A 115,343-nucleotide genomic window follows, 5' to 3' on the forward strand; every position below is an offset into this window, starting at 1 on the left:
ACGGGAGCGCCGCCCTCGGCCTGCTTGAGAATGGCAATGATCTGGCTGTCGGAAAAGCGTGAGCGCTTCATGCAAAACTTCCTCGATGGTTCAGGGAGAAAATTCTACTTCTGGCGACGATTAATTTCCGGGGGGATTACCCCAGGACCTGCCGTCAGGCGGGTATGAAGCAGTGTCCCAACGACTATTGGATGCCGCACGGTTTCCTAGCAAGTACCGGCGACGGTTGGACGCTAGCATCAGTACAAACCGACATTTTGAATTAAATGCCAACTAGTTATTAGGCCGCAGATGCTCTCTACTTATTCTTTCGCCCTGAACGATTCATCCAATGAAAAAGAGTCCTTGATGCTGAACAAGCATAAGTGGCTGATTTGGGACTCTCTTACTGTGACGCAGCTTGCGGCGGTAATCCAATCCACCGCTGTTTCCGATGAAGACAATCCATTAACCAGCAACGACGAGCGTGATTTACTGCGTGATGAGCTATGCGACATTTCGGACACGCTGTCATCGTTTGGGTTGCAGATACCCCTGATTCTGGTCGTTCAGTGCGACAGCGCTCGCTATGCTGCATGGCATAAAATTGCTGGGGACCAGGATTGGATTCGAGGCGCCTTCTGCATCCAGCCCTTTGATAAATCTCGCCTCGCGGGTACGGGAATCAGGGACATTGATAACTGGGTACGTATGCTAACGGACTCGGACGGCACACATGCAAGTAGCTATAGCCTGAAGAGCATCACTGATGCCGAATATGCTGAACACCTGCGTACACAGGTCGCCCGCGAAAAAAATCTCCTTGCCAAGTCCCTCGCTGAAGCAATAATCGGCGCCATTGTTGAACCAGAACCGCTAACTGTCAGCTCGCCTATTGGCGAAGGGCCTATCCAGTCGGTGGTCATGCGCTGGGTTCAAAACAACGTGCTTGCAACGAGTCAGGACCACACATCTGCCAGCGCCAATGGCAATACGCACGGAGAAAAAGAATGAGAGCAATTACCTCTTTAGATTTCGAGAATTTCCGTGGATTTGTGGGCACCCACTCCTTAGACCTTAATGCTGATATGGTGGTCATATCAGGGAAAAATGGAGTCGGAAAAACCAGCATCCTTCTCGCTATCGACCTTCTATTAAACGGCCACACTTCGCTTGTGGAGAGACTTGGCCCGCTCATCTCGAATGGGCATAGCAGTGGAAACATCCGTTCCAGTGGGTCCCTCACGGGAGAGATATCTTTGCAATCTCCCCCGACAAAAATCATATATGCCGATTTATTGGAGCGGGCGCATTTCTTTTTCGCTGATGGTCTGGATTCACCCGAATCTGCAGCGGACGTAACCGCTATTCTTGAGCCTAGCTCAGGCGCATGGGATACCGTTAAAGATGCACTGGAAGGTGCGCAGGCATGGCTTGCACATGAAAGAAACAGCATTATTCCTGCGAAATTTGATATTCAGTCATCAAGGGTGCAAGCAATACAGCATTTCGTACAGCCGGTTTCGCGGCTGGCTGAAATGAAGCCAGAATGGTTTGGTTCCGATTTTGAACTGCAGTATTATTCTTCACCAGAAAGAATAGCTTCCACCGGCTGGATGCAATCCATATCACACTTGAACCATCAACTTTCATCGATAATTCCGCGAAAAAATAAATCATATATAAACCCCGCAGACGTTCTGGATGACATCGCGGATATTACCAATTACTTGAAAGAAATAACCCCTGTTGATTTCCCGGAAGAACATTCAATACAAATAAGAAAGCTAACGGCTCTAGAGCGGAAGTTGGCAGAACTGCCACCGGATAGCGAGATTATTTGGGCAAGAGCCCCAAATCGATTGGGTAGGCGTGAGGACGGTGTGATAAATATTCCTATGCAGGAAGAAGATGATTCCAAATGGGTTGTCATGCTATCAACGCTTGCGGACAGCCTAAATAGTCTCGGTAAAGAGAGGGCTGGGCTTGAAAGCCAAAGTGAATTTATCGAACGTCGTTCTGAGTCTTTACTCGAAACTCTGGAGGTGGTTCATGAGCATGGAGAAAATTGGGCCTCAATTCTCAACGAATCTTTTGGAGAAAATGCTGACTGCCGAGCTTTGCGGGATTGGCTGACATACGGCGTTAGAAATGCAGAGCAGTTCATAAATGTTGCACAGCAAGCCATACGGAATTTAAACGACAAAATCATAAAAAATGCCGACAAGGTCGGTGCTCTTGCAGTAAAAGAAGCAGCCCTTCAAAGTGAACTCGCATGCGGCAAGCTGATGAGAGAGCTCCGGGGTAATTCGCTCATCTCCTGTGAGGGGCGGGTGGCTGATATCCGCAATGACGTACGGAGAGCTAAAGAGCAATTGGGAAGTTACTTTTCGCGTTCCGACGAAATATTGAAAGAACTGGATTCTCTTGCTGGCGCTTCAAAAAACTGGGCAAGCGTCGAAAGGCAAATAGATAGAGAAGAGCTTCGACGCAAGCAACAGCTCAATACCGCAGCGAAGGAGAAAGCCATTTCTGACGGGGAGAGGGTGCTAAAACAAGCATTGTCGTCAGAAGGTATTTTCAGCGTCTCAAATATGATAGATAGGTCCCAGTTTGGAAAATTACTGGAAACATTGAATCAATTGCTCGCGCGATTCCATTTTCCTTCAGAGTTTTTGCCCATTCGTTTGTCCCACGCAGGAAGAAGAGGCAAAACCAAGAGGACATATAAATTCCAGTCCCGCAACGGTTTGGAGTACAGCGGGCTGTCCACCGGCCAAAAGACGCAACTGAGCATTTGTTGGTCAGTTTGTCTCAGTTACGCATTACGCAATAATCTGAAAGCCCGAGTTATTGGTTTTGATGACTTTACTACCGCACTCGATATGGGGCAGCTGATTCCTGCCGCTGGCATTCTGAGGCAACTGGCCTACAGCAACTCGCTAGAGCATCAACGTCAGGTCATTGTGACTAGCCACCATGAAGACATGACAAACAAGCTCATTGATTACCTGTTACCTCCGCCAGGAAAATCGATGAAAGTCATCAATATCGATGAGTGGACTGTCGCCAATGGGCCGACGTTCAAAACGTATAACTCGCGGATGGCCCTCGATAACCGTGAAATTGGCGAGGCGGAGCTTGGGAACTGGCTTAAGGCCCAACTTCACGGGCGGTTGTCATAAAGCCGAACCCAAAAAAAACATCGATATGCAACTCTCCGCAGCCTTTGCCCAAGTCAAAGTTGCTTCAATTTGAAGCCGCTCCCGCACTTTCTTTTGAAGACGCTGGGGTTTTCCGTTAGCCTATAGGGAAACAGAATGGCCCGTTTTGTTCCCTTGTAAGCGAACGTTAAACAAGCCGCTGGGCAAACTAAGTCTCGACCTAGACTTGCCGCCTTGGGGCACAAGTTACACGCAGGGCCTGAAGCTAGTTGCAGAAAGGCTCGGGCAGTCTTGGGCATTTAAATAGATTTTAGCGAGGAACCCTATCTCGTTAATATCTATTTGTACGATAACTGATGGAGTTTTTGCTTCAAATCCGCGACGGCGTCCGGCAGACCGAGGCCTTTCATCCTGTCGCACAGGACAAGATGCTTCATCTGGTCGTCCGGCCAACAATCATTGTCGTCATCAATCGCCAGCCAGTGGCAGATGCCATGGCGTTGCGTGTGCCGCGCGATTTGCTCATAACGCGGCAGGCGTCGCCAGGTGATGGCGTCATATTCTTCAAGTCCGGGTTCCCAGGTGGCGCCGGCCACCCGCTGCTGTAGTGATGTCGGTAATCGTGCTCTGGCTTCATCGAACCCCAGAAGCACTACCCAGTTTGTCGCCAGAATGATATGGACCGACTGTTGGAAGGCATTCAGTGTCTGCTCAAGTACATGGGCATGCATGAACAGTTGGCCATCAGCCCGCAACTCTGGCCCGGTCGAGGTCTGGTAGACCGAATACGGATGCAGCGGGCCATCATAATCAAGATAGAGGATGCTGGGCGCCTGTGTCTCTACCGTGGTACTGGCACTCACATCGTAGCCTCCAGATGGGGGGCAACAACTTCGGCTCCGACCTCTTCCCATGACGTCACGTCATTCCGATTGGCCCAGATGTTCCAGACATACTCGGCATCATCGTTGGCCCTGGGAGGTCCGCTCAGTTCGTAAACCCGGCCGGAATGCGTTACCCCTCGCAGCGACGTGGGGTCGAACTCCTCAATCATCGAAGACACGCTCCCACAGCGTTCAACGAGGCAGTACCCGACAAAATGCAGCGAGCCGCTGTCTGTGCGGCGGATGGACCAGCCAGTCAGCAACGTCTGAGGGCTGGCATCAACAGGGTCAAGTTTCCAATATGGCATGGCAATTTCCGTAGTGTTAATGGCCGATTTTACAAAGCGATTTGGGCGCCATGTAATGGGGTTCGGCTTATATGACGATGCATGTATCCCGGAGCACTGCCCTTGCACCGCCTATGCGTTGCGCCAGGACGGCAAGCAAAGTATGCGTATCCGGGCCAGAGAGCCAGGCTGTCGCCGCTCGCGTACGACTATTTCGTTTAGGGTCGCCCCAGAACCAGGGACTTACCGCGTCGATGGCGCGAAAGCAAAGTTCGGAAATCTGCTCCTGGCTGGCGATATTCCGCTTGATGAATACACACGCCAGCCCATTCATGCTGTTTTTGTGCATCCTGACCATGTATCCGGGGAATTGGGCATCATTCACCGGTGCCACTTCCAGTCTGGAATACCCACTGTCGTCCCCCGTATTGGAGAACAGTTCAATGTTGAGCACATTGTTCTCCGGGAAGCTCCAGAGAGTGACCGGATATTCCAGCCTCCTGCGCTCCGCCGCGTATTCGCTTCCCAAGTAGTCCGGCACTCGTGGCCATACAAAATCGGTAACTGCGTGCGGCAACTCTTGACCATGCGTATGCGTCACGGCTTTCCTAATCGTTTGAAAAAACAGGGAAAGTTTAAGAAATTTTCTTGTCTAATTCCCAGAGTTACTTATCAATTGCCTAGCTCGCGCCTATGCGCTTGCTGGAGAAATCGGCCTGTACATCGGATGTTGCATTATTATTCGATGTTCTTTATTTGGCGTATCTTTTTTTAGCGTTACTATTTCACATAGTAGATTGAGTGCAGCGGTGTGCGCCAAGCTTTGCCTTATGGCGAAGCAAATACCAGACATTAAAAAGACCTTGGCACTTAACCTGGCAAAGGCGCGCGCCCGTTATGGGTTATCGCAGGATGCGCTGGCTAAGAGCAGTGGCATTCGCAGAACCTACATTGCACTTATTGAGCATCCCGATGGACACAACGCGAGATTTGGGACTGTTGAAAAATTGGCTCGTGGGCTCGGGTGTGATGCGCGAATACTACTTGGCGTGAGGGTCACTTCCACGCTGGATTCTACGGGACCAAGTCTTTTCAAGTGTTTTGTAATGCGCTCCCGGGAAGCAAGGATTGCTGCGGGACTAAGCCAAGAAGGGTTGTCTGAGACTGCAGGATTCTTTCGTACTTACGTGGGAAGAATGGAGACGACAGCAACCGACATCAGTATTAAGGATGCTGCGAGCATTGCAGATACGCTCGGAATGTCTTTGGGCAGGCTACTAAAGTAAGGGCTGTCCGATTTGATGCCTTCCGGATGCCGAAAGCTTCAGAAAAGCGGCAGCAACATCGAACATTCAGTCCATTGATTCTTTGGCACTTACAGGCTAATCCAAAAAATTCACGGTGGGGTTTTGTGGCGTGTGGGTTCAATAAGCGTATTTTTGACAACCTTGCGATAACAAACAGCTAAATCTTGAAGTAGTAATGGACCATGGCCGATGTCACACCCGCTTCCCGTGCAACCTGGGCTAGCGTGCTGGCGGCGATGCCTTGCCGGGCAAATAGCAGCGTCGCCGCATCGAGCAAGGCTGCGCGGGCGTTCTGGTCGGGGAGGGTGGCGGGGCGGCCACGCTGGCGAGGCGAGCTGGTCATGTAATCAATCTAATTAACTAATTAGTTAATTACAAGAAATTTGCTCGCAAAAACTGGCGGCCATGCGAAGAGAAGTGGATTGATTGCGCTGACACAAAAAAGCCACGAAATATCGTGGCTTTGAAGTCATGCGATTGCCGGGCTGTTGGGGAGTTAGTCGTGCATCTTGCCGGCGCGCTGGCCGCGCTTGAAACGCAAGGTCAGCAACAGCATGACCACTGACACAAATAGTCCGAAGCCAATGATGATCAGGTGCATGGGTGGAATACCGCTGGCAGAAAACTGATCTTGCACCAGTTCGCTGGCATTGGCTGGTAACGCAGTGCTCAGATAGCGGACCATCAATGCGTGGATGCCCACCATGACCAGAATGCCGATGTTTTCATTGAAGTTTTGCACAGCAATTGAATGCCCTGCGCCCATCAACATATGCCCGCGATGTTGCAGCATGGCGTTGAGCGGCACCACAAACCAGCCAGACAAAGCGCCGACGATAAACATCAAAACAGCTGAAACCAGTGGGCTGTGCACCACCAGCATGCTCATTACCGACACACCCATGAATATCCCGGCCGGCAACACAGAAAACGCACGTTTGAGCGGCACAAAACGTCCAGCCAGGATCGCGCCAAAGGCTGTGCCGAAGGCCACGACAGCGACCAGGCGCGTGGCTTGTTCCATGCTGTAATTGAGCCAGATGACCGCCCAGTTCAGCACTACCAGCCGCATCGTCGCCCCGGCGCCCCAGAACAGGGTGGTGACCGCCAGCGACAACTGGCCTTGCGGGTCTTTCCACAGACGGCGCACGCACCACCAGAACTCACGCACCAGGAATAATGGGTCCAGGTGCAGTGGTTTGAGGTGAACCTTCAGTTTGGGGATATACAGATTGAGCCAGCCTGCGGCCAGGTACATAAACATGATCGCGCACATGGCAAATTGCGACGGCGACAGATACTGGCCCAGCGTCAGTGTGTCGTACCAGTCACTGGCGCGGCTGCCGACCAGCACGCCGCCCAATACCGTGCCAAAGATGATGGCGCCAACGGTAGCGCCTTCGAGCCAGCCATTGGCTTCAACCAGTTTTTCATGCGGCAGGTATTCAGTGATCAGGCCATATTTGGCGGGGGAGTACGCTGCAGCGCCGAAGCCGACTATGGCATAAGCCACGATGGGCGGCGCGCCAATCAGCATGCACACGCAACCGAGGAGCTTGATGCCGTTGCAAATCATCATCGCGCGACCCTTGTGCATGGAGTCGGCGAACGAACCGGCGAACGGTGCCAGTACTACATATGAAACCGTGAAACTCCAGAGCAACATGGACAGATGCCACTCTGGCGCGCTGTTCTCGCGTAGCAGCGCCAGGGCCGCAATAAACAGGGCGTTGTCAGCTAGCGCAGAAAGGAATTGTGCGCCGAGGATGATGAAAAAACCGCGATTCATACCCGCTACGGAGCCTGTTTTGATGATCGGATTTATGGGTCTGGTAGCGCAAGCCCAGCGCCAGTGCGGGCTGCCGGGGCGGTCGTCACCATGTAACGACGGTCGGTTTTATATCATGTTTGACACAAAGGTGCCGACTTATTGCCAATGCCGTTGAGCCTGAAAAGCGAAACCTTTGCCTGTAGTGGGAATCTGATCCTGACAAACGTAGCGGCATCAGGCGTTGTTCTGGAATATCACGTGATATAGTGTGGACCATTACGACAAGGGGTAAACCCCTGAACGAGCCACAGGTCCTGATACACAAGATACATAAGCGACACAGCCTGGTCTGTATTTTAGTCGCTTCAAGTCCGCCGCCAGTGGCCCGATTGGAGTCATTGGCAAGGTCCAAGGTTCGGTCAATACGCATGGATATTCTGCAATATCTTCTTCCTGTTTTCACTGACTACGGCTACTTCGCCGTTTTTGGTGTTCTGCTGGTCTGCGGTTTCGGTGTTCCCATTCCCGAAGACATCACTCTGGTAGCGGGCGGGATCATTTCCGGTCTGGGCTATGCAGACGTGCACACCATGTTCTGCGTGGGCATGGCGGGCGTACTGGTGGGTGATTCGATCATGTTTTTTATCGGTCGCCACTTTGGTACTCGCGCCCTCAAATGGCGCTGGGTTGCGCATGTCCTGACCCCCGAGCGTTACGCCGCCGTCCAGGATAAATTTCGTCGTTATGGCAATCGCGTGTTGTTTGTAGCGCGTTTTCTGCCAGGTTTGCGCACCCCGATCTATCTTTCTGCCGGCATGTCCCAGTGTGTGCCGTTCTGGCGTTTTTTGCTGGCCGATGGTTTGGCGGCGCTGATCAGCGTGCCGGTATGGGTCTATCTCGGTTATTACGGGGCCTTCCAGCGCGACTGGCTGCACCACGCCATCAAGCAAGGGCAAACCGGCATGTGGTTGCTGTTAGCCGCACTGGCCACGCTGACTCTGATCTGGTACATCAGACACAAGCGCCATCAGCACCATTGCAAGGCACTGCCGAGCAAGATGCTGCGCGAGAAATAATCAGATCCGAACACGCCCAGACCAACAACGCGGTTTCCAAAATGACTCGCCCCATCCAGGCTCTCGTCCATACCCAGGCAATTTCCCACAATTATCAGGTCGTTAAACGCAATGCCCCGCACAGCCGGGCATTTGCAGTGGTCAAAGCCAATGCCTATGGGCATGGCTTGCAGCGCGCCGCTACTGCGCTGCAAGCGGCTGACGGATTTGGCATTCTGGAGTTCGATAACGCGCTGGCGTTGCGCCAATGGGGACTGCAACAGCCCATCTTGCTGCTGGAAGGGGTGTTCAGCCAGTCCGAGCTGATTGAAGCCGCTCGCCAGGACTTGCGTATCGCCATTCACGAGCCGGGTCATCTGGTCTGGCTGGAGCAAACCACGCTGTCCCGGCCTGTGCATGTCTTTCTCAAACTCAATACCGGAATGAATCGGCTCGGTTTTCCGGCGGAACAAGCGCACGACCTTGTTGCCCGCCTGCAAAAACTGCCTAATGTGGCCAGCATCACACTGATGGCCCACTTTGCGACCGCAGATGAGCCAGCCAAAGGCATAGAAAAACAACTGACTCGTTTTGCCAGCGCCACGTCCGGGCTTGATCTGCCGATCTCACTGGCTAATTCCGCCGCTACCCTCGCGTATCCGCAAGCGCAACACAATTGGGTGCGTCCGGGCATTGTGCTGTACGGTTCGACCCCGTTTGAGGATCGAACTGCCGAACAATTGGGTTTGCAAGCGGCAATGACACTGCAAGCGCAAATCATTGCTGAACAACATCTGCAAGCGGGCGATGCCGTCGGTTATGGGGCAACGTTTGTTGCTGATAAACCAATGCGGATTGGCGTTGTGGCCTGTGGTTATGCCGATGGTTATCCGCGTCATGCACCTACTGGAACGCCGGTGCTGGTCGATGGGCAGCGCACCCGCCTGGTTGGGCGTGTTTCCATGGATATGCTTACCGTCGATATCACCGACCTGCCGCGGGCCCGCATTGGCAGCCCGGTTGAATTGTGGGGTAAGGGTTTGCCGATTGATGATGTCGCACGCGCTGCGGGCACCATTGGTTATGAGTTGATGTGTGCAGTTGCTCCTCGCGTGCGGGTGGTTGAGGGTTAAGCGCGCAGGCAACGCGCGAATAAATAGTGCTTACAAGGTGGGCCTGTCATGAAACAGGCTCGAAAAGCGCGGCTTTCTTGATATAGAATGCTTCGCTTAGTCAAATAAACCGGATTTTTCCGTTTCCCAACCAGCAGGTTGCATATGGCATTAATTGTCCAGAAATACGGCGGCACTTCAGTTGGCACGCCGGAGCGTATCAAAAACGTGGCCAAACGCGTCGCCAGGTTCAAGGCACAAGGTCACGATCTGGTCGTGGTTTTGTCCGCAATGAGCGGCGAAACCAACCGCCTGATTGGGCTCGCCAAAGAAATGCAGGCTAATCCTGATCCGCGCGAACTGGATGTGATTGTATCGACCGGTGAGCAGGTCACCATTGGCCTTCTGGCCATGGCGCTCAAAGAAATGGGTATTGATGCCCGTTCCTACACCGGCGCCCAGGTCAAGATTCTGACCGACAGTGCGTTCACCAAAGCCCGCATCCAGTCGATTGACGACGAAAACATGCGTGCTGATCTGAACGCCGGTCGTGTAGTGATTGTCGCTGGCTTCCAGGGTGTAGATACCGAAGGCAATATCACCACGTTGGGTCGTGGCGGTTCGGATACCACCGGCGTGGCACTGGCCGCTGCGTTGCGCGCGGACGAATGCCAGATCTATACCGATGTCGATGGCGTTTACACCACTGACCCGCGTGTTGTGCCTGAAGCGCGCAAGCTCAAGACAATTACCTTTGAAGAAATGCTGGAAATGGCCAGCCTGGGTTCAAAGGTGCTGCAAATCCGCTCGGTCGAATTTGCTGGCAAGTACAACGTGAAACTGCGCGTGCTTTCCTCGTTCCAGGACGAAGGCGAGGGCACGCTGATTACTTTCGAGGATGACTCCAACATGGAAAAACCCGTCGTTTCCGGCATCGCGTTCAATCGTGACGAAGCGCGTATCAACGTGACCGGCGTGCCTGACAAACCAGGCATTGCATACCAGATTCTGGGTCCGGTGGCTGACGCCAATATCGACGTGGATATGATCATCCAGAACGTGGGTCAGGAAGGCACGACCGACTTCAGCTTCACCGTTCCCAAGAACGACCTGCCACGTACCATCAAGGTGCTGGAAAGCGTGCAAGACCACATCGCCGCACGTAGCGTTTCTGGCGACGACAAGATCTGCAAGATCTCCATCGTTGGCGTGGGCATGCGCAGCCATGTGGGCGTGGCTTCCACCATGTTCCGCACGCTGGCCGAAGAAGGTATCAATATCCAGATGATCTCCACCTCTGAAATCAAGATTTCGGTCATCGTGGACGAAAAATATCTGGAACTGGCCGTGCGCGTGCTGCACAAGGCATTCGGGCTGGATCAACCGGTCTGAATCTAGGTCACTTCAAGTGATTGCAGGTAAAAACGGCAGCGCTGGCTGCCGTTTTTTATTGCCGGATGATTTTGCGAGCCTGCGCCAATCTGCCTGTGCAAGGCGATTACGGTTGAGTGATACTTGAGTGATGCCGAAACGTTGGGCATCCCGGCCCAGCCCGCAAAAAAGTGCGTTTTGCAGCGGTGCTTTCCTTGACGCCCCCAAGGCCACAAGGTATTATCCCGCTTCCCTTGACGGAGATGTGGATGAGTGGCTGAAATCACTTCCCTGCTAAGGAAGCATACGGGCTTAAACCTGTATCGAGGGTTCGAATCCCTCCGTCTCCGCCAACGGTCCTTGCAGTAATCCGTTGCGGCAAGTGGCAGTAAGTTGTTAGTAGTAAAGTGTTGTGACAGTGCGCCCGTAGCTCAGTTGGATAGAGTATCTGGCTACGAACCAGAGGGTCGGGCGTTCGAATCGCTCCGGGCGCACCATTCACACACAGTCCATTGCGCAAGCAAGCCTCGTCCCCATCGTCTAGAGGCCTAGGACACCGCCCTTTCACGGCGATAACCGGGGTTCGAATCCCCGTGGGGACGCCATCAAACCTGATGGCTTTCATTTCTCTGCCGCCCGGCAATCTAGTAATTCCTAAATATCCCTGTTTTTCCTGTTGTTTACCCTGTAGTTACTCATAAAGTACCGGCTCGCACCTACTCGTCTGCAATTGTCCGTGCCCAAGCTTTCTCAATGCTGCTTGGTGGTAATGGAGAGCCAAAGTACACTGAGTCGTATTCCTTATTAGAAAAACATGCCCATGCCTGGTTTGTCTCAAGCCATTGTCTTGCTTGCCGCCGCTGTGTTGGTGGTGCCCATACTCAAACGGCTGGGGCTGGCGTCGGTGCTGGGTTATCTGGCCGCTGGCATCCTGATCGGGCCGTGGGGCTTGCAGCTCGTCCATCAGCCAGAAGAAATCCTGCATACCACTGAATTTGGCGTGGTCCTGCTGATGTTTGTGATCGGTCTGGAACTGCAACCGTCACGCTTGTGGGTGTTGCGTCGTTCGGTCTTTGGTCTGGGTGGAGCGCAGATGCTGGTGTGCAGCGTGGCCATCGGCGCCATCGCATTTGCTTTTGGCTTGCCACCGGCTTCAGCACTGGTGGTGGGAATGGCGCTTTCTCTTTCCTCCACCGCATTTGTTTTGCAAATGCTGGCCGAAAAGAACCAGCTCACTACGCGATACGGCCGCGATGGTTTTGCGGTGCTGCTGTTTCAGGATCTGGCGACGATTCCTTTGCTGGCATTGATTCCGTGGCTAGCCCCGGTGAAAAGCGGCGTGGCTGGCGTGCCTGTGTGGATATCGCTGGCGGTGTTGATTGGTGTCGTGGTGCTCGGGCGTTTGCTGCTGCGGCCGGCGTTTGCCTTGGTGGCCCGTGCAAAAAGCACCGACCTTTTCACCATGGCGACCTTGCTGGTAGTTACCGGCACCGCCTGGTTGATGGAACGCGCCGGTTTGAGCATGAGTCTGGGGGCGTTCGTCGCTGGCGTGCTGCTGGCCGATTCAGAATTCCGTCACGAGGTTGAAGCCAATATCGAGCCATTCAAAGGCGTGCTGTTGGGCTTGTTCTTTGTTGCGGTCGGCATGGCGGCCAACCTGGGCTTGCTGATGGCTAATCCGCTGGGTGTGGTCGCGCTGGCCAGCGGTTTGATGCTGGTAAAAGGCATTTTGCTCTTTGGTATTGGCCGGGTTAGCGGCCTGCAAAACCACGTAGCACGACGCTTTGCCATCTATCTGTGCCAGGGCGGTGAATTTGCCTTTGTGCTGCTGGCACTGGCCGAAGGCAACCGCGTTTTGCCGGGCGATGTCGCCGACGTACTCAGTCTGAGTGTCACTTTATCCATGGCATTGACGCCTTTTGTGGTGATGGCTTACGAGCGCTTTGTGGTGCCGCGGCTGGAAGCACGGCAAGTGCGAGAGTTTGATGCGGTACCCGACGAAGGTCATCCGGTTATCGTCGCTGGGTTCGGGCGGTTTGGCCAAGTGGTGACGCGGATATTGCGGCTGCGCAAAATTCCGGTCACGGTGCTCGAGGCCAATGCTGATCAAGTCGATTTCGTGCGGCGCTACGGCAACAAAGTGTATTACGGCGATGCTTCCCGGCCTGATTTGCTACGCGCAGCAGGTGCTGACAAAGCGCGGCTGGTGGTATTGGCGATTGACGACATCGAAGCATCGGTCAAAACCGCCGAAACGCTCCGCCGTGAGTTTCCGCATCTCAAAGTCTATGCCCGCGCCCGCAATCGTTTTCATTACTACCGCTTGATGGAAGCCGGGGTAGTGGTGGCCACGCGGGAAACCTTTGCATCCAGCGTGGGCTTGGGTGTAGACGTGCTGGAAGGGCTGGGCGTGACGCGAACCGAGGCTGAGCGTACCGGCGCATTGTTTGTCGAGCACGATGAGCGACTGTTGCAGCGGCAACTGGCGATTCATCAGGATGAAGCGCAATTGATCCAGGCCAGCCGTGACGCCATGAAGGAACTGGAAGGGCTGTTTGAAGCGGATCAGCTGACAGAAGCGGCGATTGAGGCCAAGCAACCAGCTACTTGATAGGCGGGAAATATCGGGTTCGGCGGGTGTGGGTGCCCATCATGGTCCGGGCATGTATGATGTAACTCAAACATTTGTTTGCGGTCCGGCAGCGCACTCAAGCTTGCGCAGCCCACTGTCGACATTCATTTCAAGACCTCAGGGACTCCGGTTACAGCGTGACCAACGACAAACCGAACGGGCGCAAGCCGACTATTTCTGATGTAGCCAGGCTGGCCGGCGTTTCCCGCGCGGTGGCCTCACGAGCGCTATCCAGCGAGCCGCGCCCGGTGGCCGACGAAAAGCGCAGCCGGGTAGTGCAGGCCGCACAAAAACTCGGCTTTAAACCGAATCTGCTGGCGCGCAGCCTGACCACCAAAACGGTCAACCTGGTAGCCATTGTGGTTAACCATATTCATGATCTGAGCGATCTGGATTTGTTTGATCATTTGCTGAGCGAAATCCAGGCGATCGGTAAACAAGTCATTCTGATCCGGGTTGGCTCGGTTGATCGTATCGAAGAGTTTTTACGCAATGGCATCGCTTATCACGTCGATGCAGCCCTGGTATTTTCGGATTTCGCCGACGCGCCAACAGTGCGACGCATGTTCAATACCGATCTGGTCTTGATGCTCAATGGTCGGCACGACGCGCTATCTCCAGCCGTGCTGGCCGATGAAGCGACCGGCATTCGTGGTGCCGTGGTTGATGCTGCCGCCAAAGGCGTGCGTACGGCCGCCTTGGTGACCGGCCGCGCCACCTCCACAGTCGAAGAAACGCGCATTGCCAGTTATCGCAAGCAATTCGCGCTGCATGGCATTACGCTGTTGCAGGTCGCGCAGGGTGATTACTCCTATCAAAGTGGCCATGCCGTGGCCGCAAGTGTGACTTCTGGCCAATGTCCCGATGCGGTGTTCTGCACTTCGGATGCCATGGCAATGGGTATTCTGGATGTATGTCGGGCGGATTTTCCGCAGAGCAAACCGACGCGCTTTCGCTTGTATGGGTTTGATGATTTATCGCTGACCGTGTTTGATGCCTACCCGATTTCATCGATTGGTTTCGACAAGACACAGTACGTGAAAGAAGTGCTGCGTTTCCTGATGGTGCCGGACGCATTTGCACCGGGCATGCCCCCCGTACTCGTTCCCACGCGCTTTGTGCCACGCCAGACTGCCTGACCGCACTCCAATGCATGAAAAAGCCCGGCCACCTTTTGGGTGCCGGGCTTTTTTGTCCTCTTACCCGCTATGGGTAAGAGGTTATTTCTCAGTCAAGGATGGAGGATTTGCGGTCTTGCCCTTTATGGGCAAGATGTACCGCATTCTCTTTTCCGTTAACGATGGTGGGTTTGCGGTCTTGCCCTTTATGGGGAAGATCTACCGCATTCACTTTTCAGTTAATGAAGGTGGGTTTGCGGTCTTGCCCTTTATGGACAAGATCTATCACATTCACTTTTCGGTTAACGAAGGGGATTTGCGGTCTTGCCCTTTATGGGCAAGACCTATCGCATTCACTTTTCAGTTAACGAAGGGGATTTGCGGTCGTGCCCTTTATGGGCAAGATCTACCGCATTCACTTTTCAGTTAATGAAGGTGGGTTTGCGGTCTTGCCCTTTATGGGCAAGATCTATCGCACTTACTTCCGTTAACGATGGTGGGTTTGCGGTCTTGCCCTTTATGGGCAAGACCTATCGCATTCACTTTTCGGTTAACGAGGGTGGGTTTGCGGTCTTGCCCCACCATTTCTTGTAGTTGGCTTCATACGCGCCAGATTTGGCATAGTCCGCTACAAAGCTGTTGATCCATGCCAGAAATTTCGGGTCGCCCTTGGCAATGCCGATACCAATCGGGTCGTTGGAATACAAGCCCGGTAGCGTGATCAAAGCATCGTTTTTGGTGGCCAGGTAATCCACCAGCGACGAATCCTCGATCCCCGCGTCTACGCGTTTTTGTTGCAGCAGCAACACGCCTTCAGGGGCGAAGTTGTCGGTGTAGACCAGCTTGGCGGCTGGGACTTCACGGCGGATAAAGGTCTCGCCGGTACTGCCGCGACCCACCACAATCTGCTTGCCCGCCAGACCTTTCAGGTCCTTGATTCCCGAGCTTTTCTGCACGATAACGCGCAATCCGGCGCGGTTATACGGGCTGGAAAAATCGATGGTCTTGGCGCGCTCTGGTGTGATCGACACATTGGCCACTACCAGATCAAGCTGACCAGATACCAGCATGGAGATCCGGGCATCGCCCGAGACATCCGTGTATTCAACCTTCACGCCCAGCTTGTCGGCAATACGCTTGGCCACGTCCACGTCATAACCCACCGGGTCGTTATGGGCGTCACGAAACCCCACTGGCTCGCCGCCCAGCGAAACGCCGATGCGCACTACGCCGCGCGCTTTGATGTCTTCCAGCTTGCCCGCAGAAGCGGTGGTGGCGGTGAACGCCATGCCAGCAACGAGTGCGAAGGCAGTGATTTTTGTCAGAATGCGTCTCACAGAAGTACTCCTTGTCAGTTTTACGGCGATGAGTGGGGTGTTCAGATACGTACCGATGTCCGTAGTTCCGGTTCGGACATCGAGGGTTCCCAGAACCAGTATTTGATTTCTTCCTGGCACTTGAAATTGACGACCAGATGGTTGCCTTTGGCGTCCAGCGCGTGAATCACCACACCGGCCAGAAAACCTTCTGACAACTCGGATAACTCTTCCACGGCAAGGCTCACAGCGTCCTTGAGCGAATAGCCCAGGCGCAAGGCCAGCACAATGCTGCGTGAAGTGCCACAGCGCACGGTCATTTCGCCGGTGTGAGTACACGCCGCCGCGCCATAACGGCTATCGGCATAAAATCCGGCCCCCGCGATGGGTGAATCCCCCAGGCGGCCCGGATATTTCCAGGCCCAGCCGGATGTAGACGTTACGCTGTGAATGCCTTTGCTGGCGTCTTGCGCCAGAAACACCGTGGTATCGCGCACGCGTTCTGGGTCGGTAATGGTGCGGCTGAGCGGAATCAGTGGCACATCGGGAAACTTTGCCAGTTCGGCAGGAGAGAGTTCTTTTTCCAGCCGCTCCCACCACACGCGCTTGCTGTCATCAAACAAGGTGGGTTCTGGCGTGAAGCCGGTTTCCAGGGCAAAGCGGCGGGCACCGTCGCCAGTCAGCATCACGTGTGGCAGGCGCTTCATTACTTCATGCGCCACTGCGGCGGCGCTGAGGATATCGGGCAAGGCACCTACCGAACCAACCTGGCGAGTGGTGCCATCCATCACGCCGGCATCGAATTCCATCTTGCCCAGCATATTGGGCCAGCCGCCGTAGCCGACGCTGCGCACTTTCACTTCACGTTCAACCTTGCTGATGCCCGCCACCATGGCATCGATACCCGGTGCGCCGTCTTTAAGCATTGCTACTGTGGTCGGAAAACCCGGCCACGCCTCTGAGTTAGCCAGCAGAATCATCGGGACTAGTCCTTGCGCATATTGGATAGAAATTGAGCGACCCGCGGGTTTGCCAGCCCGCCATCGGCGGCAAAGAACTGGGCGGTGGGCAGATTCACCACCAGCTTGCCTTTGTCCAGAAACACAATGCGCGACGAGATGGTCCGCGCGAACTCGACCTCGTGGGTGACGAACACCATGGTGGTGCCTTCCATTGCCAACTTGGCCAGAATACGCAGCACTTCGGAGGTCATTTCCGGATCAAGCGCGCTGGTGACTTCGTCCAGCAGCAAATAGCTCGGGTTGACCGCCAACGCACGGCAAATGCCTACACGCTGGCGCTGCCCGCCGGACAACTGCGCCGGATAAGCATCGGCCCGATCACCCAAGCCAACCGATGTCAGCAGGGCGCGGGCGTGTTCTTCTGCCTGTGCTTTGGGTGTCTTGAGTACTTCAATCGGTGCCAGAGTCAGGTTCTGCAGCGCTGTCATGTGCGGGTACAGATTGAACAACTGGAACACCGTGCCGGAGCGTTTACGTGCTTCGGCCAGTTCTTTGGGTTTGGAAACATCAAACCCATCGACAGTGATCTTGCCGCCATCCAGTTTTTCCAGGCCGTTGATACAGCGCACCAGCGTGGATTTGCCGGAACCGCTGGATCCCAGAATCGACACCACTTCGCCCGGCTCGACCGTAAAGTCGATGTCGTCCAGCACGGTGACGTTGCCAAACTTCTTTTTGGCGCTTTCTACTTTTATCATTTCAAAGCCCTTTCCAGGCGCTGTGAGCACGCAGCCGCACTTCAAGGCGACCACCAAAATATGCAATTGCCTTGGAGCACAGCCAATACAGCACGCCGATCAAGGTCCACACAATGAATGGCTTGAGCGTGCGCAAATTGAGAATGTTGCCGATCTTGGTCAGGTCCACGACGCCAATGGCCGACACCAGCGATGTCACCTGCAACTGGTTTACCGCCAGGCCAATCAGCGGGCCGATGGCAAAGGCGCTGGCTTGGGGCGAGATCACTTTGCGCAGAATCTGCCAGCGGCTCAGCCCAAATACCCGTGCGGCTTCCACTTGATCGCGTCCTACTGATTCAATGGCAGACACCGCAATCACATAGATAAATGCGGCGGTATTGCCCGAAAGCGTAATCACCGCCGCTTCAACTGGTGTGACATTGATTTTGGCAAATACCGGCAGGCCAAAAAACACGAGGAACAGCTGCACCAGCACCGGTGAGTTTTTGAGGATTTCGGTTAGCGTGGTGACTAGCGGCACCGCTACCGGAATGCGATAAAAGCGGATGGTGGCCCAGCTCAAGGCCAGCACCAGGCCAATGGCGAAGGTCACCACAAACAGCAGTACGGAAACGCCCAGCCCCTGTGCCAGCAGCACCAGGTCGTACGAGGTAAACGCGGAGTAATCCATCAGGAAACACCTTCCAGATTGCCGTGATTCAGCCGGCGATGCAGCATGCCAATGGCAATCGAAACGGAATAAGTCAGCACGGCATAAACCACGAGCAGCACGAAATACACTTCAAACGGGCGGAAGGTATCTGACGCCACAATCTTGGCCGAACCGGTCAGTTCGTTGAGCGTGATGGTGGAAAGAATCGAAGAGGTAAGGATCAGATTGATCAGCACCGAACCCAGCGGGCGGATCGACGTACGCAGGGCAATTGGCATCACAATCTTGCTGAAAATGGTGTGCTTGGCCAACCCGCTGACCTGGGCTGCTTCGATAATCCCCGGGTCGATAGCCAGGATGCCGGAACGGATCACGTTGGAGGTATATGCGCCACCGGCAATCGACAGTGCAATTACCCCGGTGGTGAAGGCATCAATGTACAGCCCCAGCACCGGCAGGCCGTAATAGAAGAAAAACATCTGCACAATGAAGGGCACATTGCGAAAGATATCCACGTAGATATTGGCCAGAATTTGCCATGGCCGCGACGATGAAGTCGACGCAATGGCAACCAGCGCCCCGGTGATAAAGCTGCCAGCCAGCGCCAGGGCACAGGCCTCTACGGTGAGGATGGCGCCGTCGCGCAGCATGTCCAGATGCGGTAGTAGAACGGCAAGATCAAACTGCATGGTTTTTGCCCCAAGTGAAACCGGTTTCAGTTTATGGCGTAGCCATGACGAGCGTCAAGCCGAAGGCCAAAGAAGACTGTTACAGCGCGAGGGTAAGACTGGGTGGAGCAGGTAGAACAAGAGAAGGGCGCAAGACAAAAACGAGACAGGGCGCGCTTTTCACTGGGAGATGGGGCGATGCCGCAGACGTTGCGGTCATACAACGCGGCAGATTCATAGCGGTCGAAAGAGGGCGCAGACATACCGCTTTATAGCCGCCGATCACTCGTTGCGACACAGGGTATGGGTGATCAGCCAAATGCGAAAATCGGCAGGGATTTGCCATGGCCACACCGTGCACTGCCAGGTCGCGGATGTGCGTTCATAAAAACAAACACGGCCTGGAACGGCCGTGGTGCAGAACAAGGCAGAATGAACATCGCGCAAACCCCAGAGCTGATGCAGAACCAGCCCTGGGGTCTGCGCGAAGTGAATCAACGCTTCTTCAGGTATTTGCGGATGTCGATGGCCACTGCGGTCACGATGATCAGACCTTTGAAAATTTGCTGCCAGTAGACCGACACACCAAGAATAACCAGGGCGTTGTTGAGGAAGGTCAGGATCAGCACGCCCGTTACGATCCCCCCGACTGTCCCTATCCCCCCGGAAGTGGAGACCCCGCCGATCACGCAGGCGGCAATCGCATCCAGTTCCCATGTAAACCCGAGGTTATTGGTCGCGCTACCCTGGCGAGCGGCCTGGAGCGAACCGGCCAGACCATACAGGGCGCCAGCGATCACATAGACCGTGATCAGCGTGCGGTTAACGTTCACCCCGGAAACGGTAGCCGCATCCGGGTTCGCGCCGATCGCATAAATATTTTTGCCGGTGGTGGTCAGGTTCAAAAGCACCCACATCAACACAATGACCACTGCGGCAATGATCACGATATACGGCAATCGGAAATCGCCGTAGATGTTGATGGCCCCGTTGGAGATCATGGTGAAATCGTCACGCAGCCCACCAATTGGTGTGGCACCGTGGGGAGGGCGGTCAACGTACAGCGAAGTCGCGCCGTACACGATCACCATTGTTCCCAGCGTGGTGATAAAGGGGACCACCTTCAGATAGGCCACGATCGCGCCATTCATGAGGCCGACGATCACGCCCGCCAGAACGGCCAGCAGAATCGGCAGCCACAACGGCGAGACGGGCAGATCTGGAAAGACTTTGCTGGCGTAGTCGGCACGTTGCAGCATGGATGCAGCGATACACGCGGTCAGCCCGACGACCCGGCCTGCGGAAAGATCCACACCCTTGGTCAAGAGGATCGGCCCTTCACCGAGCGCCAGAATCACGTAGACGGACGAGATCATCAAAACGTTGATCAAGTTCGTCACATCCAGAAACGAGGGCTGGATAAAGCCAGTAACCAGAATCAGCGCCAGGAGCACGAAAATCATGGCGCGCTTTACCGCCATCTCCTTGAACTGGGTCAGCCTGGAGCGGCCTGGTGCTTTTATTTCAAACTTTGTCATTCGAATCTCCTTGTGTCATGAATTGGGTCGAGAGATGCATGATCTTTTCCTGTGTCGCTTCAGCTCCCGGCACGATGCCGGTCACTCGACCTTCGCACATGACCATGATTCGGTCGGACATGCCCAGAATTTCGGGTAGTTCGGACGAAATCATGATGATGGCCTTGCCGCGCTGTGCCAATTCAGTGATCAACGTGTAAATCTCGTATTTGGCGCCGACGTCGATACCGCGGGTCGGTTCGTCAAGAATCAGTATTTCCGGATCAGTCAGAAGCCAGCGCGAGAAAACGACTTTCTGCTGGTTGCCGCCTGAGAGGTTCTGAATGAGTGTGCTGCTTGAAGGCGTCTTCACGCGCAGCGTGCGGATACGCTCCTGAACGTCGGCCTCGCCGGACTTCAGATCCAGCAGCCCGAAACGCCTGACGTAATGACGCCAGTGCGCCATCAGGGTGTTATCGAAGACCGGAAGGATAGAGAAAATGCCGGTGGTGCGACGTTCCTCGGTAAGCAGGGCCATTTTGTTTTTTTGCGCGTCAGCTGGGGTCCGGATGGTCTTGGGTACGCCGTTCAGCAATATCTGGCCAGAAGCGACGGGGCGCATGCCAAAAATCGCCTCCATCAACTCGGTTCTTTGCGCGCCCACCAAACCGCTGACCCCAAGAATTTCGCCGCGTTTCAACTCAAAAGAGGCATCTTTGAACGACTTCGGGTTGGGTGACGTGAAATTCTTGACCTCCATCAGCACTTCGCCCGGGATATTGGCCCGCGGAGGAAAGCGGTGGGTCAAGTCGCGCCCGACCATGCGGCTGATGATCAGGTCGGTGGTCAACTCACTGGATGGATATGTGCCCACTTGACGACCGTCGCGCATGATCGTGACCTCGTCGGCAATCTGGAGGATTTCTTCCATTTTGTGCGAGATGTAAATGATCGAGACGCCATCGGCCTTTAGCTTGCGGATGATCTGAAACAGGTGCCCGACTTCTTTCTCCGACAGGCTGGAGGTGGGCTCGTCCATGATGATGATGCGCGAATGGTAAGACACCGCCTTGGCAATTTCGAGCGACTGAATCTTGGATACCGACAGATTGGTGACCCAGAGTCTGGGGTCCAGATCCATTTGCAGGTCAGCGAAAAGTTTGACGGTATCGTCAAACATTTTTTTATGGTCAACAAACTTGAAAGGGCCGATTCCATGCGTGGGGTAGCGCCCAAGCCACAGGTTTTCCATCACACTCCGATGCGGGATCGGGTGCAATTCCTGGTGGATCATCGAAATGCCCGCATCAAGCGCCTGTTTGGAATTGGCGAATACTTTGGCTTCGCCATTCAGGACAATGGTTCCCGCATCGACCTGGTACATGCCGAAGAGGCATTTCATCAGCGTTGATTTGCCAGCCCCGTTTTCACCCATCAGCGCATGGACGGTGCCCGGGCGAATGTTCAGGCTGACTTCGTTCAAGGCCTGAACACCAGGGAAGCTTTTGGATATCCCGCGCATTTCCAGGATATTGGTTACTTCGGGCATGAGACAGAACTCCCGTTCTTCAAAATAACGGGGCCCGATGTCGCGGATGCCCCGTGTAGCTCAACTTGGCTGAAACCTTATTTCACGAATTTCGCGTAGTTATCCTTGGTGACCTTGGTATAAGGAACCCATACATAGTGGCCTTGCGGGTTAGGCGTACCGTCAGCATTGGCCAGAGGCGCAACAGTCTTGAGGGTCTTGGCACCAGCGCCCAATTGGGCGGCCAGATCGAAGGTCGCTTTACCCTGATTCGCAGCATCGTTCAGCACTGTACCCAGCAAGGTGCCTTGCTTGAGCGCATCAAGTGCAGGTGGTGTTGCATCTACACCAACGACCGGGATGTACTTTTTGCCCGGGCCGAAATAACCGGCGGCCTTCAGTGCCTCGATAGCACCCAGAGCCATATCGTCGTTGTTGGCGAACACGACTTCGATCTTGTCGCCGAACTTGGTCAACCAGGCCTGCATTTTGTTCTGTGCATCACCACGGTTCCACATGGCGGTATCTTCAGCCAGGCTTTGAACCTTGATGCCCGCTGCCGTGAGTGCCTTCACCGAGTACTCGGTGCGGTACTTGGCGTCGGTGTTGGCCGGGTCACCAATCAACATGACGTACTGCAGAACACCATCTTTGTTCTTGTCGGCTTCTGGATGCTTTTTCCAGTAGTCAGCAACAATTTCACCTTCCATGGTGCCGGATGCCTGGGCCTTGGCGCCTACGTAGTAAGCCAACGGATATTTGGCCAGATCGGCCGCGTCGGGCTCACGGTTGAAGAAGACGATTGGCACCTTCTTGACCGCAGCTTTCTGGATGACAACGTTGGCAGCCGTAGGCTCGACCATGTTCAGCGCCAGTGCGTTGTAGCCTTGGGACAAGAACAAGTCTTGAATATCGTTGACTTTGGATTGGTCGCCCTGACCGTCCTGGACGGAAATGGGTACGCCAGCCGATTTGGCTTCCGATTCAATCTTGCCTCGAACATAAGACATGAACGTGTCGTCGAACTTGTAGATGGTGACACCAACCTTGGGGGTCGGTGCGGCAAGCGCGCCCGTGCTGGCAACCGCAAGGGTGAGCAATAACGTGGTGGCCTTATTCATAAAAACTCCTGACGATGAACAAAAATGTAGTGAATCGGAGGGTTACTACGAAAACTTTGGAGCGAGGCAAAAACTACCCCCCGGTTTTATCAATGTCAATAATGCGTATAACCTAATTCGCATAAAAAAATACGCGGATATTCCTCATAAAAAAGACGGAATGTCCATGAAAACACTCATCTTTTATGCCTTGTTTCACATGTTGTACCTAAAAAATAAGTAATAAAAAAACTTTATAACTGATATAACCTATGCTTTTCTGTGTTGCGCGGGGCGCGACAAACCCAGCGCCGTGGCCCGGATAATTGCGGGCGAGTGCAAACGCAACTGTGCAAAGAGATGGGCTGATGACGATGAAAGCGCCGAACAAACGGGTAACCATGTCAGATATTGGCAGGCAGGCTGGCGTCTCCCAGGCCAGTGTGTCGCTGGTGTTGAACGATGCACCGGGGACGCGGATCTCGGCCGCTACCCGTGAAAAAGTGCTGAAAGTAGCGCGTGAGCTGGGTTATTCGGCACCGCCGCGCGCAGAGTCAGCGCCCGCGATCATCGGTTTGCTGATCAATCATCTGGCCATGACGCCACATGTCGCTGCACTGCTGGAGGGCGCCCGGGATGAGGCGGCCTCCAGCAATTGCATGCTGGCCACCATCGCCACCCACGGTGATGAACAGATCGAAAACGAGGCACTCAACTATCTCTTGAGCCGCCCCTTGAAGGGCATCATTTACGCCACGCTGCTCACCCAGGAGGCCAACCCGCCGGATCGCCTGAGAGACGTGCCGACAGTCATGCTCAACTGTCACTATTCAAAGCAGCACTACCCGAGCGTTGTGCCCGCCGATATCGCCGGTGGCGTTGCAGCCACGACCGCCTTGCTGGATGCAGGTCATCGCCGAATCGCATTTATCAGTAGCGGTGAAGACTGGATTGAAGGATCGCGTGATCGCTTGCTTGGCTACCGGCAAGCGCTGGCAACCTACGACATCCCCGTCGATCCCGCGTTGATCGTTTCGCCCGAGCAGACCCATACGGAAGGGTGGACCCAACGCGGCGGGCGCGAGCAGACGCACGCGCTGCTGGATCTGCCCTTGCCGCCCACGGCGATCTTCTGCTTTTGCGACCGGATGGCGCTGGGCGCGTACGAAGCGATCAAATCGCGCGGTCTGCGGATACCCGAAGACATTTCGGTCATTGGTTTTGACGATGAAGTATTCGCCAGCAGCATGGAGCCGCCCCTTTCTACACTGGTATTGCCCCACGAAGAGATGGGGCGCTGGGCTGTGGCGCGTCTGCTGGATTTCGACCCCGTGGCAGACCGGCAACGCAAACATCGAACAGTAAAGATTGAATGCCCGCTCGTGCTCAGGGGGTCGATTGCGAACCCGAACACATCAGCCAGCCAGCCGATAGCGCCAGCGCGCAACTGACTGGCCAAAGCTGGATTGTGGGACCGAACAATTTTCAAGGTTGATCAACAGGAGAAATTCAGATGGCACCTTACCTGGCTAACCCCTCGCGCTACGACGAGATGCCTTATCGCCGCAGTGGCAACAGCGGTCTCAAAATCTCTGCGGTTTCGCTGGGTTTGTGGCACAACTTTGGCGGAGTGGACCGATTTGAAAACGGCCGCGACATTGTTCGCACCGCGTTCGACAACGGCATTACCCACTTTGATCTGGCCAACAACTACGGACCGCCCCCGGGCTCTGCTGAAGAGGCTTTCGGCCAGCTACTGCGTGCCGATCTGGCACCCTATCGCGATGAACTGATTATCTCTACCAAAGCAGGCTACACCATGTGGCCCGGCCCTTATGGCGACTATGGCTCCCGCAAGTATCTGGTGGCCAGCCTGGACCAAAGCCTGAAGCGTCTGGGTTTGGACTATGTCGATATTTTCTACCACCATCGGCCAGACCCTGATACGCCGCTGGAAGAAACCATGGCCGCTCTGGCCCACATTGTTGCCAGCGGGCGCGCACTGTATGTGGGATTGTCCAATTATCCTGCCCCGTTGTTACGCCGGGCCGCGCCCATACTGCGTGAACTGGGCACGCCATGTGTGCTCCATCAGCCTCGTTACAGCATGCTGGATCGCTGGATTGAACCTGCCCTTTTGCCCGCACTAGCCGACGAGGGTATTGGCTGCATTGCCTTCTCGCCGTTGGCGCAGGGCGTTCTCACCGATCGTTATCTGAAGGGCGATATTCCGGATGATTCGCGTGCGGCGCGCCATGGTTTTTTGAAGCCCGAACAAATCACCGCAGAGCGTCTGGACGTTGTACGTGCGCTCAACGCTATGGCTCTGGAACGCGGACAGACCTTGGCACAAATGGCGTTGGCCTGGGTGTTGCGCCATTCGGGCATGACTTCGGTATTGATCGGCGCCAGCAGGCCGTCCCAGGTACATGACGCAGTGGCAGCGACGAAGGCAGCACCCTTTGAGCCGGCATTGCTGGAGAAGATCGACCAGTTGCTGGCCCCGCTTGCGTGAATCGGCGTGCAATGGTTTGAATCGGCCCGGTTGGCAAACAACCGGGCCGAGGGGACTCAGATTTGCAAAGGTGTCCAGAGACAGTTCAGCGGTGGGACATTGCCGGAAGAGGGCGGGCGAAGCGTGAAGTCCACCCCTTGTCGCAAAGGGTTACCTCCCATATATCCCCAATTCCCGCTGAAACCGCGCCTCATCCAGCGCGCTCACCGCCGCCAGCAACTGCTCCCGCCAAACCGCCGCGCCCTCATCCTGGGGGGTAAGCGCACTGATCTGAAGCAGCGCTGGCGAAAGCCCCAGCGCTTGAATTGACTCTTCCACCTCCGTCTCACCGCGTGCCAACACCCGGCTGGCAATCAGCAGGTCAATGCGCGCCATTGTGGTCAACGCATGCTGGTCTTGCGCCTGGTCCAGGCGGGTAGCCACAGCTGTGGAGCCGGTGTGTTGTGAGACCAGATTGAGGGTTCCCAGCACCTTTGCCGCGCTATGTCCCGCGCCAATCAAAGGGGTAGCGGCACTCAGCCGCGTAAAGCGACGGGCGCGTTGGCGTAATTGGGCGGGCAACTGTTCAGGGGTCGCGTCGTCCGCCCGCGTGAATTCGCCCAGTTCGGTGTGAAACACCTCCCAACTGCTTGCCGACAAAGCGCCCGGGCTGGACAGCAAAGCGGTCACGCTGTCGGCCAGGCTATGTTCCAGCGCTTCGTCGATGGCATGGCGGGTGGCTGCAGGCAGGGCAGTGATCAACGCATCGTGCTGTTGCAGCCAGCTATCCAGATCCAGCGCGGCATAGGCAAAAGCAAAGGCTTCGATGACTTGGGCCAAGGGCCATTGCCGCTGACGGGCCAGGTCATGCGCAAAGCTGATCCCGGCGCGGTCGACTATTTCGTTGGCCAGGCGCGTGCCGATAATCTCGCGCGCCAATGCATGCTGGCAGAGGTTCAGCCCACGCACTTGCTGCGGAAAATAGCGCGTCAAATAGTACTGATGCCACGGTTGCATCGAGATTTCCTGATTGATGAAGGCACCTTTTACCGCCATCTTGGCGTAGGCCAGTACCACCGCCAACTCGGGTTCAACCAGCCGTTGTTGCTCCCGCGCAGCCAAGGTGCTGTTGCCGGGCAGCTGTTCCAATGCCCGATCCAGATTGACGCTGTTTTCCAGTTGCTTGAGCAAGGCGGCAGGGTCTGCAATCAAGCCTGGCACGTGGCGATGACGCATGATACGGCGGGCCTGGGCGCGGTTGGTCGCCAGCACGGCTTGCTCGACGGCAGGTGCCATTGATGCCAGTAACGATGAGACCGCGGGCGCCGCCAATGCTGCTTGTTGCAGCAAAATTTTCAGATTCACTTCATGGTCAGAGCAATCCACGCCTGCGGAGTTATCCACGGCGTCGGTCAGCACGCGCACGCCTTGCTCGGCCAGTGCAATACGCGCGGCCTGGGTCAGGCCAAGGTTGCCTCCTTCTACCACCATGCGGGCGCGGATTTCCGGGGCGTCCAGGCGAATGCGGTCATTGGCGCGGTCGCGTACTTGTTCGTGGGTTTCGCTGGCCGCCTTGATATAAGTGCCGATACCACCGTTGTACAGCACGGTGACGGGCGCGGCCAGAATGGCGCGGATTAACGCTTCCGGGCTTAATTTGCTGTCGCTGATGCCCAGCGCTTGCTGAATTTCTGGCGAGATCGGGATGCTGCGCTCAGTGCGTGCCCAGATACCGCCGCCTTGCGACAAGAGCGTTTGGTCATAATCGGCCCACGATGAGCGTGGCAGCGCAAACAACCGCTCGCGCTCAGCGTAGGCGCGGCTGGTTTCGGGGTTCGGGTCGATAAAAATATGACGATGATCGAACGCGGCAATCAGCCGCAGATGCGGCATCAGCAGCATGCCGTTGCCGAAAACGTCGCCGCTCATATCGCCAATGCCCACCGCGGTGAACGCATCGCGGGTCCAGTCGATGCCGATTTCGGTGAAGCGGATTTTTGCGGTTTCCCACGCGCCCTTGGCGGTGATGCCCAGCTTTTTGTGGTCGTAACCATTGGAGCCGCCCGAGGCAAACGCGTCGCCCAACCAGAAGCCGCGCTCAATCGAGATGGCGTTGGCGGTATCGGAGAAACTGGCGGTGCCTTTATCGGCTGCGACCACCAGATACGGGTCGGCGGCATCGTGGCGTACCACGTGCGCTGGATGGCTGATCTGGCCACCGATGTTGTTATCGGTCAGGTCCAGCAGGGCGTTAATGAATGATCTGTAGCAAGTAATGCCTTCTTCAGCGACGGTTTCTCGACTGGCATCAAATGGCAGTAATTTGCAGACAAAACCGCCCTTGGCGCCAGTGGGTACAATCACCGCGTTTTTGACCAATTGGGCTTTAACCAGCCCAAGTACCTCTGTACGGTAATCTTCGCGCCGATCCGACCAGCGCAAGCCGCCGCGCGACACCGGGCCGCCGCGCAAATGCACGCCTTCAAAGCGCTCGGAAAACACAAAAATCTCGCGGAACGGGCGCGGTTTGGGCAGGAAATCCAGCGATTGCGCATCGAGCTTGAATGCCAGATACGACGGCAGTGGATCGTGTGTGCTGTGCTGAAAGTAGTTGCTGCGCAGCGTGGCAGCGACCAATTGGCGCAGCTTTTCCAGCAGGTCTGCAGCATCGGCATCCTGCAGGGCGGTAATCACGCGCTCCAGTTGCTTGCCGGTGGTTTCTTGCAGTTCGTCACGTGCCAGCAACGGGTCGAGCCGAGCATGGTGATACGCCAACCATGCGCGCACCGCAAAGGGTTGCCGGCGCAGACAATCGGCCATATAGCGCAAGCTCATGTGCCAGCCAGCCTGGCGCAGATAACTGGCATAAGCGCGGATCAGCATGATCTCGTGCGCGTTCAGCCCGGCCACCACGGCCAACCCGTTCAAACGGCCATCTTCAGCTTCTGCAGTAAACAGGCGGCGCAGGAAATCGGCCAGCTTTTCGGATTGGTTGAGCGCGCCCAGCTGGGCGGAGGAGGCTTCATCCAGCCACAGCATTGAGCGATGCGTGAACTTGCCGGCGCGCTCTTGTTGTTCTTCGCGCTCCACGCTCAGACCCATGTTGTGCAGGGCTGGCAGCAGAGCGGATAAAGCGGGGATAGAGGGATGTTGTTCTATCGCAATGCCTTGTTCGGCATCACGTTGCACCAGAGTGACTTTGAGCGAGTGGGTAGACTGCAAGACGCTGGAATTCATGGTTTGTGACCAGTGACAGAGGTGAAGACATTGTCATGGACGCAATGGGGGTGTGCTTGCTGGAAAGCGACAGGTTGTTTGTGTCAAAACGTCATTTTTGAGCGGAAATGAGAGGGTGTAGGGGATAGTCGCAAGGGGATGTTGCGTTTTTGGGGAGGGGCGGTGATGGGGCGGTAGGGCGGGTGAAACCCGTTCGGTCGTAGGCCGGATGGAACGAAGTGGGAATCCGGGGCGCGATATCGGCAAATACAAATCCCGGGGCTTGTTGATGCATTGCCACCCCGGATTCTCGCTTCGCTTCATCCGGGCTACGAAACTACAAACAGAGGCGCCCCGCCAACAGACGACTCGCTTTTCCTCCCCTGTCAGGCGCCAAGCGAAGCAAGATTGCCCCGGGGTTTCGGGTGACGCCTGTCCGACGCCCGCTTGCGGGCTAGTTCGTCGACCCGCCGGGGCAATTGGGCGGGAGAGCGGGTATCCAGCCGCAGGCTGGGCGCCGGTTCGGGGCCGCCTTCTTTTTGGTTATTTATCCCGGTTTACCGGGACACTTTCTTGGCGAAGCAAGAAAAAGTAACGTGCCCCCGGTCACCACCGGGTATCAACACATCCCGTGCCGTAGGCACTCAAGCTTTTGTAGGTGAAGCAACAGTCCAGTAGCCCGGATGAAGCATTAGCGAGAATCGGGGGTGGCGATGTATCAACGACTCAACTGCTCCGAAGATTGCTTGCGCGAATCCGGGGGACGATCTCAATCAACCGCCTTCCTCCTTCAATCGCTTCACATGCTTGTAAACCGTCGCCCGCCCCATCCCCAGTACATTTGCCACATAATCCGCCGCGCTTTTGCGCTGAAACGCCCCTTCGGCATACAGCGCTTCCACCAGTTGCTGTTTGTGATCGCGGCTCAATGTATTCAGCGCCAATTGCCGCTCCGCCAGCCAGCGGTGCAGAAAACTGTTGATCCGCTCTTGCCAGTCGTCTTTGAACAGTTCCGCAGGTTGCGCGATGATCCCTGCGCCTTTGATGAACAAATCCAGCGCGCCGCGCATGTCGTCAAAAACCGCGATATTGAAATTGATGCACATCATGCCGATAGCGACGTGCTGGTCGTCGAAAAGAACTGTGCTGACCGAGCGCATGCGTCGACCGTCCCAGTTCAGCTTTTCATATGGGCCAACCACCTGTTGCTGGCTGGCGTGTTCGATTTCTTCCAGTGCCGAATCGTCGCCGATGACGCGTTTGGATAAATTGTTCGCCAGGTGAACAATACGTTGTTCTTGCAGGTCGTGAATGACCACCTCGGCATAGGGGAAAAACAGCGTGGCGATGCTGTCAGCGACGTGCCGATAGCGGGTGAGCAAAAGCGCTTTGCCAGGTGCTGGAGTTTTGCTGGGCATGGTTGGGCCTGTGGAAGCACAAGAGGGCGGGGGGCGGTTGTTAGCTGAATGAGGGCGACCAGCGTGGCGCTGCGGGCGAACCTGCAACACCAGCCTGAGCATAGTCAAACCGGTGTTCCAGATTTACTCCCCGCGATTTACGCGCTCAACACCTGATGCAGCGCGTAGGCGATGGCCACGTCTTCCAGTCCCAAGCCAATCGAACGAAAGAACACATGCTTCTGGTAATCCGGCTTGTTACAACGCTGGTTAACCAGATCAGCCAGATCGCCAACCACGCTGGCGCTCGACCAGCCGTGCTCAGCAGCGGCGATAACCATTTCACCGGCGCTGCCTGGCGTGGTGAGTTTGTAATCGCAGTAGACATCCATGCCCGGCAGTGCGGAGGGTGGGATTTCATGGGCGCGGACCACGTTGGTGCTGATCGAGGTAATCAGCGCCGGTTTGGTCAGATGCGCCATATCCAGCACCGGCGTACCGGATGACGTACACAGCATGACTACATCGGCATCGTTTACGCACGCTGCTGCGGAGGTGGCAATCTGCACGCGGCTATCGAGCGCCTGCAAAGTCGCTTGCCGTTCGGTGTCGGCATGCAGGTCGGGCGAAAACACGCTGATATCTGACCATTCACGCAGGCTGGCTACATGGCGTAAGTGCGCCTGACCGACTGCGCCGGAACCAATCAACGCCAGTTTGCCCGCGTGTGTCGGAGCCAGATAGTCGATGGCGAGCGCGGTGGCGCCAGCGGTGCGTTCGGTGGTCAGTTGGCCGGAGTCACACAGCAACAGGGGCTGGCCGGTTTGCATGGATATCAAGGTGGTCCAGGCGGTGATGACCGGGCGCCCGGGTGTGACGATATAAGGCGAGAGTTTGGCGCCGAACACACCGGCATGCGACAGCACACCCAGATAAGTAATGAAGTCCCCCGCATCTTGCGGAAACAACGTCAGCGATTGTGGTGGTTGCACGGCCATGTTCTGGCCCAGTGCCCGAAAGGTGTCTTCCAGTACCTGACGAACATTGAGCCGCGGCAGCAGGGCACGCACGGTAGCGGCGTCGGCGATGCGCGGGGCGCAGAGTGCTGCTGTATTCATACTTCATTACCTTTTCTGGGTGATGCAAAAACTGTGTTCGGGGTCAGGGTTAACGGGTTGATCGGCCAGTGAGGCCCGGCGTTGTTGCCTAGAAATCCAGCAGCAGTTTGCCCGGTCGACGCTCTGCTGGCGGTGTATGGCCCGCCACAAACGCGGCGCGCTGACCTGGCCTTACCAACCGGTGCAATTGACGCACCACCAGCACGCCGTCCACTTCGCTGTGGACCGGAACCCGCTCGTTGAATAACTCGCCATCAATGGTGACGATCTCGGCAATCACTTCGCCCTTTTCCACCTGCTGGCCGGGGTCTTTCAGATAAACGATTACGCCGGAACAAGGGCAGGGGATATGCACTGCCGCTTCCAGCGGATAGACCTGTGCTGCGCCGTGGGGCCGTGGACGGCCACTGCCACCTTCATGATTGAGCACGCTTTCCTGGGTGAGGAAATCAAGAATAGCCTCGGCGTCGCTTTGTGCCAGCTCATCGCTGATATCAATCTGGCCGCGCAATTCGACGGTGGCCGCAAAACCGGCGTTTTCAGCGCTGAACAATCCGGCTGCTTGCAATACGCCCCAGGCATTGGCATGCATCTGGTCAAACGAGCCACCACCGGCATCCAGTTCTTCGACCAGCACCACGGGCGAGCCCAACTGGTTGGCCAGGTTGCAGGCGCGGGTGGATTGCAGGCGCGAGGAATACAAATGGGCGATGGCGTCGGTGTCGCAATGCAGATCAAGCATGATGTCATGCGCCATAGCCAGCCGGGATAGTTCGAGCTTCATCGCCCCGGTAACGTGCCGTGGTGGCAGTTGCTGATCCAGTTGCTGCTGGAAAAACGCCTTCCAGTCACGCGTGGTCATGCCTTCGCCTTTACCTGCGTTGAGATGCTCACGTACGGCATCGGATAGCTGCGGGAAGTTGCGGTTGAAGTTCTCGCCGTTTTCCAGATCAAAGCGTCCAACCACCGGGCCAAACACCCGCTGTGCCATGCCGATCGGGTTGGCGTACGGCACCAGCGTAATGGAACCGGCGATGGCGCCTTGCTGGTCCAGTTGTTTCAACAGCAATAACAGATGCTGGATCACCAACAGGCCGGGGTGTTCGTCACCGTGTAGACCAGCCTGGATGTATGCACTCTTGCCCGAGTGCGGATTGCCAAAAGTATGGGTAATCAAGCGGGGAGCAATGCCAGGCCCCATGCCTGGCAGCGCAATTTCTTGTTTAAGGTAGCTCATAGGGTTTCCTCGATACCGTAAGAATTGACACTTCTGCATCGTCCTGGCGCTTGGGTGATCTTGGGCGCCCCGGGTGTTTTGCTTTGCCTCGCACCAGCACGTTCGGTATCGTGATTTGGAATTTATATCCATTGTGGACAAAAATTATCAATTTCACAATGCCGCTACCGGGCAAATTCATGCTGCAAGAAAGCGCTGGCTACGCTTTCAGCATATGTGAAATTTTCTGGCTTACCGGTTTAGTTTTTTGTTGAAAAAAACCAGGAAAATCAATGGTTCATTGTGGTCTGCATGCCATGGAGTTTTCTTGCGGTGCAACAAAAATGGCCGTTGCATTGCTGCAGAAAGTTTCCGGCGCCACCGGTCATGAATGGTTCAGTTGCGATAGTTTTCGTCGTGAACGCGCAAGATCGCGGTCGGCGGCTACTGGCAGTATTCCTGGAATCGAATCAACCCTGTTTGCGCATGGTTTCGTCAGGCTTGCCCGGCGGTGTTCATCTGCTTGTATGCGTAGCAAGTGGCACGGCGAATTTGTGTGAATACAAGAAAGCAGTCAAAACGCAGTTAACAAAATCCAATAAAAATAGTCTGCGGTGACGCGGCGTAAATCGGAAACGATAAAAGCCGCTTAATCAGCGACAGGTATGGTCTTGCAAAGAACCGGGGGTGGCTTACTGCTGGCAAGGGTAATTTTCCCGCACCTTGAGCGCGATAAACGGCGCCAGAGGTAGTGGAAGTCCGAATTGTCAGAATCGCCCTGTCCCGGCATCGTGTGCGGGTTATACAGTGCAAGCTGGCTCATGCAGAGTCAGTCGCGTTGTGTGCCGTATGCTTCTATTTGTGGTCTGGAGGAAAACATGAACTGGAAAATGGCTTTTTGCGTTGGCGCGACTGCGCTTGTGGGTTTGACGGGCATCGCCCACGCCCAGGATACCTTGCGTATCGGTCTGGAAGCGTCGTATCCCCCGTTTGAAAGCAAGTCCCCTGAGGGCAAGCTGGAAGGCTTTGATATCGACGTCAGCAACATGATTTGCGAACGCATGAAGGTCAAGTGTGTGTTCGTCGAGAACGCATTTGACGGTTTGATTCCGGCGCTCAACGCCCGCAAGTTCGATGTGATCAATTCAGCCATGAACATCACCGCCAAGCGCAAGCAAGCGATTGATTTCACCGCACCGGTTTACGTTGTGCCTATCCAGATGGTTGCCAAGAACGGCTCCGGCCTGCAACCCACCGTGGCCAGCCTGAAGGGCAAGACCATTGGCGTGGCGCAAGGCACTTCGCAAGAAGATTTCGTCAAGGCGCATTGGGCGACCGCAGGCGTGAAGGTCCAGTCTTACCAGGCTCAGGATCAAATCTGGAGCGACTTGCTGTCTGGCCGCGTTGACGCTGCCGTGCAAGAATCGCAAACCGCGCAGGACAGCTTCCTGAGCAAGCCAGCTGGCAAGGATTACGCCTTTGCTGGTGCACCGCTGACCGATCCGGTCACGCTGGGTGAAGGCACTGGCCTGGCCGTGCGTAAAGGCGACAAGGCTACGCACGACAAAGTGCAAGCCGCCATTGATTCGCTCAAGAAAGACGGTAGCTTGAGCAAGTTGTCGCTGAAATATTTCAAGCGCGACATCATCGCCAAGTAATCGGGACCGGGGCTGATGGCGCGTGTCGTCACCCCGATCTACCGCCCTGATTGGCTACCATCACGATCAAGCGCAAGCCTGCGCGGTGGGCCGATCAAACCTGCAGTTGCCATTTCTGACGCAACTGCCTTTCGGGTTCAGCCATGAAAGTAGATGTCATCGTCCTTGGCGCCGGCATTGTGGGCGTCTGTACGGCGATTCACCTGCAAGATCGCGGCCGCTCGGTAGCACTGGTAGACCGGCGCGGGCCGGGTGAAGAAACCAGTCATGGCAACGCCGGGCTGATCGAACGCTCTGCCGTCGTGCCTTATGGTTTTCCGCAAGATATGGCGACGGTGCTGCGCTATGCTCGCAATACCTCGACTGAATTACGCTATCACCTGAAAGCATTGCCAGCGATGCTGCCCTGGCTGGCGCGTTACCGGGCTGAATCTACGCCCAAACGCCTGGCGCAAGCCGCTGCTGACATGCTGCCGTTGATTAACGCCAGTGTGGCCGAACACCAAGCGCTGATCGCTCGCGCCGGTGTGCAACATCTGGTGCGTGAACAAGGCTGGCTCGAGGCGTATCGCTCGGCCAATCTGTTTGCACGCGAAACGGCCAACGCTCAGCGTCTGGCCACAGAACATGGTTTAAAAATGGCGGTGCTGGATGCCTCGCAATTGCAGGCGCTGGAACCAGCCATTGGTGAAGGCTTTGTCGGTGCGTTTCACTGGCAAGACCCGAAAAGCGTGAGCGATCCGGGCGCGTTAACGCAAGGTTATGCCGCGCTGTTTGCCCGCGAAGGCGGCCAGGTGTTACGCGGCGACGCTCAAAGCCTGCAGCAAACGGCAGATGGCTGGATCGTGCAGACTGACAATGGCCCGGTCGCCGCCAAAGAAGTAGTGCTGGCGCTGGGGCCGTGGTCTGACCAGGTTTTCAAACCGCTGGGTTACCGCATTCCCTTGCTGGCCAAGCGTGGTTATCACATGCATTACGCCGCCACCGGGCCGGTCACTTTGACGATTCCGGTAGTGGATCTGGAAGAAGGTTACGTGCTGACACCCATGCGTGGCGGCTTGCGTATTACCACCGGAGTGGAACTGGCTGCGCGTGAAGCGCCACCGAGCCCGGCGCAACTGGATCAATCCGAGCGCAAAGCGCGTGAGGTGTTTGAGTTTGGCGGGCGCACTGATACACAACCGTGGCTGGGTTTTCGGCCGTGTACGCCGGATATGCGGCCAGTACTGGGCGCGGCCAGCCAGCATGCCGGATTGTGGTTTGCCTTTGGTCACAACCATCATGGTTTGACACTGGGACCGGTGACCGGGCACTTGCTGGCGCAAATGATGACGGGCGAAACGCCGCTGACCGATCCTCGGCCATATAGTCCGCAGCGGTTTGAGCGGTAACGAACACGCGTTGAACATCGTGGTCACACTCGCAAAGCAAATCGACGAGTGTGGCGAACGGATGCTGCAAAAACGGTCACTGGCCAGGCCAGCGGCTGATTCGACTCCCTCAGGGAGCGTATTTTCCACCCATGGAGACGTTTGATGTTTTACGGATATGGTGGGGTATTGGCGATTGGCGTATGGCAAACCATACAGCTGGCGCTGCTGTCGTTGCTGGTCTCGGTCGTCATTGGCCTGGCTGGCGCGTCGGCCAAATTATCGAGCGCAACCGGCTTGCGGGCCATTGCGACCGCATACACCACGTTGATTCGTGGCGTACCGGATCTGGTGCTGATGCTGCTGATTTTCTACAGCATCCAGATTGGCTTGAACCACGTCACTGATGCGCTGCACTGGGATCAAATCGATATTGATCCATTTGTTGCCGGGGTGCTGACGATTGGCTTTATCTACGGCGCGTATTTCACTGAGACCTTTCGCGGTGCGTTTATCTCGGTGCCGCGCGGCCAGCTCGAAGCGGGTGCGGCGTTTGGCATGACTGGTGGGCAAGTGTTTCGGCGGGTGTTGTTTCCGCAGATGATGCGGTTTGCGCTGCCAGGCCTGGCCAACAACTGGCAGGTTATTTTGAAAGCCACCGCGCTGGTGTCGATCATCGGTTTGTCCGATATCGTCAAAGCGGCCACGGATGCCGGTAAAGGCACTTTCAACATGTTCTATTTCATGATCTGGCTGGCGGTGATCTATCTGGTGCTGACTTCGCTCTCCAATCTGGTCCTGAACAAACTGAACAAACGCTATGCCGTTGGCGTGCGGGGAGCGCAATTGTGATCGATATCCTGCAAACCTACTGGCAAGCTTATCTGTATACCGATGGCGGGCATTTGTCTGGTCTGGCGATGACGTTGTGGCTGCTGGTGCTGTCGCTGGCGATCGGCTTTGTCATGGCGATTTTCCTCGCCATCGCGCGAGTGTCGTCTAACCCGTGGCTGTCGATTCCGGTGCGCGTTTACAGCTATGTGTTTCGCGGCACGCCGCTGTACGTGCAGTTGTTGCTGATCTATTCCGGCATTTACGGTTTGTCTTTTGTGCAGCAAACCGAAGTGCTGAACATGTTTTTCCGCAACGGGTTCAACTGTGCGGTGCTGGCGTTTGCGCTGAACACCTGTGCGTACACCACCGAGATTTTTGTCGGGGCGATTCGCAATACGCCATACGGCGAGGTTGAGGCGGCGCGGGCCTACGGGATGTCCTGGTTCACGCTGTATCGCCGCATCATCATTCCATCGGCTTTGCGCCGGGCGCTGCCGATGTACTGCAACGAAGTGATTCTGATGCTGCACGCCACCAGCGTCGCCTTTGCCGCCACCGTGCCAGATCTGCTCAAGGTGGCGCGCGATGCCAATGCGGCCACCTATCGCTCGTTTGAAGCGTTTGGCCTGGCCGCGGTGCTTTATCTGATTGTGTCTTTTGCGCTGGTTTACGCCTTCCGCCTCGCTGAGCGACGCTGGCTGGCATTCCAGGCACCAGCGGGGCGATAACCATGAATACATCTATCCTGACTAAACCCGACCTTAACCAGACTGTCGCCACCGTTGGCGGCCAGACCCTATCTGCTGGAGCATCAGGCATGAGTACCTTGAGTGTTCAGGACATCCATAAAAGCTACGGCGATCACGAAGTACTGAAGGGTGTTTCGCTGGAAGCCAACGCGGGCGATGTGATCAGCATTATCGGTTCCAGCGGCTCGGGCAAAAGCACCTTTCTGCGCTGCATTAACTTCCTGGAACAGCCTAACGCGGGCAAGATTTTTGTCGGCGGTAACGAGGTCTGTACCGTGGCGGACAAAAACGGCGCGCTCAGAGTGGCCGATCCCAAGCAATTGCAAAAGGTACGCACCAAGCTGGCCATGGTGTTCCAGAACTTCAACCTGTGGTCGCATCTGACGGTGATGGAAAACATCATTGAAGCGCCGATGCATGTGCTCAAGCTCACGCGAGCCGAGGCGGAAGAACGCGCAAAGCATTATCTGGAAAAAGTCGGCCTGGCCCCGCAAGTGGAAGGCAAATATCCGGCGCATATGTCGGGTGGTCAGCAACAACGTGTGGCTATTGCCCGCGCGCTGGCGATGAAGCCAGACGTCTTATTGTTTGATGAGCCGACCTCCGCGCTTGATCCGGAACTGGTTGGCGAAGTGCTCAAGGTGATGCAAAAGCTGGCCGAAGAAGGCCGCACCATGATCGTGGTCACGCACGAGATGGGCTTTGCCCGCAATATCTCCAACCATGTCATGTTCTTGCATCAAGGCCGCACTGAAGAAGCCGGTTCGCCCGATCAGGTGTTTGGCGCACCCAAGAGCGAGCGTTTGCGCCAGTTTTTGTCTGGCAGCCTGAAATAAACCGCAATCCAACTCAACTGGCTGCCTGATGCCGCAATCCACCGCGCCCGCTACCATCGCAACCCATCTTGCCACGATTCGGGTCGCGCTGGTGGTGCTGGCACCGTGCTCCATGCTGGCACTGGGCGGCATTATTGATTGCCTGCGCCTGGCCAACGAGCAAGAAGGGCGTTTGTTATACCAGTGGCAAATCTTCGGCGCCGATGATCGCCCGCTGCGCACCAGTAGCGGTATTGATCTGCCGGTCGATGGCGCGCTTGCCACCGCCGTGCAATGCGACACGGTGCTGGTATTGAGTGATGAGTTCCGCGCTTTTGGTGGCCACCCTTTGTTTGTCAGCACGCTGGCGTGCGTGGCGCGCAATGCGCGGCGGGTGATAGGCGTGCAGCAAGGCGTGTGGTGGCTGGCGTTGAGCGGTTTGCTGGATGGCTACCGCACCAGTATCAATTGGGAAGTCTTTACCGCGTTTGCTGAACAGTTTGAGCGCGTTATTCCTACACAGAACGTCTTCGAAATCGACCGTAACCGCGTCACCTGCGCCGGTGGTCTGGCCGTGGTGGATGCCATGCTGGCGCTGATTGGCCAGGATTACGGTGCTGATCTGGCCGAGCGCATTTCCGAGCATCTCATCGGCGGCCCGCCGCGCACTACGGTTGACCGGCAGCGCATTCCCTACGTCACCGGCCCGGGCGAGCGCCACCCGAAGCTGAACGATGCACTGCATCTGATGGAATCCAACATCGAAGAACCGCTCACCACTGACGATATCGCGCAGCTGGTCGGCGTATCGCGGCGGCAGCTGGAGCGGATTTTTCGCCTGCATCTGGATGCCATGCCATCCAAATATTATCTGGGTTTGCGGCTGACCAAAGCGCGCACGCAATTGCAGCGTTCCAGCAAATCCGTACTGCAGATTGGCTTGGCCTGCGGCTTTACCTCCGCCGCGCATTTTTCCAACGTTTACCGCGACTTCTTTGGCGTTACGCCACGAGAGGATCGCCGCAATTATCTGAACCGTGATGCCATGCCTGAAGGTGGGCAGAGCACCGCGTAAAGCACTACTGCAACCGTAACCCGGATGAAGCGTGCCCCTCGGGGGTACCCCCGCAAAGACCCTGGATGCCACATATGACAGTTGTAGGAGGGAGGGAATCCGGGGCCGCGATGTCCGGAAGCATGCGTTGCGAACTGGGGCGCATGGCAACACCGGATTCCCGACTTCGTCTTCATCCGGGCTACGTGGCTGGATTCCCGCCTGCGCGGGAATGACGAAGCAGGGGTACGTAGGGTGGATTTGGGGCAAAGCGACAATCCACCGTGAATGCCCGATTCCATAACCACAAAGGTGGATTGCTGTGCGAATCCACCCTACGGCGGGGGTGGTGTGTGAGGTGCGCGGGCGAATCAATTGCAGCCGGAAATTTGCGAAAGTTTGCGTCGTGAACAGGCAAGATCACTCAGCGCCTGCGTCCTAAAATGGGTCCTGTCGCATGGATCGTATCGTCAGGCGAGCGGCGACAGGCCAGATCAAAGAACAACCAGGTTGGTGCCGGGTGCGGCGCTGGCCGATCACTGAACGGATGGCATCATGCTTCTGGTAAGACCTGGCAGGCTTTCTGATCTCGACCAGATCGAGGCTATGGCACGCGCGGCAAGACCGCTGCTGCATTCGCTGCCGCCTGATCGCGCAGCACTGGAAGCGCGCATTGCGCTGTCGCAGGATTCGTTTCGTGCAGACGTAGAAACCCCAGGCGAAGAGTTTTATCTGTTCGTGCTGGAAGACTCTGCCACGGGCGAGCTGCATGGCACTGCCAGTATCGTGGCCTCCGCCGGTTACAGCGAGCCGTTCTACGCCTTTCGCAACGATGCGCTGATTCACGCCTCGCGTGAGTTGAAGGTCAACCGCAAAGTGCATGCGCTGACCATCTCGCACCAGCTCACTGGCAAGAGCCGTCTTACCGGTTATTACATTGATCCACCGCTCACCACCAATCTGGCCGCGCGTTTATTGTCGCGGGCGCGCTTGCTGTTTATTGCCCAGCACCGCGAACGCTTTGCGCCAGAAATCTTTACCGTTTTGCTGGGGGTGAGCGATGAAAACGGCGATTCGCCGTTCTGGGAGGCGGTAGGCCGCAAGTTCTTCCAGCGTGATTTTGCCGAGGTAGAACTGGCCTCCGGAGGCCGCAGCCGCACTTTTATCGCCGAGATCATGCCCAACTATCCGCTCTATGTACCGCTGCTGCCGCCTGCCGCGCAACGGGCGCTGGGCGAGCCGCATCCCAATGCCGTGCTGCCGTATTCCATCCACGTTGAAGAAGGCTTCGAGCCCGATGGCTTTGTCGATATTTTCGACGCTGGCCCGGTGCTGACCGCCAACGTGGATATGTGTGAATCCGTGCGCCAGAGCCAGCGCCACATCGTCAAACGCAGTGCCGAGCCGGTCGCCACCGGCGAGCATTGGCTGGTGGCCAACACGCTGGGCGACGAGTTCCGCTGCGCCGTGGTGTCGCTGCCGTCTGATCTGGCCGAACAAGTTGAACTGACCGATGAAATTGCCGACCGGCTGGAGCTGGCCAATGGCGACGAGTTTTGCTGTGTGCCGCTGGAACTGGAAGGAGGTCGTCGATGATCGTCGTGCGTAGCGTACAACCAGGCGATCTGGACGCATTGTTTACCCTGGCCAGCCAGACCGGCGAGGGCATGACCAGTTTCAAGCCTGATATCCCGGCTTTGACCGCGCGCATCGAGCGTACCCGCCGCACGGTGGACGGCACAGCGCCGCTGGCCGAGCAGGGTTATCTGTTTGTGATGCAAGACACCGAAACCCAGCGCGTGGTGGGCGTTTGCGGACTGGAAGTCGCGGTCGGGCTGACCCAGCCGTTCTACAACTACCGCGTCGGCACGGTGGTACACGCCAGCCGCGAGCTGGATGTGTGGACCAAAATGAGTCTGCTGTATATGGCGCATGACCTGACCGGCTACGCCGAGTTGTGCTCGCTGTTCCTGGAACCGGCATCGCGTGTGAATGGCAACGGCGCGCTGTTGTCCAAATCCCGCTTCATGTTTCTGGCGCAGTTTCCGGAGCGTTTTCCGGAACGCATTTGCGCCGAAATGCGCGGCCATTTTAACGAAGCGGGTGAGTCGCCATTCTGGCGCGACGTCGGCTCGCACTTTTATCAGATCGGCTTTGACGATGCGGATTATCTGAGCTCGCACGGCAAGAAATCCTTCCTGGCCGAGCTGATGCCACGCTCGCCGGTTTACGTGGATTTGCTGCCGCCAGACGTGCAGGAATCCATCGGTAAAACCCACAAAGACACGCTGCCAGCGCGCGCCTTGCTGGAAGCCGAAGGCATGCGCTTTGAAAATCACGTCGATATTTTTGACGCGGGTCCGGTACTGGAAGCGCATATCGACACTCTGCGCGCCGTGCGCGAACGCACTCTCGTGACCGCGCTGATCGATGACGCAGCGAGCAGCGAAGGCGCCAAGTTGCTGGTCTCCAACACGGCAATCAACGATTTTCGCGTGGTGTTGCTGCCGCGTTTGCCGCAAGGCGACACGCTGCGCCTCACTGCGCAAGAAGCTCAAGCACTCAATATCACTGGCGGGGCCACGCTGGGCGTGCTGCCGCTTTATCCGAAAGAGAGGAAGTAACGATGGCTAGCAACGGGAACGGACTGTTTATTGATAACCAGTGGGTCACCGGCGGCGGTGCGTCGTTTGCCTCCATCGACCCGGCCACCGGCCAGACCGTGTGGCAGGGCAACGCTGCGGCGGCGGCGGATGTCGATACCGCTGTCATCGCCGCACGCAAAGCCTTTGCTGGCTGGGCGCGCCAGCCGCTGGCAGCTCGCATCGCCATCGTGCGCCGCTTTGCAGAACTCTTGAATCAGAACAAAGAAGCGCTGGCTCGCAGTATTGGTCTGGAAACCGGCAAACCCTTGTGGGAAGCGCGCACCGAAGTGGGCGCCATGGCGGCCAAGGTTGAAATCTCGATCCAGGCGCACGCTGAACGCACTGGCGAAAAACGCGCCAGCATGGCTGACGGCACCGCCGTGTTGCGCCATCGCCCGCACGGTGTGGTGGCGGTATTTGGCCCGTATAACTTTCCGGGCCACTTGCCTAACGGCCATATCGTTCCGGCACTGATCGCCGGTAACGCGGTGGTATTCAAGCCATCCGAACTGGCTCCGCAAGTCGCGCAACACACGGTGCAATTGTGGGAGGAGGCCGGTTTGCCAGCAGGCGTGCTCAATCTGGTGCAGGGCGAGCGCAGTACCGGCGAAGCGCTGGCAGGGCATCCGGGGATTGATGGTTTGTTCTTCACCGGCAGTTCAGCCACCGGCAACTTGCTGCACAAGCAGTTTGGCGGTCGGCCAGAGATTGTGCTGGCGCTGGAAATGGGCGGCAACAACCCGCTGGTGGTAGCTGAAACCGCCAATCTGGACGCCGCCGTGCATCACACTATCCAGTCGGCGTTTTTGTCGGCAGGCCAGCGTTGCACCTGCTCGCGCCGGATTTTTGTCCCAAACACGCCGTTTGGGGACCGCTTTATCGCCCGCTTTGTTGAAGTGGCCAGCAAGATTCGCATGGGCAAATTTGACGATGCCGAGCAACCGTTTATGGGACCGGTGATCTCGCGCATCGCTGCCGCCAAGCTGGTGCAAGCGCACGATCATTTGATCGAGCAAGGCGCCAAATGCTTGTTGAAGATGACGCAACCTGATGCCGCGCTGGGTTTTGTTACGCCAGGCATTCTGGATATCTCCGCCGTCAAAAACGCGCCGGATGAAGAATACTTTGGCCCGCTGGCACAACTGATCCGCTACGATGATTTTGATGCCGCCATTGCCGGTGCCAACAACACCGCTTATGGCTTGTCCGCCGGTTTGCTGGCCGATGACCCGGCCTTGTGGGAAGCGTTTACCTTTGGCATTCGCGCAGGCGTGGTGAACTGGAATCGCCCAACCAACGGCGCATCGTCCGCCGCGCCGTTTGGTGGCGTGGGCCGCTCTGGCAATCATCGTCCCAGCGCTTACTACGCCGCTGATTACAGCGCGTATCCGATGGCGTCGGTTGAATCTGAAACCTTGTCGCTGCCAGCAGCGTTGTCGCCTGGTCTGGATTTCGGGGTTGAACAAGGGGGAGGTCAAGCATGAGTGCGCGTGAAGCCAATTTTGATGGTCTGGTCGGCCTGACTCACAACTATTCCGGTTTGTCGTTTGGCAACGTGGCATCGCAGAACAATGCCGCCAGCGTGGCCAATCCGCGGGCAGCGGCCAAACAGGGTTTGCGCAAGATGAAGGCGCTGGCCGATCTGGGCTTTTTGCAAGGCGTGTTGCCGCCGCAAGAACGACCGTCGGCCAGGTTTCTGCGCGCTCAGGGTTTCACCGGTACTGACCATGAAATGATCTTGCGCGCTGCCAAAGAAGCTCCGGCGATTCTGGCTGCCGCCAGCTCGGCTTCATCCATGTGGGTGGCCAATGCCGCCACGGTGAGCCCGTCCGCAGATACGCCAGATGGCCGCGTGCATTTCACGCCAGCATCTTTATCCAGCAAGCTGCATCGTGCCATTGAGGCCCCGACCACTGGCCGCGTGCTGCGGGCGGTATTTGCGGGCGATAGCCATTTTGCTTTTCATGAGCCGCTGATTGGCGCTCCGGCCGTGGGTGACGAAGGCGCGGCCAATCACACCCGTTTTTGCTCTGATTATGGCGAAGCCGGCGTGGAATTCTTTGTGTATGGCCGTAGCGAGTTCGATGGCGGCGTGGCTCCGCAACGCTACCCGGCGCGGCAAACTTTGGAAGCCAGTGCAGCCATTGCCCGCTTGCATGGCTTGGGCGAGAACGCCACCGTGTTTGCCCAGCAACATCCAGACGTGATCGACGCTGGTGTGTTCCATAACGACGTGATCGCGGTGGGTAATCGTGATCTGCTGTTCTGCCATCAGAACGCGTTTCTGAACCAGCCAGCGGTGTATGAAGAAATTCGTGCCAAGCTGGCCGCCCGCGGCGCGCAACTGCGCGTGGTGGAAGTCCCCGTTGCCGCTGTGCCGGTGGAAGCCGCTGTTTCGTCTTACCTGTTTAACAGCCAGTTGCTGACCCGCGCCGACGGCAAAACCGTGTTGGTGGTGCCGCAAGAATGCCGCGATAACCCGCGTGTTTCGGCTTACCTGGATCAACTGATCGCCTCTCGTGGCCCGATTGACGAAGTGCTGGTGTTCGATCTGCGTGAAAGCATGCGCAACGGCGGCGGCCCGGCTTGCCTGCGCTTGCGCGTAGTGTTGTCTGATGCCGAACAAGCCGCCGTGAACCCGCAAGTGTGGATCAACGACGCCAGGTTTGCGCAGCTCGATAGCTGGATTGAACGTCACTACCGGGATCGGCTGGTCGACGCCGACCTGGCCGACCCAAGCCTGCTGGACGAATGCCGCACCGCGCTGGATGAACTCACCCGCATCCTCGCGCTGGGTTCGGTTTATGACTTCCAGTTGGGCAATTAACCGTAGGGTGCGCACTTGTGCGCACCATTTCCTCCGAACCAGAACGCGTTCGCATGCATTCGCATGCAAACCCTACCGGCAGATTTCCAATGCTTGATGATTTCCTCGCATTTACCTTGCGCAACCAGCCACCGGTAGCGCCCAGCGGCACCACGCCTGGTGGCATGCGCTGGCGCTGGTTGGGGCAGGGGATGCTGGAAATCATCCCGCCACGTGCGATCGATACTCACATTGTGCTGTCGGCAGGTGTGCACGGTGACGAAACCGCCCCCATCGAGATTCTGCGTGAGCTGGTCGCCGATATCGCGGCGGGGCGCTTGCCGCTGGCTTGTCGGTTGTTGGTTTTGCTGGGCAATGCTCCGGCGATGAGCGCGGGCAAACGCTATCTGGATGATGATCTGAACCGGCTGTTTTGCGGCGCGCATCGCAACTTGCCGGGTAGTGCCGAGTCCCCGCGTGCAGCAGCTTTGGAAGCCGCCGTGGCCGCGTTCTTTGCCAATGCAGTTGGCGCCCGCTGGCATCTTGATCTGCATACCACGATTCGCCCGTCGGTGTTCGAGCGCTTTGCCTTGCTGCCGCAGCGCGAGGCTGGCTACGGGCCGGAGGTGTTTGCCTGGCTGGGCGCGCTGGATATCTCTGCAGTGCTTAACCATCGTGAGCGCTCTAATACCTTTACGTATTTTTCCAGCAGCGAACACAACGCGCTGGCCGCCACGCTGGAACTGGGCAAAGTCATGCCCTTCGGCCTGAACGATCTGACGCGCTTTGCTGAGGTGGATGCCGGTTTGCGCCGTATGTTGATGGGTGAGGCGCCAACGCAAAGCGCTACGCAACCCAGAATCTTTGATGTAGTCGGCCAGTTGAACAAACAAAGCGACGCGTTTGTGCTGGCGGTGGGCGATACCATGGCCAACTTCACGGCTTACCCACGCGGCACCGTCATCGCCATTGATCGGGACGAGCGTTACGTGGTCAGTCACGACGAAGAGCGCATTGTTTTCCCTAATCCCAAGGTGAAGAACGGTTTGCGGGCAGGATTGATGGTGGTGGAGCGGCCGGTCTGAACCGGCGGACTGTTCCCCGTTTGTGCAAAGCGCCGCCCGGCGCTTTTTTTACGGCCATCGCCAACTATGATGATTTGTCGCCCCTAAGCCCCAGCCGGTTTAGCCTGGCGGCATTACCTGGATGCAAACCCACTGCCTTGCCCGGCATCTCTTTAGCGCGCCTGAGCCCAAAGCTTGGCCAGTTCGTTTGATCCTGATGATTCCTGGTTATTTATCTGGAGCATGGTCATGTCTCATGAAATTGCACAGCAAGCCTTCGCCATTGCCGTAGCCGAAGACCAATCTGAAATTGATTGCTGGATAGCCCGCCCCACTGCACCGGGCCGCTATCCGGCGGTGATCGTCGGCATGGAGTTGTTTGGCGTGAACGAGCATATCCGTGATGTCTCCGCCCGCGTCGCGCGCTTGGGTTATGTGGCGATTGCGCCCAATTTTTATCACCGCACCTTGCCCAATGATTCGTTGCCGTTTGGCGATGAAGGCCGCGACCGCGGCTTCAAGCAATTGCATGCCATGACTCGCCCCAATGTGCTGGCCGATGTTCGTGCCGTATTGGGCTATCTGCATACCCAGCCCGATGTGAGCGAAAAGACCGGGTTCATTGGTTTCAGCATGGGCGGTTACATTGCTTTCCTGGCCGCCACGCAGTTTGATATCGCTGCCTGCGCGTGCGTATATGGCGGGTGGTTGCATAACCCGGATATCGCGCTGAACCAGCCGGATCTGGCCGTTACGCTGGCACCGGGCATTGCCCGCCACAATGGCAAGATCATCTACTTTGTAGGTGAACTGGATCATGCCATTCCGCCCGAACATCGCACGGAACTGGCGCGGCAGCTGGCTGCGGCAAATGTGCGCCACGAAGTGGTGGTTTATCCGGGCAAGCCGCATGGCTACTTTTGCGAGTTGCGCGATACCTTTGATGAAGAGGCTCGCGATAACACCTGGCGGCGCGTTCAGCAGTTATTTGCCGAAGAATTGGCCTGACGCCGCGCAGGTCTTGGGTTCATCCGGGAAGTGGGGGCAGTTGCATGCATACGGTTATTGTCATTGCCTCTGGCCTGATTTTGCTCGCCGTGACGTTGTTGCTGGGGCGCTGGCCAGGCAGTTCGGTGCCACTGGCGGTGCAGGTATTTATTGGCCTGTGGTTGATCATCGCCTTGGGGAACATGTGGTTCGGTGTGAGCCGGGCCGGATATTCGGTCCGCGATGAGTTGCCCATGTTCTTGCTGGTGTTCGGCGCACCGGCGTTAATTGCGGTGTGGGTCTGGTTCAAGCACACCGGTTCTTGAGCGCTCATGCTGGCGCTTGGCCATTGAATGGTTCTGCCAATGCAGCGTGACAATGCCTTGCCAAATAAAACTTCAGCATATTCATTTGGCATGGTTGGCCTTGGCATAATGGCACTCGTTGATTGGGGATTCTCCCCGCTAAAATTCATATCGAATTCATATCACCGCCAACAAAACCGACCAGCGTCTGTGACGCGTGGTCGACATTAACAGGTGCTGCCCATGCGATTTCCCCCGCTGTCAAAAATGATCCTGTTTGTGCTGGTCTTCGGCGCGCTGGCGTTGTTCAGCATGACGGCGCGCGATCCAGTTACGCATTCCACCTTGCTCTGGCCTGCTGGCGGCATTTTGCTGGGTACGCTGATTCTGGCGCCGCGCTCGCAATGGTTGGTATGGGGCGTGATTACGGCGATTGTGCACCTGGCCGCTGGCCTGTTGATGGATCGCCCGCTGGCCATCTCGGTGCTATTCGTGGTGGTGAATCTTGTTACGGTGGGATCAATTGCTGCGCTGTGGCGCCTGTGCACTGGCGGAAAAGAAAGCCTGACCGATCCGCGCGGCCTGTTGTGGTTTGTGTTGCTGGTGGCAGCAGGCAGCATCGCCGGATCAGTGCTGGGCTGGGCTGGATTGCAGCTTCTAGGCCGCACGCCGGTGGGTGTTAGCGTGGAAGTACTGACCGTTTCGACCGCCGTTGGTGCCTTGATTGGTGCACCGCTGGTGCTGGCCTGGGCGGGATTTCAGCCCAAGCGCTCCAGTGGTCGCGGTCATGGGGCCCGAGGCTTGATCTGGTTTATCGGGCTGGTGCTAACCGCCGAACTGGCTTTTGACGGGCCAACCGCCCAGATGATTCTGCATTCCACCACCTTTGAGCTGTCTTACCTGCCGCTGGTTTTCATGGTGCTGGTCGCCGTGGCTTGGCAACAGCGTGGCACCACCGCAGCGTTGTTGGTGTTGGGCGCAATTGCCTGCATCAATACCGCGCAGGGCGAAGGTCCGTTCGCACGCAGTCATGAGCTGTTCGGCAATGCCTTGCTGGAAGTTCAGTTGTATCTGGCCGTCGCTGCGCTGCTGGGGCTGCTGATGTCGGTGCTCAACGCCAGCCGCGAACAGGCTTTGCGCGATGCTGTGGCATGGAAAGTGCGTTCAGAAGGCATGCTGCTGGGTACTTGCCAACTTATGTACGAAGTCGATCCAGCTAATCACCAGATTGTGTGGGCTGGTGATCTCTCCCGGCTGTTGGCCTTGCAAGCGGCCGAACTGGCCAACCTGGCAGAATTTTTTGAGCGCGTACATCCAGACGATCGAGATCGCGTGATCGCTTACGCGGGTCAGCGACAGGCTGGCGATATCACCGCCCGCACTCAGACATTCCGCTTTCTGGCGGGCGACGGCGAATACGTGCAGTTGCAGGATATCGGCGCGCCGGTGGTTGATTTTGACGACAGCGTTTATCGCATCAGTGGCTTGTTACGGCTGGACGATTCTGTTTCCGGCGACGAGTTCTAAGCGATGGAAGAAACTGCCGTCGCCAATCGCGTCGGCGTACTGCTGGTTCATGGGCTTGGCGGTACGCAATACGACCTGGGTTCCCTGCACAAGATTCTCAAAAAAGCAGGGGTGGATACGCACACGCTGACTTTGCCGGGTCACGGCACGCAACCGGAAGACCTGCTGGATGTCGTCGCCGAAGACTGGCTGGCCGCCGTTGAAGCGCAATATCACGAACTGGCGGCGCAGTACGAAACGCTGCACGTCATGGGCATGTGTCTGGGCTCGTTGATCGCCGTAGAGGTGGTCAAGCGGGTAGGGCATACCAAAGGCAAATTGATCGCACTGGCACCGCCGGTGTTTCTGGATGGCTGGTCCACGCCGTGGTATCGCGGCTTGCGTTACCTGGTTTACAAGCTGCCCTCGCTGGCCCGCAAGATGAAGGTGGTAGAAGAAGACCCGTTCGGCATCAAGAACGATCTGGTGCGCGCCATTGTGAAAGCCAAGTTTGAGCGTGGCGACAACTTTCATTACGCGTGGGTGCCGCTGGCGTGCATCCGGCAGGTAGACCGCTTGCGTAGCTGGGTGGTGCAGGGTTTGAGCGCAATTACTTGCCCGACCCTGGTGATCCACGCACGAGAAGACGAGCTGACCAGCCCGCGTTCAGCGGAATTTCTGGTCAAGGAAATTGGTGCCGATCATGCGCAAATGATCATCGTCGAAAACAGTTACCACATGATTTGCGTGGATAACGACCGTGACCAGGTGGCGATTGAAGTACTCAGGCATCTGGAACTGGATACCTCGGTCGTCAAGGTGCGCGAGCGGCGCAGAGGTTGATCGGCGGGCCATCGGGAATGGTGCGCTGATGGGCCAAAAACGCCCGCACTCGACTGCAAGCCGCATCCCGCCTGGCTTTGCGCTTTGGGCGGTTTGTGAATTTTTACAGACCTTCGCCCGATTCGCCGCCAGCCCCCGCTATGCCTTGGGCATAGCTCAATCGCCATAGCGGTTGCGAACTGTAATTGTTTGCACCGTCCGGTAACGGGATGTTATAAAAGCAGCCCTTGTCAGACGGGGTCTTACCCACAGACCCCAGCGGCCACCGTGGCCGCGTCTTCGTGCCTTGGTACTCCAAGGTGCATTCATCGTCCGGGTAGACCGGGCTTCAGTTGGCAGTAGGGACCCTCTGAACCAGTTTTTTGGGGCAGCGACGGGCCTTTGCGGGATGGATCGCACGACGTCAGCCCTTGGGCAGGCTTATTGCCTGTTCAAGGGCTGCAACACAGCGAGCCGCCCGCAAAGGCCCGTCGCTTCGGGTTTGTGCGAAATCGGGTGTCTGCCGCCCCACAGCCGTACCCAAAGGCCTCGGCCTTGGGGCACAGCTTTGGGTCAACAGATCATCCCGATTTGGCGCAAACGCTGCTCCCAAAACACTGGTTCAGAGGTTCCTTAAGTTGTCGCGATCGTTACAGCGAATAGCAGTGGTACCGGTTTTTACTGCTATTGGCCCAGGAGGACGCAGATGCACAAAAGAGCGTTTTTAAAGCGCATTGCTTTCGGTTCGGGATTGGCAGCAGCTGTGCTTGCAGCGCTGTATTTCGGCATTGGCCCTTCGGTGCTGGCGCACTATCAGGAAGACCTGGTCTATCTGGGTCAGCAGCACTTGTACCTGGTGGGTGTGTCCATGGTGCTGGCCTTGCTGGTGGGTTTGCCCAGCGGCGTGTTGTTAAGCCGTCCGTGGGCCAAACGCTGGGCCGAGTCCGGTATGCAGATTTTCAATATCGGCAACACCTTGCCGCCGCTAGCCGTGCTGGCGCTGGCCATGGTGGTGATCGGCATTGGTGACAAACCAGCCATCGTTGCGCTGTTTCTGGCGTCTTTGCTGCCGATTGTGCGTAACACGTATTCCGGCTTGGCTGGCTTGTCGCCCGCCTTGCTGGAAGCCGCCGATGCGCTGGGCATGACCCGTCGTCAGCGGTTGTGGCGCGTGGAGTTACCCAATGCGCTACCGGTGATGCTCTCCGGTATCCGCATCGCCCTGGCGATCAACGTGGGCACTGCGCCACTGGCGTTCCTGATTGGTGCCAGCAGTTATGGCGAGCTGATCTTCCCCGGCATTTATCTCAATAACCACACTGCCTTGATGCTGGGGGCTGTGGCTACCGCATTGATTGCGCTGATTCTGGACCTCACGGTCGCCAGTCTTGGCAAGCTCATGAGCCCACGCGGCGTCGCCTGACGCTGCAAGGCCATCCTGTCGTCTGCTGACCGGTCGATCTGCTGCACATCGACCAATCGGCCCCAACAAGGAGGACCCCTCATGGCGACTTTTTCGTCATTCATCAAAACATCTGGCGCCGCATTGCGCCGCACGCTGATCGCCCTGACGCTGCTCTGTACTGCTCCGGCCTTTGCCGGTGGCACCATCAATCTGGGTAGCAAGAACTTTACCGAACAGCACGTACTGGCCGCGCTCACTGCGCAGTACCTCACCGCCAAGGGTTACACGGTGAACCAGACCAGCGACTTGGCGACCATCATCATGCGCAACGCGCTGGAGAATCAGCAGCTGGATATGGTGTGGGATTACACCGGCACTGCGTTGATCATCTACAACCACATCGACCAGCGCATGAGCGATGCCGAGGCGTATCAAACCGTTAAACGCATTGATGCCGAAAAAGGTCTGGAATGGCTCAACCCCGCGCCGCTCAATAACACATACGCGCTGGCAATGACCCGCAGCGCGGCTGAGGCCAATGGCATCAAAACAGTGTCTGACCTTGTCGCCAAAATGGATGCCGTATCCAAAGACCCTAATACCCGCAACTGGCAGCTTGGGTTCGATATGGAATTCGCCGGTCGCCCGGATGGTCTGAAGCCCATGCAGGAGATGTACAAGCTGCGTCTGGCCCGCCCGCAAATCCGCCAGATGGACCCAGGTCTGGTTTACAACGCCATCCGCGATGGCTTCGTGAATGCCGGGCTGGTCTACACCACTGATGGCCGCGTCAAAGGATTTGATCTGGTGGTGCTGGAAGACGATCTGCATTACTTCCCCAGCTACGCCGCGACGCCAGTGATCCGCGCCGACATACTCGCCGCCAATCCGGGCCTGGCTGACGACATGAACAAGCTCTCGGCCTTGCTGGATAACGACACCATCTCAGCGCTGAATGCCAAGGTGGATATTGAACACCGCAATGTAGACAAAGTTGCCGCCGAGTTCCTGCGCGAGCACCAATTGATTCCGCCAGCACAAGGAGAGTGACATGGACACACTGAATGACACGCTCCAGTACGTGCTGCACAACCTGCCGTTTATCCTCGGCCTGACCCGCCAGCATTTGCAACTGGTGGGTATCGCGGTGGCGCTGGCGGTGCTGCTGGGCGTACCGGTTGGCATCTTGATTGTGCGTTTCAAATGGCTGGCGGGCGTGGTACTGAGCCTGGCGACCATTGTGCTGACCATTCCGGCCATTGCCTTGTTTGGCTTGATGATTCCGCTGTTCTCAATGATCGGGCAGGGCATTGGTGCTTTTCCGGCCATTACTGCTGCATTTTTGTATTCATTGCTGCCCATCGTGCGCAACACCCACACCGCCCTGACGAACCTGGACCCAGGCGTGCGTGAAGCCGGGCGGGGTATCGGGCTGACCTTCTGGCAACGTTTGAAATGGGTAGAACTGCCACTGGCCGTGCCCATTATCTTTGGCGGTATCCGCACCGCCGTCGTACTCAATATTGGTGTGATGGCCATTGCTGCCATCGTTGGCGCTGGCGGTCTTGGCACGCTCATCCTGCATGGCATCGGCCAAAGCGATATTCGCAAGCTGATCGCCGGCGCAGTGATTGTGAGTGTGCTGGCTGTCGTAATGGACCAGGTGCTGCTGCGTTTGCAGCGTGTGTTGACCCCAAAAGGAATCCGCTGATGATCGAACTCAAAAACCTGTGCAAGACCTTCACCCAGAAAAACGGCCAATTGTTTAAAGCCGTGGATGACGTGAATCTCACCGTCAATGAAGGCGAAATCTGCGTGCTGCTGGGCCCGTCTGGCTGCGGCAAAACCACCACCATGAAAATGATCAACCGCTTGATTACGCCAACCTCTGGCCAGGTGCTGATCAACGGCGAAGACACCGCCAATATCGATACCGTGACCCTGCGCCGCAATATCGGCTACGTGATCCAGCAGATTGGTTTGTTCCCCAATATGACCATTGAGGACAACATCACCGTGGTGCCGCGCATGCTGGGCTGGGACAAAAAGCGCTGTCGTGAACGTGCCCGTGAACTGATGAGCATGGTCGCCATGGACCCGGACCGCTTCTTGCAACGCTACCCGCGTGAAATGTCGGGTGGCCAACAACAGCGTATTGGCGTGATTCGTGCGCTGGCGGCCGATGCCCCGGTGTTGCTGATGGATGAACCGTTTGGCGCGGTCGACCCGATCAATCGCGAGCAGATCCAGAATGAATTCCAGCAAATGCAGCGTCAGTTGGGCAAAACGGTATTGATGGTGAGTCATGACATCGATGAAGCCATCAAGCTGGGCGACCAGATCGCCGTGTTCCGCCAGGGCCGCATGGTTCAGTGTGCCGGTGCCGATGAAATTCTTGCCCATCCCGCCGATGAGTTCGTCGCTTCGTTTGTGGGCCAGGACCGCACGCTCAAACGTCTGCTGCTGGTACAAGCGCGAGAAGTGGCCGACATGCAGGAAACGCAAACCGCAACACTGGATACGCCGCTGGCCAGCGCCTTTGGCGTGATGGATGACAGTGATTTGCGCCATCTCACGGTGGTCGATGCCGATGGCAAACCGCTGGGCTACGTTCGCCGCAAAGAAGCCAAAGGAGTGGAGGGTGTTTGCGCAGACAAACTGCAACCGATCAGCGTGACTTCGCAAGCCGACGAAAACCTGCGCGTGGTGTTGTCGCGGTTGTATGAACACAACCTGACCTGGTTGCCGGTAATTGACGCAGATGGACGCTACAGCGGTGAAGTGTCACAGGACTATATCGCCGGGTATCTGAACTCGGGCCGCACGCATGGGCGAGTGGCGCGGGTGAACTGACAACGCAGGCAATTCGCATTGGCGCGCAAGTCGGTCATAGCCTGCCCCTGGCGCGAGCCGGTTCAACCCTTCGTATTAATAACGCTTCCCGCTTGATATGGATATTGCGTGGTTGTGCCGTTGCCGCCGGTCACGTTCAGATTTAGCTCGTTGTAATTGTTGTTGCTGACAGTCAGCGATGAATCGGACTGATCATTCGAGTTTGCCTGCGCCACTGCTGTGTAGATATCAATATTCTTCTGGGCGTTATTGGCCAGATAAAGCGTGTTCACGATCTCGTTCTGAGTATCGGTCAGCTTGGGTTGGTGCGAGGTGGTGGGCGGCGCTGTTCCGGCTGCTGGGGGCTGCGTCGGGGTAGTGGGCAACTGTTCCGGGGCCGCAGGCAGTTGCGTCGGCGTTTGCGATTGCAATACTGTGGACTGATAAGCGCCGGCGTTGCCAGTGGCGTTGACGTTAATCATCGTTGTTCTCCTGTTTACCAGCGCTCACTACCCAGCCGGTCTTGTTCAAAGCATAGCGCCAGGCTCAGGACAGGCTGAACTCAATCCCCGGTAATTTCCGCCGGATGGCATGCCAAATGGATAGGCGCGAATCACCCTTCTCAGGTATGCCCCGGCGCCTGATTCAGCAAGTGCGTGCTGCGATTGCTGCTGAGCGATAGATAACGCTCGTACTGGCGCAGGATGTCGGCAATCAGTTCTTCGCTGCGCAGATACTGCACGTCATACCCCTCGCGGCCATCTTCAAAAAAGGTGATCGGCTCGTACACGCGGGCATCCGGCTCGTCCGGGCTGGCTGATTGCGTGATCAGAAATGCCGGTAACAGGCGGCTTTGCAGGCGCACCCCATAAACAAAGTCGCGCAGTGCCTCGACCGGAATGGTCAGACTCACTTCATCGGCGGTATCCGGATTGTGATTAACGGCGGAGGTGACGCCGCGCTGCCTTAGCTCGGCGCTGACTTCCTGCATTGCTGGCAAGATGGTGGTTTGCAGAAACTGCCGGACATCGGCCTCAGTGGCCTGGTGCACGATCTGCGCCAACCGCTTGCGCCAGTGCGTACCGCTCCAGAAACTGGTGGCGTGTCCCAGGTCTGGTTCGTAATGGGCTCGATCCGCCTGCAGCCCGATCCACAAGCCATAGCATAGAGCCAGCATGATGATCGTGACTGGCAACGCCGCGACCAGCGTCATCGCCTGCAAGGCTTTGAGCCCGCCCGCGATCATCAGCACGGCGGCGGTCAGCCCCAGAACTGCGGCCCAGAACAGACGCTGCCATACCGGCGAATTGGGCGCGCCGCGCGAGGCAATGGTGTCGATGACAAACGCGCCGGAGTCGGCCGAGGTGACAAAGAACACCGCAATCAGAATGATCGCCAATCCAGACAAGACCTGGGTGAGCGGGAAGTATTCGAAGAACTGGAACAGCAGGGCATCAACGTTGCCTGCGCCGCGCGACAACGCGCCCATGGCCACGTGGGTATCGAGCCAGATCGCGTTATTGCCAAATGCCGTCATCCACAACAGATTGAACGTGGCTGGCACCAGCAACACGCCCAGTACAAACTGGCGGATGGTGCGCCCGCGCGAGATGCGGGCAATGAACATGCCCACAAATGGCGACCACGATATCCACCATGCCCAGTACAGAATGGTCCAGCCGCCGTACCAGCCGGGCTTGATCGTAGGCTGATAGGTGTAAGTGCGAAAAGACAGTTCCACCAGGTTGGTGAGGTAGTGGCCGACGTTTTCGCTGAAGGCTTCCAGCAAGTACACGGTGGGGCCAAATGCCACCACAAACACCAGCAGCAAGATGGCCAGCGACAGATTGATTTCGCTCAGAATCCGCACGCCTTTATCCAGCCCGGTGGCGGCTGATAACCCAGCCAACATCACCACCACCACAATCAGCCCCACGCGAAAGGTGGTTGAGCCGGTCTCCCAGCCCAGCACCTGATGCAGTCCAGCGCTCAGTTGCAGCACACCATAACCCAAAGTGGTGGCGATACCGGCGATGGTGCCGACCAGGGCAAACGCGTCTACCCCGTGACCAATCGGCCCGTTGATGCGATCACGCAGCACCGGATACAAGCCCGAGCGCATGGTCAGCGGCAAGTTGTAGCGAAAGCCGAAATAGGCCAGCACCAGCCCCATCACGCCATACACAGCCCAGGCGTGAAAACCCCAGTGAAAGAACGTCATCAGCATGGCTTCGCGCGCCGCCAGTGGTGTGCTGCCAGCCTGCAGCGGCGGTGCCAGGTAATGCTGCATGGGCTCGCCCACGCCAAAATACATCAGCCCGATACCCATCCCGGCAGCAAACAGCATGGCTGTCCACGATACAAAGCTGAATTCGGGCTTGGCATCGTCCGGGCCGAGGCGGATATCGCCAAATCTGCTGGCGGCAACCAGCGCCAGAAACACCAGAAACCCGGTCACGCTGATGGTGTAGAACCAGTCAAAGCGGCTGGTGACCCACGCCTGGGCCTGGCCAAACAAGATATCTGCCTGTTCATGAAACAAGGCGCAGTACACCAGCAGGGCAATAACTACGACCAGCGCCGGGATTACCACAGGCGCTTGTAAGGTGGTGAGCGGTCGGCGTGGTGGGGTGGCGGGAGCAGCGGAGGCAGAGGCCGTCATGGATATTATTACCCTGTGTTCTGGACGTGAATCTCGGGATGAACCAGTTGCAGCAAGCCGTAGCGCATCAACATAAGCGCACGGCGACAGCTATCTATATAGATGAGATTTCTGAATGAGATTCGGACGGAATGTCCGCGCAGCGTGCCGGGCAGGCGGGATTAGTTCTCGCATTGGCTATCAAGAGGAGAGGCAATCTGGCTTGAAGAGGAAAACATCGAGGCTGGGTCAGCGGGTCGAATATCACAATCTGGCGCTATGATTTCGCGCCTCTCAAAACAATCTGGAACCGCTATAAATCGTTTGGCATTTGCAGCATGGGCGCGGTTTTCCTGGTCCAGTGCAGACCGCGCAAGGCCAAAGCAAGCAGGGCAAACGCGGCCATGATCATCAAATAACCGCCCAGGCGCTGATAGATGAGCACCCCGACTATGCCGCCCGCCAGGAAAGAGGCAATCGTCGCCGAGTGCAGATAGAGCCGCGAGAAATTGCCTGCGGTGGCGTCCTGCGTCGCATGTCCGCGCAGCATGTCAAACGCCATGCCAATTTCAATGCCAATGTCGGTAGCCATGCCAGATACATGGGTGGTGCGTACGCGGGCGTCGGAAATCCGGGTCACCGTGGCGTTTTGCAAACCCATCAAAAACGCCAGACCCAGCACCACCGTCGGTGTCCGCCAGACCGCCTGCACCCACAGGTCGATCGTCCCCAGAACCGTAAGCAGCAATGCTTCAAGCAGAATGCTGTAGGCATAAACGCCGGTCATTGCGCGGCGGCTGCCGGCGTTAATCAGCAAGGTAGATACCGATGAACCAAAAATGAACAGCGCGATAATGCACAGATAAAACAGCCCGGAACGCCATTGCCCGGTGGCGACATGATCAGACAGTGTTGAAACATTGCCGGTCATATTGGCCGAGAAAAAACCGACCGAATAAAACGCTGCCGCATTCAAAGCCCCGGCAATACCCGCCAGCGAGCAGGCCAGATGAAGGTTGATTCGTGTAGTTCGGCTTGTTCCTTGGTGCACCAGCATGCAGAACTCCCCCAGCGAAAGTCGGCGCCAGATGGGCAGCAGCGCACGCCATCCATTTTATCCCCGTAAGTTGCAGTTACGAAGCAAGGATTTGGGCACACGCAGGTTTCGTAGCTGCGGCTTTGTTCTTCCCTTGGTCTGTCTTATTTGACGGTGCCATTGCTTATTTGTTTATATGTATGAAGTTAAACTTCGTAGTTTGTCTTCATTGTTGTAATGATGAAGAACGGGAGCAGGCAGATGAACGAGCAAGCGGCAGATATCCAAAGCGCTGGCATTCATGCGACGGCGGTCGAGTTGCGGGTGTTGATCGGCCAGCTGAAACGCCGGCTGCGGGAAGAAGCCCGTCTGGGCGACTTCACCTGGTCGCAGTTGTCGGTACTGAGCCGACTGGATCGGGACGGTCCGGCGACTGTCTCTGCCCTGGCGCGTGCCGAAGGCGTGCGCTCGCAGTCGATGGGGGCGACTGTCGCGGTGCTGGAAGACGCCGGTCTGGTTAGCGGCGCACCGGACCCGGCCGATGGTCGCCAAACCATTCTGTCGCTAACCGAAGCCTGCCGGGAGTGCGTCAAAGCGAGCCACGCGGCGCGTGAAGACTGGCTGGTCCGGGCCATTCAGACCAAGCTGGAGCCGGCCGAGCAAGAACAACTGGCGGTGGCGCTTGAGTTACTCAAACGCCTCGCCCAATCGTAAAGCTGAGGAGAATTGCATGCCGGTAACCACGCTAGACCCCAAAACCGCGCTGGTCGTGATTGATCTGCAAAAAGGCATCGTTGCGCGCGCCGCAGAGCACGGGATTGCTGAGGTCATCCAGCATGCCAGCGCGTTGACCAACGCGTTTCGGCGGCACGCCTTGCCGGTCGTGCTGGTTAACGTGGCGGGTGGCGCACCTGGCCGGATAGAACAGACGCGTCCGCACATCCAGCTACCTGCAGACTGGGCTGATCTGGTACCGGAATTGAATGCCCAGCCGCAAGACCATCTGGTCACCAAGAAGACGTGGGGCGCTTTTAGCAATACCGATCTGGCTGCCTGGCTGCAACAGCAAGCGGTAACGCAAGTTGTGCTTGTGGGGGTGTCCACCAGCGCTGGCGTGGAGTCCACCGCCCGCCAGGCACATGAACTGGGTTTTAACGTCACGCTGGCAGTGGATGCGATGACCGACCTGAACCCGGATGCGCATAACAACAGCATCACGCGGATTTTTCCAAGACTGGGTGAAACCGGCAGCACGCAAGAGATCATTGCGTTGTTGCAGTCGAGCGGGAATGTTTGAACATGCCTTGGGCACAGTGGATTGCGTGTTTTTTCGGTGGCGTCTTTTTCACCAACGCCGTACCGCATCTGGTACGAGGCGTGACGGGCCAACCCTTTCAAACGCCCTTTGCCAAACCGTCCGGCAAGGGCTTGTCGTCTTCTTCCGTCAATGTGGTCTGGGGCTGGTTTAACCTGGTTCTGGCGTACGCGCTGTTGTTTCGGGCGGGAGACTTTGACATCCATGCCGCCGGCCACGTTGCCGCGTTTGGTCTGGGTATCTTGCTGATGGGCTTGATGTCGGCTCATCTTTTTGGCCCGTTGCACGGTGGCAGTCGCCCGCAACAACCGGGAGCAACCGGGTGAAGGGTACTTTTCGCTCGCTCAATATCCGCAACTACCGCATCTGGGCAGGCGGCGCATTGGTATCCAATGTCGGCACCTGGATGCAACGCACCGCGCAAGACTGGATCGTGCTGACGCAGCTAACGAACCATAACGCCACTGCGGTGGGGATCGTCATGGGCTTGCAGTTCGGGCCGCAAATCCTGTTGCTGCCGGTGACTGGCTTTGCCGCTGACCATCTGGATCGCCGCAAATTGCTGATGGCCACGCAACTGGCGATGGGGCTGCTGGCGCTGGGTCTGGGTTTGCTCACCGTCACTGGCCTGGTGCAGTTGTGGCACGTGTACATGTTTGCCTTCGGCCTGGGCTGCGTGGCAGCGTTTGATGCCCCGGCGCGGCAGACTTTTGTGTCCGATCTGGTCACCGAGGCGGAATTATCCAACGCCGTAGCGCTCAATTCCACCTCGTTCAATGCCGCACGGATGATCGGCCCGGCCTGCGCCGGGTTACTGGTTGCTTCAGTGGGTTCGGGTTGGGTGTTCTTGCTCAATGCAGCCTCTTACGTGGCGGTGCTGTTTTCGCTCAGCCGCTTGCGTATCGACGAATTGCATACCCGACACAAAGTGCCACGCCAGCGCGGCAGCCTGGTCGACGGGTTTCGTTATGTCTGGCAACGCCCGGACCTCAAAGCCATCTTGTTGATGCTGTTTCTGTTTGGCACCTTCGGGCTTAATTTTCCGATTTTCATTTCCACCATGTCGGTCACGGTGTTCCATCAGGGCGCAAGCAAATATGGGTTGCTGACCTCGATCATGGCGATAGGCTCGGTCACCGGCGCCTTGCTGGCCGCACGTCGCGAAAAACCAACCATGGCCTTGTTGCTGATGGGGGCAGGTATCTTTGGCGCCGGGCTGACTTTGGCGGCGCTCATGCCCAATTACTGGCTGTTCGGGCTGATGCTGATTGTCATTGGTGTATCGGCGCAAACCTTCACCACGTCGGCCAACAGCACCATACAACTATCGACTGAGCCTGCCATGCGCGGGCGGGTGATGGCGATTTTCATGGCCATTGCGCTGGGCGGCACGCCGCTCGGTGCGCCAATTGTGGGCTGGGTGGCGGATGGCTACGGTCCGCGCTGGGCGTTGGCAGTGGGTGCGGCAGCAGGCTTCGGCTCTGTGCTGGTCGGTTTGCACTATCTGATGAAGTATCGCAATTTGCGGGTAAAACTGGCTGCAGGCCGCCTTCATTTCAGCATTGATGCGCTGGTCCCCGTGACCAGAACACAATGATCGGCGCCGGTGCCCGCGACTAGTGACAGGAAGGGGCGCGTGGTGTTTTATCGGCCAGGCGCCGGTACTTCTGCCACTGCGCGGCCCCAGTCTTCAATTGGCATGGGATGGCCGAGTAAAAATCCCTGATAGGTGCGACAACCCATCGCGGTCAGGAATTCCAGCTGTGCCTGGCTTTCTACGCCTTCGGCAATCACCTGCAGCCCCAGCGACTGGCTGATGGCAATCATGGCGCGAACAATGGCGACGTCGTTGGCCGATTCGGGCACATCGCGCACAAACGATCGATCAATCTTGATCTGATCCAGCGGCAGTTGCTTCAGGTAAGACAGCGAAGAAAACCCGGTGCCGAAATCATCCAGCGAAAAAGTCACGCCCAGTTGCCGGATCTGCTGCATGCGGGCGACGACGTCCTCAACTTGTTCCAGTACCACGCTTTCGGTGAGTTCCAGTTGCAGTCGCGCCGGATTGGCCCCGGTGGATTGCAAAGCGCCGCGCACCTGAGCCACGAAGTCGGGCTGGTGAAACTGGCGGGCGCTGACATTCACGGCCATTTTCAGATCACGCGTTTCTGCTTTGGCTTCCCAGACTTTGAGCTGCCCACAGGCACTTTGCAGCACCCACGACCCCAGCCGCAGAATCAGCCCGCTTTCTTCAGCGACCGGAATGAACAATGCGGGTGACACGGGCTTGTATTGGGTCGGAAACCAGCGCAGCAGGGCTTCGGCGCCGATCAAGCCGGTGTCCAGGCTGAACTGGGGCTGGTAATACAGTTTGAACTCGGATCGCTGCAAACCGTTGCGCAGCGCCACTTCCAGGTTCGAGCGCGAGTCAATGACATCCTGCATGGCCGGGCTGAAAAAACGGACTGCGTTACGGCCTGCGGCCTTGGCCTGATACAGCGCCACATCCGCATGTTTTAACAGGGTGTGTTCTGGCGTTTCCTCGCCAAAGAACAGCGTCACGCCAATGCTGGAGGTGCTGTGCTGTTGCAGACCATCGTCCAGGATCAGGTAGGGCTGATCAAGCAGGCTGCGGATTTCTTCGGCATAGTCTTCGGCCAGACTGGCCGCCAGCGCCCGATCCAGCCCCAGTCGTTCCAGAATTACTACATATTCATCGCCCCCCAGGCGGCAAATGGTATCGGTGGTGCGCAGCCGGTTTTTGATCCGCTGCGCAACGGCAATCAGCAAACGATCGCCGAATTCGTGGCCACGGGTGTCGTTCAGCACCTTGAAGTTGTCCAGGTCCAGAATCATCAGCGCGCCAAATTGCCCGCTTTGCTGGCTGGTCTGCAAAGCCTGGCTCAGCCGCTCCATCAACAAGCGACGATTGGGCAAACCCGTGAGCGTGTCAAAGTAGGCGAGTTGGCGAATTTGTTCTTCTGCCTGCTTGCGTTCGGTGATGTCGCGAATCACCACTTGCAGGATGGGTTTGTCATCCAGCACCAGGGCAGTCAGCAGCACTTCCGCCGGGAACAGCTTCTGGTTGTCCAGCCGCTGGTACAACCATTCAAAATGGACATTGCCCGCTTTGAGCGCGTTGGCCACGGTGTTTTGCTGCTTCTCCAGCGAGTTTTGTCCGTCTTCTTGCAGTAAGGGCCATAGATCTGTCGGCTTGCTTGCCAGCAATTGCTCGCGCGAGTTCGCTCCCATCAGCCGCACCGCCGCCGGGTTGCAGTCGATCATGTTCTCGCTGTCTCGCAGCCACACCGCATCGCTGGTGGCGTCGTGCAAGGCGCGAAAGCGCGTTTGTGAGCGCTGCAACTGGTCTTTGCTATTGCTCAGTGCCTGTATATGGCGCATGTCTGACCGCCGCACCCGCCAGGCACTGAACGCCGCCGCGCAGCTGATCAAGGTAAAAGCCAGCGCGACGGCCAGGCCTAATGCCAGCTCTTTATACCAGGAGGCGAGGTAATCCGCGTCGGCCTGACCAACAAAGAAATACAGCGATTGCCCCTCAATCTTGCGAAATGCCATGCGCCGCTTGATGCCGTCCAGCTTCACGACTGTTTCGTAAGAAAAACCAGCTGGATGCTGCTTGACCATATCAATGGTTTTCTGCGAAACAACAGCATTACCGGGGCCGCTATTTTTTCCCGAATACGCTGGAACGCGTACCCAGATACGCAACTGTGCGTCACGCAGGGCAATAACGCCCTGTTTGCCAATATCCAGTTGGGTAAACAGATCGGTGAACCAGGATAGCGGAATCAGCGCAAACACGATGCCGGCAAAAGAGCCGTCCGGCCGGTTCACGCGACGGCCCATCGCCACTGACCATTCGCCGGTCACGCGGCTGATGACGGGCTCGGAAAGGATCGAGTTCTGGTTCGGCTGCGCCTTCAGTTGCTGAAATAACAAGCGGTCAGCGATATTGCGCGCCGGGCCGGGCGGGACTTTTTCGCCATACAGCACGTTGCCCATAGCGTCGCTGATGCGGATGCCTTCAGTCTCTGGAATCCGCTTGCGCTGTGCAATGGTGTAACTGGACAACAACTGTGGATCAATACCGCCAGCGGCCAGTTGGCGCTCGGTTTCGACCGCCACTGAATAGATGACGATATCGAGTTTGTTGAGCGTTCCGGCCACATTGATAGCTAGCGATTGCGCCAGATTCTGGGTCCACGAGGTGGCTTGTTGCTCGTATTGGGCGTGGCTTTGATAGAGCGCACTGGCGATCAACACATAAACAAAAGTGTTGACCAACACCACACCCGCAGCGAGTCGAACGACAAATGAGCTACGAGGCAGTGGCATGTTTTTGGTAGAAACCTATATGCGCAGGTTTTATGAGTGTTACCCCGGGTAAGCCCTCCTTTTATAGCACAGCGGCATATATCTTACGGCAGCAAAACCGCTGCTGCGTGGGGTGCCAGTGACACGCTGCCCACTGTTGCAATGCAGCATCGGCGCCACTTGCCGCTTCGTCACTACGGCAACTGGCATCCCATGCAAAGGCCTATGCGGCCAACCAGCCTGCACCTTCGGCTTTCATGGTTTTTTCCAGATCGCTGCCGCGCGTGGCTAAGACCCGGCTTAACGGAAAGCCACTCTTTTCCAGCACATAAGCCAACGCGACGTACTCGCGCGGGTATTTGGCAACCGTGGCTTTGTCTATTTCGACCGGGCCTTGTGGAAAGGTAAATGTGCCCATGTCGTACACACTCTGGCGGCGCAGCAGTTTCCACACGCCGTTGCGTTTTTCCACCAGATCATAAAAGCGGTTATGCACGCTGCAGCCCAAGTCCAGCTTGACGTTCTCGCCCACGATCATGGCGTTGGTTTCCACAATGGCTTTGTCGCCGTTGAAGGTCACCACAGGCGTGCCGATAAGATGCTTGGTGCGCAAATCCGAGGCGCCCATGCGCATGGAGCCATCCACAAAATCACTGCCCAGCCCTTCAAACCAGGTGATTTCAATGGTGCCATCCGGGTGAAACAGATCGCGCAACTGCTCCCATTCGCCCAGATCGCGGTGCATCCAGCCGGTAATCAAGTCGGAAATTTGTTGACGGTCTTCAAGGCGGGTTTGCATGGCGATTCTCCAGATAACGGCGCAACAGTGCGCTGACAGGTTTTAGAATCGGCCAGAATGAAGCTAAACTCAAATAGATTGATCTGACTAATTGATCATAAAAATTGATGGATGAGTGAAGCACATGGATTTACGCCACTTGCGCTACTTTCTGGCAGTCGCCGAAGAAGGCCACTTCGGCCGCGCGGCGCAACGTCTGCATATTGTGCAGCCAGCACTGAGCATGCAGATTCGCGCACTGGAAGAAGAACTGGGCGGCGCTTTGTTTGTGCGCACCAGCCGCCGAGTGGAGCTGACTGAAGCGGGCACCTTGTTGCTGGCCGAGGCGCAACGCACGCTAGATCAAGCCGAGCATGCCCGGCTGACCGTGCAACGCGCGATCCGGGGTGAGACGGGCCGGGTGCGAGTTGGCTTTGCCGGCAACGCGGTATTCAGCGGCAAGCTGATGGGCGATTTGCGGCGCTTTCACCAGACCTATCCCGATGCCGAACTGATCGTCGAAGAAATGGCGCCCAAGCTGCAGGCAGAGGCCATTCTGGCGGGGCAGCTGGATGTCGGTTACAGCCCGGATCACGGATTAACCAGAGACGACTCACTGCTGTGTGAGCAGATCGGCACATGGAAATTTGCTGTGGCCATGCCCGCCAGCCATCCGCTGGCAGCCCAGCTGCAGATCAAGGCACACATGCTGGCAGGCGAGCCACTGGTCTTGTACGCCACCGACGATAAAGACGAAACCTTGCTGTCGTTGCTGCGACCACGGCTGGGTGGTGATCCTCATATTGCTTATCGCGCAGCCAATACGCTGACCGTACTGACGCTGGCTGGGGCCGGCTTGGGGCTGGCCCTGGTGCCCGAACCGGTTACGCAAGTGACGATTCCTGATCTGATCTACAAAACCCTGGATGAACCGGGCTTCACCGCCGAGCTAATGCTGACCAGCCGGGTGGCAGAAGGTGGCGGTGCGGTCCGTGCGTATTTGAATCTGGTGCGACAGGACGGGATGCCGGGCATCGGCTGAGGGTTTGCACGCGCCACCAGCCATGAATAATGGGGCCAGAGCCGCTGCACGCAGTGGTAGTTGCCGCATTCGCCTTCCCGGGAAAACCATGAGCGCCACTATATTGACGTCTGCCCAGCGACAAACGCCACCTGCCCGGATCGTCCTGAGTAGCGAAGGGCGGGAGTGGGGCGGTTTGCAGGCGGATTTTTTGCATATCTCGCCGGGCTTAACGCTAGTGCCTGGGCAGACAGCGCATCGGCTGGGCGTGCATTTTGGCCGACCGGTCAATGCCGATTGCCATTGCGATGGCCGCCAGTATCGCCGGATTCAAAAACACGGCGATATCGACGTGGTGCCAGCCGGGCTGGACGGCACGTGGCAGGACGATGCTTCTTGTCATATTTTGCGTTTGCGCATCAGCCAGCCGTTGTGGCACCAGGTTTTACTCGATCTGGGACGGCAACCGGAGCAGTCTGCGCTGACCCCGCAATTTCAGCTGCGCGATGCCCGGATCGAAGCCATTGCCTGGGCGATCAAGGCTGAACTGGAATCACCCGTTCCGGCGGACCGCTTGTACGGCGAATCTCTGGGCGTGGCGCTGGCGGTGAGTCTGGCGCAAGCGGACAAGCGTGCGGCCAATTCACCGCTGGGTAGTGGGCAAACGTTATCCACCCGGCAACGGCGAGAGTTGCTGGAATATATCCACGCCAATCTGGACGGCACATTGTCGCTGGTTGATCTGGCGGCCATCGCCGGGTTGGGCGTGTCACATCTGAAAACCTTGTTTCGCAATACCTTTGGCGCGCCGGTGCATCAGTACGTACTGCGTTGCCGGGTGGAATACGCGCATGGGCTGGTGTTGACGGGCGACTTGCCATTAAGCCAGATCGCTCTGGCCGCCGGGTTTGCGGATCAGAGCCATATGGCCAGATGCATGCGCCGTTTGCTGGGGCAGACACCTGGCGCGCTGGCACGCCTTCACTCCGCTTAAATCCGTATTAATAACGCACGCAAAATCATCGGCCAAACGTACCAAATCCTGGCCGAATCAACGCGATCAATCCCCTTTGCCGCGGTACTTTCTCTCCAGACTTCATGCTGGAGGAAAAAGCAATGTTCGTGATTTTAGGGGCAAGTGGTAAGACAGGCGGTGCCACCGCCGCAGCGTTACGCAAAGCAGGCCGCCCGGTGCGGGCGGTGGTGCGTGATCCAGCCAGAGCCGGGGCGCTGCAGGCGCTGGGATGCGAAATAGCCATTGCCGATGTGCGCGACAAAACCGCATTGGTCAAAGCAATGACTGGCGCAACGGCGGTGCAGGTGTTTTGCCCAACCAGTGAGCATGCGGTGGATGCAGTGGGCGATATGCGCCGGGCCATTGCCAGCGTGGGCGACGCGCTGGATCTGGCGCGTCCAGCCGCCGTGCTGGCGATCTCGGATTATGGCGCGGAACACAGTACCGGCACCGGCGTGACTGGGTTGTTCCATGAACTGGAACAGCGCATGCGGCGCATTGCTTCTGCGCATGTCGTGCTGCGTTCGGCCGAGCATATGGAAAACTGGTCCAGATTGATTCCGGTAGCAGCGCAGACCGGCATGCTGCCCAGCCTGCATCATCCGGTGACCAAGTATTTCCCGACCGTGAGTTCAGCCGATGTTGGCGTTATCGCAGCCCAACTGTTGCTGTCATCCGCCACCTTCGAGCGCTCGGGCGGGGTGATTCATGCGGAAGGCCCAAGCCGTTATACAGTCACTGACGTCGCCCAGGTTTTGGGAGATTTACTGGATAGTGCCATTAACGCGTTTGAATTATTGCGTGAGCAATGGCAGCCCACGCTGGCACGTGGTGTGGGCGAGAGTTATGCCCGCCTGGTCACCGAGATGTATGACGCGCATAACGCTGGCCACATCGGCGCGCAGGAGGGCGTGGACGATATCCGTTATGGCCAGACCAGTCTGCACGATGCGCTCAAACCCTATGTGACCGCGTTATTGGCAACGCAAGCAAGCCAAACTGGCGCGCTGGCTGGCGGCGTTTTGCGCTAAGCCGGAGTCGGCCCGAAAGAAGGGGAATTTGCCAAAATGCGTCCCCTTTTTTCGGCTCGGTTGATTTTTAGTCAACAGTCCTGTGCCAGTACTCACGTTTTTCTATCTTTCCCGGACCTTTAGAATGCCGTCTTTCAGTTACTTTGCTGCAAGGCGGTTTAGCTTTATGTCCAATATTCTTATCGTTAATGCCAAAAAGAAATTCGGCCATTCAGATGGCGCGTTGAATCAGACCCTGAGTGACTTTGCCGCCCGTTATCTGCAAGAAGCTAGCCATACTGTACAAGTCACCACGGTGGACGACGGTTACGACATTGAGGCCGAAGTGCAGAAGTATCTGTGGGCGGATGTAGTGATCTATCAGATGCCGGGCTGGTGGATGGGCGCACCGTGGATTCTCAAAAAGTATCTGGATGAAGTGTTCACCCATGGCCACGGTACGCTTTATGGCAGTGACGGTCGCAGCCGCGCGGATGCCAGCAAAAAATATGGTTCCGGCGGGCTGATTCAGGGCAAGAAATACATGATCTCCACCACCTGGAATGCGCCGGTTGAGGCCTTTACCGAGCCGGACCAGTTCTTTGAAGGTGCAGGCGTGGATGGCGTTTATTTACCTTTCCATAAAGCCAACCAGTTCCTCGGCATGGCACCATTGCCCACTTTTATGTGTAATGACGTGATCAAACAGCCGTCCATTGACGCTGATATCAATCGCTATCGGGACCATCTGACCGAGCTGTTTGCCTGACGCCAGCCGTTTTTTTACCCAGGAACTACCAAGGAACTCACGCCCATGATTACCGTTATTGCTGAAATCAAAACCCGGCCGGGCCAGCGCGCCACGGTGCTGCAGGCAATCGATAAGTTGATCCCGCTGGTATTGGCAGAAGACGGCTGCAGCGGCTATCTGCCGCTGGTTGATGTCGCTACCGAACTGCCATGGCAGCACACCGCGCCGGATTCAATTTTCATGCTCGAATACTGGGAAAGCGTGAGCCACCTGGAAAAACATCTGGCTGTGGAACATATGAAAAAGCATGCTGCAGCGGTAAAAGACATGGTGGATGGGGTCTCCATTCACGTGCTCGATAAAGCGCTTTGAACCCTTGGCAGTCTGAATGCTGTGGATATCTGGCCCAGCACCGGATATCCACAGAGTCGCTCATTGCAGCGGCAGAAAAATATCAATGACCGCCTCGTTCTCCGGCACGTCCGGAAAGAACTTGATGCGCTGGCAGTAAATTGGAAAATCCCGCAGGTCCTCGCCACTTTGCGGCAGCCATTGCGCATACAGATATCCCACCGCTTCACGCAGTCCCTCATCCGCCCCGGTGTAACGCATGACCGCACACCGTCCTGCAGGAATGCTGGCTGGCACCACGCCAGATTCGTTAGGCAGAACAGGTTGTTCTGTCGCTGCGCAAAGCCCCAGTCGGTATTGCGCGGCCGGTGTGGTTTGCGGGTCGTCGTACAGCAAATTGAAGGTGGCGCTGCGGCTGGGCGGCAGGTGATTCTGCTTGCGCCACTCAATAAACCGGCGGATGGATTCGCCGATCAATTGCGGATCGCCCCGGTGTTCCAGCAAGGCAACCGGGATCGCGTTCACCTGCCTGATCTCAACCGGCTCGAATGCGTTTTCGATATTCATATGCTTGGCCCTCAATACAGCTAAAGGTTGATAGATAGCGTACCAGGGGCGCCATTGCGGTTGTTTGCGAAAGTCAGAGGGAGACTGGCCGATGTTTTTTCTGAAAGCGCGGGCAAACGCTTCCGGCCCTTGGTAGCCGCTGCCCAGCGCGATATCAATGACCTGCTGTTGCGGGCGAAATACCAGCTGGAACGCGGCCCGTTTCAGGCGCCGCAATTGCACGTACTTGTAAACGCCTATCCCCAGCAACCCGGAAAACTGCCGCTGGAAGTGATACTTCGAGCACGCAGCCACTTCACACAACTGATCGAGGTCCAGATCGCCATCGAGATTGGCGTCGATGTACTGCAATACTTTGCGAAGACGGGCGCGGTAATGCGCGGCGTTGCTGGCACTCAATCTGGTTTCTCCTGGTGATTGAGAGACTATCGCCTGTTTGCCGACAATACCTGATCAAAATTGCGCAATCGTAGAGGAATCTGGCAAAAAAACCGGTGCTGATAGCCTGACCATCAAAGGCCATCGCGGCACTAATTATCTGCGTAACCATCCAGCCACGACCGGTTGGCATCGTGATTGCGCAAATCAACGCCATGATCCACCGCCGCTTTCATGGCCATAAGCACTGAAACCCAACCAGCGGCCATTTCCATGCGCGCGGATTCAGTGACCTCAGTGGCGACCAGCAATAGCTCGGTGCCGCCAGCGCCGTCCGGTTGCAAAGAGAACTTCACGATCGTGCCAAAGTAAGCCAGCACAAACAGCCACGGCTCTTCGCGCGCCAGCACGCGCCCGGCGAAAGGGGCGTAATTGAGCATGTGAAAGCTGATCATGCCGCGGTTTTCCGGCGCGGATTCGGCCCAGAAACGGGCGCGCCCGGCATCGGTGGCCAGCGCCGCAAACACCTTGGCGGGCGATGAAATGAAATGCATTTTCCAGCGGATCATGCCCGGTTCAGGCTGAAATGGCATTGTGTACTCCCGTGCGATCGACGAACACGCGGCATTGGCGCATGGCTGCCAACCAACTGTTTTTTGGTATGACGGTGATATTAAAAGAAGCAGGCCAGAATGTGGTCACAAGCGCTCTGGCAGACCCGTATCGCTGCATTTGGGGCCAGTTTCTGTTGTATTGGACTAACATGAAGCGCGATCTCGTCCAAAGGAATCGAACATGTTGCAGTTGGAAGAACTGGCTTTGCTGGAGGCCATCCGTGATACCGGCAGCCTCTCGCAAGCGGCCGCACGGCTGGGGAAGGCGCCATCGACCATCTCGCACGCTGCGCGCCAGCTTGAGGCACGGTTCGATGCCTTGTTGTTTGACCGCCGCCGTTATCGGCTGCAATTGACCCCCGCAGGAAAACTGCTGGCTGATGAAGCCGCACGCGTGCAGGCAGACGTCAAGCGCACCATGCAGCGTGTGCGCCAGGTGGCTAACGGCTGGGAAGACCGGCTGTGGATCGTGACCGACGAATTGCTGGAATTTGAAACGCTGTTGCCGGTGGTGCGGGATTTCGATGAGCTTGCGTCTGGCGTGTCCTTGCGGATTACGCATGAAGTCCTCGGTGGCACTTGGGAGGCACTGCGGGACGGCCGCGCCAATCTGGTGATTGGTGCCACCAATGAGCCGCAGAAAATGCCGGGGATTAACTGGGTGGAGCTGGGCGCGCTGGATTGGGTTTTTGCGGTGTCGCCACGACATGAACTGGCGCGCGTCACCGAGCCACTGAGCCGCGACGTGATTGTCCGGCATCGGGCCATTGTAGTGGCCGATAGCTCGCGTCACAGTGAAGGCCGAGTTTACGGCGTGCTGGGCGGACAAGCCGCGCTGGCGGTGCCGGGCATGCGCGCCAAAATCATGGCGCAACGCGAAGGCTTGGGCGTGGGCTGGCTACCGCGCCAACGCGTGGTGCATCTGCTGCAACAAGGTGCGCTGGTTGAAAAACAAACCGTCCAGCCGCGCGAGCCCAACATTTTGTATGTGGCGTGGCGCGAAGAAAGCGCTGGCCGTGCGTTGCAATGGTGGCTGGAAAAACTGCGGCAGCCGCGTCTGGCGCAACGCCTGGTGCTGGGGCTGGCAGCTGCCGGGTGACTGGATCGCTCCGGCGCACATGTTCAGTTCATCGCGCTTGCCCCTTGCTGTGGAGGGTGCGCCTTTGTCCTGTCGTATCCTCCATGTACCTCCTAGAATCAAAAGCACCTTTACGCCAACGCCGTTTTCCCCGCTGAACCATTTCGCCCACTGATGACTCGCCCGTAGCATCAGGCCAGGATCGGTTCGCCACAGACGCTGTGCTTTTGCCCTCACAAGGATGTTTTCACATGACCAGACTGGTAGCCGACGTACTCATCGATACCCTTGAAGCCCTCGGCGTGTCGCAGATTTTTGGTGTGGCGGGAGACTCGCTCAATGGCATTACCGAGGCCATCCGCCGCAAACCAGACATGCGCTGGGTCCATACCCGGCACGAAGAGGTGGCGGCCTTTGCGGCAGGTGCGGCAGCGGTGGTGACGGACGGCCTGGCGGTGTGTGCTGGCAGTTGTGGGCCGGGCAATCTGCATCTTATCAACGGCTTGTTTGATTGCCAGCGCAATCACGTGCCGGTACTGGCCATTGCCGCACATATCCCCAGTGGCGAGATCGGCAGTGATTATTTTCAGGAAACCCACCCGCAAATTTTGTTCAAGGAATGCAGCGTGTACTGCGAACTGGTTGCCACGCCGGAGCAATTGCCGCGCATGCTCGGCACGGCTATTCAGGCAGCGTTGACACACAAAGGCGTGGCCGTGCTGGTGCTGTCGGGTGATGTCGCGCTGAGCGCAGCTACCGATGTGCCTGATCCGGTCTGGCCGCGCCAGGCCAAACCACGCGTGCTGCCCGCGGTGGCCGAACTGGAGCATATGGCCGCTTTGCTGAATGAGGGCAAGAACATCACCCTGTTGTGCGGCGCGGGTTGCGCCGGTGCGCATGATGAAGTGGTGAAGCTGGCCGAGGCACTGCAAGCGCCAGTCGTGCATGCCTTGCGCGGCAAGGAATATATCGAATACGACAACCCATACGACGTGGGCATGACCGGGTTGATCGGTTTTGCCAGCGGTTATTACGCCATGGAAAGTTGCGACACTTTGCTGGTGTTGGGCAGCAGCTTTCCGTACCGGCAGTTTTATCCGCAAGATGCCAAGGTCATTCAGGTCGATCTGGCCGGTGAGCGACTCGGCTTGCGGCACCCGCTGGCGTTGGGTGTAGTGGGGGACGTGGGTCAAACTATCCGCGCCTTGCTCCCGGCGCTGAAAGCGCGAGGTGACCGTACCCACCTGGATCGCGCGTTGACGCATTACGCCAAAACCCGCGAAGAGCTGGATGAACTGGCGGTAGGTCATCCCGGCCGTAAGCCTATCCATCCACAATATCTGGCGCAGCGGGTCAGTGAACTGGCTGCGTTCGATGCCATTTTCACCGCCGACGTGGGCACTCCGACGTTATGGGCGGCGCGTTATCTGAAGATGAATGGCCAGCGCCGCTTGATTGGCTCGTTCAATCACGGATCAATGGCCAACGCGCTGGCGCAAGCGCTGGGTGCCAAAGCTGCGGCTCCGCACCGCCAGGTCGTGGCACTGTGCGGCGATGGCGGGCTGACCATGTTGATGGGTGATCTGATCACCGCCGTACAAGAAAAGCTGCCAGTGAAAATTGTGGTGTTCAACAACGGCGCGCTGGGTTTTGTTGAACTGGAAATGAAAGCCGCCGGTTTTCTGGAAACCGCCACCGAACTGGTTAACCCGGACTTTGGCGCGGTGGTGACCGCCATGGGCTTGTATGGCCAGCGAGTGGAAGATCCCGCCGATCTGGATGCCGCGCTGGAGCGCGCTTTTGCCCATGACGGCCCGGCGCTGATTGACGTAGTGACCAACCGGCAAGAACTGGCCATGCCGCCCAAGGTGACGTTCTCGCAAGCACGCGGCTTCAGCCTGTATGTGGCCCGCGCCATTCTGGATGGCCGTGCCGGAGAAGTGCTGGAGTTAAGCCGTACCAATCTGTGGCGTTAGGCAGGCAGCTAGCGCGCCTGGCTGATGTCATCAGCCGGGCGCGTTGTTATCCCCAGATCGCGTCAGCGGTTGCTGCGTAACAATCGGCTGGCAGCCAGTTGCCATGAAACCCGTTGGGTACGCGAACTGGCAGTTCGATGGTGGCCAGTGGCCCGCGTGCCAGGTCCTGGGCGTCCAGAATCAGCACTTCGCTCAAGCCAAAGAGCCCGCAATACACCACCACCATAATCCAGCCGTCGCCTTCAGCCGCTGTCGCTGAGCGCGGCACAAATACCGGCTCAGAGGTGAGATAACCGGCAGGTAGTTCGTAGATATCTTGCTGGCCGGTGCGCATATCCAGATGCACGATGCGGCTGAACATTTCTGTTTCGCCGTCATTTGTGCGGTGGCCGGCAAACCAGCAGTGGCGATAGGCCTTGCTGGCAAAACGATCATCAATGCGCGGAAATTCACCAGGGATGTCGCACAGCAATTGCTCGGTAAAAGTGCGGCCTGGCGTGGCTGGATTAAAGGTCCAGCGATGCAGGCGCGCGCCATCCAGCGTGGAGGGCGGGTTGCCGTCGATATCGGGAAAGAGAGGCGCGACGGGAAAGCGCATTACGTCGGCATAGACCACGCCGTTGTCTTCCCACGAGTTCATGGCATGAAACACGAAGCAGCTCGGGCCCTGCCACCACTCAACTTCTGTAGTGCCTTGCGCTCGTGGCCAGATGCCAATCCGGCTTTCGCGCCCAGGTTCCCAGGCATAGGCTGGGCCGCCTTGCATCGCGCGGGTCTGGCTGGCGGTGAGCGGCATTACCGGCAAGATCACCTGCGTGGCAGTAAACATAAAGTCATGCACCATGCTGGCGAAAGGCGCCGTGAAATGTTCAAAGCGGGTGGCCTCTCCGCTGGCGTTGAGGGTGCCGTAAGTCATGCCCGCGCTCAGTCGTTCCGGATTGCCATAACCAAAGAACAGCATTTCGCCGGTATCCGGATCGATCTTGGGATGTGCGGTAAACGGCCCCGAAATCGCGCCCGCAAAATCGATACTGCCGCGCGTGGCCAGGCTGAGCGGATCAATCTCGATGGGCAAATGCGCCTCTTCCAGCGCCATTAAACGGCCACCATGCCAGACGATATGGGTGTTGGCGGTGCCATTGCTTTCTGCATCCGGTGTGGCGGGCACGAAGTCACCCTTGTTGACCGAGCCAGCTCGATGCCGCGCCAGTTCCTGGGTACGCGTCCAGCGATTGCGGTACCACACCCCACCTTCGTGAAAACGGATGGCATGTAGCATACCGTCGCCGGTAAACCAGTGCGCGTCTGGTGCAGGATTGACCGGGTTGGGACCATTGCGCAGCAACGTGCCTGCCAGCCCGGCGGGAATGATGCCGTGAACGCGCAGAGGCCCGGCATCGGTTTCGACGCTGACCGGTTCATCGTTAAGGTCGCGCAATGATTCTGCGGGCGGGGTGAGGGCGGTCATGCGTTGGCTCCGTTATCTTTCCGATGGAAATTTTCCAGTGGAAAGATGATGGCGTGAGATAGTATGATCGTCAACATCATCTCCATTCCGCCTGTCAGGTGTAACCAGACCGTCATGAGCTCATCAAATCGTCGTGCCGGCAATACATCGCCCGCTGCAGAAGACATGAATCCCAACCCGGCGATAGTTACCCGCGCTGAAGACCACAAACGTCCCTTCCATCATGGCTCCTTGCCAGGTGCCTTGCTGGCGGCGGCAGAAGTGGTGTTGCTGCGCGATGGGCTAAAGGGTTTGACGTTGCGCGCGATTGCCCGCGAGGCCGGGGTTTCGCATACCGCACCCAAACATCATTTTGGCGATGTGGCTAACGTATTGAGCGAACTGGCCGCCGTGGGACATTTGCGGCTGGCGCAGCGGCTAGCAGATAGCGCTGACGATTTGCCGCACGGGCAGGCGCGCCGCAGTGCCATTGCTCGCGGTTATGTGATGTTCGGTGTAGAAAATCCGGGCCTGTTCCGCTTGATGGATCGCAACGAAATGCTGGATTACACCCGCCCGTCGCTGCTGGCGGCATCGCGTGTCTCCGCGTTGGCCTTGGCTGGCGTTTTTGAAACGCCAGATGCTGCAACCTCGCCAGACGAAGGCAAGGCATTTGCGCCGCTGAGTGCCAGTCAGGCCGTGGCGATGACTGCGGCTTGGGGCTATGTGCACGGCTTGACCAGTTTGCTGATCGATAACCGGCTGGATGCCATTGTGGGAGCTACAGCTAGTTTTACCGACGCACTCTCGCTGGTGGAAGCGGCAATCGGCCAGACGCGTATTGCGCTGGATTCCCCCACTATCGACTGACCCAGCTTTACTGTGGTCGCGGCGATCTCCTTGCAGAAAAAAAGGCCCGCATTGCTGCGGGCCTGAGGGAGTTGCCGGCATCTGCCATACCGGCGGTTGTTTCTGGTTAGCGGATCAAACCCGGTTTATGGAAAGGTCGTCAGATCAGAGACCTGATTGGCCGCGTTGGCTGTTGCGCCGGTGTTGTCGATCACGTGGGTGATTTCGCCCACGCCGCCCAGCGACACCGTGACCAGGTGCGTAAAGTTCACGCCCGGCACTTGCGGTGCTTCAAAGCCGTTGGTGAGCTTGATGGCGTTGTTGGTGTTGAAGAAGCAATACACGCCGACGCCGTATGCCTGATGGCTGGTGACTGAATCGGCCACTTTGTAAGACGCATAGCCGTTCTCGCTACCTGCCATCCAGTCGCTTTGCTGGGCGACGTCATACGGAGCCTCGCTCTGATAGAAGTACACCTTGCCGCCATTGCCGTTCCACAGGGTCTGATACTGCTGGTAGTGCTCCACCGCCAGACCGTAGATGGTGACATTGGCGCCGTTGACGATTACGCCGTTGGTGGCTTTGTTCACCGTCCAGCCCACACCGCTCCCGTGGTCCGCACGCCATGCCCAGAAGTTGTCGCCGATCACGTTATTGCTGTTGATGATCAAGCTGGCATCCGCCGAAGCACCTGGCACCACACCGCCAATACGGAAGTAGATGTCATGCAGCGAGGTCGGATCCGCCGCGTGGCTCACGCCAGTGGTGGTGGCGCCAATCTTCAGCAGGGCGGGTGAATCAGCCGCACCGGCATCAAACAGCAGGCCAGCGATCTTCACACCGTCGACGTCAGAGACATCCATGGCATCCAGACCGGTATCGGGTTCCAGCGTAGCCAGACCCAGACCCAGCACCACGGTATCGGCGCGAGTCACGCGGATGGTGTCATTCAGATGGTAAATACCCGGGGTAAAGATCAGGTTTTTACCAGCTGCCAACGCGGCGTTGATGGTCTGCGCGGTATCGATGTTTTCCTTGGCAATGTAGAACTGGCTGATCGGAATCGACTGGCCCTGTGGCGTCTTGTTAAACCATGTGGTGCCCACGCTGTTGGTTTGCAGCGACGGCACAAACACGCTGTAGTTGCCCGCGGCGTCAATGGTCAGGAACGGTTTTTCCCGCGTGACCGGAGCCTGCGTCACGATGGTGTACGGCGGCGTTGGCCACGATGCCGCCGGGTTGTTCACATCACCCACGAACACCATGTTCCAGTTGCCACCAACCCAACTACCCCACTGGGTATTGCGGCTGATCCACTGCTGTTGCGAGCCCGAACTGATCTGGCCATCGATCACCGTATCGGAGATAAAGCCACCGCTAGACCAGCCGCAGTACGGCGAGCACAGCGTCACGTTGCCTTTCACGTGCATGCGGCGGAATGGTGCCGCTTGCGACACGGCCCAGCGATCGGTACCGCTGGTTGGGGTAACCGCCATGTTTTCAGCTGAACGCCAGAAGTTCTGCGTGGCGTTTTCGTTGTCCAGCCATTCCGCTTCGACGTGCACGCCACCGTTGATTTGTGTGTCATCCGGCGACATACCTAGACCCATCACATCGGTATAGAAGCCGATGTTCACGTCCAGGTTGTAAGTACCCGGCTTGAAAACGATTGCATAACGCTGCGTGCCAAACTGGTTGGTTTGCTGCTGGTTAAAGATGTTGGTCAGTTGAGTTTGAACGGTGGCGGTATTCATCGTCGGATCAAAGATCAGCACGTTCGGACCAAAATCTACCGGGCCGCTTGGAGTGGGCGCCGGTGTTGGCGTCGGAGCCGGAGTAGGCGCAGGTGTTGGCACCGGCGTAGGTGCTGGAGTCGGAGCTGGAGTCGGAGCTGGCGTCGGCGCCGGGGTTGGTGCTGGTGTTGGAGCCGGCGTCGGTGTTGGCGCAGAACCGGCGTAGGTCAGTGTTTGCGTCGGGGTATCAGCCGCCGAGCCGTTCGCCTGGCCGATGGTGTACGAGTAGTTAATCACCGCGCCTGCTGGCACGCCGGTGATCTGGTAGGTGTTGTTGGTGCCGCTATTGGTCATGCGCACGTTTATCTGGCCGCCGCCATTGATCGTGTAATGGATATCAGCCCAGCTGCCGCCATTGGCATAGAACGCAACTACGCCACCCGCCAGTTGCGTGGCGCCATAGCTGGCGGCAGGCGTTGGGGCCGGGGTTGGCGCGGGCGTTGGCACCGGCGTCGGTACTGGAGTGGGAACTGGCGTAGGGACGGGAGTCGGTGCCGGAGTTGGCGTTGGTGTTGCTGCGCCGGTATAGGTGAACTGGCTCCAGGCCGTATCGCTGGCGGACCCATCGCTCTGACCCACGGTGAACGAATAGCTCACGGTCGCCCCAGCCGGAATATTGCTCACGGTATAGCTGTTGTTGGTACCGCTGTTGGTCATGCGCACGTTCAACTGGCCACCGCCATTGATCGTGTAGTGGATATCAGCCCACGTGCCACCATTGGCATAGAACTGCACCACGCCGCCGCTTTGCTGCGTATAGCCCGTGCTGATGCTGGCCGCATGCGCGAACGGTGCCATCACCATCACGCCCGCCGTCAAGAACGGGCCGGGAGCCGCAGCCAGGGTTGCCAGAGTTAAGGCAATCCAGCGTTTGCGGCTGTTCAGGTACTGCTTGTTGCTCTGCATTTATTGTTCTCCTCCAGATTGAAATCGACTTCATGAAATCCATTTCATCGTCGTTCCAGGCGGCAATTGACACAAGTAAATGCTTTACCCTACATGTCTTGATGGTTACGCTGTTCTGACTAGTAAAATAGCCATTCAAACCGTTGTGACACCGCAAATTAATACACGTGTGCAACCGACGAACGTCATGCCGTGGTGCATAACCGGTGGCCGGTTGATCCATATTGGTGCCGATAAATATGGCCCAATCCTGGTCATTCCGGCCGGTACAGGAGGATGAAACCACTAAAAGACACGGGTTTTATTCCGGACGAAGGCAGTGTTTATTAAAAAAATCGATTTTTAATCAACTGCTTGATAGCCAGAACAGGTTTGTCATGAAAACCGAGGAGATTGAGACTGGGAGCCAGTGCAGACTGGTCGCGGGCGTCTGGTTACATGCACAAAATGGCCGATATATCGCCTGGTCAATGCACTGTAAACGGGCGCGAGGGAGCACAAGCCAGGCAAATTGAAATCGCTTTCATTTGTCTGTCGTTTGTTGCTGAAAGTTGAACGACTTGGGAGGCAAGCCTGCTGGCTGTCAGTAATGACAGCAGCAAAACAGCCCGGTCGCGTAGGCGGCACGGGCTGTGGGCGGGTTGGATCAGGCCTGGTTGTGTGACTCGACGGCAATGCCTGGCGTGGCCGCCGGCGCAGTGGCAATGGCGGCAGTTCGTGGACGACGGCGTTCGTTCAATAGCTGCTCAAACATCACCAGATAGGCATCGGCCATGGTGTCCAGCCGATGCGTGCGTTCGAAGTATTCAGCGGCTTTGCTGGTCATGGCACCAAGCCAGTCCGGCGCATCCAGCAACTGGCCGATATTGCGTGCCAAGCCGCCGGCGTCGCCAGGCGCGCTCATCAAGCCGCGATCGTCGGCCAGCAGTTCTTTCAAACCACCCGCGCTGGTGGAGGCGACGGGCACTCGCGCACTAAAGGCATCCAGCACACTGCTGCCCAAACCTTCTTCCCGCGAGCTCATGACAAACACATCGAATAAGCCAAACAGCGCTTCCACATTCTGTTGGTAACCGGCAAACAGGAAAGTGTCTTGCAGTTGCAAAGCGGCCACGCGAGCCCGCACTTCCGGTTCCAGGGCGCCAGCGCCAAAATGCACAAAGACAAAGTCGTTACGGCGCTTTTTCAGCGCGGCAATGGCATCAACCAGCATCAGCGGGTCTTTGTCTGCGGCCAGGGCCGACGTGGTGGCAACGACTTTGCGCTGGCCGATTCCCAGTTGCCCGGCCAGCATCTGGCTGCGTGTAGCGTTTGGCGAGACCGGCAATACTGCGTCGGCAATGATGGGCACGTGCTGAATGCCCAGCGCTTGCACGCTGTTGGCGCAGGCTTCACTGATCGCAACAACCAGATCGGTCTTGCGATATTTGAAACGGGTCAACGCACCTTTCAGACGGAACGCCACCCGCCGCGAATACACCACTAGCGTGCGATGTAGCAGTTTGGTCAGCACAGCCCAAGTCAGCATATGACCGGTTTGCACATGCAAAATATCGTAGCGCTTGCCACTTAGCGCCAGAAAGCCGATCACGCCGCCGCTGCCTTTGCGCTCATGCACCACAAAACCTGCAGCACGGGCGCGTTCGCCAATCTGGCTCCCTGCGCGGCACAACAAATGAACGGTGTGGCCTTCCTCGCGAAACTGCAGCATGGACAACATGGTTTGCCGCTCGCCACCGCGCCAGCCAGCTTCGAAATTCAACTGAAGAATATTCATGATTTCACTCGGGTTTGCCCAAGCTGCGCCAGTTTGGCGTAGCGATAGAAGTTGCCGATACCGGCGGTGATGGCCAGCAGCAGGCCCTCGCGGCCGTCCAGAAAACCGCCCATCACGGTGTAGTGGCGAAAGAACGTCCAGAAACCGCGAAAGCAGGCGCCAGGCAGTGAAGCGCGTTTGCCTTTGGCGAATTTTTCGTGCGCGGCGTCGGTGGAATAGCGGTTGATCTTGCTGATTACGCTTTCCAGATCGGGATAGCTGTAATGCAGAAAGTGTTGCTGCAGGCGGGCGACTTTGCCGCTGCAGATCAGCCGTTCATGGACAGCCGCGTCGGTAAAACGGGCGGTGCCGCGACGGAACAGGCGCAATACGGGGTCAGGCCACCAGCCGCTGTGGCGAATGAAGCGGCCACAAAAGCTGGACAAGCGCGGAATCTCAAAGGCATCGCACTGCGCGCCATGCAGGCTCAGCAGAATCTCGTCGGCCAGTTCTGGCGTGACGCGTTCGTCGGCATCAATGGATAACACCCAATCGCCGTCGGCCAGATCCAGCGCGCGGTTCTTTTGCGGGCCAAAGCCGGGCCAGTTTGTTTCCAGGACGGTGGCGCCCAGCTCGCGAGCAAGCTGCACGGTGCCATCGGTACTGCCGGAATCAACCACAATGATTTGATCGGCAAAATGCACCGATGCCAGACAATCGCGCAGGTTGGCGATCTCATTGTGGGTAATGAGGATTACGGACAAACGCATGGTGGATTGACGGTTTTTTATATTGATTACGGATGAAAAATGGCGGCAAGGCAGAGCCGGAGAACCGCGAGCAGAGATACTTGGTGTTACTCGGGGCACCTTAAGACGCGTTCCTTAAGGTTTACTGAAGGGGTTTGGCAATATTTGCCGAATGCAAAGGATTCGCTGATTTACAACAAATAGTGCACATTAATTACGATAAAAACCCGCCAGGTGGTATCCGGCAGAGCGCTCACCCGCGGGGCATCTCGGGCTATAGTGCTGGCCACTTCCATCAACCTTTTTCCGCGTAAACGCCCCCGCTAATGTTCCATTTTCCGCGTTCCATTGCTGGCCGCCTGCTCAGCTATTGTTTGATCAGCCTGATTCTCATCGCCACGGTGGCGCTGGGTTGGGGCTATGTGATGGCGCGTAAACGCAGTGAAGGCTGGTTCGACCGGCGCCTGCAGGAAAGCGCGCAATTGCTGCTGGCGTTTGAGCTGGACGAAGCGCGCCCCAATCGATTGCGTTCGGGCGATGCGGCGCAATTGCCGACGGGGCCGTTTGCAGTACAAATCTGGGCCCCGGATGGTCGATTGTTGTTTGCCTCACCCAATGCGCCAGCATGGCCATTTACCCGCGAAGGAGGTTTTCTGCGCCGCGAGTTCGCTGGTACGGCATGGCGGGCCTATGCGCAGTGGGATCAGGACGGCGACTTTCTGGTGCGGGTGATGGAGGATTATCACGATCACGACCAGTTCATGCGTTTGCTGGTGCTGCGGCAAGTTCTCACCTTGCTGATCGGTGTGCCATGTCTGGCACTGGCGCTGGTGATCAGCATTCGCCGTGGCTTGCTGCCCTTGCAAAAACTATCGCGCGATCTGAACGAGTTTGATCCACGCAATCCTCAGCGTTTTGACTCTGAAACGCTGGTGGCCGAATTGCAAAAACCGGCGATTGCGCTCAACGCATTGCTCGATCGTGTCGATGTCATGCTGGAAAAAGAACGCAATTTCACCGCAGATGCGGCCCACGAGTTACGTACGCCGTTTGCTGCATTGCTGGTGCAAGCCGAAGTGGCGCAGACCTCGAAAGACGAAGCACGGCGCTTGCATGCCTTGAAGGGATTGCAAGATGGCGCCAAGCGCGGGGCGCATGTAGTGGAGCAATTGCTGGCACTGGCCCGGCTGGATCGGGCAGAGCGCTTGCCGCGCGAGCAATTTGATCTGGTCAGCCTGTGCCGCAATGCGCTGGGCGAACTCGCCGGGCAAGCTGCAGCGAAAGACCAGCATTTAAGCTTTACCGCGCCGCCAGCGTTGCAAATTGAAGGTCATGCAGTGGCGTTGGTGACCGCGTTACGTAACCTGGTGGAAAACGCGATCCGCTATTGCCCGAGCCAGAGCAGTATCAACGTCAACCTGCAACGGGTGGCCGAGGGCGTGCAGTTGCACGTTGAAGATAACGGCCCGGGGATTCCCGAGCATTTGCGCGCTCGCGTGCTGGACAGGTTCTTTCGCAACGCCGACGCGGGCGAGGAGGGCTGCGGCCTGGGGTTGTCGCTGGTGGCGCAAGCCGTGGCCCTGCATGGCGGCAGCATCGTGCTCGACCAGCCGCTAAATCGGCCCGGTCTGGTGGTTCGCATTGTCCTGCCGCTCAAGCTTGGCTGAACTTCATGGGGCTGAACTTCATTCGCCTGATATCAGATCAAGCTGGTTCGACATTGCTGCTGCGCCAGTCTTTGGGCGTCATCCCAAAGTGACTGCGAAAAGTGCGAATGAAATAGCTTTGCGTGGTGTATCCGCACGCCCAGGCGATCTCTTTGCCCGCCAGCGTCGGGTCCTGTAATAGCCTGGCGGCGCGCTCCATGCGCAAACGCGTGATAAACGCGGCCAGATGCTCGCCGGTGGTCTGGCGGAATACATGCGAGAGATAGTCGGCGGTGCAGTTCGATTGTTCAGCCAGACCGCGCACGCTCAATTGCTGATCACCCAACTGGTTCTTGATGAGTACGCGCGCGCGAGCTACCAGCGGTGGCTCCGGGCGGGCCTCAGTGTCGGCATCGTCCAGTGCTTGTAAAACCCCGGCTGTGGCGGCGGCAATCAAGGCGCGAGTTTGAGTATTGGCCCAGCTCGTCGTCGCGTCGGTGGCGGCAGATGTTGCGCCAGACCTGGCCGCGTCGCTCAACCAGTTGTGAATGTGCGGCGCTTGCGGATGCAGCCGCGCTTCGAGGTGCAAAATGCCGGGGCGGCCGGGTTCGATTTCGTGCGCCAGATGACACGTCAGTGCGGTGCCTTCAGCGTAAATCACCACATTGCGAAACGGGCTGGCGGCGTCTTGAGACGGAATACGCTCTGCGTGCAACACTCGCGGCGGCAAGATCAGTACCTGACCGGGCTCCAGCAACAAGCTGGCATCGCCAAAGCGAAATTGCGTGCTGCCACTGACCTGGAGGAACAACTCCGGTGCCAGATGAAAATGGCCTTCGCCCCGCGCCAGCGTGTCATTACCGGCAGGTGGACGGCGAATGACTTGTGTACCGCTCGCCAGCCGCTGCAAAAAATCCGACAGATATTGCCGCATGACCCGCCCCTGCTCGGGCGCGCTGGTGCGGGTGCTTTTGAACGGGCTGGCCGCATTGGCCAGGTTCAGACGACTATCCGGGTTTTTTAGCATTCTTTGCAGTTTTGTCGCAGCAATTCAGATTGAGAGGCACGCTGCGTGGCGGCTAATCTTGCACTACCGCTTGCCGCAACGGTGAATGGTGATCTGTTATAAATAATGGCTTATGGCCGATTTTGCGCTGAACTGATCTGAACTGTTCCGCGCTTGAATGCGCAGCATCTCACTGGAGAGTGATTGTGTCGAAAACCAGTATTTCTGTCATTATCTGGAACGAATTTCAGCATGAACGGCAGAACCCGGCCGTGCAGGCCATTTACCCTGACGGTTTACACATGGCCATTGCCGACGCCTTGCGCCAAACGCCGGGGCTGAACCCTGGCGCTTTGCCGCTGGAAATATCCACCGCCACGCTTGATCAGGCCGAGCATGGGCTGACCCAGGATCGGCTGGACGCCTGTGACGTGCTGATCTGGTGGGGCCACAAAGCGCATGCCCAGGTCGACGATGCGATTGTGGATCGGGTGCAAAAGCGCGTGCTGGAAGGCATGGGTCTGATCGTGCTGCATTCCGGACATTTTTCGAAGATATTCCGCCGCATGCTGGGCACCAATTGTTCGCTGAAATGGCGCGAGGCCGATGAAAAAGAGCGCCTGTGGGTAGTGGAACCGTCGCATCCCATCGCCGCTGGCCTCGGCGAATATTTTGAGCTGCCGTATGAAGAAATGTATGGCGAGCGCTTTGACATCCCGCAACCGGATAGCATTGTGTTTATCTCCTGGTTCGAGGGTGGCGAGGTGTTCCGCTCTGGCTGTTGTTGGGAGCGTGGGCATGGGCGGATTTTTTACTTCCGCCCAGGCCACGAGGCGTATCCCACTTATTACGACGCCAACGTCCAACGTGTGCTGGCCAATGCCGTGCAGTGGGCCGCGCCTCGGGTGAATCTGGTGGATCACTGCCCCAATTCGCCTGCGCTGGAGCCCATTAGCCAGAAAGCTGTGAGTTTCTCCAAAGTAGGCATCGCGCAAGGTAAGGGAGATATTGGATGAGTATGGGTAATCAAATAGCGGCGCCGACCGGTCAACGTTTGCGGGTGGGGATTGTGGGGCTGGGTATCGGGCGCAAACACATCCAGGGCTGGCGCGAGCATCCGCAGGTTGACGTCGTCGCCATTGCCGATCCGGATGCTGCGCGGCTGGCAGCCGTTGGCGACGAATTCGCCATTGCCGGGCGCTTTGCAACTGCCGAAGAAATGTTTGCAACGGGCGAGCTGGACGTGGTCAGCATCTGCACGCCTAACAAGTTTCATAAAGCATTGACGCTGGCGGCATTGGCTGCCGGTTGCCACGTGTTGTGTGAAAAGCCAATGGCAATGAGTGCGGCGGAAGGGCGCGAAATGTTGGCCGCAGCCGAACGTGCAGGCAAACGGTTGATGATCAATTTCAGCTATCGCTTCAGCGCGCAATCCAGAGCACTCAAGGCACAGGTGGATGCCGGTGTGTTTGGCGAGTTCTACTTTGGCCGCAGCGTCTGGCATCGCCGTCGTGGCATGCCTGGATTTGGTGGCTGGTTTGGCACCAAAGCGCTATCGGGCGGTGGGCCACTTATCGACTTGGGCGTGCATCGGCTGGACCTGGCGCTGTGGCTGATGGGTTATCCCAAGCCCGTTTGGGTGATGGGCAATACCTACAATCCCATTGCCGGTGAACTGGCGCGCCAATCGGGCAAGACCTTTGATGTGGAAGACCTGGCCACGGCGTTTATCCGCTTTGATAACGGCGCCACGCTGGCGCTGGAGGCATCGTGGGCGGCCAATATCAAAGAGGCTGACCTGATGGAAACGCGCTTGCTGGGCACCAAAGCTGGTCTGCTGCAGCAGAACGTGAACGAAGGCTACACGTTTGACGCGCACATCTTTACCGAGCAACACGGCGCGCAACTGGATATCCACGTGCATCCACCGGTAGGGGAGGCCAATTCCGGCATGTATGAATATGCGGCGGCCATTCTGGCCAATCGGCCACATCCGGCAAGTGGGGAAGAAGGTTTGATTGTGATGGAATTGCTGGATGCCATTTACGCCAGTGCGCGTTCTGGCGAACCAGTCAAAATTGGCTGAAGGTGGCTGATGAGGCTGGATTGACGTAAAAAAAGCGCGCTGCCGGTGAGGACAGCGCGCTTTGTTTTACCTGCTTACCCACAAATCATTGAGATCAGATTTGCGAGGTTGTGGTGGCGTTAAATTGCACGCCCAGGCTCATTTCCAGATTGGCAATGGCGTCTTCCAGAATCGCAAAAATCTGCGCCCGGTTGGCGGTGTTGCTCAAATCCAGCGTGGTGCCCGCCGGTACGCTGTTCTGTGCCAATGCGGTGTTGAACGCGGCCTGTGCCGATGCCGCCGGGATAAACGCGCCCACGCCCGAGCTGTTCACATAAGACAGCGTGGTGAACACGTTGCTGAACACGTTACCCAGCGTGGTCATGTTGAACGCCACATGATTTTGCGGCGTAACCAGCGTGGTGGCGCTGGTGGTCGGGATCGGCAGATCGTAGAACTGGTTCAGGTAGTAACGCACCTGGTACGGATACTGTTCGTAGGTGTCCGACTTGCCCCAGACCGAACTCCAGTTGTTGACCGTATTCACCGTGCTGGTCGTGGCGGTAGCGCCCAGCGTGCTGTAGCTGGACATCAGCGTGCCGTAATAACCCTGGTTATAGGCCACGTTCAGCAAGACCTCGAAGAAGTTGTTCGGCAAGCTCTTGAAGTTGACCAGCGCGTTGTTAAACGCCGGTTGCCACGGCGTGGTCCAGCCACCGGTGCCGGTGCCAGTCACAATCAACGCCACGAAGTCGTTGTAGTGGAAATACCCGGTCAGCATCGGACCGTAGTATTTGTCGTTGAACGACGGCGGTGTCACCTGTTTGTACTGCGTAGGAGCAGTAGCCATGGTGTAACCAATGCTCTTTTGCAGGGCAATATAGTTGATCAGCGAGTGACCGCCTGGCGTGTAGCTGCCAGACACCATATCGGCCGCGTAGTTGTTGATCTGGTATGGGCCGCCTTGACCATTGCCCATCACGGCTTGCTGATCTGGTGACGGATCAATCAGATTGCTGGTGTTCTTGTACACCTGCGTTTCCAGGTTTTCCTGCAGCAACTGGCCCAATATCGAGCCGTACATATAGTCCTTGTTGTACTGAATGCCAGGGTAATACTCGTTCACCAGATGGCCATACATCACACCGGCGATGATGTTGGACATGATCAGGTCGGTGTAGTTATCCCCATCCAGCGTCATGCTGTCTTGTGCCGTACCCGCGCCCAGCAGCAAGTGGAAATTGATAGTGCCGGTGGTGGTGACTGACGACGGCGTTGGAGCCGGCGTTGGTGTAGGAGTCGGCGTCGGTACTGGCGTTGGCGTTGGGGTAGGCGCCGGGGTCGGAGTTGGCGTTGGCACCGGAGTAGGTGTTGGGGTCGGTGTTGGCGTAGGAGTCGGCGTCGCGCCGCAGCTGCCTACAATCGTCCATGGCTGGCCGGTGCCAATGACGCCATTGCTGGTGGCAGGATTGTTGCCCTGCGTCCACCAGTTGGCTTTGTAATTCACCCCGTTGTAGCTCACGGTGGCGCCGCCCACGTATGCAGTGTTTGCATTCCATGTGGCGTAACACGCGGTTGGAGTGGGAGTGGCGGCGTAACTTTCGGTTGCCGTTGCCAACAGCGGCAGGGACACGCTAAACGTCAGCGCGCACAGGCGCGCCAAACGGCGCAGTTGCGGTTTGTTCATCACGTTCATCCTCTAACTCTGGTTTATGTTTGTTTTCTTGAGCCTTGCAGTACAAGGCAGGCAAAGTGTATCCAGGCCTTGGCAATCTGCATTTCAAACAGGGATGAACGTAGCGAACAAGCGGTCTGATGGTGGTGAAGCTTGAGTCAGGCAATGGTTCTGCGTTGGGCTGCTAACTCGTTGATTGCACTGAACAGTCGTGTATTAAATGCGGGCAGACGACCAATCGATCTGCCCGCGCTTGCGGTTCGCATTACTTGGCAATTGCACCTGGTTTGATGAACTTGAGCGTCATGCGGTCAGATTCACCTATGGCCTGATAGCGCTCATGATCCAGCGCCCCTGCGGCATAACCGGGCGGCAGAGTCCAAACGCCTTTGGGATAATCCTTGGTGTCTTTGGGATTGGCGTTGATTTCGGCTTTGGCGGCCAAGACAAAACCCGCGTCTTTCGCCAGCTTGATCACCAGTTCCTCAGTTACGTAGCCGGTTTTGATCATCTGTTCCAGGCTGGTACCTGGTGCTGCGCGGTGTTCTTCTACGCCCAAGATCCCGCCGGATTTGAGCGCGGTATAAAACGCCTTGAAGCTGTCTTGCGCGGTGCCGTCTTTCAGCCAGTTATGGATATTGCGAAACGTCACGATCAGATCGGCGCCGCCTGCCGGGCGAATATCGGTGAATTGCGGTGGGGAAAGCGTTTCCACCGCCACATTCCGATAAAGCTCATGGTCGCTGGCCAGCTTGGCTTCAAACGCGTCAATTTCGCCATTGCGTTCCGCATTGTCCGAAGGTGCGACTTGCGCGGCGTAATAACGGCCATGTTCGCGCAGATACGGCGCCAGAATCTCGGTATACCAACCGCCGCCGGGCCAGATTTCCAGCACGGTTTGATCGGGTTTCAGCCCAAAGAAATTGAGTGTTTCAGCTGGGTGGCGGTACACATCGCGAGCGCGGTGCGCTTCACTGCGCTGCGGCCCGGCAATGATCTGGTCCAGCGCTGCATCGGCTTGGGCCAATGGTGGCAACACGCAGGCCAGCAACAGCAGGGCCGGGGCAAAACGTCGAAAACTGAAGCTGGGCACGGAGTTTCCTTGTAGGGCGGAGTTACAAACTGGCTTGGATAATTACGACATGGGCAGGCACAAAGCATGCCATGTGCGGCGGACCAGCAATGCATTGCCAGCCTGCCTGGCAGAGTAACCAGTGGCGTGTGCGATTTGGCGCAAAATGCGCAGCCGCTGTCGCAATCCCTACAGACTGCCAAGGCCAGGTGGGGCGAAACCGCTTACGGTTCGACCCGTACACCTTTCCAGAACGCCACGCGATTGAGAATGGATTTGGCCGCGTCTTTGGGCTTCGGGTAATACCAGACCGCATCGGGGTTGAGCTTGCCGTTCACCGACAGCGTGTAATAACTGGCTTCGCCTTTCCACGGGCAAATAGTGTGCGTGTTGCTGGGAATGATGTGCGAGCGGTCTAGCGCGCTGGCAGGAAAGTAATGATTGCCTTCGACCACTACGGTATCGTCACTTTCGGCAATGACGACATCGTTCCAGATTGCTTTCATGGTTCACCTTTTGCGTAACTGGACGTGTCACAGCCCAACGTTATTGATCATAGCCGCGCTGGCGAGTCGTGCTTGTCAGGGTTGGCTGTGCGGTGTGACGATCCATTCAGACATGTCATAGCCTTCGCGATGGGCAATTTGCAGCGCGGCATCGGTATCGGCTTGCGTCAGCACCGGCGTGCGCGACAGCAGCCACAGATATTTGCGATTGGGTGTGCCGACCAGCGCCCAGCGGTAATCCCGATCCAGCCCGATCACCCAATAATTGCCAGAGATCGGCCAGAAAAAAGTGACTTTCAGCTGAGCGTTGCCGCTGTTGGGTACTACCACAGCGCTACCGGTCACGACGTCCGGTTTGTGATCTTCGTGCAGGCACCGATTGGTGACGGTGATCTTGCCGTCTTCACCTTTGCCATATTCAGCGGTCGTGTCCGAAACACATTTACGCTGCCAGTACATCGGCAGACGGCCGATCTCATACCATTTGCCCAGGTAGCGATCCAGTTCGACATTGGGCACGCTGGTCACGGCTTCAGCGGCTTGTAGTAAAGGCGCGGCGGCCAGCAGCAGCGCAAACAGCAGAACTTGCATGATCAGCTTCATGGCCGAGCCTCCCACGGGTAGCAAATGCGTCATCGGATTACGTTAACGGCGAGTATCACCATTGGCCAATTGCCGGGCCAAAGCGTTGTGACGCCCAATCAGGGTAGGGAGTTCCAGCGTTTGCAGCTGTCCGTCTACGATCACTGCTTGCCCATTGATCATGCTGAAACTGACGTCGGACGATGCGCACAGCAACAAGGCCGCAACCGGATCATGCAAGCCGCCGGCAAAGGACAGCGTGTTCAGGTCAAACGCGATCAAATCTGCGGCAAAGCCGGGGCGAATCTGGCCGATATCATCGCGATTCAGCACCGCCGCGCCGCCGCGAGTGGCCATTTCCAGCGCCTCGCGTGCGCTGAGAACATCCGGGCGGCAGTGATGCACGCGCTGCAATAACAAAGCCTGGCGCGCTTCGTTCAGCATATGGCCGCCGTCGTTGGAAGCGCTGCCATCCACACCAAGTCCGACCTTGACTCCGGCATCGAGCATTTGCCGGATCGGTGCCACACCCGAGGCCAGTCGCATATTGGAACATGGGCAATGCGCCACGCCGGTGCCGCTACGAGCAAAGAGGTCGATACCGTGTTGGTCCAGTTGCACACAATGCGCATGCCAGACGTCATGCCCAATCCAGCCCAAGTCCTCAACATATTCCGTCGGCGTCTTGCCGAACACTTCTTGCGAGAAAGCGATGTCTTTGTGGTTCTCTGCCAGGTGCGTATGCAGGCTCACGCCATACGCGCGCGCCAGGTCGGCTGATTCACGCATCAGGTCGGTGGTGACCGAGAACGGCGAGCATGGCGCCACCACCACGCGGGTCATGGCAAAACGGCTGGCATCATGCCACTGCTCAATCAAGCGTTGGGTATCGCGCAGGATAAACGCTTCGTCTTCCACCACGCGATCCGGCGGCAGACCGCCTTTGCTCTCGCCCAGACTCATGGCACCACGGCTGGCATGAAAACGCATGCCAATCTGTTGTGCGGCTTCGATGGCGTCATCCAGGCGGCAACCGTTGGGGTAGATATAAAGATGATCGCTAGCCGTGGTGCAGCCCGACAGCATCAACTCGGCCATCGCGGTCTGGGTGGAGATGCGGATCATCTCCGGAGTGAGCCCGGCCCAGATCGGGTAAAGCGCTTTGAGCCAGTCGAACAACTCGCAATTTTGTGCCGCCGGAATGGCGCGGGTGAGCGACTGGTACATGTGGTGATGCGTGTTGATCAAACCCGGCAGCACCAGATGGTCAGTCATATCAACGATGTGATCGACCACTTCATTGGCCAGATCGGCGGCGCTGCCGACGCGCACGATCTGGTTGTCATGCACCAGCACGGCGGCGTCGGTCAGCTCGCGGCGCTGGTCGTCCATGGTGACCAGAGTGTGGATGTGGTTCAGCAGCGTTTTGGCCATGCGTGTGTTCCTGGTCGGCTCGATAAGAGCAAGCGCAGTTGCGGTGTCAGCGCTTTTTTTGAAGAGGGCGGGGATATCGCCACGATACCACTTGCCCGGAAAACTCCGATATCTGACACGAGGCATACGCTTTATGTTCTATACCGACATTTTGTCCGCCGCATTACAGCGCAGCGGCGGCTGTTGAACGGTCGGACCAAACTAACCAACCCACGGACCTTGCACATGTTTTCTGAAGATCAGGATCAAAACGCCGGAGTCGCCATTGCTTTGGCGGTGGCGTTAATCGTTGCGGGCAGCGCCGCCTGGTACACCGTGCGCGGCGGCAGTGCGCCCAAGCCCATGGCCGCCAATGTGGCGTCAGCGGTAGCGGCCGCACCACAAAACGGACAACTGGCGCTCGGTCAGGTGCAACTGACCCAGGCCGCTGGCGTCCTCACGCTCACCGGTATCGTGCCCGACGAAAAAACACATCAGCGCTTGCTCAAACCAGCCCGCGTGCTGTGGGGCGAAGACAAAGTGGTCGATCACATCACCGTGAGCGCAGATGCCGCACCGCTGTGGTGGCTGGCGCGTCCGGTGGACATCCTGGCGCGCTTGCGCCAGTTGGCGGACTTTGATCTGAAACTGGGCGATGGCGTGATTGCGCTGAATGGCACCGCCGGCAGCGAGCCGCTCAAACAAGCGATTTTGTCCGGATTGCCAGACTGGTTTGTGAAAGACGCCAGCGTGAAGGCTAATCTGACCGTAAACGCGCAGGCCGGAGTTGCTGCACTGGCTCCATCGAACGCCTTGCTGGAAGAAACCATCGAATTTGCGACTGGCTCGGCGCAAATCCCCGGCACAGCGCAGGCGCGGCTTGTGGTGGTGGCTGATTTGCTCAAGGATGATGGCCGCAACATCCTCATCACCGGGCACACCGACAATACCGGCGATGCCACTGCCAACAAAACGCTGTCACTGGCGCGCGCCAATTCGGTGGTGGTGTTCCTGGTGGCGCATGGCGTAACTGCCAGCAATTTGCATGCGCAAGGAGCAGGGCAAGATCAGCCCATTGCCGATAACGGCAGCGAAGAAGGCCGTGCCCATAACCGGCGGATCGAGTTCAGCGTGCAGTAGCCACTGCCGCAGAAAATTGGAATGTTGCCCGGCCCGCCGTAAGCGGTCTGCTGTGACAAAAACCGCACTGCCATTGAGCGTGCGGTTTTTTTATGAGCGGCTGCACCCGCCCATTCATTACCTCCCAGTCCGGTTGTGACGCCCTTCACCAGACCATTCGTAGGAGATAAACGGATTTATTGGCTATATAATTTCATTTGCATATAAGCGCGTTATTATATGTAGACACAGTCAGCTTGCCTTGGCTGCGCGCCCGTCGCCGCACCTTTCGGGTATTCGTAAACAAAGTCTCCCATGCCTCTTGCACGCCACATTTTTGCCATGACCGGCGTGTTGGTACGGCTTAAAACTAAAAGGGGAAATAGATGAGTTTTGCCGCAACACTGGATAAAAGTCAGAGCATAGCCAAGCCGGAATTCAACCGCTGGTTGATTCCACCGGCCGCGTTAGCCATTCATTTGTCGATTGGCCAGGCCTATGCTTTTTCGGTTTTCAATTCGCCGCTCAATAAAGCCTATGGCTGGAGCATTCCGCAACTGGGCTGGATCTTCTCGCTCGCCATCGTATTCCTGGGTTTGTCTGCCGCCTTTGGTGGCAAATGGCTGGAACGGGTTGGCCCGCGTGCCACCATGTTTACTTCTGCCGTGTGCTTTGGCGGTGGTTTTCTGGTCTCGGCGTTAGGTATTTATCTGCAACAATTGTGGATGCTGTATCTGGGCTACGGCGTGATCGGCGGTATCGGTCTGGGGCTGGGTTATGTCTCGCCGGTGTCGACCCTGATCAAGTGGTTTCCGGATCGTCGCGGCATGGCAACCGGCATGGCCATCATGGGTTTTGGTGGTGGTGCCATGATCGGCGCGCCACTGGCCGTGATGCTGATGGAAAGATTCAAAACCGATACCACTCCCGGCATTGCCGAGACCTTTGTGGTGATGGGTTTGATCTACACGCTGTCTATGCTGATTGGTGCCTTCACCGTGCGCCTGCCAGCACCGGGCTGGAAGCCAGAAGGCTTTGTTGAAAAACAAGACCCGAAAAAACTGGCCAGCAATACCTTTGTTGAAGTCGACACCGCCACCCAAACCCCGCAATTCTGGCTGCTGTGGGCCGTGCTGTGCCTGAACGTGACGGCCGGTATTGGCGTGCTGGGCCAGGCTTCGCTGATGATTCAGGAAGTGTTCAAGGGCTCGGTTTCGGCGGCCGCTGCGGCGGGTTTTGTCGGCTTGTTGTCCATCTTCAACATGGGCGGGCGCTTCTTGTGGTCCAGCGTATCTGACGTGATCGGCCGCAAGACCACCTACCTGGTGTTCTTCGTGCTGGGCGCTTTCCTGTACGCCTTGGTGCCGACCGCTGGCGCTACCGGTAGCGTGGCGCTGTTTGTGGTGCTGTATGCCGTGATCCTGTCGATGTATGGCGGCGGTTTTGCCACCATCCCGGCGTATCTGTCGGACAAATTCGGCACACGTTATGTGGGCGCTATTCATGGCCGTTTGCTGACCGCATGGTCGGTGGCTGGCGTGTTGGGCCCGGTGATCGTGAACTACATGCGTGATTACCAGATCAGCCAGGGCGTGGCCAAAGCGTCGGCCTACAACACCACCATGTACGTGATGGCCGGTTTGTTGGTGCTGGGGTTCATCTGCAATGCGTTCGTCAAGAACGTTGATGCACGGTTTGTTTCGAAAGAGGATTAAGTCATGACCAAAGTAAAAGGCCTGATACTGTGGGCATATGTGCTGCTGCCGCTGGCATGGGGTGTAGTTCAGACCATCAAGAAAACTGCCGCTTTGTTTAGCTAAACCAGGTTTATCTGGTTAGCCCATCCGCCCCGTCTGGCTTGTGCCTGGCGGGGCGGCAGACTTTTGATCACAGCGTTTTGGAAATTCGGGTTTATTGCAGTTCGATTTGTTCACCAGTTCGTGCTTGAATGGTGTTTCAGCCCGTTGTTGTCAGCAGTTTTGTCAGAGGTAGAGTGAATGTCCAGACAGGCAATCAAGTTGTATGCAGGCCCAGCAGGCGGCTGGGGTGCATTACGCAGCGTGCTGCATCATATTCATGAGCAAGGTGTGGTCGCGCGCGGCATCACCACCTTGCTGCATTCCAACCAGCCTGATGGCTTTGATTGCCCGGGCTGCGCCTGGCCCGACAAGAATCATCATTCCACTTTCGAGTTTTGTGAGAACGGTGCCAAAGCCGTTGCCGCCGAAGCCACCGAACGCCGGGTGACGCGCAAATTTTTTGCCGCGCACACCGTTGCCAATCTGGCGGTGCACGATGATTACTGGCTTGAAGCACAAGGCCGCCTGACCGAGCCCATGCGCTACGACAGCGCCACCGATCACTACGTACCTACCAGTTGGGATGACGCTTTTGCGTTGACGGCCAAACATTTGAACGCGCTGGCCAGCCCGGACGAAGCGCTGTTTTATACCTCTGGCCGCACCTCGAACGAAGCGGCGTTTCTGTACCAGTTGTTTATCCGCGAATACGGCACCAACAACCTGCCCGATTGTTCCAATATGTGCCACGAGCCTTCCGGCACAGCCATGAAGGAACAGATTGGCATCGGCAAAGGCACGGTCACGCTGGAAGACTTTGACCACGCTGAAGCGTTGTTCATTTTTGGCCAGAACCCCGGTACCAATCACCCGCGCATGCTGGGCACATTGCGCGAAGCAGCCAAACGCGGCTGTCGCATTGTGGTGTTCAATCCACTGCGCGAACGCGGGCTGGAGCGCTTTGCCGATCCGCAAAGCCCGCTTGATATGCTGTCTACCCACGGTACGCAGATTGCCTCCAGTTATTACCAATTGCGCATCGGCGGCGATCTGGCGGTGGCGACCGGCATTGCCAAAGCAGTGCTGGAAGCGGGCGACGTGGACCTCGAGTTTATCGCGCAACATACCGATGGTTTTGATGCATTCAAAACCACACTAGACGCCGAAACCTGGGTCACCATTGAAGAACAATCCGGTCTGACTGAAGCGCAGATTCGCGAGGTCGCTGCCATCTACATGGCCAGCAAAGCCACCATCTGCACGTGGGGCATGGGCATTACCCAGCACAAGCATTCGGTGGCGACGATCCAGGCGATTACCAATCTGTTGTTGCTCAAAGGCAATATCGGCAAGCCCGGTGCCGGTGCCTGCCCGGTGCGCGGACATTCCAATGTGCAGGGTGACCGCACGATGGGCATTTATGAAAAACCTTCGCCCGCGTTTCTGGCGCGTTTGGGCAAGGCGTTTGATTTTGAGCCGCCGCAACAACATGGCCACGATGTGGTTGGTGGCATTGAAGCCATGCTGGCGGGCGAGGCCAAAGTGTTCTTTGGCATGGGCGGCAACTTTGCGACCGCCACGCCTGACTCGGACCGCACTCGCCAGGGCTTGCGCCAGTGTGATCTCACCGTGCATGTCACCACCAAGCTCAATCGATCGCATCTGGAACACGGTAAAGACGCACTGATCATGCCGTGCCTGGGGCGCACCGAAGTGGATATCCAGGCCGCTGGCGCGCAAGGGGTGACGGTCGAGGATTCGATGAGCATGGTGCATATCTCTGCAGGGATGAACGCACCGGCCTCGGAACATCTGCTATCCGAGCCCGCCATTGTGGCGCGACTTGCCGCCGCGACGCTGCAACAGAGCAAAACACCGTGGCTGTGGCTGATTGAAGATTACGACCGCATTCGCGACAAGATCGCGCAGGTGATCGACGGCTTTGAAGACTTCAACCCGCGCGTACACGTGCCGGGCGGGTTCTATCTGGGCAACTCAGCGCGTGATCGTGACTGGCGCACCGCCAGTGGCAAGGCCGGGTTTATCGCCCACGCCGTGCCCACTGATTTGCCCATCAACACCCTGCGCAAACAGCATGCCGAGCGCCGCATTTTCAACTTGATGACCGTGCGCAGCCACGACCAGTACAACACCACCATTTACGGCCTGGATGACCGCTATCGTGGGGTGTTTGGGCAACGCCGCGTGTGTTTTATCAACAAGGCCGATCTGGCCGCACTGGGCTTCAGCGCCGGACAATGGGTGGATATGACTTCCGTGTGGCACGACGGCGAGCGCGTGGCCAAACGCTTCTTGCTGGTTGAGTACGATATCCCGCAAGGTTGTCTGGCCAGCTACTACCCGGAAACCAACAACCTCGTGCCGCTGGACAGCATGGCTGATCGGGCGCGCACGCCGGCATCCAAATCGGTGCCGGTGGTACTGACGTTGAGCGAGAGCGTTGCAGCATAACGAAGGAACTATGGAAGAACTGCTGGTGGCCATTGTGGCCCTGCTGGCCGAGCGCGACGGTTTGTCCGATCACCAGATTGGCAAGAAGCTGGCGCTGGGTATGAGCCAGCTTAATCGCGCGTTGACGGTACTGGCTTCGGACACCCAGGCGGGCGGCATTGGTCTGGTTGAAGTTAGAACCGACGACAAACGCCGCACCGTCTGGCTGACAGCGGCGGGGAGGGCTCTGTGTCCACAATAACGCTGGCAATACCCGCCACGACCCAGCCGCTGGGCGCGATCCGTATCGATCACGGTCAGGCACAACCGCGCACGGAAATCCTTGCTGAAGAAACTGCCGTGGCACTGGTTTACAACGGCATCTCGCATGCGGTCATGATGGCCAGCCCGCTGGATCTGGAAGACTTCGCGCTGGGGTTTTCGCTGACCGAGGGCATTATCCAGAAACCCGGTGAACTGCTGGATATCGAACTGGTAGCCGCAGAAAACGGCATAACCGTAGAAATCCAGATCACTGAACAACGCTTCGCCCAACTCAAACAGGTGCGTCGCAATCTGGCGGGGCGTACCGGTTGCGGCCTGTGCGGACAAGACTCACTGGAAAGCGCAATTCGCCCAGTGGCGCAGGTGGTTAACCCGGTCTGCCTGGCGCATCAAGACGTACTGCAAGCCATGGAGCGCTTGTGCGCCCTGCAACCGCTGAACAATGCCACTGGCGCCGCCCACGCGGCCGGATGGTGGCGCGATGGGCAGATATTGGTGCGCGAAGACGTTGGCCGCCATAACGCGCTGGATAAGGTGATCGGCGCCGCCGCGCGCACGGTGGCCCGTGATGGCGTGCTGGTGATCAGCTCAAGGGCGTCGTATGAGATCGTCCACAAGGCGGCAGCTGCCGGTTTTGGCATTGTCGCCGCGATCTCGGCGCCCACTGCGCTGGCAGTGCGGCTGGCGCGGGAGGCCGGAGTGACGCTGGTGGGGTTTGTGCGAGGAGAACGCATGACGATTTACAGTCATGATGGGCGCATCGTGCGTTAAGCCGCGCAACGGCATGGAACCTGGATTTGCATGAGTGTTTGCGGGACAAACAAGGCAGGCAACGCATAGCCTGGACATAAAAAAACCGACCTCAAGGGTCGGTTTTTTTTGTCGCTGGAATACACCCGCGTTAGCTATGAATACGCCCGTCGTGATCCACCACCGTCAAATCCACAAAGCTCGAACCATTGTGATTGGTGCTGGAGAACTTGACCCGGAAACCGCCCATGTCGTAATCGCCCAAGCCTTCCAGTGCCGCTACCAGTTTCTCGCGGGTCAGGGCTTTGCCGGCCCGCTTGAGGCCTTCCACCATGACGCGAGCGCCGATGTAGCCTTCCAGGCTGGGGTAGTCGACATTGCTTACGCCAGCGGCAGTCAGCGCTTTGACGTATTCAATGGTCACTTGTTTGGTCGGGTTGTACGGTGTGGGCATGACTTGCGACACAATCACGCCGCTGCCATCGTTTTTCAGTTCCGACACCAGCGCTTCAGTACCCACAAAGCTGACGTTATAGAACGGCCCAATGTAGTTGTGGGCGCGCGCAGCGGTAATGAATGCTGCGCTGGATTTATAGGCGGTAACCATAAATACGGCGTTGGCCGGGTTCTTCACCACCAGGTCTTCCACCGCTTTTTTGACATCGGTGCTATTACGCTGCACGGTAGCCAGCGCGTTCAGCTTGATACCGTATTTGGCTGAAGCCTCTTGCATGGCCTTCAAACCAGCCTGACCATAAGCATCGTTCTGGTAGAACACGTTGATGCTCGACATGCCCATTTTTTTCATGGATTCAGCAATCTCGCCCGCTTCGTCGCGGTAGCTGGCACGCACATTGAACACGTTGTGATTCAGCGGATTGCGCAGGCTGTCGGCACCGGTGAACGGGGCAATGAACGGGATTGCGGCCTGATTGATCAGCGGCAGCGAAGCGTTGGAGGTCGGGGTGCCGACATAGCCAAACAATGCAAACACCGGCTGGTCTTTGATGAAAGTCTTGGTGTTGGCGGCAGCGCGATCCGGCTCGTAGCCGTCATCCAGCGCGACCAGTTTGATCTTGCGGCCATTGACGCCGCCATGCTGGTTAACCCAGTCAAAATAAGCCTTGGCGCCACGATTGACCCCTTTACCCAGCTCCGCTGCCGGTCCGCTGAGCGCGGCTGACTGGCCCAGTACGATTTCAGAGTCGGTAATGCCCGGTTCCGCATGCGCAGAAACACAGATCAGGGCAAACAAGCCCAGCCACAACGCCTTCATGATTCTAGTTCCTTGGTGTTTTGAGTATGCATTGAGTGTAACGACGTCCGGGGTATTCAGACGCAATGCAGATGTGCAGCAAAAACAATGCCAAGCCATGTGAGCCCGGCATGTCATCTCCGCCGCATATTATATCGGCATAAAGACTGGAACGGGCCGCTTAGGCCCGGACGGCGGGAAAGTCACGACGGTCGTCGGTTTGCCAGAGACGATGGCTAAAACGTATGCAGCTTGTTTGCCCTGCACAAATAAAAACGTCGCCCCGAAATGGAGCGACGTTGTGGTTGTCACGGAACTGAATCAGAAGAGATCAGAACGCTACGAAAGGCCCGCTGCCAGCGCTGGTCGACGCACCATTAAATGCCGTGAACACGGTGCGGCCATAGTTGAACGGCATGCCCAGATCAATGCCGCCGGTGCCGTTATTGCCACCCACATTATTGAAGGCCGTAAAGCTGTTGCTGCCAAGCAGGGTTTGCGCATTGCCAATGCTCAGCCCAACGATATTGCTGGGCGTGCCGTTGATGCCGGTAACGGTCACATTGGCGGCGATCGCGTTAGTTGGGCAGAGAAAGCCGGGGAGTGTACCGGTGCATATGGCAATCCCCGTGGCTGAGGGCATGAACAACAGATTGGAACCGCTATCGAGGAAGCTGTTTGAGTAGGTCTTGCTCTGGTAGCTCATATTCAGCAAGCCATTGGCATCGATTGGATAAACTGCGGCATTGCCCAGCGCATTGTTTGACTGCGTGCCGATGCCAAAGATCAGGAACCCCGCTGCGGTACTCGCGCCGGACGTTGGCACCGTTTGCATGGTCATTGCCACGCCATTGTTGTCGCTGGCAAACAATGACACCGGGTTCATGATCTGGGCGATCAGCGGCACGGCGGTGGCGATGCAATTACCTGGTACGGAGCAACCGTAATAAAAGTCCTCCAGGTACGGGCTGGTGGGGCTGGTGCACAGGCTTTCGCAGTCATGGATGATATTGCCGATGCCCAACACGCCATTGGAACCAAAAGAGTTCACGTCGTTTTCCGGGCTACCGCCACTGCTGCAGCCGGTAGGCACCGTGTTGGCATAAGTGCTGTCGCCAATGACCTGAATGGACAGATTGCTGACCGTCTTGCCACCAAAAGTGGCATCCACGGTTTTGACTGGTCCCCAGATAAACCCGTCGGCAAACTTGTAGCACTCCACCAGCGGTGTGGTGCTGGCGCCTGGTACCGTGGCTTGCGGCAGGATGCTGTTGACGTTGCCCAGCGCACTGGCCATCAGGCGTAAACCGGTAGAGGCTGTGTCGACCAGAATGTGGTCCACAGTGACGCATTGCGCGGTACCCGGCGCGCAAATGGTCACACTCACTGTCGGCACATTCAGCGATAACGAGGACAAATTGCCCGGACCGGCGTCCACGGTCACCGCCATGACGTTATCGCCAGTCGGTATTGGCGTTGGGGCCGGAGTGGGCGTCGGCGTGGGTGTTGGAACCAGGGAGCTGCCGTCGGCTCCGCCATTGCAGCCGGACAATAACAAAATGAATCCGCTGAGGCAGGCCAGAAGAAAGAGCCGCATCGAGTACCTCTTGGGGGGCTGGATATTATGCATATTCATGCTCATGGCAAAAGGTGGCGGTTAATGAATCTGGTCGATGCTGGCATCGGCCGGCAGCAAAGAGGGCACCCAGGCCCGACCGGTATAGGCGCGTGGTTTGCCGCCAGATTGCACCACCAGGTCCGGGTTGTTGACCAGGTTGGGTGTATGCCCGGCATGCGGCGTTTTGTTTGAATCAACAAACTCCGGAAAGTAAGTGCCCAGCAGAGCGCGCAGATCAGGCAGTTGCGGGCCGGCCCAGGCCACGGCAAACACCACGCCAGTTGAGGTCACGTATTCACGAATATCGGTGCCACCTGCGGTTTGCAGCGTGTTGACAGTCCACGATGTAGCGGTCGATGTGGTGATATCGGCTGCGCCGTTGCTGGCCGCAACTTTGCTGGTGGCTTTAAGGGCCTTTTGTGCAGAAGGGGAAGTCGCCGGTGCGCCACCCAAGGCAGCGTGAGCCAGGCAGGGTGCGATCAGCAATGCGGCGAGCAAAGAGCGAAAGCCGCAAGATGTTGTTGTCATGAATCGTCCTCGTTGCGCAATGTCGGGGCCAAGCCGCTGGCAGTATCGAACTCAGGAAGCTGCGGCAGTTCAGTGTGTGTCACGCCGGGTCATTCTCAATATTGCTTATTTGGGCACAGAGTCCAGGTGGTTGTTGCATTACTCCGGCCCGAAGGTCGCTGTCACCCGGTAAATGGCACCGGTTTGCCATGCCGTCAAATCGGGTAGGGCGGTGACCATTATTGACTGGCATGTGCACCTCAGCCTGTAAACACCGTGCCTGAACAAAACGCGCCACCATTGTCCCAGTTGACCCTGCAACACAGTTCACTGGTATCAGCGATACAGACAGATACCCGAGCGGTTGTTTTCGGGGGCCAGACTGTAATTGATGTCGGCAACTATTGTGATATTTTCGTAAATCGCAGGACCCGGTACTTAAACGGGCTCGCCGGTCAGCCGTGTCAGAGCCAACAAGAGACGAGGTGTTTGCACAGGCCGGCATCAACCACAGCAAATGCCTGGGGTGGGAGTTTTGCCATGACTAGCTTGCAACAACCAGTAGTGCCGCCAGGATCTGGCGGGTTGAAAATCGACACCGTGGAAGCGGCGCTCGATTATGTCTTTTTGCAGTTTGAAAACAATCATGCTCAGGCACGTGAAATCTGGGCTGAAACTTATAACAAGCTCGCCGAGGCAGCCGATTCTGGTCTGGCTGCAGATATCGAGGTGGCACGCCGCATGTTGTTGGAAACGATCAGCCGGACCCAACTCAGGGCGGCGTGATCGGACTTTGCTGATTGGGCAATGTCTTGCTCTAATCAAAACATCCATCTGCTGTGCTGCAAGCAGATCAATGGCGGAATGACTGGCCGGGATTTACCCCGACCAGTCAGCCGCCGTTTTATACTCCCGGCATGTCTACAGCCAACTCTCCTGATTCCCCGGTTAATCCCCGCGCTGCCTGTATCTGGGTGGATGCCGATGCCTGCCCCAAAGCCATCAAGGAAATCCTGTTCCGGGCAGCGGACAGGGCGCAAATCCACATCATTCTGGTTGCCAACCAGCTCTTGCATGTACCGCCTTCGCCCTGGTTGCGCGCTGTGCAAGTGCCTGCCGGGTTCGACGTAGCCGATAACGAAATCGTTGAACGCACGCAGACAGGCGATCTGGTGATTACTGCGGATATTCCGCTGGCGGCGGCGGTGATTGCCAAAGGCGGCGCAGTGCTGGACCCGCGTGGCGAGCGTTTGAGCTTGGCCAATATTCAGGAGCGCCTGAGCATGCGCGACTTCATGCAAGGCCTGCGCGATAGCGGCGTGCAAACCGGTGGCCCGGCCAGCTTGTCGGCGGCGGACCGGCAAATCTTTGGGCGCGAGCTAGACAAGTGGCTGGCAAAAAATCGTTCGTCGATACGCTTGTAATTGACCGGTCTACGCCCAACCTGTGCGACAGCAGTTTCCATCCCCCTTTGTATATAACGGAGAACACGATGACTTCACGCTGGATCGATATCACAAGCACCACGGGTGAGACCTACACCGGTTATTTGTCATTGCCGCCGACAGGCAAAGGGCCTGGTCTGGTGCTGATCCAGGAAATCTGGGGCGTGAACGAGCATATCCGTACCGTGGCCGATCAGTATGCAGCCGATGGTTTTGTGGTGCTGGCACCGGATGTGTTCTGGCGTCAGTCCCCGCGCATCGAGCTCAAATATGATGATGTCGATACCCCCAAAGCCTTTGGCCATATGCAGGCGCTGGATCAACCGGCCGCCGTGAAAGATCTGGTCGGCGCGGTGAACACGCTCAAGGCGCTGCCGGAAGTCACCGGCAAGATCGCAACCGTGGGCTATTGCATGGGCGGGCGCTTGTCTTATCTGACAGCGGCCAATAGCCCGGATGTGGCCGCTGGCGTGGCGTATTACCCGGGCGCCATCAATACGGTGATGGATCAAGCCGCGACGCTCACTGCGCCGGTGCAATTTCACTTCGGTGGCCTGGACACCTACATCACCCACGCCGTGCGCGAGGCGGTGATTGATACGCTGGGCGATCGTGACGAGACCGAAATTTACGTCTACGAGAACGCCGATCATGGCTTTAGTTGCTGGGGTCGCGCCATGTACAACCAGAATGCCGCCTTGTTGGCGCATGGTCGTACTTTGCAATTCCTGGCCGAACATCTGGCCTGAATGTAACTGGCGATAGATAGCAGCATCGGCCAGAGCGGCGTCCCAGCCCACCGCCGATGTCTGCTATGCCCGTTGCGTCCTCACCGTCGCCGACGAGTGACCGCGCACCGGTTTCAACAGCTTCCACAAACCCAGCCACGTGATCACGCCAATGCCGGAAAGCGCAAACCACGGCAGTTTGGGCGTATGCCATTGCCGCGACAGATCATAAGCCGCTCCGGCAAACAATTGCCCCAGCGCGCCACCCAAGGCCAGACCAATCCGGCTGAAACCCATATAGCTGCCTAACATTGCGGAATCTGCCTTGCGAGCGGAGAGCATCTCGCGAGCTGGATCGGCAGTAATAGTGCCGATGTAGAACACCGCCAGCAGCACAAAAAACACCGTCAATGACTGAGAGAAAGCTTGCAGAAACAGGCTGACGCACATCAGTGCCAGTCCGATCAGCAAGCGGCTTTCCAGTCGCACGCGATGTTCGGCGAAGTGGGCAATCGGGTACAACAAGGTGAGAGACAGCGCAGTTTCCAGGGTGTACATCCAGCCCACGGCATGGCTGTCGTGGGTTAGCTGCATCACGGCGATCGGCATCAGCATCAAGACCTGCACGGCCAGAGCGTAATAACCGGATAACGTGAGCGCGTATTTAACGTATTCGCGGTCGGCCAGTACTTTGCCGATATTCGCAAAAAACGCGCTGCGACCGCGGGCGATGCGATAGTTGGGCAACAGCAGGGCATTGCACAGGGCGCAAGTAACAAACAAGGCCGCGCCCATCCAGCCGACCCATTCAAACCCGACATTCAACAACCAGCTGCCGGTCATGGCGCCCAAGACGGCACCAGCGCTGTCCTGCATCATGATGATGGCGTAAAAACGGTTGCGCTCGCGCGGGCGTGTCAGTTTGATAATCAACGCCGAGCGCGGCGGATCAAACAACACGCCACCCAAGGCGGACAGCACGCACGACAAGATCAGCACCAGCGGCGTAGTAGCCAGCGCCATCAGGGCAAAACCGGCTGCCCGCATCAACATGCCGGTGACAATCATCGGCTTGGCGCCAAAGCGGTTGGCTACCGCGCCGCCAAAAATCCCCAGACCTTGCTGGATAAACTGGCGCACGGCCAGCGCAGTGCCGACGATGATGGCGGCCCAGCCCATGTGATCGACAAAGTGGATACTGATCAGTGGAAAAACGACGAAAAACCCGAAAACGACCAGAAAGTTGTCCAGCAGGATGAACAACTTGCCCAGGCGGCGGGCTTTGGATGGTAGCGACATGAAAATCCCCAGCTAGCCAGCCAGTGTAGGTATCTGCTGAAAATGGGGATATAGGTGAAACTGCCAGTGAGCATGATCGCCGGGGCAGCTAGCCCACGTCAGCGCCGCTACCGGGCTGGAGCAACAAGGTATTGGCGTCGCGCGTCAGCAACCAGTGGCCACTGGGGTGGCGCGCAAACAGCGTCAGCGTGTGGCCGGAACGCGTGACGGGTTGCGCCGATGATGGCGGAGTGACCGTCACGGTGAGCGCGCCGCGTGACGATGCCAGATCATCAGTACCGCCGACTTCCAGAATCTCCTGTTTTGCCACCAGCCGCATGCTGGCCGGGTTTGCTGGCAAGAGCGCGGCAAAGGCGGCTTTGCCCACAATTGGCGGCTGGCCGGGCGTGATAAACACGGCATCGTCGGCCATCAACGCCAATACGCTCGCCGTGTCGCCCGTCATTGAGGCATCCAGCCATTGCTGGCACAGCGCGCGGATTGCGGATTCATCGGCGGGTTTCATGGGCAACATCCTGGTCAAGTGGATAAACGCGTTGTGGGCGCGCTGCGCAAACACTGCCATTGTATCGGTCAGATTGCACTTGCTTACTAATGCTACGGCGCAAATTGCAAGACTAGTGTACCTTTCAGCATCCACATGCAACCACCACTCGCCCGCGTAGGCAAGGCGACGTGGCAGGTTGTTGATGATGCATTGCTTTGACCGGTGAGGATGAATTGACAAGACAGCGGCGGCTGCTCTGGATTGCGTTTGTGCTGGCGGTGCTGTTGCACCTGGCAACGTTATTGATCCCGTTCTCGTTTTCGAGTGGGGGCTCGCGCTTTTTCGCCACAAACTTGCCGTTCCAGATCAATCTGCAGCCGCAAGCGGAGCCGGTTGTGACGCCGGAACCTGAATCCGTGCCGGAGACGCCAGTACACGACCAGCAAACTGTGGAAGAGTCTGCGCCGCCTGCAGTCATTGCCGTGCCGGTACCTGAAAAACCGATGGTCTCGACGCCGGTGGCGGTGTTGAGTCGGCGTATTCATCACAAAGCGTCAGTGCCGCAACCGGAACAAGCTTCGGCGCCCGTTGTAGTCAGTGAATTGACGCCGGTGCCAACGGCTAGCCCAACGCCCGCGCCGACCCCAACCGCGACCCCGGTCCCGACGGCTACGCCAACACCCACTGCAACGCCGAGCCCGACGCCGGTGATCACGCCAGAGCCAACGCACGTGCCGACCCCGACACCAACGCCGACTGTCACACCCACAATCGCGCCGACCCCGGTCGCGACAGCTACACCTAATCCGACACCGCTGCCCACGCCTGTTCCGACCGCGGCGCCAACGGTAGTGCCGACGCCGATTGCAACGCCGGTACCCACGAAGGCACCCACGGCGGTGCCGACGGTAGCACCAACACCGGCACCGACGCACCTGCCAACACCGTTGCCGACGGCTGTTCCCACCGTTGCGCCAGTCCCCACGGCTGCGCCGACAATGGTCGCGGTGCTCCCTACCGCGGTACCGGCGGCGATTGCGCCGACCAGCGTTCCGGTAGCACTGCCAACCAGCGCGCCGGGCAAGGGCTTTGTGCCTGCTCCGCATGCAGAAAGCTCGTCGGCCGGATTGGCGCGCAACGGTACGGGCACAGGCTCAAAAGAAGCGGGCAGTGGCAATGGGCCAGATCGTTCTTCGCGGGGCACCAGCGAACCGGCGCCGCGGCTGGCGATTCATTTGTCTGATTTGCGTGCGCCTGCGGCTACGACCAGTTCATCCCGTACGCCGCAAGAAGAAGGCTGGATTCGGGCCCAACGTGATTCAGTCACGCGTGCCATCTACGGTTTATGGGAAGAACAACTGCGCAAGCGCGTTGAGCGAATTGGCCAGATGAGTTTCCCGCGCAATACGCATGGTGATGCCATGTATGGTCGCGTGCGCTTGCGTTTGTTGATCAACGGCCGCGACGGCTCGCTGGTGGAAAGTGAGATCATCGCCTCGTCGGGTAACCCGGAACTGGACGATGCCGCGCTGCTGATCGTGCGCCGCGCCGCGCCGTTTGGCCCCGCCAGCAAAGACCTTTGGGATGAGAATGGCCAGATTCTCATGCTGATGTACAACAACTATCAGAAAGACCAGGTGAGCTGGACCCGCTAGCACATGATCTTTGGGTTGATAGCGATGGCGGGTGCCAGCTTCTCCAGTCGTAAAACAATTCGGATTTGCTAAAGATTCCTGTGGGGTTTGTAGACCCGGCGAGCCTCTGCTGCGTTACTTCCTCGATAAGGTCTGCCGTTCTCCGCCCCGGCATGCGTGTACCGTACATGCGCGATACACAATGCGATTGATTGCCGCCCTGGCTCAGGGTAAAACAGCGGCGGGCCAGTTCCTGCGGCAAGCTGTCGCGAGTGTCGCGAAATTGCTGGAACAGGTTACGAGATTGCAAGTGCGTGTTATGTTCCTTCCGGGATCAAGAGCGCAAAGACGATGATTTGCCTGGCTGCTAATCCAGACCTGTAAAAACCAGTAATTGCCGTTGTGATGTCGGGTTTGCCCGCTCAAGCCGAATACTAAATTTTGGAAGTTGAAGATTCTTGTCAGTCAAGTACATCTCCTTTAAAGACGGCGTCCTGACCATCCAGCTAGATTTGCTGGCGCTTGCTTTCTTGTTGGCAATATTGCTGCACCTTTCGGCGTTGCTGATTCCCAAGGGCAAGACCAAGCCGCTGGAACAGGCGCAGGCGCAGCAAATGCCTTTCCAGATGCAATTGGTTCCCAAGCAGACCAAAGCACCGCAAGTGGCTGAAATCACCGCGCCACCGGTCATGACTGCGCCAGCTGCGACCGCCAAACCGGATTACGTGGCACCGCCGCCCAAGCCGCGCCGCAAAGTGGTGAAACAGGTTGCATCGGCACCCGCGCCGACCAAGCCCGACCAGGATTCGAAAGATATCCAGATGAGCGGGCTCGACGCCGCGCTCAACCACCAGCCGCAGGGGCAGGCACAGCAACAGCCGGGCAAACTGGCGATGCATTTCTCTGATCTGAAGCAGCCGATTGGTGATCCGCACGATAGCCAGGTGGATGAAGCCACCCGTTCGCTGGAGGCCGACCCGCTCACCCGCAATATCTTTGGTTTGTGGGAGCAGCAGATCAAACAGAAGGTCGAGCGTATCGGCCAGATGAATTTCCCCAAAGATAAAAACGGCAATTCCATCTTTGGCCTGCTGCAGTTCCGTATGGTGCTCAATTCTGACGGCACACTGGCGCAAGCCAAGATTGTGAACACGTCGGGGAATCCGGAGCTGGATGCGGAAGCACTGAAGATCTTGCGTTATTCTGCGCCGTTTGGGCCAGTGCCCAAAGAGCTGCTGGATGACCATCAGCAGATTACATTGGTGCGGTATTACCAGTTTATTAATCTGGGGGATCGGACGAAGTGGAGCAGGTAGTGGTGTTAGTGCCTGCGGCACGGGTGTGAAGGGCGTTTGATAAAACTCTGCCGCCCGGATTCGCACCACACACAATCCAGATAAAAAGCCCGGCAGATCCGATCCGCCGGGCTTTTTATCTGGAGCAAAACGCGTTAGCTATTTCCGGTCCCGATCAATCGCCAATCCACCAAACGATTGCCGCACCGGCATGATCTCAATGGTGTTGATGTTCACGCGATCTGGCCGTGAGGCGATCCAGTAAATGGCGTCGGCGATGTCTTCTGGCGTCAGTGGTTCGGTGCCGCTGTAGACATTCGCTGCTTTGGCATCGTCGCCGTGAAAGCGCACGTTCGAGAACGCGGTGCCGCCAACCATGCCCGGTTCCACATCGGTTACGCGCACGCGGGTGCCGATCAGGTCGGCGCGCAGGTTGAGCGAGAACTGGCGTACAAAGGCTTTGGTTGCGCCGTAAACGTTGCCGCCGGGATATGGCCAGCGACCAGCGACTGAGCCCAGGTTCAGCACCACGCCACGATTGCGTTCCACCATGCCAGGCAAGACGGCGCGGGTTACGTACAGCAGGCCTTTGATGTTGGTATCGACCATGCGCTCCCAGTCATCCAGTTCGGCGCGTTGTGCGGGTTCCAGTCCCAGCGCCAGACCGGCGTTGTTCACCAGTACATCAATCTGCGCAAACTCGGCAGGCAATTGCGCCAGAACTGCGTTAACGGCGTCGTTGTTGGTTACGTCCAGTTGCAACGGCAGAATCTGCCCCGGATGCTGTGCCGCCAAGGCGTTGATGGCGTCAACACTGCGCGACGCAGCAATCACTTTATGGCCTTCAGCCACAAAGCGCAGCACGGTGGAAGCGCCAATGCCGCCACTCGCGCCAGTTACCAGAACAATCATGAAAAACCTCCAGCGGTCAGATATCCAGACAGACCATGATCTTGCCGCAGCGCAACAGCGCTGGCTAGCTCAATCCGGCTTCAGATTGCACAGCACAGTTTGGCTTCACGCCGGGCTTAGTGGCATTGCTCGCCTTGCGGCGCGTGCTGGTGATATTGGTCAATGCAATCCGCGGTTTCCATTTGCACGGTTACGTGATCCACATTGAATTTTTCAGCCAGCCGTTGCTGGATTTTGCCGACAATGGCGGCGGGGTCCGCGTCTGGCGCAGCCACGGCGTGCAAGGTCACCATTAACTGTTCGGCGGTCATGGCCCAAGCGTGGATGTGGTGCACGTCGGTGACGCCAGCCACGTTTTGCTCCAGATCGCTTTTGATCTCGTCCAGATTGATATTGGGCGGCGTGCCTTCCAGCAGGATATGCGTGGTGGCTTTTACGATCTGCCAGGCGCTTTTGAGGATCAGCAATGCCACCAACACGGACAACAACGGGTCAATGGGCGTCCAGCCGCTGTAACGGATGACCAGCGCCGCAATAATCGCCGCCACCGAACCCAGCAAATCGCCCAGTACGTGTAGCCACGCGCTGCGCATGTTCAGGTTTTCCTGGTTGCCGCCATTGAGCACAAAGAACGCCGCAATATTGGATGCCAACCCGGCAACGGCCACCCACAGCATCGGGCCGCTCAGGATCGTGACCGGATGGGCAAAGCGCACAATGGCCTCAAACAGAATCCAGCCTGCCACCACGAACAGCGCGCAACCGTTTACAAACGCAGCGAGGATTTCCAGTCGCTTGTAGCCAAAAGTCAGCTTGGCATTGGCCGGGCGTTTGCCGATATGTAATGCCAGCCAGCTAAAACCCAATGCGGCCGAGTCCGACACCATGTGGCCTGCGTCGGCCAGCAAGGCCAGCGAACCAGACCAGACGCCACCAATGATCTCGACGATCATGAAAGCGAAGATGATAAAGAACGCCAGCGCAATGCGGCGTTGATCGGTTACGCCGTGGGCATGGCCAAAGGTGTGATCGTGGTTGTGGCCAGCATGACCATGTCCGTGATCGTGAGAGTGGCCATGGCTGTGGTCGTGACCCGCGTGGTCGTGTTTACAGTCGTCACCGTGCTGGTGTGCGGCCACGGCTGCCGGGGCGGGCGCGGATGGGGCGGGGCGGTAAGGAGAAGTCATCCGGGCTGGCCTTAGAGATAACGAACGATTTGTTTGAATTCATCCAGCGCTTGTCGCTGGCCGCCTTCGCCGGTTTGCACGGCGTTTTCCAGGCAGTGGTCGATATGGTCTTGCACCAGTTGGCGTTTGGCACTGGCAATGGCTTTTTCGACCGCTTGCAGTTGCTGGGCGATGTCCAGACACGCGCGCTGTTCTTCCAGCATGCGCATGATGGTTTTCAGATGCCCTTCGGCACGGCGCAAACGGTTGATGATTTCGGGGTGATCGGTGTGTTCCATACGGCGCATGGTATCCCCCTGGGGGGGATATTGCAAATGGCCTTTAGCAAAATAATTACAGATGTATATTGCGCTAGAACAACGGCAGTTTTACAATTTTCAGTAATTAGTGAAAATTCAGAAATACAAGAAATCACGAAACTTTTGATCAAATCCACTTGGCAGAACACAAAAACATGGAACTCACCCCGCTCACCGAGCGCTTTATCCTGCACTTTGGCGAAATGGGCAGCCGCTGGGGCGTGAACCGCACTGTGGGCCAGATTTACGCCGTGCTGTTTATCTCTGCCAAGCCGCTCAATGCCGATGAAATTGGCGAAACCCTCGGTTTCTCTCGCTCCAACGTCAGCATGGGTTTGAAGGAACTGCAGTCGTGGCGCATTGCCCGCATGGTTCATCAAACCGGAGATCGGCGCGAATACTTCGAAGCGCCCAAAGACGTGTGGGAGATTTTCCGCACGCTGGCCGAAGAAAAAAAGAAGCGCGAAATCGACCCGACGTTATCCATGCTGCGTGACGCCATGCTGGCCGCGCCGACCAATGACGATGAGCGTTACGCACAAGAACGCATGCGGCAAATGCATGAACTGATTGATCTGGCCACGGGCTGGTTTGACGAGATTCACCGCTTGTCGCCAGAAACCCTGGAAAACCTGATGCGGCTGGGTTCAAAGGTCCAGAAAGTACTGGGGCTGGCGGATCGGCTACGCGGGGATAAATAGGCAGCCCGTAGCCCGGATGAAGCATTAGCGAGAATCCGGGGGCGATATCGGCAAGTACAGAGGCCGATGAGTCGTTGAAGTGTTGCCACCCCGGATTCTTGCTACCCCCTGCAGTTGTCATATGCGATATCCAGAGGTTTTGTGGGGGTACCCCCGAGGGACATGCTTCATCCGGGCTACGGGGCTGGCATTCGCACCTTGCCCAAACCAATCCCGGATTGCGCTATGTGGCATCCGGGCTACGATGGACTAGAACACGTACGCGGCGATGCTACCGACACCGCAACGGAGTAACGAAGTCATGCAGTTGTTGCGATCAAGATCATTTGACCGGCGTCTGGCGCTGGAAATCACGGCGTTGTTGATCGTCAAGGCGATCTTGCTGTGGCTGGCCTGGCACGCATGGTTTGCTCATCCCGTTGCTGAAAACATGAACGTGCCGACTGAGATGGTGCGTCAACAAATCATGGGCGCAACTGCGTCCGCCCCCGCTTTGCGCATCCCTGGAGAAACACCTGATGATACCCGCCGCTGATGTGGTGGAACTGTCGCGCCTGCAGTTTGGTTCTACCGCGCTGTTCCACTTTCTGTTTGTGCCACTCACGCTGGGCCTGAGCTGGATTCTGGTTATTTGCGAATCCATGTATGTCATGACCGACCAGCAGGTCTACAAGGACATGACCAAGTTCTGGGGCAAGTTGTTTGGTATCAACTTTGCCATGGGCGTCACCACCGGGATTACGCTGGAATTCCAGTTCGGCACCAACTGGGCTTATTACTCGCATTACGTGGGCGACATCTTTGGGGTGCCGCTTGCCATTGAAGGCATGATGGCGTTCTTTCTGGAATCCACCTTTGTCGGGCTGTTTTTCTTTGGCTGGGATCGCCTGTCGCGCGTACAGCATCTGGGCGTGACTTTCCTGGTGGCACTGGGTTCCAACCTGTCGGCCTTGTGGATTCTGATTGCCAACGGCTGGATGCAAAATCCGGTCGGTGCCGATTTCAATTACGAAACCATGCGCATGGAGCTGACCAGCATCGCCGATGTGTTCTTCAACCCGGTGGCGCAGGTGAAGTTTGTGCATACGGTGGCGGCGGGGTACGTGGCTGCGTCGATGTTTGTACTGGGCGTGTCGTCCTGGTATCTGCTCAAAGCGCGTGATACCGGCTTCGCCATTCGCTCGTTTGCGGTAGCGGCGGGGTTCGGGCTGGCGTCGGTGTTGTCAGTGATCGTGCTGGGCGATGAGTCGGGTTACACATCCGGTGAAGTACAACAGGTGAAGCTGGCGGCGATTGAAGCCGAATGGGAAACCATGCCCGCACCTGCCACGTTCACCGCCATTGGTATCCCCAATCAAAAAGAAGAGCGCACCGATTACGCCATCCGCATTCCGTACTTGTTGGGCTTGATCGCCACGCGTTCGGTAGATAAACAAGTCACCGGACTGAAAGACCTCAAGCTGCAATATGAGGATCGCATTCGCAGCGGCATGGTGGCGTATGAAGCGCTGCAAAAGCTGCTGGCGGGCGACAAGAGTGATCCGGTCAAAACCCAATTTGAAGCACACAAGAAAGACTTGGGCTTTGGCTTGCTGCTGAAGAAATACACGCCAAACGTGACTGACGCGACGCCAGAGCAAATCAAGTCGGCGGCCAATGACACCATTCCGCAGGTACTGCCGTTGTTTTTCTCCTTCCGCATCATGGTTGGATTGGGCATCTGGTTCCTGTTTATCTTTGCCGCGTCGTTCTGGTTCCTGGCCAAACGCAATCTGGCGCCACAGCGCTGGTTGCTGCGGCTGTGCGTGTGGTCGATTCCGTTGCCGTGGGTGGCGATTGAGCTGGGTTGGTTTGTGGCCGAGTACGGTCGGCAGCCTTGGACTATTTCCGGCATCTTGCCGACCTTCCTTTCGGCGTCGTCACTCAGTACCGGGCAACTGCACTTCAGCATGTTTGGCTTGCTGGGCATCTATTCCACGCTGTTTGTGATCGAGATGTACCTGATGATCAAGTACATCCGCCTCGGGCCATCGTCTTTGCATACTGGCAACTACCACGGCGAGAAGAAGCTGCCACAAGGGGAACAACATGCTTGATTACGAAACGCTCAAGCTGATCTGGTGGGCGCTGGTTGGCGTGTTGTTGATCGGCTTTGCGCTCACTGGCGGCTGGGATCTGGGCATTGCCGTGTTGTTACCGTTCCTCGGCAAAAACGATGATGAACGCCGGGTGCTGATCAACACCGTAGGGCCGACGTGGGAGGGCAACCAGACCTGGTTGATTACTGCTGGCGGCGCCTTGTTTGCCGCATGGCCGCTGGTGTACGCGGCAGCGTTTTCGGTGTTCTATATTGCGTTGATGCTGACCTTGTTTGCCTTGTTTTTACGCCCGGTCGGCTTTGACTATCGTAGCAAGCTGCCCAATCCGAAATGGCGTAATGGCTGGGACTGGGGCTTGTTCGTGGGCGGGCTGGTGCCGTCGATCATCTTTGGCGTGGCTTTTGGCAATCTGTTCACAGGTGTGTCTTATCAGTTTGATAACACCATGCGGGTGAGCTACGGCGATGCCAGTTTCTTTGATCTGCTGAACCCGTTAGCGCTGTTCTGCGGCGTGGTGTCGCTAGCGATGCTCACCCTGCATGGCGCGGCGTTTCTGCAATTGCGCACCGAGGGTGTGATCCAGGCGCGAGCACGGCGGGCGGTGCAGGTGGCGGGTGTCATCACGGCGGCGTTGTTTGTGCTGGGCGGCTTCTGGATATCGCAACGCGCCGGTTTGCAGATCACCCAAATGGGTTCGCCCAACGACGTGCTGCGGCCGCTGGATAAAGTCGTGGAATCGCTCCCCGGCGGCTGGCTGGCTAACTACGCGCGTTACCCGCTGACCTGGTTGTTGCCGGCGTTGGGCGTCGCCGGCGCGGTGCTGGCGGTGGTATTTGCGGGCATTCGGTTGCGCTGGTTGACGTTGCTGGCCAGTAGCGTGGCGCTGATCGGCATCATCCTCACAGCGGGCTGGTCGTTGTTCCCGTTCGTGTTGCCATCTTCGCTAGATCCGAAATCCAGCCTGACGGTGTGGGATGCGGTATCCAGCCATAAAACGCTGGGCATCATGCTGGGCGTGGCGATTGTATTCATGCCGATCATTTCGCTGTACACCGGCTGGGTTTATCGCGTGATGCGCGGCAAGGTCACGGTAGAACGCATCCGTGCCGAAACGCACACCAGTTATTAACCCCGGCTAGCGAGCAAGGAGCAATCAAGCATGTGGTATTTCACCTGGATATTGGGTTTGGGGCTGGCGCTGGCGTTTGGCATCATCAATGTGATGTGGCTGGAAAGCCATTACGCCTTCGGCACGCAGAAAGACGATGTAACCCGGCAGCGCTTTGAGCATTACCGCAATAAAAAGCGGCGCAAGGGCTAGGCTTGGTAGTGGGCTGATGTGCAGACCCAAAAAACGGCGCGGAAGATTTTCGCGCCGTTTTTACGTGCGATGACTACGCTGCGCAATAGCGATCAAATACGCTAGGATAATCCTGGTTAGATTGGCAGTACGCATTGTGAGAAAACCATGAATCCGGTAGCAAAAGCACTCTGGCTGATCGAGTCCGGGCTACAAGCCGAAGTGACACTGGAACGGCTGGCCCAGGTGTGCGGCGTGTCGCGTTTCAGCTTGCTTCGGGCGTTCGGCGCGGTCACCGGCTGTTCGGTCATGAGCTATTTACGGGCCCGCCGGCTAAGCGAAGCGGCGCGGGTTCTGGCAACTGGCGCGCCCAATATTCTGGATGTGGCACTGGACGCCGGTTATGGCTCTCACGAAGCGTTTACTCGGGCATTTCGCGAGCAATTTGGCCTCACGCCGCAAGCGCTACGTGAGCAAAGCCACCTGAATGGCATCACTTTGATGGAGCCTTTTCGCATGGACCAACAACACTTTATCGATCTGGAAGCACCGCGTTTTGAAACCAGCCAGCCCATGCTGATCGCCGGACTGGGCGAACGCTATACCTTTGACACCAATGACGGCATTCCGCGCCAGTGGCAACGTTTTAGCCCGTGGATCGGCCGCGTGCCGGGAGAAGTAAAAGGCGTGGCGTACGGGGTGTGTTGTAACGGCGACGGTAACGACAGCTTTGAGTATATCGCCGGGGTGCAGGTGGCCAGCACGAGCGGGCTGCCAGCGGATTTTCACCACGTCCAGATTCCGCAGCGACGCTACGCGGTATTCACGCATCGCAAACACATCTCGACCATTCGCGACACCATCAATGCCATCTGGAACAAATGGCTGCCGGAATCCGGGTTTCGTCATGGCAATGCACCGGACTTTGAGCGCTACGATCAAGCGTTTGATCCCGCTACCGGCAACGGTTCATTTGAAATCTGGGTGCCCATCGAGGACTGACGCCCCGGCAAATATTCTGAGATCTGCGCCAGCAGGGCCGCTGGTGCCGCCGAAATGTCTCATTCTTCAATGGGCATGGCTTGTCAGATTGCGTTGTAAGGTAGCTTGGCGGATATTCAAGAGCAGTACGCAACTGTCATAACAAGCAGGTTTGCGAGATCGGCCGATGATCCCGGGGAATGGCGCGTCGTGTTTGCAGCGCATCCGGCCCGCCCAGTGGATAACATCGGCCGCCTTGTGTTGCATGAAAGGATGCCGCGTGCCCATCCGGTCCATTGTCGCCGTTGTTTGCATGCTCTGGCTGCGCCAGGCTGGGGCGGCTTTGCCGACGGTTGAGATTGGCGCCGAAGACGACTGGTATCCGTACTCCGGGCAAATTGCGACTGAATCCAAAGGCATGGCTGAAGATATTGTTCGCGCTTCATTTGCGGCGGCAGGCTTCAATGTGCATTTTGTCTCGTTACCGTATGCCCGCTGCGTGCATATGGTGCTCACCGGCGAGCTGGCCGGGTGCTTTGATACCTCGCGCACCCGCGAGAACGAGCGGGATTTTCTCTGGCCCGATCAGCCCATGTTTTACAGCCGCGCGTATATCTATGCGCCAAGCAGCTCAACCGAGCATGACCTTGGCCCGCGTGCGCTGGAGGGCAAGCATGTGGCGGTGACTAACGGCTACGAATACGGCAGCGATTTTGATGGCGATCCGCTGGTGCAGCGCGCGGTCACCAATCAAAGCATTTATAGTCTGCGCATGCTGGCGCTGGGACGAGTGCAATATGCGCTGGCCTTTGAGAAAGTGGCCGATTACCTGATCCGCACCCACAAGAGTGAATTCGACGGCAAATTCAAAGTGGTGGGCATGACGGCGCAAACTGACATCTACTGCGTGTTTTCCCGCAGTTTCAAAGATTCCCGCGTTTATCTGGCCGCCTTTAACCACGGGTTTGCCACGATTCAGGCGAATGGCACCTATCAGGATATCGTTGCGGCCTGGCGCTAGGCTGGGCGCTTACAAGGTATCCATCTTGCGGATCATCGAGTCCATGGCATTGAGTTTTTGTGCCAGCTCGGCGGGCGGCAAAGCGCGAGAGAACAGCCAGCCCTGGGCAAATTGCACCCCGCGCTCGCGCAGGTAATCGGCTTGCTCGGCGGTCTCGACACCCTCGGCAATAACAGTCAGATTCAGCGAGCGCGCCATGGCGATAATGTGGCCCGGCACATGGCTGGCCACGGCGTCTTTGCCAATGGTATCGATAAACGATTTATCAATTTTCAGATGGTCTAGCGCCATGCTGGTCAGGTATGACAAGCTGGAATAACCAGTACCAAAATCATCAATCGCCACCCGAATGCCCAAAGTACG

At 57.4% G+C, this 115,343-nt stretch carries 104 protein-coding genes, 3 tRNA genes and 1 pseudogene (1 of these 108 running past the window's edge); 65 read left to right on the top strand and 43 right to left on the bottom strand.

The features are described from left to right. Window positions 1–348: 348 nt before the first annotated feature. Both P4L78_RS01560 and P4L78_RS01565 read left to right on the top strand, forming a co-directional pair. The gene (locus tag P4L78_RS01560; RefSeq protein ID WP_309326547.1) at window positions 349–993 is read left to right on the top strand and encodes a hypothetical protein; all 645 of its coding nucleotides are present in this window, start codon (window positions 349–351) and stop codon (window positions 991–993) included. Continuing rightward, the gene (locus P4L78_RS01565; protein WP_309326549.1) at window positions 990–3,164 is read left to right on the top strand and encodes an AAA family ATPase; all 2,175 of its coding nucleotides are present in this window, start codon (window positions 990–992) and stop codon (window positions 3,162–3,164) included. Before P4L78_RS01560 ends, P4L78_RS01565 begins: the two co-directional genes overlap by 4 nt. 317 nt (window positions 3,165–3,481) lie before the next feature. Here the strand turns inward: P4L78_RS01565 and P4L78_RS01570 are convergent, their stop codons facing one another. From P4L78_RS01570 to P4L78_RS01580, 3 genes are all read right to left on the bottom strand, one after another. Continuing rightward, complete coding sequence (locus tag P4L78_RS01570; protein WP_309326551.1) at window positions 3,482–4,006, bottom strand: HAD domain-containing protein; 525 nt, start codon at window positions 4,004–4,006, stop codon at window positions 3,482–3,484. Beyond that, window positions 4,003–4,335: a hypothetical protein gene (locus tag P4L78_RS01575; protein ID WP_309326553.1), complete on the bottom strand. Its 333-nt coding sequence runs from the start codon at window positions 4,333–4,335 to the stop codon at window positions 4,003–4,005. Before P4L78_RS01575 ends, P4L78_RS01570 begins: the two co-directional genes overlap by 4 nt. Before the next feature lie 67 nt (window positions 4,336–4,402). Continuing rightward, complete coding sequence (locus tag P4L78_RS01580; protein WP_309326555.1) at window positions 4,403–4,915, bottom strand: hypothetical protein; 513 nt, start codon at window positions 4,913–4,915, stop codon at window positions 4,403–4,405. Window positions 4,916–5,144: 229 nt separating this feature from the next. Between P4L78_RS01580 and P4L78_RS01585 the strand changes: the two genes are divergently transcribed. Next, window positions 5,145–5,600, top strand: a complete 456-nt coding sequence (locus P4L78_RS01585) for a helix-turn-helix transcriptional regulator (RefSeq protein WP_309326557.1) — start codon at window positions 5,145–5,147, stop codon at window positions 5,598–5,600. A 178-nt stretch (window positions 5,601–5,778) separates the two neighbouring features. Here the strand turns inward: P4L78_RS01585 and P4L78_RS01590 are convergent, their stop codons facing one another. Continuing rightward, a complete protein-coding gene (locus tag P4L78_RS01590) occupies window positions 5,779–5,964 on the bottom strand; it encodes a TetR family transcriptional regulator (protein WP_309326559.1) in 186 nt (61 codons plus the stop codon). 153 nt (window positions 5,965–6,117) lie between these two features. Next, window positions 6,118–7,410, bottom strand: coding sequence for a lysophospholipid transporter LplT (gene lplT, locus P4L78_RS01595; protein WP_283148424.1), 1,293 nt, complete (start codon window positions 7,408–7,410; stop codon window positions 6,118–6,120). 410 nt (window positions 7,411–7,820) lie between these two features. On the opposite strand from lplT, the gene P4L78_RS01600 reads away from it, so the two are divergent. From P4L78_RS01600 to P4L78_RS01640, 9 genes are all read left to right on the top strand, one after another. After that, window positions 7,821–8,468 (top strand): DedA family protein, encoded by a 648-nt coding sequence (locus tag P4L78_RS01600; RefSeq protein ID WP_283148425.1) that lies wholly within the window; start codon window positions 7,821–7,823, stop codon window positions 8,466–8,468. 41 nt (window positions 8,469–8,509) lie between these two features. After that, window positions 8,510–9,580, top strand: coding sequence for an alanine racemase (gene alr / locus P4L78_RS01605; RefSeq protein WP_309326562.1), 1,071 nt, complete (start codon window positions 8,510–8,512; stop codon window positions 9,578–9,580). 144 nt (window positions 9,581–9,724) lie between these two features. Next, window positions 9,725–10,951 (top strand): aspartate kinase, encoded by a 1,227-nt coding sequence (locus tag P4L78_RS01610; protein ID WP_283148427.1) that lies wholly within the window; start codon window positions 9,725–9,727, stop codon window positions 10,949–10,951. A 238-nt stretch (window positions 10,952–11,189) separates the two neighbouring features. Further along, window positions 11,190–11,283, top strand: a tRNA-Ser gene (locus P4L78_RS01615). Window positions 11,284–11,350: 67 nt separating this feature from the next. Further along, a tRNA-Arg gene (locus tag P4L78_RS01620) sits at window positions 11,351–11,427 on the top strand. A gap of 32 nt (window positions 11,428–11,459) precedes the next feature. Further along, window positions 11,460–11,535, top strand: a tRNA-Glu gene (locus P4L78_RS01625). A gap of 215 nt (window positions 11,536–11,750) precedes the next feature. Then, window positions 11,751–13,541: a monovalent cation:proton antiporter-2 (CPA2) family protein gene (locus tag P4L78_RS01630; protein ID WP_283148428.1), complete on the top strand. Its 1,791-nt coding sequence runs from the start codon at window positions 11,751–11,753 to the stop codon at window positions 13,539–13,541. A 158-nt stretch (window positions 13,542–13,699) separates the two neighbouring features. Further along, window positions 13,700–14,701 (top strand): LacI family DNA-binding transcriptional regulator, encoded by a 1,002-nt coding sequence (locus P4L78_RS01635; protein WP_283148429.1) that lies wholly within the window; start codon window positions 13,700–13,702, stop codon window positions 14,699–14,701. A 10-nt stretch (window positions 14,702–14,711) separates the two neighbouring features. Beyond that, window positions 14,712–15,110: a hypothetical protein gene (locus tag P4L78_RS01640; RefSeq protein WP_309326564.1), complete on the top strand. Its 399-nt coding sequence runs from the start codon at window positions 14,712–14,714 to the stop codon at window positions 15,108–15,110. A 109-nt stretch (window positions 15,111–15,219) separates the two neighbouring features. Here the strand turns inward: P4L78_RS01640 and P4L78_RS01645 are convergent, their stop codons facing one another. From P4L78_RS01645 to P4L78_RS01680, 8 genes are all read right to left on the bottom strand, one after another. Beyond that, window positions 15,220–16,017, bottom strand: coding sequence for a transporter substrate-binding domain-containing protein (locus P4L78_RS01645; protein ID WP_283148430.1), 798 nt, complete (start codon window positions 16,015–16,017; stop codon window positions 15,220–15,222). A gap of 41 nt (window positions 16,018–16,058) precedes the next feature. Then, window positions 16,059–16,976, bottom strand: a complete 918-nt coding sequence (locus P4L78_RS01650; RefSeq protein ID WP_283148431.1) for a N(4)-(beta-N-acetylglucosaminyl)-L-asparaginase — start codon at window positions 16,974–16,976, stop codon at window positions 16,059–16,061. Between the two features lie 5 nt (window positions 16,977–16,981). Continuing rightward, on the bottom strand, window positions 16,982–17,716 hold the full coding sequence (locus P4L78_RS01655; RefSeq protein WP_283148432.1) for an amino acid ABC transporter ATP-binding protein: 735 nt from the start codon (window positions 17,714–17,716) through the stop codon (window positions 16,982–16,984). Between the two features lies 1 nt (window position 17,717). Beyond that, on the bottom strand, window positions 17,718–18,389 hold the full coding sequence (locus P4L78_RS01660) for an amino acid ABC transporter permease (protein WP_309326567.1): 672 nt from the start codon (window positions 18,387–18,389) through the stop codon (window positions 17,718–17,720). After that, complete coding sequence (locus P4L78_RS01665) at window positions 18,389–19,060, bottom strand: amino acid ABC transporter permease (protein WP_283148434.1); 672 nt, start codon at window positions 19,058–19,060, stop codon at window positions 18,389–18,391. The genes P4L78_RS01660 and P4L78_RS01665 overlap by 1 nt, the downstream gene beginning before the upstream one ends. Before the next feature lie 473 nt (window positions 19,061–19,533). Then, window positions 19,534–20,577, bottom strand: coding sequence for a galactose/methyl galactoside ABC transporter permease MglC (gene mglC, locus P4L78_RS01670; RefSeq protein WP_283148435.1), 1,044 nt, complete (start codon window positions 20,575–20,577; stop codon window positions 19,534–19,536). Beyond that, window positions 20,564–22,039, bottom strand: a complete 1,476-nt coding sequence (locus P4L78_RS01675) for a sugar ABC transporter ATP-binding protein (RefSeq protein WP_309326570.1) — start codon at window positions 22,037–22,039, stop codon at window positions 20,564–20,566. Before P4L78_RS01675 ends, mglC begins: the two co-directional genes overlap by 14 nt. 143 nt (window positions 22,040–22,182) lie before the next feature. Continuing rightward, window positions 22,183–23,205: a galactose ABC transporter substrate-binding protein gene (locus P4L78_RS01680; protein ID WP_309326572.1), complete on the bottom strand. Its 1,023-nt coding sequence runs from the start codon at window positions 23,203–23,205 to the stop codon at window positions 22,183–22,185. Window positions 23,206–23,552: 347 nt separating this feature from the next. Here P4L78_RS01680 and P4L78_RS01685 point away from each other — a divergent pair, with 347 nt between their 5' ends. Together P4L78_RS01685 and P4L78_RS01690 are read left to right on the top strand one after the other, a co-directional pair. After that, window positions 23,553–24,635 carry a LacI family DNA-binding transcriptional regulator gene (locus tag P4L78_RS01685; protein ID WP_309326574.1) on the top strand — a complete coding sequence of 361 codons (1,083 nt, stop codon included), beginning with the start codon at window positions 23,553–23,555 and terminating at the stop codon, window positions 24,633–24,635. 62 nt (window positions 24,636–24,697) lie between these two features. Beyond that, window positions 24,698–25,699 (top strand): aldo/keto reductase, encoded by a 1,002-nt coding sequence (locus P4L78_RS01690; protein ID WP_309326576.1) that lies wholly within the window; start codon window positions 24,698–24,700, stop codon window positions 25,697–25,699. A gap of 150 nt (window positions 25,700–25,849) precedes the next feature. Here the strand turns inward: P4L78_RS01690 and P4L78_RS01695 are convergent, their stop codons facing one another. The 4 genes from P4L78_RS01695 to P4L78_RS01710 all read right to left on the bottom strand — a co-directional run bounded on the left by P4L78_RS01695 (window position 25,850) and on the right by P4L78_RS01710 (window position 32,646). Then, the gene (locus P4L78_RS01695; protein ID WP_309326578.1) at window positions 25,850–28,915 is read right to left on the bottom strand and encodes an NAD-glutamate dehydrogenase domain-containing protein; all 3,066 of its coding nucleotides are present in this window, start codon (window positions 28,913–28,915) and stop codon (window positions 25,850–25,852) included. A 752-nt stretch (window positions 28,916–29,667) separates the two neighbouring features. Beyond that, complete coding sequence (locus P4L78_RS01700; protein WP_283148441.1) at window positions 29,668–30,312, bottom strand: transcriptional regulator; 645 nt, start codon at window positions 30,310–30,312, stop codon at window positions 29,668–29,670. 137 nt (window positions 30,313–30,449) lie between these two features. Then, window positions 30,450–31,409, bottom strand: a complete 960-nt coding sequence (locus P4L78_RS01705; protein ID WP_309326580.1) for an ornithine cyclodeaminase family protein — start codon at window positions 31,407–31,409, stop codon at window positions 30,450–30,452. Window positions 31,410–31,497: 88 nt separating this feature from the next. Further along, the gene (locus tag P4L78_RS01710) at window positions 31,498–32,646 is read right to left on the bottom strand and encodes a succinylglutamate desuccinylase/aspartoacylase family protein (RefSeq protein WP_283148443.1); all 1,149 of its coding nucleotides are present in this window, start codon (window positions 32,644–32,646) and stop codon (window positions 31,498–31,500) included. A gap of 857 nt (window positions 32,647–33,503) precedes the next feature. Between P4L78_RS01710 and P4L78_RS01715 the strand changes: the two genes are divergently transcribed. The 19 genes from P4L78_RS01715 to P4L78_RS01805 all read left to right on the top strand — a co-directional run bounded on the left by P4L78_RS01715 (window position 33,504) and on the right by P4L78_RS01805 (window position 53,498). Then, window positions 33,504–34,283: an ABC transporter substrate-binding protein gene (locus P4L78_RS01715; RefSeq protein ID WP_309326582.1), complete on the top strand. Its 780-nt coding sequence runs from the start codon at window positions 33,504–33,506 to the stop codon at window positions 34,281–34,283. Between the two features lie 143 nt (window positions 34,284–34,426). After that, complete coding sequence (locus P4L78_RS01720; protein ID WP_309326584.1) at window positions 34,427–35,674, top strand: FAD-binding oxidoreductase; 1,248 nt, start codon at window positions 34,427–34,429, stop codon at window positions 35,672–35,674. 144 nt (window positions 35,675–35,818) lie between these two features. Further along, complete coding sequence (locus P4L78_RS01725; RefSeq protein WP_308446557.1) at window positions 35,819–36,505, top strand: histidine ABC transporter permease HisQ; 687 nt, start codon at window positions 35,819–35,821, stop codon at window positions 36,503–36,505. Continuing rightward, window positions 36,502–37,215 carry an ABC transporter permease gene (locus P4L78_RS01730; RefSeq protein WP_309326586.1) on the top strand — a complete coding sequence of 238 codons (714 nt, stop codon included), beginning with the start codon at window positions 36,502–36,504 and terminating at the stop codon, window positions 37,213–37,215. The genes P4L78_RS01725 and P4L78_RS01730 overlap by 4 nt, the downstream gene beginning before the upstream one ends. 89 nt (window positions 37,216–37,304) lie before the next feature. Continuing rightward, the gene (locus tag P4L78_RS01735; protein ID WP_283148448.1) at window positions 37,305–38,072 is read left to right on the top strand and encodes an ABC transporter ATP-binding protein; all 768 of its coding nucleotides are present in this window, start codon (window positions 37,305–37,307) and stop codon (window positions 38,070–38,072) included. A gap of 28 nt (window positions 38,073–38,100) precedes the next feature. After that, a complete protein-coding gene (locus P4L78_RS01740) occupies window positions 38,101–39,126 on the top strand; it encodes a GlxA family transcriptional regulator (RefSeq protein ID WP_309326588.1) in 1,026 nt (341 codons plus the stop codon). Between the two features lie 534 nt (window positions 39,127–39,660). After that, window positions 39,661–40,701: an arginine/ornithine succinyltransferase subunit alpha gene (gene aruF / locus P4L78_RS01745; RefSeq protein WP_283148450.1), complete on the top strand. Its 1,041-nt coding sequence runs from the start codon at window positions 39,661–39,663 to the stop codon at window positions 40,699–40,701. Beyond that, window positions 40,698–41,729 (top strand): arginine N-succinyltransferase, encoded by a 1,032-nt coding sequence (astA, locus tag P4L78_RS01750; RefSeq protein WP_309326591.1) that lies wholly within the window; start codon window positions 40,698–40,700, stop codon window positions 41,727–41,729. Before aruF ends, astA begins: the two co-directional genes overlap by 4 nt. 2 nt (window positions 41,730–41,731) lie before the next feature. Beyond that, a complete protein-coding gene (gene astD / locus P4L78_RS01755) occupies window positions 41,732–43,234 on the top strand; it encodes a succinylglutamate-semialdehyde dehydrogenase (protein ID WP_309326593.1) in 1,503 nt (500 codons plus the stop codon). Further along, a complete protein-coding gene (astB, locus tag P4L78_RS01760) occupies window positions 43,231–44,577 on the top strand; it encodes an N-succinylarginine dihydrolase (protein WP_309326595.1) in 1,347 nt (448 codons plus the stop codon). The genes astD and astB overlap by 4 nt, the downstream gene beginning before the upstream one ends. 89 nt (window positions 44,578–44,666) lie before the next feature. Further along, complete coding sequence (gene astE, locus P4L78_RS01765) at window positions 44,667–45,641, top strand: succinylglutamate desuccinylase (RefSeq protein ID WP_309326597.1); 975 nt, start codon at window positions 44,667–44,669, stop codon at window positions 45,639–45,641. A gap of 228 nt (window positions 45,642–45,869) precedes the next feature. Continuing rightward, complete coding sequence (locus tag P4L78_RS01770) at window positions 45,870–46,628, top strand: dienelactone hydrolase family protein (RefSeq protein WP_309326600.1); 759 nt, start codon at window positions 45,870–45,872, stop codon at window positions 46,626–46,628. A 44-nt stretch (window positions 46,629–46,672) separates the two neighbouring features. Next, the gene (locus P4L78_RS01775; RefSeq protein ID WP_283148456.1) at window positions 46,673–46,933 is read left to right on the top strand and encodes a hypothetical protein; all 261 of its coding nucleotides are present in this window, start codon (window positions 46,673–46,675) and stop codon (window positions 46,931–46,933) included. Window positions 46,934–47,155: 222 nt separating this feature from the next. Beyond that, on the top strand, window positions 47,156–48,439 hold the full coding sequence (locus tag P4L78_RS01780; protein ID WP_309326602.1) for an MASE1 domain-containing protein: 1,284 nt from the start codon (window positions 47,156–47,158) through the stop codon (window positions 48,437–48,439). A 3-nt stretch (window positions 48,440–48,442) separates the two neighbouring features. Next, window positions 48,443–49,261, top strand: a complete 819-nt coding sequence (locus P4L78_RS01785; RefSeq protein WP_283148458.1) for a carboxylesterase — start codon at window positions 48,443–48,445, stop codon at window positions 49,259–49,261. A 685-nt stretch (window positions 49,262–49,946) separates the two neighbouring features. Continuing rightward, window positions 49,947–50,663 carry an ABC transporter permease gene (locus tag P4L78_RS01790; RefSeq protein WP_309326604.1) on the top strand — a complete coding sequence of 239 codons (717 nt, stop codon included), beginning with the start codon at window positions 49,947–49,949 and terminating at the stop codon, window positions 50,661–50,663. Window positions 50,664–50,744: 81 nt separating this feature from the next. Next, the gene (locus tag P4L78_RS01795) at window positions 50,745–51,695 is read left to right on the top strand and encodes a glycine betaine ABC transporter substrate-binding protein (RefSeq protein ID WP_309326606.1); all 951 of its coding nucleotides are present in this window, start codon (window positions 50,745–50,747) and stop codon (window positions 51,693–51,695) included. 1 nt (window position 51,696) lies between these two features. Further along, window positions 51,697–52,356: an ABC transporter permease gene (locus P4L78_RS01800; RefSeq protein ID WP_309326608.1), complete on the top strand. Its 660-nt coding sequence runs from the start codon at window positions 51,697–51,699 to the stop codon at window positions 52,354–52,356. Further along, entirely contained in the window at window positions 52,356–53,498 is a 1,143-nt protein-coding gene (locus P4L78_RS01805) for an ABC transporter ATP-binding protein (RefSeq protein WP_309326610.1), read from the top strand. The genes P4L78_RS01800 and P4L78_RS01805 overlap by 1 nt, the downstream gene beginning before the upstream one ends. 62 nt (window positions 53,499–53,560) lie before the next feature. Here P4L78_RS01805 and P4L78_RS01810 read toward each other — a convergent pair whose 3' ends face one another. From P4L78_RS01810 to P4L78_RS01820, 3 genes are all read right to left on the bottom strand, one after another. Then, window positions 53,561–53,959 (bottom strand): hypothetical protein, encoded by a 399-nt coding sequence (locus P4L78_RS01810; RefSeq protein ID WP_283148463.1) that lies wholly within the window; start codon window positions 53,957–53,959, stop codon window positions 53,561–53,563. Between the two features lie 140 nt (window positions 53,960–54,099). Beyond that, entirely contained in the window at window positions 54,100–56,139 is a 2,040-nt protein-coding gene (locus P4L78_RS01815) for a BCCT family transporter (RefSeq protein ID WP_309326612.1), read from the bottom strand. 292 nt (window positions 56,140–56,431) lie between these two features. Then, window positions 56,432–57,175: a YoaK family protein gene (locus tag P4L78_RS01820; protein WP_283148465.1), complete on the bottom strand. Its 744-nt coding sequence runs from the start codon at window positions 57,173–57,175 to the stop codon at window positions 56,432–56,434. A 240-nt stretch (window positions 57,176–57,415) separates the two neighbouring features. Between P4L78_RS01820 and P4L78_RS01825 the strand changes: the two genes are divergently transcribed. The 4 genes from P4L78_RS01825 to P4L78_RS01840 are packed head-to-tail and all read left to right on the top strand — an operon-like array spanning window position 57,416 to window position 60,066. Then, on the top strand, window positions 57,416–57,868 hold the full coding sequence (locus tag P4L78_RS01825; protein ID WP_309326614.1) for a MarR family transcriptional regulator: 453 nt from the start codon (window positions 57,416–57,418) through the stop codon (window positions 57,866–57,868). Between the two features lie 16 nt (window positions 57,869–57,884). Then, a complete protein-coding gene (locus tag P4L78_RS01830) occupies window positions 57,885–58,451 on the top strand; it encodes an isochorismatase family protein (protein WP_283148467.1) in 567 nt (188 codons plus the stop codon). 2 nt (window positions 58,452–58,453) lie between these two features. Continuing rightward, complete coding sequence (locus P4L78_RS01835; RefSeq protein ID WP_309326616.1) at window positions 58,454–58,795, top strand: hypothetical protein; 342 nt, start codon at window positions 58,454–58,456, stop codon at window positions 58,793–58,795. Continuing rightward, complete coding sequence (locus tag P4L78_RS01840) at window positions 58,792–60,066, top strand: MFS transporter (RefSeq protein WP_309326618.1); 1,275 nt, start codon at window positions 58,792–58,794, stop codon at window positions 60,064–60,066. The genes P4L78_RS01835 and P4L78_RS01840 overlap by 4 nt, the downstream gene beginning before the upstream one ends. 47 nt (window positions 60,067–60,113) lie before the next feature. On the opposite strand, the gene P4L78_RS01845 is transcribed toward P4L78_RS01840, so the two are convergent. Together P4L78_RS01845 and P4L78_RS01850 are read right to left on the bottom strand one after the other, a co-directional pair. Continuing rightward, window positions 60,114–62,825 carry an EAL domain-containing protein gene (locus P4L78_RS01845; protein ID WP_309326620.1) on the bottom strand — a complete coding sequence of 904 codons (2,712 nt, stop codon included), beginning with the start codon at window positions 62,823–62,825 and terminating at the stop codon, window positions 60,114–60,116. Between the two features lie 202 nt (window positions 62,826–63,027). Beyond that, complete coding sequence (locus tag P4L78_RS01850) at window positions 63,028–63,603, bottom strand: nuclear transport factor 2 family protein (RefSeq protein WP_309326622.1); 576 nt, start codon at window positions 63,601–63,603, stop codon at window positions 63,028–63,030. 124 nt (window positions 63,604–63,727) lie between these two features. On the opposite strand from P4L78_RS01850, the gene P4L78_RS01855 reads away from it, so the two are divergent. The 5 genes from P4L78_RS01855 to P4L78_RS01875 all read left to right on the top strand — a co-directional run bounded on the left by P4L78_RS01855 (window position 63,728) and on the right by P4L78_RS01875 (window position 67,751). Next, on the top strand, window positions 63,728–64,624 hold the full coding sequence (locus tag P4L78_RS01855; protein ID WP_309326624.1) for a LysR substrate-binding domain-containing protein: 897 nt from the start codon (window positions 63,728–63,730) through the stop codon (window positions 64,622–64,624). 88 nt (window positions 64,625–64,712) lie between these two features. Then, window positions 64,713–65,597: an AraC family transcriptional regulator gene (locus P4L78_RS01860; RefSeq protein WP_309326626.1), complete on the top strand. Its 885-nt coding sequence runs from the start codon at window positions 64,713–64,715 to the stop codon at window positions 65,595–65,597. Between the two features lie 122 nt (window positions 65,598–65,719). After that, a complete protein-coding gene (locus P4L78_RS01865; RefSeq protein ID WP_309326628.1) occupies window positions 65,720–66,649 on the top strand; it encodes an NAD(P)H-binding protein in 930 nt (309 codons plus the stop codon). A gap of 166 nt (window positions 66,650–66,815) precedes the next feature. Further along, on the top strand, window positions 66,816–67,397 hold the full coding sequence (locus P4L78_RS01870) for an NAD(P)H-dependent oxidoreductase (RefSeq protein ID WP_283148474.1): 582 nt from the start codon (window positions 66,816–66,818) through the stop codon (window positions 67,395–67,397). Window positions 67,398–67,442: 45 nt separating this feature from the next. Then, window positions 67,443–67,751, top strand: a complete 309-nt coding sequence (locus tag P4L78_RS01875; RefSeq protein WP_283148475.1) for a putative quinol monooxygenase — start codon at window positions 67,443–67,445, stop codon at window positions 67,749–67,751. Window positions 67,752–67,811: 60 nt separating this feature from the next. Here the strand turns inward: P4L78_RS01875 and P4L78_RS01880 are convergent, their stop codons facing one another. Beyond that, entirely contained in the window at window positions 67,812–68,696 is an 885-nt protein-coding gene (locus P4L78_RS01880) for a GyrI-like domain-containing protein (protein ID WP_309326630.1), read from the bottom strand. A gap of 131 nt (window positions 68,697–68,827) precedes the next feature. Further along, window positions 68,828–69,268, bottom strand: coding sequence for an SRPBCC domain-containing protein (locus P4L78_RS01885; RefSeq protein ID WP_309326632.1), 441 nt, complete (start codon window positions 69,266–69,268; stop codon window positions 68,828–68,830). A gap of 202 nt (window positions 69,269–69,470) precedes the next feature. Between P4L78_RS01885 and P4L78_RS01890 the strand changes: the two genes are divergently transcribed. Then, window positions 69,471–70,388, top strand: coding sequence for a LysR family transcriptional regulator (locus P4L78_RS01890; protein ID WP_283148478.1), 918 nt, complete (start codon window positions 69,471–69,473; stop codon window positions 70,386–70,388). Between the two features lie 230 nt (window positions 70,389–70,618). Next, window positions 70,619–72,343, top strand: coding sequence for a ubiquinone-dependent pyruvate dehydrogenase (gene poxB / locus P4L78_RS01895; RefSeq protein ID WP_309326634.1), 1,725 nt, complete (start codon window positions 70,619–70,621; stop codon window positions 72,341–72,343). A gap of 46 nt (window positions 72,344–72,389) precedes the next feature. On the opposite strand, the gene P4L78_RS01900 is transcribed toward poxB, so the two are convergent. After that, on the bottom strand, window positions 72,390–73,811 hold the full coding sequence (locus P4L78_RS01900) for a carotenoid oxygenase family protein (protein ID WP_309326635.1): 1,422 nt from the start codon (window positions 73,809–73,811) through the stop codon (window positions 72,390–72,392). Window positions 73,812–73,925: 114 nt separating this feature from the next. On the opposite strand from P4L78_RS01900, the gene P4L78_RS01905 reads away from it, so the two are divergent. Beyond that, window positions 73,926–74,660 carry a WHG domain-containing protein gene (locus P4L78_RS01905; protein ID WP_309326637.1) on the top strand — a complete coding sequence of 245 codons (735 nt, stop codon included), beginning with the start codon at window positions 73,926–73,928 and terminating at the stop codon, window positions 74,658–74,660. Between the two features lie 125 nt (window positions 74,661–74,785). On the opposite strand, the gene P4L78_RS01910 is transcribed toward P4L78_RS01905, so the two are convergent. From P4L78_RS01910 to P4L78_RS01920, 3 genes are all read right to left on the bottom strand, one after another. Next, complete coding sequence (locus tag P4L78_RS01910) at window positions 74,786–77,338, bottom strand: hypothetical protein (protein ID WP_309326639.1); 2,553 nt, start codon at window positions 77,336–77,338, stop codon at window positions 74,786–74,788. Window positions 77,339–77,984: 646 nt separating this feature from the next. After that, window positions 77,985–79,115, bottom strand: coding sequence for a glycosyltransferase (locus P4L78_RS01915; RefSeq protein ID WP_309326641.1), 1,131 nt, complete (start codon window positions 79,113–79,115; stop codon window positions 77,985–77,987). Then, window positions 79,112–79,864: a glycosyltransferase family 2 protein gene (locus P4L78_RS01920; protein WP_283148484.1), complete on the bottom strand. Its 753-nt coding sequence runs from the start codon at window positions 79,862–79,864 to the stop codon at window positions 79,112–79,114. Before P4L78_RS01920 ends, P4L78_RS01915 begins: the two co-directional genes overlap by 4 nt. A gap of 305 nt (window positions 79,865–80,169) precedes the next feature. Between P4L78_RS01920 and P4L78_RS01925 the strand changes: the two genes are divergently transcribed. Then, window positions 80,170–81,510: an ATP-binding protein gene (locus tag P4L78_RS01925; protein WP_309326643.1), complete on the top strand. Its 1,341-nt coding sequence runs from the start codon at window positions 80,170–80,172 to the stop codon at window positions 81,508–81,510. Window positions 81,511–81,547: 37 nt separating this feature from the next. On the opposite strand, the gene P4L78_RS01930 is transcribed toward P4L78_RS01925, so the two are convergent. After that, the gene (locus P4L78_RS01930) at window positions 81,548–82,516 is read right to left on the bottom strand and encodes an AraC family transcriptional regulator (protein WP_309326645.1); all 969 of its coding nucleotides are present in this window, start codon (window positions 82,514–82,516) and stop codon (window positions 81,548–81,550) included. A gap of 185 nt (window positions 82,517–82,701) precedes the next feature. Here P4L78_RS01930 and P4L78_RS01935 point away from each other — a divergent pair, with 185 nt between their 5' ends. Both P4L78_RS01935 and P4L78_RS01940 read left to right on the top strand, forming a co-directional pair. Beyond that, a complete protein-coding gene (locus P4L78_RS01935) occupies window positions 82,702–83,511 on the top strand; it encodes a ThuA domain-containing protein (protein WP_309326647.1) in 810 nt (269 codons plus the stop codon). Further along, window positions 83,508–84,581, top strand: a complete 1,074-nt coding sequence (locus P4L78_RS01940) for a Gfo/Idh/MocA family oxidoreductase (RefSeq protein ID WP_309326649.1) — start codon at window positions 83,508–83,510, stop codon at window positions 84,579–84,581. The genes P4L78_RS01935 and P4L78_RS01940 overlap by 4 nt, the downstream gene beginning before the upstream one ends. Before the next feature lie 94 nt (window positions 84,582–84,675). On the opposite strand, the gene P4L78_RS01945 is transcribed toward P4L78_RS01940, so the two are convergent. The 5 genes from P4L78_RS01945 to P4L78_RS01965 all read right to left on the bottom strand — a co-directional run bounded on the left by P4L78_RS01945 (window position 84,676) and on the right by P4L78_RS01965 (window position 89,829). Then, complete coding sequence (locus P4L78_RS01945) at window positions 84,676–86,247, bottom strand: carbohydrate-binding protein (RefSeq protein WP_309326651.1); 1,572 nt, start codon at window positions 86,245–86,247, stop codon at window positions 84,676–84,678. A gap of 253 nt (window positions 86,248–86,500) precedes the next feature. Then, window positions 86,501–87,328, bottom strand: coding sequence for a methyltransferase (locus P4L78_RS01950; protein ID WP_309326653.1), 828 nt, complete (start codon window positions 87,326–87,328; stop codon window positions 86,501–86,503). 203 nt (window positions 87,329–87,531) lie between these two features. Next, on the bottom strand, window positions 87,532–87,813 hold the full coding sequence (locus tag P4L78_RS01955; protein ID WP_309326655.1) for a DUF427 domain-containing protein: 282 nt from the start codon (window positions 87,811–87,813) through the stop codon (window positions 87,532–87,534). Window positions 87,814–87,888: 75 nt separating this feature from the next. Continuing rightward, a complete protein-coding gene (locus P4L78_RS01960) occupies window positions 87,889–88,416 on the bottom strand; it encodes a lipocalin family protein (RefSeq protein ID WP_309326657.1) in 528 nt (175 codons plus the stop codon). A gap of 42 nt (window positions 88,417–88,458) precedes the next feature. Further along, entirely contained in the window at window positions 88,459–89,829 is a 1,371-nt protein-coding gene (locus P4L78_RS01965; RefSeq protein WP_309326659.1) for an 8-oxoguanine deaminase, read from the bottom strand. A gap of 225 nt (window positions 89,830–90,054) precedes the next feature. Here P4L78_RS01965 and P4L78_RS01970 point away from each other — a divergent pair, with 225 nt between their 5' ends. The 5 genes and pseudogenes from P4L78_RS01970 (at window position 90,055) to fdhD (ending at window position 96,233) form a co-directional block, all read left to right on the top strand. Next, on the top strand, window positions 90,055–90,948 hold the full coding sequence (locus P4L78_RS01970) for an OmpA family protein (protein WP_309326660.1): 894 nt from the start codon (window positions 90,055–90,057) through the stop codon (window positions 90,946–90,948). Between the two features lie 365 nt (window positions 90,949–91,313). After that, window positions 91,314–92,747, top strand: a pseudogene (locus P4L78_RS01975) (OFA family MFS transporter). A gap of 177 nt (window positions 92,748–92,924) precedes the next feature. Continuing rightward, window positions 92,925–95,198, top strand: a complete 2,274-nt coding sequence (locus tag P4L78_RS01980; protein ID WP_309326662.1) for an FdhF/YdeP family oxidoreductase — start codon at window positions 92,925–92,927, stop codon at window positions 95,196–95,198. 10 nt (window positions 95,199–95,208) lie between these two features. Further along, on the top strand, window positions 95,209–95,439 hold the full coding sequence (locus P4L78_RS01985) for a hypothetical protein (protein ID WP_309326664.1): 231 nt from the start codon (window positions 95,209–95,211) through the stop codon (window positions 95,437–95,439). Next, window positions 95,427–96,233: a formate dehydrogenase accessory sulfurtransferase FdhD gene (fdhD, locus tag P4L78_RS01990; protein WP_309326666.1), complete on the top strand. Its 807-nt coding sequence runs from the start codon at window positions 95,427–95,429 to the stop codon at window positions 96,231–96,233. Before P4L78_RS01985 ends, fdhD begins: the two co-directional genes overlap by 13 nt. Before the next feature lie 130 nt (window positions 96,234–96,363). Here fdhD and P4L78_RS01995 read toward each other — a convergent pair whose 3' ends face one another. The 3 genes from P4L78_RS01995 to P4L78_RS02005 form a co-directional block, all read right to left on the bottom strand. Continuing rightward, window positions 96,364–97,488: an ABC transporter substrate-binding protein gene (locus P4L78_RS01995; protein ID WP_283148498.1), complete on the bottom strand. Its 1,125-nt coding sequence runs from the start codon at window positions 97,486–97,488 to the stop codon at window positions 96,364–96,366. 310 nt (window positions 97,489–97,798) lie between these two features. Further along, window positions 97,799–99,064: a DUF3443 family protein gene (locus P4L78_RS02000; protein WP_309326668.1), complete on the bottom strand. Its 1,266-nt coding sequence runs from the start codon at window positions 99,062–99,064 to the stop codon at window positions 97,799–97,801. 60 nt (window positions 99,065–99,124) lie between these two features. Further along, on the bottom strand, window positions 99,125–99,613 hold the full coding sequence (locus P4L78_RS02005; protein ID WP_309326670.1) for a DUF2844 domain-containing protein: 489 nt from the start codon (window positions 99,611–99,613) through the stop codon (window positions 99,125–99,127). A 564-nt stretch (window positions 99,614–100,177) separates the two neighbouring features. On the opposite strand from P4L78_RS02005, the gene P4L78_RS02010 reads away from it, so the two are divergent. The 3 genes from P4L78_RS02010 (at window position 100,178) to P4L78_RS02020 (ending at window position 101,786) form a co-directional block, all read left to right on the top strand. Further along, entirely contained in the window at window positions 100,178–100,378 is a 201-nt protein-coding gene (locus P4L78_RS02010; RefSeq protein ID WP_283148501.1) for a hypothetical protein, read from the top strand. 131 nt (window positions 100,379–100,509) lie between these two features. Further along, window positions 100,510–101,016: a YaiI/YqxD family protein gene (locus P4L78_RS02015; RefSeq protein ID WP_309326672.1), complete on the top strand. Its 507-nt coding sequence runs from the start codon at window positions 100,510–100,512 to the stop codon at window positions 101,014–101,016. 68 nt (window positions 101,017–101,084) lie between these two features. Then, window positions 101,085–101,786, top strand: a complete 702-nt coding sequence (locus P4L78_RS02020) for a dienelactone hydrolase family protein (RefSeq protein ID WP_309326674.1) — start codon at window positions 101,085–101,087, stop codon at window positions 101,784–101,786. 63 nt (window positions 101,787–101,849) lie between these two features. On the opposite strand, the gene mdtH is transcribed toward P4L78_RS02020, so the two are convergent. Both mdtH and P4L78_RS02030 read right to left on the bottom strand, forming a co-directional pair. Further along, window positions 101,850–103,064 carry a multidrug efflux MFS transporter MdtH gene (gene mdtH, locus P4L78_RS02025; protein ID WP_309326676.1) on the bottom strand — a complete coding sequence of 405 codons (1,215 nt, stop codon included), beginning with the start codon at window positions 103,062–103,064 and terminating at the stop codon, window positions 101,850–101,852. A gap of 88 nt (window positions 103,065–103,152) precedes the next feature. Then, complete coding sequence (locus P4L78_RS02030; RefSeq protein ID WP_309326678.1) at window positions 103,153–103,569, bottom strand: SgcJ/EcaC family oxidoreductase; 417 nt, start codon at window positions 103,567–103,569, stop codon at window positions 103,153–103,155. 215 nt (window positions 103,570–103,784) lie between these two features. Here P4L78_RS02030 and P4L78_RS02035 point away from each other — a divergent pair, with 215 nt between their 5' ends. Together P4L78_RS02035 and P4L78_RS02040 are read left to right on the top strand one after the other, a co-directional pair. Then, complete coding sequence (locus P4L78_RS02035; protein WP_309326680.1) at window positions 103,785–105,206, top strand: TonB family protein; 1,422 nt, start codon at window positions 103,785–103,787, stop codon at window positions 105,204–105,206. Window positions 105,207–105,643: 437 nt separating this feature from the next. Next, a complete protein-coding gene (locus P4L78_RS02040) occupies window positions 105,644–106,501 on the top strand; it encodes a TonB family protein (RefSeq protein ID WP_309326682.1) in 858 nt (285 codons plus the stop codon). A gap of 138 nt (window positions 106,502–106,639) precedes the next feature. Here P4L78_RS02040 and P4L78_RS02045 read toward each other — a convergent pair whose 3' ends face one another. From P4L78_RS02045 to P4L78_RS02055, 3 genes are all read right to left on the bottom strand, one after another. Next, on the bottom strand, window positions 106,640–107,392 hold the full coding sequence (locus P4L78_RS02045; protein ID WP_283148508.1) for an SDR family oxidoreductase: 753 nt from the start codon (window positions 107,390–107,392) through the stop codon (window positions 106,640–106,642). A 116-nt stretch (window positions 107,393–107,508) separates the two neighbouring features. Beyond that, window positions 107,509–108,579 (bottom strand): cation diffusion facilitator family transporter, encoded by a 1,071-nt coding sequence (locus P4L78_RS02050; RefSeq protein ID WP_309326685.1) that lies wholly within the window; start codon window positions 108,577–108,579, stop codon window positions 107,509–107,511. 11 nt (window positions 108,580–108,590) lie between these two features. Next, complete coding sequence (locus tag P4L78_RS02055; protein ID WP_309326687.1) at window positions 108,591–108,866, bottom strand: metal-sensing transcriptional repressor; 276 nt, start codon at window positions 108,864–108,866, stop codon at window positions 108,591–108,593. A 167-nt stretch (window positions 108,867–109,033) separates the two neighbouring features. On the opposite strand from P4L78_RS02055, the gene P4L78_RS02060 reads away from it, so the two are divergent. The 7 genes from P4L78_RS02060 to P4L78_RS02090 all read left to right on the top strand — a co-directional run bounded on the left by P4L78_RS02060 (window position 109,034) and on the right by P4L78_RS02090 (window position 114,980). After that, the gene (locus P4L78_RS02060) at window positions 109,034–109,579 is read left to right on the top strand and encodes a GbsR/MarR family transcriptional regulator (RefSeq protein WP_283148511.1); all 546 of its coding nucleotides are present in this window, start codon (window positions 109,034–109,036) and stop codon (window positions 109,577–109,579) included. Window positions 109,580–109,880: 301 nt separating this feature from the next. After that, window positions 109,881–110,114: a hypothetical protein gene (locus P4L78_RS02065; protein ID WP_309326689.1), complete on the top strand. Its 234-nt coding sequence runs from the start codon at window positions 109,881–109,883 to the stop codon at window positions 110,112–110,114. Beyond that, window positions 110,098–111,675 (top strand): cytochrome ubiquinol oxidase subunit I, encoded by a 1,578-nt coding sequence (locus tag P4L78_RS02070; RefSeq protein ID WP_283148513.1) that lies wholly within the window; start codon window positions 110,098–110,100, stop codon window positions 111,673–111,675. Before P4L78_RS02065 ends, P4L78_RS02070 begins: the two co-directional genes overlap by 17 nt. Next, window positions 111,668–112,807 (top strand): cytochrome d ubiquinol oxidase subunit II, encoded by a 1,140-nt coding sequence (cydB, locus tag P4L78_RS02075; protein WP_283148514.1) that lies wholly within the window; start codon window positions 111,668–111,670, stop codon window positions 112,805–112,807. The genes P4L78_RS02070 and cydB overlap by 8 nt, the downstream gene beginning before the upstream one ends. A gap of 30 nt (window positions 112,808–112,837) precedes the next feature. Beyond that, window positions 112,838–112,999 carry a cytochrome bd-I oxidase subunit CydX gene (cydX, locus tag P4L78_RS22850; protein ID WP_390901509.1) on the top strand — a complete coding sequence of 54 codons (162 nt, stop codon included), beginning with the start codon at window positions 112,838–112,840 and terminating at the stop codon, window positions 112,997–112,999. Window positions 113,000–113,146: 147 nt separating this feature from the next. After that, window positions 113,147–113,980 (top strand): AraC family transcriptional regulator, encoded by an 834-nt coding sequence (locus P4L78_RS02085; protein ID WP_283148515.1) that lies wholly within the window; start codon window positions 113,147–113,149, stop codon window positions 113,978–113,980. 259 nt (window positions 113,981–114,239) lie between these two features. Further along, entirely contained in the window at window positions 114,240–114,980 is a 741-nt protein-coding gene (locus P4L78_RS02090; protein WP_309326691.1) for a transporter substrate-binding domain-containing protein, read from the top strand. A 9-nt stretch (window positions 114,981–114,989) separates the two neighbouring features. Here the strand turns inward: P4L78_RS02090 and P4L78_RS02095 are convergent, their stop codons facing one another. Then, window positions 114,990–115,343, bottom strand: partial view of an EAL domain-containing protein gene (locus P4L78_RS02095; protein WP_309326693.1) — the 3' end only. Its footprint extends 1,236 nt past the window's final position; 354 of the gene's 1,590 nt are visible here — the last part of the coding sequence; the start codon falls outside the window, past its right edge; it ends in the stop codon at window positions 114,990–114,992.

Source organism: Silvimonas sp., assembly GCF_031291215.1.
In the GTDB taxonomy this organism is placed as follows: Bacteria; Pseudomonadota; Gammaproteobacteria; order Burkholderiales; family Chitinibacteraceae; genus Silvimonas; species Silvimonas soli.

Bases quoted from the DNA above. Each gene is read 5' to 3' on its own strand.
- P4L78_RS01940 (WP_309326649.1), top strand. From the start codon at position 83,508: ATGAGTATGGGTAATCAAATAGCGGCGCCGACCGGTCAACGTTTGCGG.
- P4L78_RS01865 (WP_309326628.1), top strand. From the start codon at position 65,720: ATGTTCGTGATTTTAGGGGCAAGTGGTAAGACAGGCGGTGCCACCGCC.
- P4L78_RS01995 (WP_283148498.1), bottom strand. From the start codon at position 97,488: ATGAAGGCGTTGTGGCTGGGCTTGTTTGCCCTGATCTGTGTTTCTGCG.
- P4L78_RS01960 (WP_309326657.1), bottom strand. From the start codon at position 88,416: ATGAAGCTGATCATGCAAGTTCTGCTGTTTGCGCTGCTGCTGGCCGCC.
- P4L78_RS01710 (WP_283148443.1), bottom strand. From the start codon at position 32,646: ATGAGCTACCTTAAACAAGAAATTGCGCTGCCAGGCATGGGGCCTGGC.
- P4L78_RS02030 (WP_309326678.1), bottom strand. From the start codon at position 103,569: ATGAAACCCGCCGATGAATCCGCAATCCGCGCGCTGTGCCAGCAATGG.
- P4L78_RS01985 (WP_309326664.1), top strand. From the start codon at position 95,209: ATGGAAGAACTGCTGGTGGCCATTGTGGCCCTGCTGGCCGAGCGCGAC.
- P4L78_RS01665 (WP_283148434.1), bottom strand. From the start codon at position 19,060: ATGCAGTTTGATCTTGCCGTTCTACTACCGCATCTGGACATGCTGCGC.
- P4L78_RS02065 (WP_309326689.1), top strand. From the start codon at position 109,881: ATGCAGTTGTTGCGATCAAGATCATTTGACCGGCGTCTGGCGCTGGAA.
- P4L78_RS01795 (WP_309326606.1), top strand. From the start codon at position 50,745: ATGGCGACTTTTTCGTCATTCATCAAAACATCTGGCGCCGCATTGCGC.
- P4L78_RS02085 (WP_283148515.1), top strand. From the start codon at position 113,147: ATGAATCCGGTAGCAAAAGCACTCTGGCTGATCGAGTCCGGGCTACAA.
- poxB (WP_309326634.1), top strand. From the start codon at position 70,619: ATGACCAGACTGGTAGCCGACGTACTCATCGATACCCTTGAAGCCCTC.
- P4L78_RS01720 (WP_309326584.1), top strand. From the start codon at position 34,427: ATGAAAGTAGATGTCATCGTCCTTGGCGCCGGCATTGTGGGCGTCTGT.
- P4L78_RS01925 (WP_309326643.1), top strand. From the start codon at position 80,170: ATGTTCCATTTTCCGCGTTCCATTGCTGGCCGCCTGCTCAGCTATTGT.
- P4L78_RS01980 (WP_309326662.1), top strand. From the start codon at position 92,925: ATGTCCAGACAGGCAATCAAGTTGTATGCAGGCCCAGCAGGCGGCTGG.
- cydX (WP_390901509.1), top strand. From the start codon at position 112,838: ATGTGGTATTTCACCTGGATATTGGGTTTGGGGCTGGCGCTGGCGTTT.
- P4L78_RS01970 (WP_309326660.1), top strand. From the start codon at position 90,055: ATGTTTTCTGAAGATCAGGATCAAAACGCCGGAGTCGCCATTGCTTTG.
- P4L78_RS02055 (WP_309326687.1), bottom strand. From the start codon at position 108,866: ATGCGCCGTATGGAACACACCGATCACCCCGAAATCATCAACCGTTTG.
- P4L78_RS01785 (WP_283148458.1), top strand. From the start codon at position 48,443: ATGGAAGAAACTGCCGTCGCCAATCGCGTCGGCGTACTGCTGGTTCAT.
- P4L78_RS01885 (WP_309326632.1), bottom strand. From the start codon at position 69,268: ATGCCATTTCAGCCTGAACCGGGCATGATCCGCTGGAAAATGCATTTC.
- P4L78_RS01695 (WP_309326578.1), bottom strand. From the start codon at position 28,915: ATGAATTCCAGCGTCTTGCAGTCTACCCACTCGCTCAAAGTCACTCTG.
- alr (WP_309326562.1), top strand. From the start codon at position 8,510: ATGACTCGCCCCATCCAGGCTCTCGTCCATACCCAGGCAATTTCCCAC.
- P4L78_RS01810 (WP_283148463.1), bottom strand. From the start codon at position 53,959: ATGATTAACGTCAACGCCACTGGCAACGCCGGCGCTTATCAGTCCACA.
- P4L78_RS01845 (WP_309326620.1), bottom strand. From the start codon at position 62,825: ATGCCACTGCCTCGTAGCTCATTTGTCGTTCGACTCGCTGCGGGTGTG.
- P4L78_RS01790 (WP_309326604.1), top strand. From the start codon at position 49,947: ATGCACAAAAGAGCGTTTTTAAAGCGCATTGCTTTCGGTTCGGGATTG.
- P4L78_RS01900 (WP_309326635.1), bottom strand. From the start codon at position 73,811: ATGACCGCCCTCACCCCGCCCGCAGAATCATTGCGCGACCTTAACGAT.
- P4L78_RS01740 (WP_309326588.1), top strand. From the start codon at position 38,101: ATGCCGCAATCCACCGCGCCCGCTACCATCGCAACCCATCTTGCCACG.
- P4L78_RS01825 (WP_309326614.1), top strand. From the start codon at position 57,416: ATGAACGAGCAAGCGGCAGATATCCAAAGCGCTGGCATTCATGCGACG.
- P4L78_RS01565 (WP_309326549.1), top strand. From the start codon at position 990: ATGAGAGCAATTACCTCTTTAGATTTCGAGAATTTCCGTGGATTTGTG.
- P4L78_RS01945 (WP_309326651.1), bottom strand. From the start codon at position 86,247: ATGAACAAACCGCAACTGCGCCGTTTGGCGCGCCTGTGCGCGCTGACG.
- P4L78_RS01715 (WP_309326582.1), top strand. From the start codon at position 33,504: ATGAACTGGAAAATGGCTTTTTGCGTTGGCGCGACTGCGCTTGTGGGT.
- P4L78_RS01905 (WP_309326637.1), top strand. From the start codon at position 73,926: ATGAGCTCATCAAATCGTCGTGCCGGCAATACATCGCCCGCTGCAGAA.
- P4L78_RS01640 (WP_309326564.1), top strand. From the start codon at position 14,712: ATGCATGAAAAAGCCCGGCCACCTTTTGGGTGCCGGGCTTTTTTGTCC.
- P4L78_RS01800 (WP_309326608.1), top strand. From the start codon at position 51,697: ATGGACACACTGAATGACACGCTCCAGTACGTGCTGCACAACCTGCCG.
- P4L78_RS01850 (WP_309326622.1), bottom strand. From the start codon at position 63,603: ATGCAAACCCGCCTTGAAGACCGTCAACAAATTTCCGACTTGATTACC.
- P4L78_RS01815 (WP_309326612.1), bottom strand. From the start codon at position 56,139: ATGACGGCCTCTGCCTCCGCTGCTCCCGCCACCCCACCACGCCGACCG.
- lplT (WP_283148424.1), bottom strand. From the start codon at position 7,410: ATGAATCGCGGTTTTTTCATCATCCTCGGCGCACAATTCCTTTCTGCG.
- P4L78_RS02020 (WP_309326674.1), top strand. From the start codon at position 101,085: ATGACTTCACGCTGGATCGATATCACAAGCACCACGGGTGAGACCTAC.
- P4L78_RS01930 (WP_309326645.1), bottom strand. From the start codon at position 82,516: ATGCTAAAAAACCCGGATAGTCGTCTGAACCTGGCCAATGCGGCCAGC.
- P4L78_RS01775 (WP_283148456.1), top strand. From the start codon at position 46,673: ATGCATACGGTTATTGTCATTGCCTCTGGCCTGATTTTGCTCGCCGTG.
- P4L78_RS01855 (WP_309326624.1), top strand. From the start codon at position 63,728: ATGGATTTACGCCACTTGCGCTACTTTCTGGCAGTCGCCGAAGAAGGC.
- astE (WP_309326597.1), top strand. From the start codon at position 44,667: ATGCTTGATGATTTCCTCGCATTTACCTTGCGCAACCAGCCACCGGTA.
- P4L78_RS01705 (WP_309326580.1), bottom strand. From the start codon at position 31,409: ATGAATACAGCAGCACTCTGCGCCCCGCGCATCGCCGACGCCGCTACC.
- aruF (WP_283148450.1), top strand. From the start codon at position 39,661: ATGCTTCTGGTAAGACCTGGCAGGCTTTCTGATCTCGACCAGATCGAG.
- P4L78_RS02000 (WP_309326668.1), bottom strand. From the start codon at position 99,064: ATGCGGCTCTTTCTTCTGGCCTGCCTCAGCGGATTCATTTTGTTATTG.
- P4L78_RS01585 (WP_309326557.1), top strand. From the start codon at position 5,145: ATGGCGAAGCAAATACCAGACATTAAAAAGACCTTGGCACTTAACCTG.
- P4L78_RS01735 (WP_283148448.1), top strand. From the start codon at position 37,305: ATGAGTACCTTGAGTGTTCAGGACATCCATAAAAGCTACGGCGATCAC.
- mglC (WP_283148435.1), bottom strand. From the start codon at position 20,577: ATGACAAAGTTTGAAATAAAAGCACCAGGCCGCTCCAGGCTGACCCAG.
- P4L78_RS02050 (WP_309326685.1), bottom strand. From the start codon at position 108,579: ATGACTTCTCCTTACCGCCCCGCCCCATCCGCGCCCGCCCCGGCAGCC.
- P4L78_RS02070 (WP_283148513.1), top strand. From the start codon at position 110,098: ATGATACCCGCCGCTGATGTGGTGGAACTGTCGCGCCTGCAGTTTGGT.
- P4L78_RS01660 (WP_309326567.1), bottom strand. From the start codon at position 18,389: ATGGATTACTCCGCGTTTACCTCGTACGACCTGGTGCTGCTGGCACAG.
- P4L78_RS01860 (WP_309326626.1), top strand. From the start codon at position 64,713: ATGAGCGCCACTATATTGACGTCTGCCCAGCGACAAACGCCACCTGCC.
- P4L78_RS01560 (WP_309326547.1), top strand. From the start codon at position 349: ATGCTGAACAAGCATAAGTGGCTGATTTGGGACTCTCTTACTGTGACG.
- P4L78_RS01875 (WP_283148475.1), top strand. From the start codon at position 67,443: ATGATTACCGTTATTGCTGAAATCAAAACCCGGCCGGGCCAGCGCGCC.
- P4L78_RS01780 (WP_309326602.1), top strand. From the start codon at position 47,156: ATGCGATTTCCCCCGCTGTCAAAAATGATCCTGTTTGTGCTGGTCTTC.
- P4L78_RS01835 (WP_309326616.1), top strand. From the start codon at position 58,454: ATGCCTTGGGCACAGTGGATTGCGTGTTTTTTCGGTGGCGTCTTTTTC.
- P4L78_RS01725 (WP_308446557.1), top strand. From the start codon at position 35,819: ATGTTTTACGGATATGGTGGGGTATTGGCGATTGGCGTATGGCAAACC.
- astA (WP_309326591.1), top strand. From the start codon at position 40,698: ATGATCGTCGTGCGTAGCGTACAACCAGGCGATCTGGACGCATTGTTT.
- P4L78_RS01575 (WP_309326553.1), bottom strand. From the start codon at position 4,335: ATGCCATATTGGAAACTTGACCCTGTTGATGCCAGCCCTCAGACGTTG.
- P4L78_RS02060 (WP_283148511.1), top strand. From the start codon at position 109,034: ATGGAACTCACCCCGCTCACCGAGCGCTTTATCCTGCACTTTGGCGAA.
- P4L78_RS02045 (WP_283148508.1), bottom strand. From the start codon at position 107,392: ATGATTGTTCTGGTAACTGGCGCGAGTGGCGGCATTGGCGCTTCCACC.
- P4L78_RS01690 (WP_309326576.1), top strand. From the start codon at position 24,698: ATGGCACCTTACCTGGCTAACCCCTCGCGCTACGACGAGATGCCTTAT.
- P4L78_RS02015 (WP_309326672.1), top strand. From the start codon at position 100,510: ATGTCTACAGCCAACTCTCCTGATTCCCCGGTTAATCCCCGCGCTGCC.
- P4L78_RS01820 (WP_283148465.1), bottom strand. From the start codon at position 57,175: ATGCTGGTGCACCAAGGAACAAGCCGAACTACACGAATCAACCTTCAT.
- P4L78_RS01890 (WP_283148478.1), top strand. From the start codon at position 69,471: ATGTTGCAGTTGGAAGAACTGGCTTTGCTGGAGGCCATCCGTGATACC.
- P4L78_RS01830 (WP_283148467.1), top strand. From the start codon at position 57,885: ATGCCGGTAACCACGCTAGACCCCAAAACCGCGCTGGTCGTGATTGAT.
- cydB (WP_283148514.1), top strand. From the start codon at position 111,668: ATGCTTGATTACGAAACGCTCAAGCTGATCTGGTGGGCGCTGGTTGGC.
- P4L78_RS01955 (WP_309326655.1), bottom strand. From the start codon at position 87,813: ATGAAAGCAATCTGGAACGATGTCGTCATTGCCGAAAGTGACGATACC.
- P4L78_RS01650 (WP_283148431.1), bottom strand. From the start codon at position 16,976: ATGATTCTGCTGGCTAACTCAGAGGCGTGGCCGGGTTTTCCGACCACA.
- P4L78_RS02005 (WP_309326670.1), bottom strand. From the start codon at position 99,613: ATGACAACAACATCTTGCGGCTTTCGCTCTTTGCTCGCCGCATTGCTG.
- P4L78_RS01965 (WP_309326659.1), bottom strand. From the start codon at position 89,829: ATGGCCAAAACGCTGCTGAACCACATCCACACTCTGGTCACCATGGAC.
- P4L78_RS01805 (WP_309326610.1), top strand. From the start codon at position 52,356: ATGATCGAACTCAAAAACCTGTGCAAGACCTTCACCCAGAAAAACGGC.
- P4L78_RS01680 (WP_309326572.1), bottom strand. From the start codon at position 23,205: ATGAATAAGGCCACCACGTTATTGCTCACCCTTGCGGTTGCCAGCACG.
- P4L78_RS01655 (WP_283148432.1), bottom strand. From the start codon at position 17,716: ATGATAAAAGTAGAAAGCGCCAAAAAGAAGTTTGGCAACGTCACCGTG.
- astD (WP_309326593.1), top strand. From the start codon at position 41,732: ATGGCTAGCAACGGGAACGGACTGTTTATTGATAACCAGTGGGTCACC.
- astB (WP_309326595.1), top strand. From the start codon at position 43,231: ATGAGTGCGCGTGAAGCCAATTTTGATGGTCTGGTCGGCCTGACTCAC.
- P4L78_RS01920 (WP_283148484.1), bottom strand. From the start codon at position 79,864: ATGCGTTTGTCCGTAATCCTCATTACCCACAATGAGATCGCCAACCTG.
- P4L78_RS01600 (WP_283148425.1), top strand. From the start codon at position 7,821: ATGGATATTCTGCAATATCTTCTTCCTGTTTTCACTGACTACGGCTAC.
- P4L78_RS01700 (WP_283148441.1), bottom strand. From the start codon at position 30,312: ATGCCCAGCAAAACTCCAGCACCTGGCAAAGCGCTTTTGCTCACCCGC.
- mdtH (WP_309326676.1), bottom strand. From the start codon at position 103,064: ATGTCGCTACCATCCAAAGCCCGCCGCCTGGGCAAGTTGTTCATCCTG.
- P4L78_RS01770 (WP_309326600.1), top strand. From the start codon at position 45,870: ATGTCTCATGAAATTGCACAGCAAGCCTTCGCCATTGCCGTAGCCGAA.
- P4L78_RS01870 (WP_283148474.1), top strand. From the start codon at position 66,816: ATGTCCAATATTCTTATCGTTAATGCCAAAAAGAAATTCGGCCATTCA.
- P4L78_RS01610 (WP_283148427.1), top strand. From the start codon at position 9,725: ATGGCATTAATTGTCCAGAAATACGGCGGCACTTCAGTTGGCACGCCG.
- P4L78_RS01685 (WP_309326574.1), top strand. From the start codon at position 23,553: ATGACGATGAAAGCGCCGAACAAACGGGTAACCATGTCAGATATTGGC.
- P4L78_RS01910 (WP_309326639.1), bottom strand. From the start codon at position 77,338: ATGCAGAGCAACAAGCAGTACCTGAACAGCCGCAAACGCTGGATTGCC.
- P4L78_RS01590 (WP_309326559.1), bottom strand. From the start codon at position 5,964: ATGACCAGCTCGCCTCGCCAGCGTGGCCGCCCCGCCACCCTCCCCGAC.
- P4L78_RS01630 (WP_283148428.1), top strand. From the start codon at position 11,751: ATGCCTGGTTTGTCTCAAGCCATTGTCTTGCTTGCCGCCGCTGTGTTG.
- P4L78_RS01915 (WP_309326641.1), bottom strand. From the start codon at position 79,115: ATGAATATTCTTCAGTTGAATTTCGAAGCTGGCTGGCGCGGTGGCGAG.